Origin of the sequence: Amycolatopsis roodepoortensis, assembly GCF_024628825.1 — a bacterium.
Lineage (GTDB): Bacteria > Actinomycetota > Actinomycetes > Mycobacteriales > Pseudonocardiaceae > Amycolatopsis > Amycolatopsis roodepoortensis.
This window is the reverse complement of sequence record NZ_CP102415.1, coordinates 230,687-343,646: the sequence shown is the minus strand read 5'-3', so window position 1 is coordinate 343,646 and position 112,960 is coordinate 230,687. Positions and strand designations below refer to the sequence as shown.

Genomic DNA, 112,960 nt, shown 5'->3' with positions numbered 1-112,960 from the left:
GGCGAGATGCTGTTCACTCAAGCGCAAGTGCTCAAGATGCTCAACGAGCCCGAAGACGTTCGCCAGCGTGCGTTCGGCCTGACTTGGAAAGCCGCGATCGACGCCATGCCCAGCCAGGTCGTCCACGAGCCGGAATCTCACGCCGCACACTGGAACCGCCCTCGAGGTGAAGTCACCATCGTGGGCGGCGATCAGGGAGCCGGGGACCTGACCTTCACCGCGCCCGGCGACAGCGACCAGGTCGACGCCGCGCTGACCAAGCACGGCTTTCAGCTAGCCGGCGATTGGGGCCGGCTCGACGACACCGCCCACATCTGGCGCACCGACGTCTACCGCATCCCCGAGAACTGATCAGGCTCCCACCCAGCTACCCCGTCGCTGCCCGGAATCCCATTCTGCCGGGCTGCGGCATGCCTTCACCGTGCGCGGGTTCCGATGCTGCTTCGGCTCGCCATCACCTGATCGAGCCCACGCGCGGACACCACAGCCGTCTCAAGCCGGGCGAACCGCCCACTCCCGGACTGCTCGACGCCAGAGCGGCGGTCCGGCACTCAATCCATCTAGACAAGGGAGTTCAGTCATGCCCGCACACACTTCTGACGACCCTGCCGACGCCGCCCAGTCACGGCTCAGCACACTGGCCAAGCAGCTTGGTGTGGACTCCGGAGCCCTCGACGAGGTCGTGCACGACGCCTTCAGCGCGGTGGCTCGCGACGCTAACAACGACGGTCTCGACAGCCAGATCGCGGCGCTGCTTCAGCACCTCGGCCCCGACGAGGTCGAACAGGAAGTCCGTGACGCCGCCTCGCCGCCCGCCACGGCCGCAGACCCGCACCCACCAGCCGACGGATCCGGCCTCGAGCTTCCTCAGATGGGTTCGGTGCACGTCAGCGGTCCACCCAACAATCCCCCGCAGATGGCCGCCGACCCCATGAACGCGGGCACTACGGCGCTCGACGTCGAGGTCACCACGACCGAGGCGGTTGTGAACTGGACACTCGACGCCGCGACCGCTGCCCACGTGCGCGACGCAATCCGCAGGGCAATGGCCGAGCTGGAAACCCAGGCACGCCAGCACGCCGAGAATCCCCGAACCTCCTACGGCGCCTGGTACGCCGCCGCTGCTTTCCGCCTGCACACCGTCGAGGACGCCACGCTGGCGGCGGAAGTCCTGCGTGCCGGGGGGCCCTTCTCCACCTACGACGACTGAGACACCCAGGGCGCCCCCGCATCCGCCTCCGAAATGCCCGCACCGCAACACAAGAAGACTCAGGACTCCTGATGTATGTGATCTCCCCTGCCGTCCGTGACGCCATCCACGCGGTGGTCGACTACACCCTGCTCGACGAGCAAGCCGACTACTGCAACCAAGACGCGTTAGGACAGGAAACCCACATCTACCGTCACCTGTCCACTCTGGACGAATGGCTCGGCCGGTGCGACACCGCAGTCACGATGCCCGTCGCCGTCACCACGCCGGCCCAGCCCGACAGCGGCGATAGTCCCACGGGCGCAACTGATGCGCCCTGATCCCACCGCCCGGGACCGCGCCGGGCCACGCGATCCCGCATCCGTCCTCGATCGCTTGTCTCGTAAAGGGCTCCTGCGGTCCTGGAAGTTCTCGCGCGGCAGATTCGACATCCTCGTCGGCCGCGGCACCATCGCGCTCGATCCACTGCGGTCCGCCGAGGTCGCACGGTTTGCCGAATCCCTGGAACGTGACCGGGTACGTCTCGAGGGACAGGGCTACCCGATGGGATACGCCACCACGCGATACTCCCTCGACGACGGCCGTCTGCTCGATCACCACAGCAGCGCCACCAACCGGGAGTATCGGGAATTCCCCTACACCGTCTTGGCTTCCGGAGGGCACCCGACGGGGTGCGCCGCCGTGAGCTTCCACGCGTGCACCCGGAAAGAAGCGCTCGCGCTCGCCGGTCTCGTCCGAGGCCGCTGCCGCTGCTGCGGGGCCCTGCGCCCGCTGATCCGACGCGAGCATCGCTGGGTTCCCGACCCGTGCATCGATTGCCCCGGGTGCGAAGCCGGACCGGACACCGACGTGGTCCTGCTGTGCCGCCGGTGCGGCGCACCGATCGGCCACAACCCCGACCGAGGCCGGCACACGAATGCCTGGCTGCACACCGGGACTGGGCTCACGCCATGCGACGAGCCGTCGAGCAGCCTTTGGCCCGCCCGGGCGCTCGCGTGCCTGGCCTGATCCGTCCCCGCCCAGCGCGCAGAGCCTGGGCCAGAGTGAAGGAGACCCCATGTCCACAACAGACACCCCGGAACCGGCCAGCAGAGCCGAATTCCCGTTCTCCGTCTCGATTACCCGCCCTGGTCGCCCGACCCTGTACCTCGGCTACCGGCACCAGCACGAGGCCAAACAAGCTGCCAGGGTTTTCACCGGCATGCTCAGGGCACGCACCCGGCCGATCGGCATGACGATCAACTCGGGCGCGACACCGCCCGACGTAGAGATCGTCCCTCCGCTGCCCACTACGCCCGGGGATCTTGCAGAACACTTCGATTCTTCTGGCGAACTCCCCGCGGCTTTCCCTCACCTGTACACGCGCCTTCTCGCGCAACTTGGCTACTCCCTCGCCACGAGTATCTGGTGTGCCGCGTGTGCCCTCTACGACAAGAGGTACAAGCCCGCCGGCGAGCTGGGCTCTTCCCCGATCGATCCGCACGACCGCCAGGCCGTCGTGTCCGAAGCGGCTGTGATGCTCGCCCATCCGGCGCAACCGGAGCGGACCACCGAAGCGCTCGCGTTCGTGACCGACCCGGCTATCCGCGACCTCTCGGGCGCGGTCGTCGCAGACAAGGTCCGCGCACTCCTCGACGGTGGTGAGGGCTGATGCTGACCATGGTGGTCTGCCTGCCTTGTGGCGGCGAGGGCTCAGGTGATGTGCCTGTCAAGGGCCTCACCTCAGGAAGCGGAGCATGCCGTGAGTGTCATGGATCGGGCGAGGTGACCCCCGAGCGACGAAAACGCCAAGAACTGAGCCAGACCGTGACCGTGGATGCCGACGCCATCCCGGCGGACCCCACGGGTCTGCGATTCGACCAGCAGGGAGCCAGCGTTGAGTGAAGACGCCGCCTGTGAACTCGACCTCAATAGTGAGCGGACGGTGGCGGCGCTGGCAGCGGCCGTCACGGCCGCATTGGAGCCCGGCTACACACTGATCTACATCGAACGCGATCATCGGCTGCCCGATCAGGTGGTCGCGGCAATAGTGAGCGGCGCGAACCCGTGGGAGACGCCCGACGGGGACCGATTGCTCGACGCGATGAGCAGCGACGCGCTGGACGCGGTGCACCGTGAGGTGGACGAGCTGGCCCGGAAGATCGTGGACGGCTGGGAAGCCGAGGACGACACCGACTACAGCGCGGTTCGGGACGACTGGGAGTTCTCCGACGAGCGCGAGACCGCCAGGGACATCGTGCGCGACCGCGACTCCTCGCCGTGGATGGAGGAACTGGTGCAGCGGCACGGGCCGGTGCTCCTGCGCGTGACAATTCCCGCGATGGACGAGGACGCGAATTTGAGCTTCGAGCCGCTGTCCGGGGAGCGGCTCTTGGATCTGCTGGGCTTCGAGCACACCACCGCGAACCTGACCCTCGCCGAGACCGTCATCGCGGAGGCGTCGCCAGAGTTCTCGGTGATCATGGGGTTCGCGATGGTCGCAGTGGACCTGGCCGACATCGAAGCGCTTCCCGCCGACGGCGAGGTCGAGTTGCGTAACCCGTATGTGTGGCTCGGTAGCGCGTTCACAGGCACCGGTTGGTGCAGTGAGGAACAGTTCACTGGCACCGTTGTGGTGGACCGCGCCGCCCTGCGCACTGACGGCGACGCGTTCGGCTGGTCGTGGAGCGACGTCGCAGGCGGCACGTCAGCGCGGGACTTCACCGGTCCGGCGCTGACCGCGCGACCGGCCACTCCGGTCGCCGCCTGACCTCGGCCGCCCGGCCGAAATCGACTCTCACTACACCCCAGTCCTGCAGTTCGTCCGACGTTGAGCGGCCATCGCGTCCGCATCCGGTACAGCAACGGCTAGCACGCCCGCACCGAACGATGTCATTGCCGCGTTGACGACGACGTCGCGCTCGTTGACCACGAACCCACGGCCGAATCCAGCCCTTGAACGAAAGTGGTGTACCCATCCACGATTAGCACTACCGCCTCCGACCCACCATGCCCCAATAACCAGGCAATCGCGACTCCTGGCCGGAGCGTGTCGTGGACCGGCAATGGAAGCAGGTCGGTGTCGGCGGTGTCCAGGCACCCGCTTCGCGGTCGGCTTCGCCGAGCCCGGACACCGCCGACACCGGCCTGCTCCCTCGCCCCGGTCCACGCACCGCGCCGACCAGGAGGCACAACATGTCCACCACCAGCCAGCTCCCCGCGAACGCCTCACTTCACACGTTCATCCTGGAGTGCGGTGACCCGTTCGAGTTCCCGCGAGATCACGTGATCTTTCACGAAGGCGAGCCCGGAGACCGGCTCTACGTCGTCAAGTCCGGCAAGGTCAAGATCGGCACCGGACGAGACGGCAAGGAAGCCCTGCTCAGGATCGTCGGCCCGGACGACATGTTCGGCGACCTTTCCCTGCTCGATCTTGGCCCACGTTCGGCCACCGCGACAACGCTCACCGAGACGCTGGCGACCGCCATCGACCGGACCATGCTCAAGAGGATCATCAGGTCGGACTCGTACCTCGTCGAGGAACTGCTGCGCATTCAGGCGCGACGCGTGCGCCGTGCCAGCGCGGCAGTGCAGAATCTGGCCTACAACGACGTCCCCGCGCGACTCGCCCGGGCTCTGCTTCAGTCCGTACAGCGCTTCGGGTCCGCGGAAGGCAGCGGATACCGGGTCGTGCACGACCTGACCCAGATCGAACTGGCGCAGCTCGTGGGAGCCGCCCGCGAAACGGTCAACAAGACCCTCGCCGACTTCGTCCGCCGCGGCTGGATCCGGGTGGAGGGCAAGTCCGTGCTCATCACCGATCCCGAGCGGCTGGCGCGCCGGGCCCGCTGACCCACCGCCCGGTGATCCGATGCCTGTTTACGCTCCGGCCCCGCGGGCGCGATGGCCGCCGATGCACGACCTCACCATCACCCCCTGGACGCAATCCCTGCGCCGTCGCGACCCGGCCCGGCGGCTCATGGTTTTCATCGGTACCCACCGGCCGTGGTGGCTGGCCCACAGCCCCGTCCCGCTGTGCGTGTCCGCGCACACCCTCGCCACCTACGTCCCCGGCGGCCGCGGCCTGCCGATCGCCGGCGTTCCCAACGCCATCGACAGCGGCGCGTTCACCGAGATCCGAGACCACGGCGAGTGGCGGTGGAACGAGGACACCTACGGCGGCATGGTGTACCGCTTCATGTCCGACTGCGGATACCCGACTTTCGTTGCCCCGCTTGACTATCCGTGCGAATCCCAAGTGCTCCTCCGGTCCGGAGGGTCAGTTTTCGAGCACCAGGAATGGACCCTGCATCTGACAGAGACCAGCCCCACGACGGCACCGGCGTCAACGCCAGGTGAACCCCTGCCAGGCCAGTAGCCGCCTCGCTCGACCACGCCCTTTTCCTTCCGTGTCAGCGCATCCCCACGCGCACACGGCGCAAATCCCCCTGCCCTAGCACGACCGCCAAGGAGACCCCGCCATGACTGATTGGAGTTCCGGATCGGCCACGATCCACGCCTGCCCGCCCTACCGCGTCCGGACAGTCCTGAGAACGTTGCAGGACTACGGCCTCATCGACACCGACATCGCCAGCTCCAGGACTCTGCACCTCGGCCGGCGGCACGACTCCGACGAGATCGCGCGCGACAGCATCACCGATCTCGCCCACTCGCTGATCCAGAAAGCCCCCGAGGTCGCCTTCACCGTCTACGAGGAACCCGACCGGCACGAGAACGGGACTATCTGTCTTCACGTCCCGGAACTCGGGCTGTACACCGCCGCTTGCGACATCTTCGGCAACCCGACCTTCACCTGCGCCGACGTGGTGGACATGTTGAGTGTGCCGCTCGGCCAGCGGCAGCACCGGCTCGGTCTCCCCTGGCGGAGGGCGATCGACGCCCTGCCCACCGGGCCCGTCGACCAGCAGGACACCTTCGCCGTCGAGTGGAACCGTTCCCGTAGCGAGATCATCGTCGTCGAGGGCCTCGAGTGTGGCGGCGACCTGATCCTCGCCAGGCCCGCCAGCACGACAATGGCCGTCGAGGCGATCCTGGCCACGCACGGCCACCGCATCGTCGAGAACAGCTGGACCCCAGCCGACGACACCGGGAACCGAATGCGGGCCGAGTCCTACCGCTACCCGCGCCCCACGGGTTTCGATGCGCAGATCGCCTGGTGGATCGACGACAGCAGCGATCCCCGCGAAGCCGCCACCAGGCTGCTGAACCTGATCAAGGACTCCCCCAGCGTGCCGGTCATCCTGACCGACCAGCACGGCCGGAAGTTCCGCGTGAACCTCGCAGCTCAGCCCGGCGACGACGTCGACCTGCTTCCCACGGCCTGTCCGGATCCGAACGCGGCACCGCTCTAGTCGTCCCCGACGACAACACCTGAGCGCGCCCCAGCCGGACGGGCGCCCGCCAGCCCTTTTCGTCTCTCCCGAAGCCACCCGCAGCTTGCCGGCACAGCCTTGCGTGCCTATGAGCTGCCTGGCTGGGCCCGCCGCGCTCGGTGGGCCCAGCGCACTGTGCCGCACCGAAACCGGGGGTGTCCAGCAAAAAGACGCTGGACACCCCCGGCCCCGGCACGGTCACACCACGGAGCGCACCACCAAGCGGTCCGGCGGCCCCCATGGTCCGTCGCCAATCCGTTCTTTTCGTCTGCTCCACACATTCCGCCATTCGCGTCAGGGCAGAGCCATGCCCGCGCACCCCCAGGAGGCTGCACAGTGACCACGAACCTCGCCGAACGCGACACCGCCGTCGACGACGTCGCGACCCCGGCCACGACCGTCGACGAGGCCACCACTACGGCGGCCGAGCAGCGCCAGTATCCCTACATCGAGTACAAGATCGACCCGCGCGACCTGCGCGCCGACGGCAACAGCCGTGTCGTGGGCGACATCCGGCAGAAGAAGCCGGAACTCGTCGCCTCGGTAGCCAAGCGCGGCCTCGATCCCATGGTCTCGATCGTCAACGTTGCCCCCGGGCCCGATGGCGTCCTCGAGGTCCAGGTCGGCTTCCACCGCACGGCCGCCGCCGTCGCGGTCAAGGAGGTCGAGAACCCCGACCTCACCATCCCGGTCATGGTGCACGCCCCCGGCACTACCCGCGAGACCCTGATCGCCCAGATCATCGAGAACCTTCACCGCGAGGACTACACCCAGGCCGAAGAAGCCAAGGTCTACGAGCAGCTGGCGCTCACCGGCCTCGACGACGACGCCATCGCCGACGAGCTCAGCAAACCGGTCGAACGGATCAAGGCCGGCCGCGTCGTCGCGGCCAGCCCGCGCACCATCCAGGCGGCGAACGAGCTTCTCCCCGAGACCGACCTGCTTGTACTGGCCCAACTCAAGGAGTTCGAAGACAACGATGAGGACTACCTGACCGTGGTCCGTTGCCTCCGCGAGAACCCGGGCAACTTCGAGTGGAAACTCGGCCAGGTCCGTGAGGACCGTCGGCAGCGCGCCCTGCGGGCCGAGGAGGAGCAGCGGCTCATCGACCTGGGCTACGCCATCGTGGAGAAGAGCTGGGACCGGCCCGCAGGCTCCGCTCTGCTGGAAGACCTGTGCACTGGCGAGGACCAGACCCCGCTCGACCCAGCCGACCACACTGACTGCCCCGGCCGCGGCGCCGCGGTCAGGCTCCTCTACGGACGTGAGCTCGACATCACCGAGCTGTGCATGGACTACGCAAAATACGGCCACCACACCCGGGCCTCGGTTCAGATCGCGGCCGCGGAGACGCAGCTGCGCGCCGACGGCATCACCATCGCCGACCCCGACGCCGAGGGTGTGGCGAAACTGTGGAACCTGTTCGCCGACGGACAGGCCGAGAAGAGCCTCACACCTGAGGAGCACGCCGGCTGCCCCGGCCACGCCGCCTACGCCGAAGACGACCTCGATCAGCCCGCAGCGGACATCGTGTACGTCTGCACGGATCCGGACGCTCACGGGCACGTCCGCCGCGGCGGAGCCCAAGTGGAGCCGGACCGCGCCTACAAGGCCGCGGAGGTCAAGCGCGCGGGCAAGAACAACGAGGCCTGGCGCAAAGCCAAGGAGGAGCGGCGGGCGTGGCTGGTGAAGTTCTTCACCGGCTGGAGCAAACGCAAAGCCGCCGACCTGCCGAAGCGGGTGCATCACTGGCTGGCGCTGGCCGAGGTGCTCGCCTCGGACTTCCTCTCCGACGCCGCGCCGAAGCACAGCTACGCGTGCCAGCTGCTCAAGATCGCCGAGCCCAAGGGAAATAGCCGTGCGGCGAATCCGCTCGTCACGAAGCTGCGGCAGAAGAACTGCACCGAGACCCAGGCCGTGCTCATCCGGCTCGCCCAGGTCATCGGCGCGTGCGAAGAGCACTGGAACCGCGCCTACACCGAGAACGCCGACGCCAGCTGGCGTTCGCCCAGTGAGGACACGAAGTTCTACTTCGAGCTCCTGGAGGCATTGGAGTTTCCGCTCTCCCCGGTCGAGAGGCTGGTGAACAACCCGGAACTCGACCACGCGGAATGGCCCCACCTCGCCCCCGCCGCCGAGACCGCCGACGGCGCGACCGGCGCGCAGAACGACGACGCGTCCGAGGCCGAGGCGGCGTAGCCACCGCCGCTCCCCTTGCTGGTCATGCCCGCGCCGACTTCCCCCGGCGCGGGCATGACCTCCCACCCCCGCACGTCACCGCCACGAAAGGAGCGGATCGTGCCCGACGAGACTGAACAGCCGCTCCACAGCCAGGGCGAACGGTGGCGCGTTGCCCCGTCCGTGCCGGTGCTGGAGGTTTCCGACCTCGGGCGCGTGCGTTCAGCCGCCACAGCCCGGATCCTTGTCCCTCGAGTAGTGCGCGTGAAGCGAACTCGGCCCAGGCTTCAGGTGCAGTACCGGCTGGACTCCAGCCAGCGTTCCGCACGCGTCGCCCGGCTGGTGTGCGAGGCGTTCCACGGCGACCCACCGCAAGGACACGTCGCGATGTTCCTCGACGGCGACAGCTTCAACTGCCGGGCCGACAACCTGCGCTGGGCCACCAGGGCCGAGGTCGCCCAGGCCACCGTCGCACGCGGACGGCACCGCAGCGGCCAGCACGTCCTCGCCGAACGTCGACGCCGGCACCTCCGCGACCACGGCTCCGCGCCCGAACCCGCCGAGCGCCACACCTCCCCCAGAGTCCGCCCGGCGGCGGCAGAGACTCCGCACCGTCGACCCGTCCGCGGCGCGACCCCGCCCGCTGACACCCGTGTACCGACGCCCGGCGACTCCAACGCCGATGCCGCGCGGCGGCCACCGCACACCGGATCCCTGACGCACCACAAGGATAGGAGGCAGCACGTGACCACATTGGACACACTGCACGCCCTGCTCAACGCCCCTCGCTCCGATCCTCCGTCGACCTGGACCGACGTCAAAGTGCTGATGACGCGGCTGAAGGCCGAACGGCGCGACGGCACCCTGCTCCGCCAGCTCCAGCAGGAGCGCGACAGCGTCACCGAGCAGCGTCTGCTGAAAGCCATCCGTGAGACCGTGTCCGTTACCGGCAACATCGGAGCCGACTATGTCCTGTTCACCACCCGCACGGACGAGGACGGGTCCTACCTGGCCGCCTACGGCGAGGTCGCCTGCAACGTCGCCACGGGCACCGGCTACACCGCCGAGGTTCCGTTCGGGGACCACGTGCACAACCTGCTGGCCGAGCGCTACCGGCGCGTCGCCCCGGACAGCGTGCTGGGAGTGCACCTCGCCACAGGCACGTTCGTGCTCGAGCACCGCATCGACGTCGTCCGCGACACGATGGTGCAGATCATCCTTAGCCACGCGGGATCCGCCGAGGATCCCAAAACGCCCGAGGCCGGCGGGGAGGACCTGGCACCCGGACAGGGCGTGGAACCCCTGACCGGCCTGGCCGTTCTCGACACGATGCTGGCGGCAGATCCGCGGATCTTCGTCGTCCTCGCCTCGTTCCTCGCGCAGCGGCTGAGCCTGCACGACGACGATCATGTCGAGAACCTCATCCCCCTGATCCTGGACCGGATGGGTGCCGGGTCCTACGTAGTCGCCGCGGCCAGGCTGCTGGAAAAGCTGGACGCGATCGAAATCCGCGGTCTCGGCGACCGGGATCCCCTCGTGCAAAGCCTTCGAGCCGCCGTGCGCCCCAACCACGAGCGGACCGAGGAGTCATGACGTCCGGTTCCTATCTCGACGATCCGGGTCTCGCTGGACTCTCGATCCCGCCAGCCTCGGTATGGACGCCGAGACGGTGCTCGAGGACCTGCTGTCGCAGCATCAAGCCCTTCTCCGGGATGCGCTGATCGTCGACGGCGCGCAACGGCTCTACGCCCGCGGCGCCGGTACAGCCGCCGAATGTCTGCACACGTCGATGATCTGGTTCTACGGCCGACCACGCGCCGTGCCACCCGGCGAGGCATCCCCACCCTTCCACGGTGGACACAGGTGCAACGGCGCTTTCCGTTTGAGGGGCCGCAACTCCCGTCTCAGCGGTCACTGCCAGAACCGACAGTGCTGCCCGGGCCGGGCCACGTCGACGCTCAATATCCACGTCCAGTGCTGAAAGGAACCATGTCGTGATCGCTTCACCTACTGCGCCCGCGGACCTGGTCCGCCAGAACCGGGAGATGCGGGCGGTCATCGAGGACGCCCTCGATGACCTGGACCACTACAGCACCTGCTGCTTCGACCTGTGCCCCGGCCCGGACAAGCCCTTCGTGCACATGGCCACCTGCCTCGTCTGCGCCGTCACGATCGGATTGCGCGGGGTGCTCGCGGGGGAGGTCGTCCTCGACACAGCCCGCGAACGGCTGGAGCGCCAGGATGACAGCTCGGAAGCGGGTGCGGCCGTCCCCCGCGACAGCGACCGCGACGACACGGCAGTCCGAGCCACCCCCGCCGATCTCGACACCGAAACATCCGGTCCGGCCTTCCCGATCACGCGAATCCTCGACGTCTCCACCGGACACCTTCGGTTCGAGACCAACGAACAGCTCGGCGACTACGAAGGCCTGTCGGCCGACCCCACCGCGCGCGGCTGGCTCGTGTCCGTGCCGCAGGAGCAATTGGAGCAGGCCGCCGCCGAGCACGATTGGCCGGACGAACTGCTCCTCCTTTTCCGGCATGCCATCAAACACGGCTGCACCTGCATCAAGTTCGAGGCAGACGGCGAACGGTGCAACGAATTCCCCTACTGAGAGTGGTAGCGACGGCCACACCCAGCATCAGGTCCGGCTCGACGAGGACACGAGGAACTACCGATCAACTCTCCCGTCTGGGGGTGCGTGGACGGGCCCATGGCAGCGGGAGCCTCACCGTGCTCCAAGGGCGCCTACGGCGTCGCTGCGCGAGGCTACGCCCCCTTTCCCCACGGTGAGGCTCCCGCGGCCCCATGCCCGTCCACGCACCCCCAGACGGGAGAAACCCTTGCCTGTGACATGCGGAAACCGGCGGCGCCACCCCGACGGGGGAACCGCCACACACGAGACCGTCGCCGCGGTCCGCGCCTGCTACCTCGCCCGCGAGATCTGGCCCTGTGGCTGGCAGACAGGCCTGGTGAACCCCGAAAACGGGGAACAGTACGTCGTCGAATGTGACGGCCTGACCTGGCACCTGCCCGATGACCGCGGCTACACCTGCGAACACGACCACACCCACATCTACGCCGAGGTCCGCCAGCGTGAAGGCTGGGACTACGCCGCCGACCCGGAGGAAGCCGGCCTGCTCGCCGGACGCGGCGTCGAGCCGGTCTCGATGCGCGGCGGCGGTATCGACATCGACCTTCCCGCCATGCGCTACGCGATGTCGCTGCCCGGCTGAGCCCCGCAGATCCCCGTTCCGTCCCGGCCGCCGGTCACCGCAGCAGCGATGACCGGCGGCCTCGCTCGTTCCGCCCCCCATTCCCGAAAGGTACGTCGCCATGCCCCGTCCGGACACACCCGGCGCTGCCGTCGCTATCGAACTGGCCGATGGCAGCCACCGAAACGTCCACGTCGTGATCGCCGACCGGGTCGTCGGCGTCGACGCAGACGACGACCTGCTCATCCCCCTCGGCGAGCCCGGTCGCCCGATCCTCCACGACGACGGCACGGAAAAGCTGATCCCGCTCACACCGTGCTGCAACGCCTCAGGCAAAGGCTCCGAATCCCGCACCGGCGTGGTGTGCCGCCGCTGCTACCGCGAGGTCGACGCCAAGTACGGCGGCTCCAGCAGCATCGCCGTCGCCCGCCAAATCCCGTGAGGACATCCGCACCCCCACCCGTGCCTGGTCTTCGGGAAAACCTCAATAGCGTAAGGAAAGGAAGCAGTTATGGACGGCGTCATGGCGATGGCGCTCGGGGACCCCGGCGCGCTCGATGGAGCCACCGCGCCGTGCTCGGTGTGTGGCAAGACCGTGTACCGGGACGTGCTCCAGCCGACCGACCTGCTCCACCGTGACCCCCTCGACTTCCCGCACACGGCGGAGCTCGACCACGTGATCCCGCCTATGGTGACCGTGACCATCGGACCCGACGGCTCCCGCGATGTCGTCTCCGTCGTCGCCGACGACGGAGTCCAGGTCGTGAAAATGCGCCTACCCCGGGCACGCCACGGCGCCATCGACGAATGGACAACGGACCCGGCAGGCACCGCGCGCAACGTGACACTGGGCGTCAATCTCGGCGACGTCGAGAGCCCGCACGACGCTGCGCGACAATTTCTGCAGGTCCTGCGCAACGCGCCCCGCACCGGCCTCGACCTGGATCTGATCGTCCCGACAACACAAGCCGCCCGCCAGCGACGACCAGGTACGAGCGGGCTCCGGCGGTTCGCCCGACTGCTGCTCGGCGCTGCCCGGCACCCGTATATCGCTCTGCGAGGGATGCTGGAGTTCCGCTGCGGCAGCGGGCTGACCTTCGACGACGCCGAGTCGCCACGCTCGGTCGCCTACGACTGCGGTCGGGAGCTGGCGCATCTGCTCACGCGACGCCACTTCGACGGGTGAGCGGACATGGCTTGCCAGAAGCGCTACTGGGTGACGCTGACCATCGGTCCTATCCACGCCCACGACGAGGACGACGCAGCCGAAACGGTCGTCAGCGATCTCAACGACGACGGCATCGAGGGCGGATCGGTGCAGGTGACGACAACGGCGCCACCTGACCCGCCCGATTCGATCACCGTGCACCTCTAAGCACGGATCACCGACATTACGCCCGCGGCAGCCCGGCGCCGACATCCCCGCGTGTCTCGCGAGCGAGGCACCAGGCTGCTTCTCCTCCCCATCGATCCCTTGCCACGCAACAACAACGAGGACGTCATGACCGCTCACGCATGCGCCACGAACCACGCGACAGACTCGCAGGCGCCGCTATACCGGCCCGCGAACGACGCCGAGACCAGACACCGGCTCGCCACCACGACCAAGCCCCTCGAGATCGCGCTGGTGGCCGCGGAGGCACTGGGCCGGATCGCCTGTGATCCGATTATCTGCTTGTCCAAGGACGGGCGGCGAGTGCTGCTGCGGGGGCCTCAGTTGCCGTCCACGTGGCCTGAACCGACGCCCGCGCAGGAAGCCGCGCACGCCGACGCTCTGCCAGTGGTGAGCCTGACCGCGAAGCAGTGCATCGACATCGCCACGGGTGCCGTGGTGGAGATGCGCACCGATCAGGATGAGCCTGCGCGGATCCGCCTGGCGACAGCGGTCGAGTTGATGGTCGCCAACCGACGGGCCCGCGGCGGTAAACCCGCCGACCAGCTGCCCACCCCGATGGACGCCGCGGCCGCGGCTGAACTGGTCGCCCCCGTGGCGATCACCGACGCAGAGCGGCGATTCCTGATGCAGAAATACCGACCGTGGTCTCTCTGAGTCGCCGCTCACACTGCCCGTCCTCGCCCGCACGGCTGCTTCCGCGCGACGGCGGCGAGGCCGAGCTGTCCTCGCCGCCGTCGCCCGGTGGCCTCCGCACTCTCCGAAGGGAGCCTCGTCATGTCCGCTGTCTCGATCGTGTCCGTGACCGGTGTGACCGGTCAGCCGCTCGCCCTCACCGCCACCGTCGTCGACGGCTCGGGTGTCGTCATCCTGGGCCACCAAGGACACCGGATCCATCCCGAGCTACGCGACCGGGTCTACGCCGCTGTGCGCAACTCCCGCACCCAGCCCGGCGACGACCGCCGTCGCGTCGAGGTGCGGATCGATCAGGAGTCCGCCGGCCCGGACGCCGCGGCCGTAGCCACCGCGGTGCTGGCCGCCCGCCTCGGCACGCCGCGTGCGCGGCTGCTCGGCACTGCGGTACTCGGCGAGCTTGGTCTCGACGGCAGTCTCCGGCCCGTTCGCGGCGTGCTCCGAGCGGCACAGACTGCCCGCGCGCGCGGTATCTACCGGATCATCGTGCCCGCCGCCACCCTCGACGAGGCCTCCGTCGTCGACGGGCTGGATGTGCTCGGTGCGCACACCCTCACCGAGATCGCCGACTGGCTGCGTGGCGATGACACCGTCCTGCACCGTCCCAGCGCACCGATCATGCCGGTGACCGCTCCCCAGCCTTGGCCCGTCATCCCGCTCACGCCGGACGTTCTGCGCGCGGTCACGGTCGCCGCCGCCGGCGGGCACCATCTTCTGTGCGAGACGCCGCACGACGCGGGCGGACTGCACCTCGTGTCCTGGCTGCACGCCCTGCTGCCCGATCTCACCCGCGACCAGCAACTCGAGGTCGCCGCGATCCAGTCCCTGCTCGGACCTCGCGAGGACGGCGCCATCCTGGTGTCCACACCACCGCTGACCGTCACCCACCACAGCGATCGGCTCGCGTCCTTGATCGGCGGACACCAACCGGGCCAGGTCAGCCGAGCGCATCTCGGAGTGCTCTTCGCCCCCGACGTGGACCAGTTCGCCACGTCCGCACAGGAATCCCTGCGCGCGGTGCTGCTCAATCGAGAGGCCCACCTCCGACAGCACGACGGAGACAGCCGCTACCCCGCCGGTCTCCAGCTGGTCGCCACCGCCGTCCGTACCTCCAGGTCCCAATGGCTCACCCCGCCGGCGTTGCGCGACACGATCGACATCCGCCTCGCCGCGACCCACCTGATCGACGTGCCAGTCCACGGCCCGCAGATCGCGTCGATCACCCGGCTCCTGGAACGGACCCGTGCCCAGGTCGCCGTCGCGCGAGACCGCGCGGCGTCCCGCTGGAGGGGCGAAGGGCTGGGGGCGGCGGTTCTCAATGCCCAGGTCCCACGCGAACACCTGCACACCACGAACAATCCCGATACGGCCGCTCGTATTCGCCGTGCCTGCGAGGCAGGCCGCTTGACTCTGCACGGGGGCGACATCGTGCTGCGGCTCGCGTGGACCCTCGCCGACCTCGACGGCGCCCCGGAACCGACCGCCGACCATCTCGACCAAGCCCTCACCCTGCGCAACACCAGCGCCGCCATTCCCCCGGACACGGAGGTGCGGTGACGCCCGCACAACGCATCAGGTTCATCCCGGCCTACCGAGAGTTGTTCATGCGCCGGGTCGGGCTCCTGGGGTAACCCGGCGAACCAGAGCCCGCAGCCGAGGAAGCGCACGACACCGGATCCCGGGCGGCGGGGAGCGGCACTCTGCGCCGGGTTCGGTGGTGGGGTCAAGCCAAAAGCGGGCTTGACCCCACCACCGAGCCCGGAACCAGGCGAGCGCACCCCGCCGCCCGGAGAACACGGTGCAGGCCAGACCAGGTCGCGGGAACGCCAACCCCCGAACTTGAGGACCCGTGATGACAACCACCGACCCGGTTCCCAGCGTGGCCGCCGAACTGGACACCAGCCGCCACTCACTCAGCAAACTGGGCGCCGCCGTCGACGCTCTATTCGGCGAGAGCGGCGGCCCTGCCACCCACCTTTTCGGGGCCATAGCTCAGGCTTTCGACCTCCTGAGGCTAGCCGAGGACGAGATCGTCCAGGCGCGCAGCCGCCACCCCCTGCACAACGACCTGCTCCATCACAGCTTTTCCTTGCTGGCACCGAATTTCGCGCTGGAACGCATGAGATTCGAAATCGTCTACCGGGCGCACTGCCGGGAACTCCTCGATCGCGTCGCCGCCGGCGAGGACACCCGTCCAGGCACCGCAGCCGAAGTCTGCTGTGCGATGTACAACACCAGCCTGCTGTCCCCGCTCACCTCCGCCGCCACCGGCTTGTACATCCGGATGTGGCAGCGGGCCGGTCTCCCCGAACTCGAGGAACTCACCGAGGCCGGTCGACACCACGAGGCGTTGGAGAAGTCGGTCATCGACGACCACGAGACCTTCGCCCGTCGCAAGCTCGCGATGCCCGATCGCCGCCTGGGAGCGATCTCTCCGACAACACCGACAGGGAGCAACAGGTGAGTGATCTTGTCATGCGCTGGTGGGCCGAGGTCGACGGTGACTCCGCGGTATACGACGAGCGCAGCGCTGACCGGGTGGACGTCTTCACCGAAGCCGGTGACCACGTGTGCACGCTCTACCGCGAGTCGTCCGGTCGCTGGGCCGACGTGCACCCGGACGACGTAGCCAATACAACTATCCTCTGGTCAGACGTCGCTGCCTACGTCTCGGACCCGGACGGAGCCGGCCTTGAATAGCCCAGCTCTCAGCAGGGCGGCGGACTACGACGCTGCCGGGATCGCAATGGTGATGGTGTTGCTCGGCTACGTCGCGGGCAGCTCGCCGCCTGGGAGAGATCACCTGCCGCGGACTGCATGACGCCGCCGAGGTCGCCTGCCGCTACGCCCCAGCCGCACAAACCGCCCCCCGAGACCTGAGTCACCGCCGCGATCCTCCTCTGAGAGAAACCGATGCGCTGCAGAAGGGACTGTCGACCTGCGCGAAAACCGACGGTCGATGTCCTTTCGGTCACATCGACGACCATTGTCCGGCACGCGGACCGGCAGCCTCTCGACCCAGCCTGGCCCGGTGAGGCTCGGCAACTCGATCACCGAACTTAGCCCCGCAATCTCTATCCAGTCCACAGCACGAGAAGGACAACAATCCACAATGGACACCAACTCCTGCGGGACCACCATTCCGCGCCGCACCGCGCCCGCTGTCCTCGCCATCGCGGCCGCGGCAATCCTCGTCGCCGGGTGCGGCGGATCGCGCCCGTGGCTGACCGACGACCTGCTCGTCGACAACGGCCGTTTCTACGTCACCTGCGAAGACCCGGCCGACGAGCGGCACGAAAAGGAGGTGTGGTTGAGCCCCGAGCAGGCGGCCGACCACACCGAGGGCCAGCCATGTCCGGACGGGCCGCTGCGCACCGACGAGTACTGGCAGGAACCCGATGCCGACCGCAAGCGGGTCACGATCACCCGGCCCGCCCGGCCCGCGACGCCGCCCGCTGGGCGCACCGCGCTCAGCACGGTCAAGCAGCCGCTCCCGACCACCAAGACCAGCACCACGGCGAGTAAGGCCAAGTAGAGCCCATCGCGTCCCACGCCCGATACCGCCAGTCGGAACAGGCAGCCACCCTCCGTCCACACAGGACACGCGACCCCGGCTGCACAACACCAGAGCCCTTTACCACGACAGAAGTGGAGTCTCCAGAATGGACACCACCAAGTTCGACCCTGTCACGGCCATGCCGGAACCTGGGCGCGCCGCCTACGTGGCCGACACCGTCACCGCCCAGCACCCCACCCTCGGGCGGGTGATCATCGTCCACGTCGCCGGACACGCACACTCCCAGTTCGACCAGGTCGCGCACCGCCACGCCACCGCCACGGCGCGGGCGATGAGGTGGCCCGGTGTCCGGCTGGCCGAGCACACCCTGCGCGAAGACAAGCGCCTCGCCACGTTCGTCTACGGCTACGTGCCCGAGGAAGCGCTGCTGCGTGTCCCGCCAGCCCTCTTTCCGTCCCCCGGCAGTGTCGAAGCGCCCGAGGGTGCGCTGTCGGAGGTCTACGACGGCGTCTACGCAGTCGAGATCCTTGACTTCGGCGAGCTGCCCTACGTGGCCCACTGTTGGGACTGTGGCGAGGTGTTCGGGCCAGAGCACAGGCGGATCACGGCCGTGAAGACCCTCGGGATCGACGCCGACGAGGACTACATGCACGAGAACTGCTGGAAGATCCGCAAGAACAACTGGGGACGCCCGCCGAGGCTCCCGGAGGGCCCGCTGGCCTGGCACACCAGCAAACCAGGCGCCATCACCACAGGCCCGGTGCCCACCACCGAGCACGGCGTCGTGATCCTGAGCGTGCAGGGAGAACCCGCGGTCCGGATCGACCTGCGCACCGGCACCATCGGCATTCGCCCCGGCACCGGCCCGCGCGAGGACGGCGACCCGAACACCGTCACCGGCTGGCACGAGATCACCGGCGCGTTCGACCCGCCCACCCCGGTCCTGCTCACCATGCCGGTGCCACTGCGCCTGGTTCCGAACGACACCGAGATCATCCACCCGTCCGGTCTCGGCACTGACCGCGACGGTGAGGGCGAGCCGGGGCATGGATTGCCGCGTCGCGCTGGCGGCTGGACACGGGCTGCCAGCGCCACCCACCCATTTCCGTCCCCCGATTCCCGAGGAGTCACGCCCGTGAGGTTCACCGTCTCCACGTTGTTCCACGAGCGCCCCAACGACCGCAGCATCACCATCCATGCCGACGAGGACGCCGCCCGCGGCGCCCTGTACGCGCGAATCGCGACGGACTGGGCCGACATCCACTGCCCGGACGGCGCCCGGTGCGCGATCGACTGCTGCACAGGCGCGCAGCGGCCTCTCTTCAGCTTGACCCGTGACGAGGTGATCGACGGCTACCGCGAACACCGCAGGCACACCGACCGCGTCATCTTCGACACCCACGAGATCGAGATCGATGTGGAAACGGCGCCCGGTCTCGGTGCCGTGTTCGGCACCGAGGAGACCGCGATCGCCGCGCTCGCCGGCCTCGACGATCCCACCCGCGACCGGATCACGATCGCCCTCGCCAGTGTCGCCGATGACAACAACCGGGCCCTGGTCCTGACCACACTCCGCGAGACCATCGGCGCGAATATCGAGATGTACGACCACCTCGACATCGAGAACGACCGCGCGATCGGCGTCCTGTTCTCCACCTACAACCCGAACGACGAGGGCTACCGCATCCACCGTGAAGCGGAAGTCCTATTCGACAACGGCACCATCGATCCGACCGACTTCGGAGACGAGACCGCCGACGCGCTACACGCCCTCTACGGCTTCCAGGACAAGCACTTCACCGTCGCGGTCGACCTGCGCACCAGCGAGTTCGACGGCGACAGCACGCCCGCCCGGACCATCTACGAACGCCTCAACGCCGCCGATCTCACGATGACACCCGCCGAGGCGCTGCGGAAGCTCCGGTGGCTGGCCGACGACGCCACCTCCGGGGCGGAAGACCCCGCCAAGCTCACCACCGAGTTCGCCAAAGCCTGGCTGGCACTCGACACCGCGATGTGCGCCGGGGTCCCCGCGCCCGAGCGATGGCACCAATAACACCCGTCAGGCCCCCGTGCCAGTGCTCGAAAGGACAGCACCGTGACGATCACCTTCAGGCCCGTGCCCCCCGGCACCCACTGGACCGTCCTGTTCGAACGCGAGACGACCACCCTGTATCACGTCAACGTCCCCCACAGCGACCTCGGCGTCGCACACGACCCCACCGACCTTGGCCCGCTCCGCAACGCCCTCGAAGCGCGGGCCCGCAAGAAACTTGCCGCCGGGGAGGCCACCGTACTCGGCACCGGTTCTTCCCTGGACCTCCTGGACTGGGAACCGCAACGTGACAACGGCATCGCCAACCGAGTCCCCGAGTACTACCAGGCACACTCCCCGGACAACCACGTACCCACCGGCAGTGGAGGCACTGTCGACCTGAGCACTGAGGAGACCACGAGCAACAGCATCGCCGCGCTCGACGAGCACGCCCGCGAACGACTCACCGCGGCCCTGACCGCGTTCAGCGATGGACGTCACCGCGCCAGCGTTCTGCACCACATCCGGAGAATCCTGGACGAGGACGCCCCCGGCCAGCCCGCGATCGGGGTTGTGTTCGTCACCGAGTACACCAACCAGGGTTACTACGTGCATCGCGTCGGTGAAGTCCTCTTTAGTGACGGCACCATCGAAGAGATCGACTTCGGCGACGACGTTCACGACGGGATGTACGCCCTCTACGGCGCCCGGGGAGAGAGCACCAGTATCGCGGTCGACCTGCGCACCGACACCTTCGACGAGTCCACGGCCGTCGACGGCGACAACGTCCAGGTTCGTTTCGACACCGAACCCGCCGGAGCGGGGAGGACGGGCACCTAACCCGCCACCCGGCCGACGGGGCGGTTCACAGTTCTCCGGCTTCCTCGTCGAGACCGTTCAGCGCGTCGCCGTCGGCGTCGGCCATTTAGCGCCAAGACACGGGACGTCAAAGGCACTTACCAGGGTTTCGACGGCTGCCTATTCGTGTGCGCCTACCCGGCCCGCGCGCCGGGCACAGCTGACCTTCCGGGAACGATCACGCAGATCCTGGGGAGGCCGCTGGACTTCGGCCTCCCCAGGATCTGCCAGGAGCGGGGTCTGGTGATGGGAAGCCCAGGCGGCGTCCACCGAGGCCGGTGGTCTGCGCGAAGCCGATCAGACCTCAGCCGGGGGTGCATCCGAGGTTCTGGCCCGAAAAGCGCGGGCCGAACCTCGGATGCACCCCCGGCCACGGCCTGATGTCCGGCACGCAGACCACCGGCCCCGGCCGAACCGCCCGGCGACTGCCGGCCTAGGCGTGGAAAGCCCAGGTTGCCGGTGGTCCCGCAGTTGCGCAATTCACCCCCCGCCGACCCCGTGAAAGCGAGCGTCCATGCCTGCCTCCACCATCGTCGAGTCCAACGGCCAGTTCCGCTTCTACGGCGCCTCCGTGCGCAACCACGACCAGTTGCCCGTGGCGACCTACGCCATCGATTTCAACCCACTGTCCGGCGGCCACAGCCTCCGCAAAGTCGCACCCCTCTCCCCCGGCGAGGGGAAGATCTACGGTTCTCACGCCGAGCGGGTGGACCTCATCGTGGACCGCTACCCGAGGATGGACCGGTCCCTGGGCGCGATCCTCTCCGGCGACAAGGGTATGGGCAAGTCGCTCATGCTTCGCATGCTCGCCGAGCGGCTGCGCGAGCAGCTCGGGCTGCCGACGGTCCTCGTCCAGCACGCCACCTCGGGACTGGCGTCCTTTCTGGACGAACTAGGTGAGGTCGCGGTCATCTTCGACGAGTTCGAGAAAGTGTTCGCCAAGGACGGCGATGAGGACTCACAGACCCAGTTCCTGTCGCTCTTCGACGGACTGAGCACGGCCAAGCGTCTGTACCTCCTGTCGGTCAACGACTTGAGCAGGGTCAACGAGTTCCTGCTCAACCGGCCCGGCCGCCTGCACTACCACATGGAGTTCACCTACCCCGAGCCCGAGACGGTCGCCGCCTACCTGCACGACCAGGTATCCGCGATCACAGACGACCAGGTCGCCGAGGTCGTCGAATTCTCCCGGAAGTTCGCCTTGAACTTCGACCATCTCAGGGCCATCGCTCTCGAGCTGAGCCTGGGAGGGGAGTTCTACAAAGTGGTCAAGGAGCTCAACATCAAACGCAACCCCAGGGGCACCACCGCACGGGCGACCATCACCTGGGAGGACGGCAAGACCACCGTCATCTCGGGCTCCGTCGACCTGTTCGACAAGAAGGCCGACCAGTCGATCCACGACTACGACGCGGACCTCAAGCTGACGTTCTGCCTGAGCAAAGCGGATTTGACCGAGCAGGGGTTCGCCTTCCGCGCCGGTGACTTCAGGATCGAAGATCGCCGCGGCGAGTTCACGAAGGCGAAGGAGGGCGACCTGAAGGCCGCTGTCTCCCTCGTCATCGCGCTTCAGCAGAGCCGCCCTCTCAGCTTCTGACTCAGCGCGCCACCCACGGTCCGCCGAGGAGACCTCACCGTCCCCTCGGCCGGACCGGCCTGTCACCCGCTCCGCGACGGGACCCGCCGCTGTGTCGAAGCGCCGACCACGGCGGCGACGCGTACCCGTGCATCACGTCTTGCGTCCTGATCGGGGCGTCTCCGCAGTTGCTCGCCCACCCCCGGCCATCCCCGGCTATCGCCGAGCAGCAATCCACTGCCGCTGTCCACGCGACGACCCAGCCTTCGCGACATCTCTCGAAGGAGCGCTATGCCCAATGCCCCCGAACCGTTGACACTGCCCGCAGGTGCCGACGACACCGCGGTGCGCCGTTTGGTCACCGCGCACTTCGGTCCCGGCCACACGATCCTCGGCCTCACCGCTCCCGGCCCGCACCCCGGCATCCATCGCGCCACACTTGCCGCGCCATCCATGCCCAGTTGCGGCCTGATCAGCAACGGCTGGAAGCTACGGATCGAGCAGGTGATCGCGGTATCCAACCGCACCGCGTCCGCCGCCGACTCGGTGATGGCTCTGCTGCACGAAATCGGCATCGAGCCCTGCCGAATGTGCCGCCGCTGCTGGAAAAACTCCAGCATTCCTCCACACCAGCGCGCCTTCTGCTTCCCAGCCCCCGCCCGCCGTCCGGCACGTCACCGCCGGTGACGGCACCCAAGCCGACCTCGGCGAGCCCCTGGGGGGATTGCTAGCGACGCCCGCCCCGCGAGGACGACAGCGTCGAGAACAACCCAGCGCTTTTAAGCGATCCGGGCCGCACAGACCCGTGACGCCCGGCGAGCCCGACATTGGCCTCCGAATGGGCTGTGTCCGCACGTCACGGTGTGCCCTCACCACAGGCCGTCTCCGCCCTTCCTCCGTGACACGAAAGGAGAATCACGCCACCATGACCGCCAAGGCCCACACCGGCCGGCTTGACGGCGGAGCCACGCGTGCTGCCCGTGCCGCGCTCGTCGACCGCCTGACCGCCCTCCCGCAGATCACCACCGCGCGGATCACCTCCGACGTCGCACCGCTGCGGATCGAAGGCACCCTGCACGACAGGCGCCCGTACTTCTTCCGCGCCCATTGGGGAGAAGCGTCCCTATCGATCGCCGCCGTCGCAAAGAACCAGGTCGACTCCAGCGCGCTCACCAAACGCATCCCGTGCCCGTTCGGTCTCACCATCGAGACCGACGACGACACGCTGGACGTCATCAGCACCCTGCTGGAGCAGCACCATCTGTGACCTGCCGCTGGCCACAACGAACCTCGATCGAGGAGCCTCCAGCGTGTCCGCCCTCCGCACCCGGCCGAAGATCCACACCTAGCGCAGCCTCACCGCACACGGCGCCCAAGTCGCCACGACCCGATCATGGACGTCACCCCCAATACCCCGCAGGCAGTGGCCTGCGGTCCCAGAGCATCACGGCAAAGACGCGCTACTCACCCACCTCAGCCGCACCACCTGGTAGACACACGGCATCGAGCAGCAGCCGGCCCTCACCCAGTTCGGTATTCACGACTTTCAGGAGGAAAAGATGGGACAGCAGATCATTCGGCAGCCCGACGGCAAGTTCGCAATCTTTTCGTCCACGTCCGATGTCGGCTGCATCATCGTGTACGACGCCGACGCTGACGAGATCGTCGAGTGGTTCGCCGAGCAAGCAGCGAAGAGCGCCCGCGTACAGGCCACGAGAGCGCTGGAGCACGTCGCGGCAGGCGAACCGGACAAGACTTATCACCAGTTCGCGCTCACCTGGGAGGAAGTGTTGAAACTCGACCGCGAACACGATGGCACCGCGTGGAAGAGCTTCAGCTGAGGCACACGTCGCCTCCCTCTCGATTCGCTGCTCCCTGATACGGGGCGGCGCTGGTAACGACCGCCGCGGCGATGCTCGCTGCGCGTCCTCACACTGCGACGTGACCTCGTGGCAGCCAGGACGCTGAACGTCGGCCCCGTCTCAGCCGCGGCAAGCCACTTCGGCAGTTGCGGTGCGCGACGTCGAATGACACAGGGGGCCGCAGCGTAGCGCCACCGCCCAGCGGGCCGAACGCTGACTGTATTCGCTGGGATTCACACACTCCTTGGTGTAGTTGCGCCGGGTTGGGCGCCGCCTGCGGCCGCCTCGGTCGCAATGTTCTCCCCCAGGGGCCCGGATCGACACCGTTGCGTTCCTGCGCGATCCCTGCCTAGTCCTGCACGGAAGACCCGCCACCACGCGATCTTCCGCACCCGTTGTCCTCGGCCATTGCCGCAGCTTCCTCTTTTGTGGCCGCCTGATGAGCTGAACTGCGCCCGCCCACGTCCGCGGCCGGCGCGTCACCGATTGCCCGCTTCTCACCACGGACAGGCGGTCAACGAAAACCACCACGCCACGGTGCGACCGCCTATCCCGGCCCTCGCCCGCCCTCAACGCGCCGACCACCATCGCGATGCCTCAGAAAGGAGGCTCCCGTCACCATGACCACCGAGGACCGTGACGACGACTGGATGTACGGACCGGGCACCCTCGCCGCCCGCGCCGTACTCGTCAGCCGGCTGACCAGCGACCCGCGGATCGCCAGCGCGCGGGTCACCTGCGACGCCGCGCCACTCCAGATCGAGGGAGAACTGGATGACGAGCGTCAGTTCTATTTCCGCGCCCGTTGGGGAACAGCGGCCCTCTCGATCGCCCCGGTCGGGTACAGCCCGATCGACGCCGAGGTCCGCACGGAGCACATCGAGTGCTCGCAGTGGATGGCCACCGAGGACGTCGGCGAAGCGTTCACCCTGTTCGCCGCCCTGCTGGCCCTGCTGGAAGTTCATCCTCGACAGGAGGTGACGGAATGACCGACGTGCCCACGGATTTCGTGGAGGTGGGCCGGAAGGCCTTCCTCGCGGGCGAGCCCAGCATGGCCACACTCAACGCCACCGTGCGTGAGGCGATCAAGAACACGAAAGTCGGCACAGGAGCGGAGGACATCTTCTACCACTTCCAGCAGGGGTGGACCGAAGCGAACTTCGCCACCGGCGTCAGGATCCACTTCGACTCCCCAGTGAGCCCCGGAAATACCGCTTGCGCAAGCAGAACAGCCGAACCGAAACTGACCGGCGATCCCCGGGCCGTCACCTGCTGGCCGTGCCGGGATACCGAGGACTGGCTGTCGTACGCGGACATGGCCGATCTGGCGGACAGTCTGCCTGAGGCCACGGAGTCCGAGCCGGACAAGATCACGATCCTGCGTGAAGTGAGAGACAAGTTCTCGATGCGCAAGATCGAGGGAGTGGTCGTCGATCCGCAGACGGCGAACGCGATCCTCACCGTGTACGACTCGGATGCGGCGCGGGCCAAGCCCGAATTCCGGGAGAAGTTCGCGACGCTCCCGATCCTGCGTATGGCGAACGCGGCGTGGCGAACCGTGTCCGGCCGGCGTCACTAGCAGCAGAGTTCCCCCACCGTTCAGTCAGTCGAGACCGTCACACGTATGGCCGCTGTGCGGTCACGCCCGGGTTGTTGATCTGCGTGAAGCCAATCAGACCGCTGCCGACCCTTCGGGCACGGCCACGGCCTGATGCCCCCCACGCAGATCAACAACCCCTCGGCCGAACCTGCCACGCGATATTTCGCAGGGCAGGAGAGAAGTCGAGACACCGGTGAGGAGCACGGCATTTGGCACATCCGCTGGTAGTCCACTGCAAGCGCGCTCGCTTCGATGTCTACATCGGACGCGGGCGGGATTCGAAGTGGGGCAATCCGTTCAGGATTGGCGTCGACGGCACCCGCGAGGAGGTCATCGACCTCTACGAGGAGTGGCTGCGTGACCAGCCGCATCTCATGGCCGCGCTCGGCGAACTGACCGGGCGGATACTCGGATGCTGGTGCGCTCCGCGCGCCTGCCACGGTGATGTCCTTGCCCGGCTGGCCGCGCGCGTGCCGGTACTGAGTCCCTGGGGCACGTTCACACCTCTCGCCAGCGGGTTCAGCGGCGTCAAGCCGCCGTTCTAACCTCATGGAGTGTGGGCGCGCCGGAGTCTTTCCGGCCCGCCCGCGCCGTCTCTGACAGCGCCGCATGATCCGGCAAACCACCGTACTGCCGCCCCTGTTCCTCCCCACGTTCCGAGACAGATCGCAGGCACCTGTGCCGACTCGGCCACGGGGTGCTTCCTGTTCCGTCGTCACCCGCTCTCCCTGCTCGCGCAGCGACGCGGGCTTTTGCAAGTTGGCAACACATTTCGCGTCGAGCGAGCGGTCGCTGGTGTCGCGAACCGGGTGGTGCGGGCGCACGCTGGCCGACGTCAGCGTCGGTGTCAAACCGCCCGGACGGGCCGCAGCTGCCCTCCCTCCGGTCGGGCAACGGCCCGTCACCGGACGGTTTGACACCGCCACCTCCGCCGGCCGAGCGGCCAGCGCCCCACCCGGAACGCAACACCAGACCGGGATCCCTTGGGGCACAGCAGGCTACGCCGATTTCCGCCTCGTCCGGGATCCACGGAGGGACAGCACATGCCCGAGCACACCGATCGAGACATCATCACCGCAATCGACGACCTCACCCACGATGCCGCCACCTGGACGGCCGCCCCCGACAATCACATACCGTCCTGGGCGAAGGCCGACAATGGCCACATGATCGCCGTCGAGCTCGGCATCACCGGACCCGCCTTCCCCCAGCTCAGCGCGACCGACCCCGCCCCGGACATCGCGAAGTTGACCGGTGATCCCGGAGTTCGCTCTCACCGCCACCTGAGCGGGGTGCAGTTCTGGATCGGGCGCAACAGCGTCTCGGCGCTGCCGGTCAACGAGGGCGCCACCAAACTCCTGCGCTATCTGCTCGCCGCTGTACGCGACGGTCACTACATCGCCAGTGACGCCGATCGTGACAACGCCCGCGCGCTGATGGCCGCCCCCGGTGGCGGCCCCGTCATCCACGGTCCGTGCCTGGTCACCGGAGTCGCCGACGACGGAGGCGCGGCACCGCTGGACGAGAACTTCCGCGACTGGTTCACCGAGGTACTCGAGACCGTCGCCGAACAGCATGCGCTATTCATCGCTGAAGCCATCGCGCGCCAACTCGGAGCCGAGGCCGTGGACGTGACCATCTTCCGGCTGGGCTGACACAGTCGGGGTGCCTGGCCGGAGCAGACACTGCCGGGCACCGTGACCGTGCCCACCGACGTCGCTGCGCTCCTGCTCCGGCCCGCACCGTGCTCGCCGATCTGGAACACCTCGACGCCGAGCGCGCCCAGCACCTGGCCACCGCCCGGGACCACACCCACCACCCCGGATGCCTGACGCCACACCACAAAGCCAGCATCCCTGGAGGACACCATGGACCTTCCCGCCGAGCACTACGCCGTCACAACCCCCACCGGCACCCTGATCGGACACACCTGGCCCGGACCGTGGGCACGCCCCTACGTTCCAGCTGGCGGCCGCGAGAACGCCTGGTTCGCCCGCTCCGTCCACGACGACCCGACCGACCCCTTTCTGCACGACTTCTCCACCCCCGTGCAAGCTGAACAATTCCTCCGCGCCCGGGACCTGATCGCCGGTCGCGCCGAGACCGAAGCCGCCCTGCTCGCCCATCCCGAGCGGCGCACCACCGGCGACCGCGAGGTCCTGATATGGCTCGAAGGATCCGACGACCAGCCGCTGCCCGCCTGGTTCACCTACCACGACGGCCCCCGGTTCCGGACCGAAGTCGCCGACATCGTCATCGCGATCATCAACCGCGGCTACCGCGCCAACCACGAGATGGCGCTCGCCTACCGCGACGGCGACACCATCACCGTCATCGAACCCAACGTCTACGCGGACTTCCCCGACTACACCCCCGACCAGTTCAGGCCTGATGAGCACGGCCGCTACGCCCTCATCCCGCACGGCGCCTGGTACCCGGTCAACGGCGACGAGGAAAGCCCGACCGAAGAAGCAATGACCGCACGACGCTTCCGCGCCCACGCCTTCCTCGCACGCCGCCGCCGGTGACGCCCTGCCACACACCACCACGAGCACAGCACCCGGAACACCGGAATCGCGGCGGACAACCACACGAGACCGGCGACATCCCGATCTGCAACACACCTGCCCTCACACACGAAGGAGACACCTGGAATGCCGACCCCCGAAGACCAGCCGAGGGACGAGACAGTCTCGATCATCAATCCCGGCAGCGAAGCGATCCCCGACGCTCTCGAGGAACGCGCCGGCGAGGCGATGCGCGCCTATTTCAAGGAAGTCGTCGGCGAAGCCCCGCTGGAGCAGGCGCGGGTGCGGCGCGCATCGAACCTGGACGAAAACGGCCGATTCGGCTATGTCCTGACCCTCACCGCAGGCGGGGGCGTCGCGCCACGCGACGTCGATGTCCTGATGCCGGGACTGCCCGTCGATGTGCTCCGGCAGGCCGTGCTCCGGATGTACGTCGACGGCAGCTCGTGGATGTGGCCATCCGGGGTGAACGTCGGTCGTCGGATGATCAACGAAGAACTGGGCGAACGATCCCTTCACTACGGCTACGACGCCGGACTTCCCGACGAGCGACGCTTGGTCCGCGCCGCCTGGGGCGCTCGTGCCGTCATCACCGAAACTGGCGGCATCGACCTGCTCCCCGACCGGCAAACGGCGTTCGGACCAAAGCGCGACGTCGACGAACTGCTGGCGAACCTCAACCTCGACATCAACACGCGGTGGACCGACCGCGCGACCAGCCTGCTGTCCACCGGGGAAATGTCCAGTAAACGGGCCGGTGAGTTCATTCTCGTCGCCGACCGGGACATCACCGTCAAAGCCAACACCAAGGCCTCCAACGGCTACCTGTACGTGTGCGCCTATCCCACACCACTCGCCCAGAGCAGCTGACGCACCGCCAACGATCATCAAGTGCCCTGTGCGGCCCTGGACGTCTGGCCGCGCCGCACGCGTCTGCGAGCTTCGTTGGTGACTGAAACTCCCCGGCGGTCCGCCAGTGCTGGTGATCTGCGCGAAGCCGATCAGACCGCGCCCGGGTGCACGGCCTGATGTTCGGCACGCAGATCACCAGCTCCATGGCCGAAGTCACCTGGCGTCTTTCCACCCAACCCAGTCCAACCTCGAGATCGTGAGGTTGGACTGGCCGAACTGGCCGTCTTATTCGGGAAACGGCACCAGCATGAACGCTAAATCTTCGAGAGAACCCGGAGCAGTGCTCTACGACGGCACCCTCGCCACGGTCGCGGCGACCAGCGATCGCACGTGGCGGGTCATCGTGGCGGACCTGTTCGTCGCAACCTTGGTACTTGGCACACTTCCGGGCCGGTGGCGGGCCATCAGCCCAGACAGCACGCGGGTGGAAATCGGCGACAGCCCGCAGGCCGCGCTCGACGAGCTTGCCGCCGCGACCAGGCGGGTGCAGCGCGCCGAGGCGGCTCGCGGGCGCATGACTCCGGGCCAACGAGCGGCTCATGAGCTGCGCCGACTCCTGCACATCGGGACCCGCACACGGCGGTTTCGCAGCACCTCCAAACCCGGGCCGTCCGACCGGCACGAGGAAATCCTCGAAGCGATCGAGAACGACGTCGTCAACGTCGCCAACTCGCCGTTACACCCGCTGTGGGGTGCCTGCTGCTCCTACCGCGCGCACATCGAAGCCGGACGGCTTGCCGGACTGATCACCTGGTACGTGGGCCAGCTCAGCCCGTGGAATCTGTGCTCCCTACTCGCCGAAATGAGCGATGCGGGCGTGACCAACATCGGCGAAGGCGAGCGGTGGTTCACCAACACCCTTCGCCCAGCCCTGGAAGTCGATCCCTCGGGATCGCGCGTAACCCGAAGAAAGAAACCCTAGATCGACACACCCACCAGCTCTGTGGCCCTTGCAGCCCTCCCAGCAACAGGACTCCCGAGCAGGAGAGAGATGCCGATGGTGCCGCGCACCGGCGGAGCAACCGCACGCCAGCGCCCCGCCTGAGCGCGACACCACTCCGGTCTTTCTGGAGCACACCAGATCCAGCCAATCCCGCCTGGCCCGAGATCACACGTAAGGACAGCAGATGACCGAGCAACCCGAACGCGATCTCATCGCGGAAATCGACAACTTCATCACCACCATCACCACCGACGGCAGCTGGAGCGCCAGCTCCGATACCTCCGGCCCCCGGTGGCCACAGGCCGACGATGGGCACATCGTCGCCGTCATGCTGCACGAGACAGGCGGAGGCTGGCGCCAGCTCAGCTCCGCAGAACCCGTGTCGGACATCGCAGCACTGATCGGCGATCCTCTCGTCGCCCGGCGGTGGCTCCTTCACGGCGTCCAGGTCTGGGTCGGACACAACAGCCGCGCCACCGCACCGCATAGCGACGACTCGACCTACTTCCTGCACCGGCTTCTCAGCGATGTCCGCGACGGCAACTACGCGGCCGACGAACACGATCGCGACCACGCCCGCACACAGCTGAGCTCCCCCGACCACACTCCGGACGTCCACGGCCAGTGCGTGATCACCGGCGTAGCAGAGGACGGTGGCCCCGCACCGCTGAACGAGGACTTCCGCGACTGGATGGACAGGTTCCTTCACGAGATGAGGAGGCGCGGGCTCGCCTGAACCACGCTCAGGTGTCCGGCTGGGGCATGACCCGCCGGACACCCCGCCCTCACGACGCGTCTCCAACCTCACCCACCGCTATGCCTGGCACCGACCATGCCGCCCGCCCGGCGCGAGAAGTTTTGCGGCAGGCGAGCAACCACCGGCCTCGCCGTCGTCTTCACCGCTATCGGAGCGGCCGCGATGGCATCTGTCGGCCTCGCCGCCCTCAGCCACCTCGACGACCCGCGGCGCCGGGGACACCCAGCTTGTGGCCGAGCGCATCACCGAACTCCACGCCGGACCCACGGGTTTCCCAACCACCTCATGAGCGCCCGCGCGATATCACCGGCCCCCTGATGCTCCCTCAGGCCGCCCCTTTCCCTTACACCGCAAGCAATGCGAGTTGAGATGAGCGATTCCGAGCATCCCTTGCCGCGTATCAAATGCGATGTCCAACTCACCACCTTCGACCCGGTCGACGGCTCGCTGGGTTCGACACTCTGCGGGGTCGAGCATTACGCCATCCACGACCGCCCGGGATGTCCCCGGCATCGTCAATCCACCTGGGACTCCGCGCGATGCGATCACCGGTAGCCCGTCGATGCACCGGCCACCAACGCAGAAACGCACCACCTCCCGGCAGCCCATGCCCCGTCCGTGCGTGGGGCGGCACAGCACGTCGACCGTGTGCCTCTGCGTGCTCACCCGCCGGCCACGGCACCAACCCGCCGGAACCGAGTGAACGGATCCCCATGTCTCCAAGAACAAGCCCCGCGGCGCGTGACCGTGCCCGGCGGCACCCCCAGGCGCGGCTGCTCGCTGACCGCACCTGGCTCGCGCTCGCCGCGCTCGCCGAGTCCGACCCGGCCAACGTCGTCGCTGACGAGTTGCTGGCCGCGGCGCCCAGTGTGCAGAAGCTGAGCCTGCACAACCAGGTCACCCTGCTCGTTCAGGCCGGAGAGCAGCAAATCTTGCTACGCGACGTGGACACCGAGGCCGGATGGGCACGCCGCGGGCGCGTCACCACCCCGCAGGGCCTGCGGGTCGTGCGGCCCCACGACAAGCCGGGATGGCGCGGCCCCAGCGAATTCCGGGTCTCCTACCGCTGGGACTTCGCCCAGACCAAGCCCGCCGACGGCGACATCCCACCCCAGGCCACTCCCGCACCAGCCGGCGACCCGGCCGATCTCGCCGGGAACCTGATCGACCAACTCGGCAACCACGCCTACCGGGTCACCCCAGCTACCACCACCGTCATCGACCACCACACGTGCCAGATCTCCATCGCGGAAACGATCTGGCACGACGACCCGGCGACGGTGGTGCGGGTGCTCATCCCCGCCCTCGCCCACGTCCTGGTCTCCGGGTCCGAGCCCGAGCTGGGCGCAGTGGGTGATCACCGTGCTGGTTGAGTGCGTCATCGCCTACGACGGTGACGGAGGCCCGCGTGAGGTGCTGTTCGTCGACGGTGTCGAGGTGGCGAAGGTCGTTCGCTACGAAATCGACCCGGACGACCCGATGCTGCGCTACACCGGAACCGACCCGTGGCTGGATCGGCAAAATGCCATCGCGGCGACCGCGTCCCCCGCCGCCGCCGACCTGATCCGAACCTGGGCGGCGCAGACCGCCGAATCCCTCGCCGTCGACGACGACTAGCCCGACGACACCGACCTCTTGCGGCCACGTCGGCCCGGGGAGCAACACGTGCCCGGGAACGCCGCTCAGATCCAGATAGCCACGTGGCCCAGACGGACGGACGAGGCACGACGTGTCCCGCGTCCCCGTCCCGGCAACTCACCACGCGCTCGCCCGGTCGTACCCCATGACGTTGCCAACCCTTCAGCGTCCCCTGTCCAGAAAGGGACTTCGCATGTCCGCACTGATCGTCTCCAGTGGACACATCGACGTTCTCGTCCACGCCCTGACCCAGTATGGAGTCGTCCCCTCCGACCTCGGAGCCGACGCACTGCGTGATCTGGGGCAGATGCTGTGGCAGGAAAACCACACCTCCGTCCACCACCTCTCCGGCGACGACAGCGCCACACCGCGCTACACGCGGCAGGCCACCACGAAACCCCTCGATCCCATCGCCGTACTCAAGGCCGTGTTCGTCTACGACTACCAATCCCGTGACCATCCAGAGTGGACAGGCAGCGAAGCGCACGCGCTCATGGAGTCGCTTCACGCTGCGATCCTCGCGCAGCACCCAGATCTTGATGGGACGGCGACCGTCTCCTTCGGCGAGATCCGCCGCTACCGCACGCTGCCCGCCTGGGAGAACCTTCCTTGGGGCTCGACGACATTACGAGACGCGCGCCTCCGCTCCACCTGATTCGCCCGTCACCCGCGATACGACTACCGAAGAGACCGCGTTGCCGTCGGACGCCACGGAGTTTAACCGGCTCGCTGGGTTCCCCGACGAGACCAGCACCGTCAGACCTGCCGACGGGTAATCGAGTTCGGCGGGAAAGGCGACGCCTGCCCGTCCGGTCGGGGCGCGCGCACGGTGCGCCCGCTCCGGGCCGGGGTCAAGCCGGGAAAGCGCCGGCTTGACCCCTTTCCCCGGTGCGGGCGCGACCCGAGCTCGCCCCGACATCCGCATCCCGGGTCCCGACGCACTCCGATTCGCCCCTGTCTGAGCAACAACGACCCGCTGCCACGGGCGTGCCCTCCCTGACGGGCTGAACCCCGGCGTTCGGAAACCAGGATGTTCGTCCAGGACGGGTGACCCGGTCAGTGTGTCGCCGCTTCGGTCGTTTTTCCCTACTCTGGAAGGCTTTCGCATGTCTGCTCAGCTCGTGTCCACCGGTCACATCGATGTCCTTGTCCACGCCCTGGTCCAATACGGAGTTGTCGCGCCGGACCTCGACCCGAAGAAACTCAGCGGTCTGGGGAAGAAGCTGTGGCAACAGAACCACACGGCGGCCAACCACGGCTCCGGCCTCGATGCTGCCGCGCCGCGCTACCGGTGGCGCACGACCGACACCGTCCTCGAGCCGATCGTCGTGCTCCGGGCGCTGGCCTACTACAACTACCACTGCTGCGGGTACCACGGCTGGTTCGGCAGCGACGCCCACGGCCTCATGGACGCACTGCACACCGCGGTCCTTGACCAGCATCCCGACCTCGGCGAACTGGTGAACACCCGATTCGGCAAGATCTACCACTACACCACCCTTCCTGCCTGGGAAGCGACCCCGTGGGGCATCGAGAAGCTGGAGGATGTTCTGCCCGCGCCAGCCTCAACCCGTCGAGCGGGCCGATAGACGCCGCAATGGCCGGGAGGCCATCGGGCATGCCGAACGCGACATCAAGACGATCGAGTCGGCGTAACCAGCCGAAAACCCTTATGACGGCGACACTGACGTTCGCCAGCGGACCAGCTCGTGCCGAACTAGAAGCGGCGGCGTCTCGGCGTCGACGACCTCAACAACAAGGGCGCCTGCGGCGGATCGGCGCGGGTGAAGAGGACCGGGACCAGGAGCCCTGCAGCGGAGGTGATCGTCTTCGCTGGTGCCGCTGCCCGCGACGACTGGGATGCCGCAGCCTGCACCGGGGTCGTGGAAGGGGCAAGCCGCGGAAACGCACGCGGCTTGCCCCTTCCACGACCCCGGTGCCTGGCAAGCGCATCCCGGCCGACGCGGGCGGGGCAACCAGCGAAAGGAACGACCAGTGGCGATTCCCGACGAAGCTGCGAAGTTGGCCGGACTGGCTACCTCTGTGCAGGGTGCGCTCAACCTCCTGACCGAGGCAGCCACACAGATCGTGGTACTGCGCGACCAGGCCCTCGAGGTCCTGGGAGGCAACAGCATTCGAGGAAACTCGAGCGCGGCCAGCGCACACAGCGTGGATGAGTCGATCGAGATGGCCAAGGGAGCGTGCATGCAGTTTGCGATGAACTTGCAGGACGCGGCCATCCATCACTCCAGCTAGTTGTCAGGTCTTCAATATCTCATCCAAGACCGAACCCTTAGTCCCGCTGTCACCGCACAACGCCTGACAGGCACACCACGTCATTTCGCGGCAGCGCCGACCCAGCGGCGTGTGGCGCTGCCGCACGCGTGATTCGCCGACCGGGCCGGATACCGCGAGCGAACCGCAAAGCATCCCCACAGCCTTTGGGAATCACAGAAATAAATTCGATTCGCAGTGCTGGCCATGATACGAAAGGAACATCGATGGCTATTCCTGAGCATGTTGAAACACTGGGGGAAATGGCGCGGTCTGTAGTTGAGCCGATTGCAATGCTGAACAGGATTTATCTAACAATCGATGAACTTGACCGGCAGGCGTGCGAACTATTGGGAACCGAGTCGGCACGCGCCCAAGAAGTGGTTGCGCTGATCGTCTCACTGAAGGACTCCATTGAGGGCACGCAAGGAATGTGCGCCAACGTAGGTCGCGCACTCGCCGAATTGGCCGAGTATCACTCGCAAGGCTGAACGAAGTCTCTTGTAATGCACGATGCGACTCTGGCAGCCCGATGCGATTAGCGCGTGGCAAGTCGAAGAAATCGGTTTTCGAATTCGGTTAGGCAGTACCCCTTGGAGGGCGTGGCCTTTGAGGCCCTTGGCGTCGCAGATCGCGCGCTTCTGCCGATTGAGTGACGCTGCAATCGCTCGAAATAAAAACGTGTACCCGAAGCGCGAAAGCATAATCTAGAAGCCGTTTCTAATTCACACTGCAAGCCGTGGCGTTATGAATGCTAGGCGGCGAACTTATAACCGAGGAGATGTTATGCCCGAAAAAGACGATGAATTCCTCGAACCGACCGGGAAAGAGCCGTGGCGCTGCGCTGCCTGCCAGAAGCCGGTTCCGGACGAATGCGACGGAAACTGCAACACCGGATGTCGCTAAAGACGCGTCAACGGTTCTGCGGGGAACGTTGATGATCTGAAGTCTGCACCCTCTGGATTAGACGAACGAGCCAATGTAAATCCGGCTGGCCACAGAGTCCTGCTGATCGTCGTGATCCCGCAGGTCCGCGGCGAGCTTTGCGGCCCTCCAGTCGCGGGCCGCCGAACCTCACCGGTGCACCGCGTCTCCCGCGATCGGGCCGCACCTCGCCGGAGCACCCGATCCGCAAGCCCAGACCACGTCGTCCGGAAGCGCACCGCAGCAGCGCCCCGTCATGCCCAGACGGGGCTGGCCGCTCACCCGGATTTCCGACATCGAGATCGAAGATGGGAGCCCATCGTGGCCACGCTGACCCACGAGCAGGAACGCTGGCACGCCCAGGCGTGCCAGCTGGTCAACCTCGCTCGTGATCTGACCGACGAGGAACGCGCGTTCGTTCTTGACCACTGGCGGGCGTCCTCGACCGCCCGCAACGCCTTCGACCGGGCGCATTTCACCCCGGCCGGGCTGGCGGGCGAGATGGCGCTGCACGTTGACGGGGACCGGATCATCGATCTCGCCGCTGGCATCGGCCGTCTCGCCTTCCACTGTCGCAACCGCGGCGGCCGATGGCCACACGGTGACCCCGAGTTCGTGTGCGTCGAGCGCAATCCCGAATACGTCCGTGTCGGCCGCCGGGTAATGCCCGACGCGCACTGGATCTGCGCGGACATCATGTCCCTCCCGGCCATGCGCGACGATCTCGGCGACTTCGACTTTTGCGTCTCCAACCCGCCCTATGGTGCGCTGCCCCGCATGGTCGCCGACACCGGCGGCTACCGCGGCCGCCGCTTCGAGTACCACGCGATAGCCCTCGCCGCGACGGTCGCCAAGAAGGGCGTGTTCCTGATCCCGCAGCAGGCCGCCCCGTTTCAGTACTCCGGCCTCCGTCCTCACCTGCGCTGCGACGCTGACGCGGAGTACCACAAGTTCGTGGCGAGGACAGGCATCGAGCTGTGGCCCAGTTGCGGCGTCAACACGTTCCTGTATCGCCACGCCTGGCACGACGTCTCCCCGCTGACGGAGATCGTCCGTGCCGACTTCACCGAACGCGCGAGCACCGGCTCCTCCGCCGAGCGGCAGGGGCAGCTTGCCCTGCTGAGCCGCTAGCCACGCTCAGCGGCCAGACCGCACACGCCAACGCCGCGCTGGCATCGCGGACAGCCGACAGCCAACGAACGGAGCCTCTTTCGCCATGCCGCACTTCCCCGTTTCCGTCGTCGTCGAAGGCGGCGACGTCGACGAAGCACTGGGCAACATCAACACCGCGCTCGCCCCGTTCGACGAGAGCCTGCGGGTCGCGCCGTGTACCGACGGTCGAGACACCTGGTTGGGCAACCCAGACGGCACCTGGCGCTGGTACATGGTCGGCGGCCGCAACTCCGGCCAGCTGTGGCTGCGGGCAGACGCTCACCGGCAGGACTACGACACAGGCCACCGGTCCTGGATGACCGAGCCGGTCACGCCCGGTGTGTGTGACCTTGGCCGGATCCGGGCCTTGGACCTCGCCGGCATGCGCGGCGCCGCGGCCGCCCAGGCGGTCCGTGACTGGGACGAGTACCAGACGGTCGTGGACGGCACCCCACAGCCTCAGCCCTTGGCGCAGTTCCTCGACCGTGCCACCGCCGCGGCGGATGTCCGGCGATGGATGAGCGCCGGCCTGGACCGGACGACCCTCAAGCAGTGGATTGGTGACCCAGTTCTGGGAGGTGGCGGTCGACTGCTGCAGCTGACCGCGCCAGATCCCGCGGTGCGCCCCGTGAGTTACGGCAGTGCGTGCGCGGAGCTCGAAGCCCTCGACGCGGCGTGGGCCGACAACGCCTACACCGTCGATCAAGCCCACGCCGACTATGCCGCGCAGCCCCGCGTCGCCGCGCTCCGCGGCCACCGGCCATATCAGGGCGCCGAAGTCTGGCCGGAGTACGTCTTCGACCACCTCAGCCGCGAGGACTACGCCCAGCTTCAGCGCGCCAGAGCCATCCCGGGCTTCGCCACCGTCACCCACGGCGGCCAGTGGCTCGAGGGCCGCCAGGACCATTGTGGCATTCCCAGTAGACCCAGCGATCTGGCTCCGGCCTACCTCGAGTATGTCAACACCTACCTCGACACCCTGCACGGCGACCACTGGCTAGCTATCGTCACCTGCCACACCTGACCCACCGGTGCGCACCGACCAGCCGGGCGACGACCACACACGACGAGGACGCTGATGCCCGCCCGAACCACCCAGAATGAAGACGACGATCGTCGCTTCACGGTGTTCGTCCGCTACCCGGACGAGAAGACTGCCCACAGAGTAACCCCGGACGGCGGCACCACGCGCCGGAAGATTCACGCCGCGATCCTCACCCACGCTCAAGCCGAGCGTGTCATCGAGCTGTCCCGCTCCTACCTCGACGAGCACCCCGGTACCCGGATGTGGATCGCCCCTTTCTGACCTCAAAGACCGTTCTCTGTCCTCGCCGAAGCGCGGGCCGCGCACCACCGCGCGGCCCGCGCTTCCTGTTGCGGGCCGCCTCTGTGCGCCCGAAGGGAGCTTCGATGCGTCTGCTTGTCGCCACTACGGCCACGCAAGGACATCGTTCCAGCGACTTCAACGTCGTCTTTCGCACCGAACCGGTCCTGCTCGCCCCGATCTGTGGCCGGGACGGCGACGACCCGGACGGTGCGTGCGGCTGCGCCCGGGCCTTCATCAGCATCCGCAGCGGCCGGCCGGTCACCACCGCCGCAGTCACCGACCGGGACATCACCCCCGGCGAGTACCGAACCCTGCTGCGATTCGGCTACCGAACCTCCGGGGCGTGGGGCGACCTCACTGGCCAGGACATCGACGGCCTCGCCGAGCGGACCGCCACCGAGCTCGAACACCTCATCTCAGGCCTGCGCCCGGGAACCGTCCTCGAACGCCGCGGCGACACCATCGCGACTCGAACCTGGACACCCACCGCCGGCCAGCCCCGTCACGAGCCCGACGCGGACCACGCACTACCCGATCACGACAACACGATGGTATGGATCTGTGCATACGGCGACGACCGCGACGAACTCTTCCCCGCTTGGGTGTCCCCGACCCCGAAGGACGCCCCGCCCGTCATCCCGATGTTCAGCCGCGCGACCGCCGAACGTGTCGTGGACTGGACCAACCGGCTGCGTAAGGCGTATCACGGCGCCGCCGCCGCCGCGCTGTGGGACGGCGACGACATCCTCCTCTACGAACCCGGCTGGGAAGACCCCGATCCGATCCGGATCACACCCGACCAGCACGGCCGCTATTTCATCGGAAACGGCTGGGACTGGGACGAGGTGTGGTGCGAGGTCTGCTACGCCACCGCCCGCCCCGGCGAGGACGAAGGCTCCCAGGTCCTGCTTCACGAATCCGGCTGCGTCCCAGTCGAGCAGTGGCCGCTGGCCGACCACCGGCCACGCCCGCGGTCCTGATCTACCGCGCGGCGGGCTCATTTTCCGGATCCGGCCCGAATTGCCCTGAGCTCGTTCGCTCCCGCTGCCAGATTGGCATTCCAGAAAGGACACCGCCATACCCGGGCACCCGGCGACACCGGGCGCCGACGACCTGCTGCGCCGATACCACCGACTGCGCCGCAGCAACACTCCGAGGTGCACGCCCACCTGTCCTGCGCAGGCACGTTGTCCGTGTCCACGGTCGCAAAGCCGGTGTGTCGCTCGGCTGCGCAGACGCCTTCGCCAGCGCCGACGACCTCGTGGTCGTCATAGCGCACGCCAACGACGACTACGGGCTGTTCGACGAAGCGCTCGCCTAGGCACGCGCGCGATCCCGCCCTTGCTGGCCGCGCTGGCCGCTTGACCTTCTCCGATTCCCGCGCCTGCCCGGAATATCGGGCACCACTGGCGCGCCCCGATATCCCGAGTGGAGAACACGCCATGCCCACCCACACAGAACCCGTCCTTCCCGCCCGCGAGGTAACCCTGCCCGAAGGTGCGCCGATCACCGTCACCGCCACGGTCTTGAGCGTCGACCGCCGCTCCGAAGCCGGCGTCTTCGGCCCCATGGTCGGCCTGGAGGCCCACCTGCACGTCCTGTTTCCGGGAGACACCACACCGGACACCCTGTTCCTGTCCCGGCTGGCCGAGGAGTCCTGGTGGCTCCAGGACGCGCACTTCTCCAACGGCCTTCCGCACTTCAGCCACGGCTTCGGGTCCCGCACCGTCCGCAAGCACGGCGTCCCCACCGAACTGGACGAGCTGCTCTGCGAAGCCGCCCGCGCCCGCGGCCTGGTTACCGAGATCGGCCCCGGCATCCCGCTGGCACTCGCCACGAGCAGCACCCCCGCCTGATCCCCGAAGCGGGCCGCGGCGCCCTGGATTGAACTGTCCCGGCGCCGCGCGGTCCGCTCCGCCCCTGTGAATGTGAGCGAAAAATCCCCGATGACACCGAACACCGCCCCGCCGGACCGTGACCCCGGCACCCCGATCTACGACCAGGTCGCCCGAGCTTCCCCCGATTCACCGCCCGACCCGGACGGCTGCTCCGGCAGCGCGGTGCCGGAGCAGCCTGCTGCGAACGACCTGATGCCGCCCGTGACCGTTCTGGATCTGTTTGGCCGTATGAAAGCTCTCGAGGAGAGCGACGGCGGCTGGCCGGGTAGCGACGTCGTCGACGCGTTGAATCGTTGGTTCAGCGAGTTCGGTGTCGACGTCGATGCCGACGAGGCCGTCGCTGCCAAGTCGCTGAAGGTGCCGGCGTGGCTGGCCCGCCTGCTGACCACACCCACGGTCGACGAAGCCGCGCTCGCCCTCTACATCCGCACCGAGCACCCCGAGCCTGTGGAGTTCATCCGGCCGTACCTGGCCGCGCTGATCTGGGAGTTGGGAAGCGACACCACCGTCGCCGTGTACGACGAGTACCGAGACCAGATCGCCCACCTGGTCCACCCCGAGTTCGCGGCCGAGCTCTGATCCCCGACCCGGTTTTTCGCACGCGGTCCGCCGGCGCCTCCCCACGCACCGGCGGGCCGCGTTCTCCTGCCCGAAAGGTCCCGCTATGCCCGCCACAACCAACAGGGTTCCTCGCCCCGCCGACATCGCCGCCGCTATCGGAATCACCCCCGCCGCTCAGGAATTCAGCTTCACCGACAACTACGGCGTCACCTACAGCGGAACACCCTCGCATGTCACGCTCGCAGCACTCGCGCGCCGCGACCGCATCCGCCACATCTGCCCCGATGTGCCTCTCGTTGCGAGGCGTATCCGCGAGATCGCCATCGTTTTGATCAGGTGGTTCACCAGCCCGGACACCGAGACGGCGCACGCGGCCGCGTTCGCCGAGCTGTCGCCGACGCGGGTCTGTGAACTGGTGATCTACCTGGGAACCTGCGCCTCCCCCAAAGACACTGGACAAGGTCGGTCCCGCCACGCTGCACCACTACACCGGGCATCTGCTGAACGACCCGATTCCCGGCGCCGACCACCCGTTCCCACAACTGGCCGACATGCCTTATCGGGCCCTGGCCGGAACAGAGTCCACCTTGGGGGCCGGATTGCATGTCACCGCCACCACCTCCTCCGGCTCCGAGGAAGTCGAGGTTCCGGTGAGGTATGAGGCCACCGAAACCATTGCGTGGTCGGGAAAGACTTCCGTCGCGGTGCCCGTCGACGAGCTCAACCCACTGCTGATGGACCCGGCTGACTCCCTCGAGCGATACCTGACCGGGGTCGCGGAGCATCTGGAGTTCAAGGACAGCGAGACCGTTGAAGGCCGCGACATCACCGGCAGACTGCGTCTCCTGGAGACATCGACCTCGTCCAGCGGCCTGGTCCCACAGCACGGTTGATGCTGCGCCAGACCTCTCACACAGCCAGGTTGCGGGCTTCCGGCGCAAACGGCGAACGCCCGACGAGGCAGGAAGCCCGACGCGGACGCTGGCCTGCCCGGCACCGAGAGCGCGTCCCGTCGACACCGTCGTCCGGTGCCCTCCTACGCCGACGCCCACGAACGGCAGCAGGAGCCCGGGAAGCAGTCACCGGTGCTGCCCGTTCTCGGTCGGGCGCTCGCACGGTGCGCCCGCCCCGGGCCGGGGTCAAGCCGGAAATACGCCGGCTTGACCCCGTTTCCGGATGCGGACGCCACCCGAGCGCGCCCCACCGGGAACGGGCCGACACACCCGTCTATCCACACAGGATCCGCAGGTTCGTGGATCACAGAGATCGAGTGGAGGAAACAGAAATCATGTCGCTCACACAGACCTACAGCGCCGACATCGACAGCCTGCTCAGCCCGGCCGAGCCCGGCCGCCTCAGCGCCTGGGCGCAGCTGGGAACCTCCGTCGCCACCGCCGGCAGCGGCTACGACGCCCTCGTCACCGCGGGTCTGGCCGGATGGAACATCCGCAAACTCACCCAGAGCGGCACCTCCATCAACGCCAACGGCGTGACCACCATCAAGAATCCCGACAAGGTCATGCTCATCTACACCGATCCGGAGACCGGTGAAGACCGCTACCTGTCCACGGTCGGAAAGAACTACGGCGTGCATCAGAACGAGGCCGGGGCCCACGTCATCGACGCACTCGTCAAAGCGTCCCGCGCCCGCGGCATCGGCTACGCCGGTTCCATCGACGATGGCCGCAAGACCTTCGTCACCATCGAGTTGCCCGGCATCGTGCTCGTCGACGGCGCCGACGCCATCCAGCTGCACCTGGTGGCGTTCAACTCCCACGACGGTGAGACCGCGTTCCGGGTAATGATCGTCCCCTTCCGCCCGTTCTGCGCGAACCAGCTCAATATCGCCCTCCGCGACCAGGTCAGCTCCGTGACCATCAAGCACACCAGCAAGTCCGCGATCGACCCCGAGAAGATCGCCAAGGAGCTCGGGCCCCTGTACGCCTACGGCGACGCGTTCGCGGCCGACGCCCGTCAGATGCTCCGCACCGAGATGACCCGCCGGGAATTCGACGACCTGATCCGCGAAGTGTGGCCGGTCGAGGACGACGCGGGACCTCGCACGCTGAACAACGCCCGCCGCCGCAACGAGCACCTGATCCGCCTGTGGAGCTCCGCCGAGACCCAGGCCCCGATCCGGGGGACCCGCTGGGCGGCGTTCCAGGCCGTGACCGAGTACCTCGACCACGTGAGTCCCGCCGGGAGCCTCGACATCCGCGCCAAACGCGTCCTGGACACCAAGACCTTCGCCGAGCGCAAGCAGAACGCCTACGACCTGCTGCTGTCCTGACGCAGCCGCGTGTTCGCGGCCGGCCCGAGACCGCGCCGGCCGGGGTGACCCAGCCACACTCCGGCCGGCGCCCCCGTGGCCACGAGTCATCCACCAGCCACGGGAGCCGACATGCACTACGAGTTCACCAACAACGACTGCGAGCGCGCCGGGACCTGCTGCTGCGGCTTCTGCACGAGGCGCTATGTGGTCGGCGGGGCCGAAGTCCGCGACTGCGACTACGGAGACTGCCGCACACGGGCCATCACCCAGTGCCCGCGATTCGGCTACCCGGTCTGCACACGCCACGCGCACGTCAACTGCTACCACGCCGCCGACGCCGAATGCACAACCCGGCGCGCGACGCCCTGACCCGCGAGGGACTACAGCGGAAGGACCGCACATGTACGGCATCAACGGAATCCGGTTCACCGACGCCGAGGAGATCCTGGCCGCGCTCGCCGACACCAGGACCGATGCGGACGACCTGGCGGACCGCGCTCGTGCGCTCGGCTGGCGACAGGTCGTCGTGATCCCGGCTGTCGACAACACGTGCCACAGCCCGCTCGGCGCCTCGCCCGGCACCCCGGTGTGCGCGCTGAGGCGAGGCCACACCGATGAATGGCACCAGGTCAGCAGTGGTGCCGTGAAGTGGCGCGACGACAGGCCCAGCTGGCTGCGTCACTCGCTCGAGGAACAACGCAAGCGCGACACCCCGACGCAGGCACTGGCTACGTCCACTGTGGACATAGCGGCCGCTGATGCTCGGTCATCACTGAACTGAAGACTGGAGGAGCCACTGATGTGCTGGCATTGCAACAATCCCGGGAAGTCCCGTGAAGACTACCTCGAAGAGGCGGTCCGGCCGATGATCCGGAAGTTCGGCTGGATGATCCAGACCGTCGAGCGAGGTCTCGGTATGCCCGAGCTCGCGTACAGTGTCGGGCTCACCGACGCCGGGCTGCCGGAGCTCGTCGTCACCGGCCTGGCGGAGCGAAAAGCCGGTTCCATCCTGAATTACTACGCCCAGCAGGCGGTCCGGTCGAAGATGCCGGAACCGGGCGAGGCACTACCCGCCACCGCCGCGATGCCCGCGCTCGAGGTCGTTCCGCTCGACGCGCCGACGGCAATCCTGTTCACCGCCGTTGAGATGTACGGCGGGGACATCCGCGCTCTGCAGCTGGTCTACGAAGACGAGCACGGCAAGTTCCCGTGGGACACGCAGTTCCGCAGCAGAACCGTCAGGCAGCCTGTGCTGGGAACGCGGCGCCGTGGCTAAGTCCATCCTCGGCCAGCTGCTGCGTGCCGCCACCGACCGCGAGGCCGAATTAGTCACCGAACTCGCCGTGCGAGCCGGCCTGCTTCGCCGGTGCCGGTGCGGCCACACCAACCTCCCCGACGTCGGCCGCTGCGAGAGGTGCTACACCCGAGTCCTTCCGGATTGCCTGCCACGCACCGCGCCCGCCATCGGCCTGGCCGCCATCCGGCGCTACCTGACACAGGCGGATGACGACGACAGCTTCGTCGCAGGGTGCCGCGAAGGCCGCTGCGGCGAGAACGCACTCGCCGCCGTCGAGACCGTCCTCGCGGGCGCCGTGAGCCGCGGCTACAGCACCCGATGGCAGGTCATCGCCGACGAGATCATCGCCCTCGTCGACGAACGCGCCCTCGCCGACGGCCATCCCGAACTCCCGCCCACCGCCACAGCCTGAACCCGGAGCACAACCCCGCGGGCCTATCCGGATCGGCCACCTGATCACGGCGGACCACCAGCCACCAGCGCCGAAGGGCGCGTTCCTTCGCCTGCCCTCGTGTCGCCGCGCGTGTCCGTGCGGCGGCACGACCCGAGCCTTTGAGGAGTCCGGATGTCCGCCCACACCACCCCGCATACCGAACCCGCGCCGGTCGGCACCACCGTCCACATCCTGCACCGACTCGGCCGCGACGGTGAACTCACCGCCTACCACGACCTTTCCTCCGCGCTGGCGGCGCTCGCGGCCAGCGTCCGTCCCAAGTGGCACGAGCTCGCCTACCGCGACGACGTCCCCGCCAGCCCGGACGGCCTCAGCGATGCCGAGGTCGTGTTCACCTTCTACCGAGTGGAGGGCGACACGGACAGCCCTTCCGCACCCCTGTTCGGCATCACGCTCCAGGATGGATTCACCATCGTCGAACGAACCGTGGCCGGACCGGAACCCGCGCAGGTGCCGCTGCGGCTGGCCACGGTCAGTGTTCTCGACTCAGACCCCGACGAGACCGGCGGTCCCGCGGTCACCTACCGCTTGAACGCGGCCGGACTCACGCTCGCTGTCTCGCCTGGCCCCGACGGCTTCCCGAGTGTCCTGATCACTCCGGACGCGCACATGGCCGGGCTGCCGTTCTCGGTTCACGCCGCTGCCCCAGCCCGGTCCGATCGATCCCGACACCGCGTGGGAACCGCCTGACCTTCCCGCCCCCGGCAGCCTGGCACCACCGAGCCGCCGGCCCTCTCGACCTGCCCGGAAATAGCCCTGCCGGTGCGGGCTGCAAGCAGAGAAGCCCGTAACCGACCGCCACCACGAAACCGGAGTACCCATGGTTGCCCTCACGGCATCGGCACCGTCGTTTACCCCCGTTCCCGGGACGACACTGTTCGAGTTCCACAGGTGGGACGACTTCCAGGACTACCGCACCCACTTCACCACGCAGGAGGCCGCTGAGGCGGCTGTGGCCGCATTCGTCCGGGCGAACTGGGACGACGTCCGCTACCGGAGGCGCGGGCCCGAGACCCACGATGGTCTCAGCGACGCCGAAGCAATCAGTGCCTACTACGACGGCACGGTCGCCGCCGAGGACCGGGAACCTGGAACCCTCTCCTGCGGTGCGGTCGCCCACTCTGAGCACGGGTTCGAGATCCACGGAGTGCCGGTCTCCGGCCCCGAGCCGGGCGCGGTGACACTGCGACACGGCACCCTCCGCATCGAGGAACGGCCGGGAAGCGTCGACCCGGTGACCTACTGCCTCGACGTCGCCGGCCTGACCGTCGCGGTCACTCCCGGACCGGACGGCTTCCCCACCGTGGTGGTCACGCCCCAGTACCACCTCACCGGAGTACCGCTCACGCTCCGCGTCGAAGACTCCGCCGAGGGCGAGGTGTTCGAGCGGATCTGCATGGCGTCCTGACCCACCCGGATCCGGCAGCCGCGGTGGCCACCCGAACCGGTGGCCACCGCGGCTGTGCACGTCGATGGCCTAGGCCGATCCCCTGCGGCACAAGGAGAATGTTCATGTCCGGAAAGGACCTCGTCCTGTTCGACGGCGGCATCGCCGTTCCCGCACCACTGTCGATGCGCCTGTGGCAGTGCCCGTTCGGCACCCTCCACCGCGTGATTATCGATGGGCCGCCCGGCGTCGTCGAGCTCCAGATCCGTCCCGACTCGCCGAGCGACCTCAGCAGCACGATGTCGCTCGAGTACCACTCCCGCACGCCCATCTTCGGCGCAGACGAACCGATGCATGCCTGCGCCTTGCTCGGCGGAGCGGCCTGCTACCCCGACGGCGTCGCCCTCGGACCCCAGGACCTGTTCCAGGCGTGGCTTCGCACCCGCAACGGTAAAGCCATCATCGACGAACTGGTCAATCTCCACCACGCGATGTGGCCCAGCGAAAGCGACACGACCAACGCCGCCGAGCAAGGCGAGCGGTCAAAGACGCTCACGGCGGAACACGTCGCGGCCGCCCAGCTGCGCATCACGCTCGACAAAAGGGTCGGCCGGGAAACACCCGACGCCGTCCGGCGAATCGCGCACCATCCCGGCACGGAGGTTCCCCCGTGGTCCTGACACCCGACCCGTTCCGGTACCGCCTGCACCTGGTCCAAGTCGGCCTGGCCGGCAACATCTCGGCGGCCGCGACCCGGCTCGACGGTGCAACGCGGGTCCCGTCGGCCATCAGCAGCGCCGTCAGCATGGAAGAGTTCCTGAGCCGCCCGAACTACGAGGTCCCCGACGGCACACCGCTGATCCGGCTGGACCGCGTCGACGCCGACTTCTACATCGCCCGGCACGCCGGCGGCCCGGACTGGAACGCCCACATCCGACCTGGATACGTCCACCCAGTCCTCGGCACGCCCCGCCGCTACCGCGGCGAACCGTGGACGGCAATGCCGGGCTGGTGGATCGCTCCAGACGTCTACGCCGCGATCGCCGCGACCGTCGGTGTCGTCGTGGAGAACGCAGCCGACCGCCGCAAGGCAACCTGATCCGCCACCGCGTTCCCTCCCTCACTTCCCCACCCGACAAGCGACCGCGGCGAACCCGCGAATAAGCCCCGCCGCGCCGCCCCCTTCACAACACAGTGCAGAAGGTGAAATCCGTGATCCCCCAACAACCCTCCGACGGCGAAGCCTCGCCGCGGACTCAGGACCGCGCGCCGTTCGGCAACGCGTCCGGCCAGGAGCAGCCCGCGCAGATCAGCGCTGCCCCGGATCGGGCCAGGTCGCTGCCGCCCGTCCCGCCCCCCGTGGTCGGCCCGGCGGCGCGCTTGGCGTCCAGCCCGCATGTCGAGGTAGCGAAAATCAGCCAGCTCAACGATTTGCTGACCTGGTACGTCGGCGACGGCAACCTGCGCTATGGCAACACCGTCAGCAACGGCCAGCACGACAACCGCCGCCGGGCCGGTTTCGCGGCCATCGCGGTCGTCGCCCACGCCGTCGGCACCGGCTCGCTGAGCCGGTACCACGACGAGGACCCGGGAACTGTCATCAGCGACGTCCTCGGCAATCTGCGGCACCTGGCCGATTCCCTCGACCTGGACTACGACGACCTCGACCGCCGGGGCCTTTCGAGCTACGCACACGAGATCTACGGCCTCTAGGCCGCTCGCCCGGCGAGTGGAAGCTGGTGCTGCTCCGCCGGCGGTGGACCGCGACGACCATGCGCGACCAGCCGCGTGGGGGCAAGCCCAAGAACGGGGCTTGCCCCCACGCGCCCGGTCGCGCCGAACGGGCCGCGCTCCACCGCCGGCGGAGCAGCACCCACGACGCGAGGAGAACAGTCCAATGTGGAATGAAATCGGGGGTACGGCAATCTTGCTGGCCATGATCGTGGGCGGAGTCTTCTTTCTGTATGCCGCGCCGACGCTCGTCGACGCGATCTCCGACCGCATCCGCTACGGCACCCAGCCCCCGGCCGACGACATGGACGAGGACGAGGCAGAACCTGAGGAAGCTCCGGCAACGAAGACCACGGTCACACCCGTCGCCGCGCCCAAGACGGCCTCGCCTGCCATCAAGTCCGGCGGAACCAAGGCGGCGGCGTGACCAACCCGATCACTCTCGTCCTGAACCATCCCCACCCGCTGGCACAGAACCTGAGCAGCGCCCAAACGGTGGCCAAGGCCGCGGACGAGGCCATCCGCCACGCCTTCTTACTGCAGATCGCCTACTGGGTGTCCGGGCCGTTTCCCGACGCCACCGAACTGATCGTGTCCGTGGGCGACACCAGCGGGGAGCTCGCCCTCACCGCGATCAGGGACGCGACAGGCGGCTATCTGTGGACCAACGACGGAGGCGTGTGCGACTGCCCCAGCGACTACCGCACCGCCGACGATGCCTGCCTGGACCAGGTGATCGACGAGATCAACCTGGAGCTGGACAGCGTGATCGAAGGCGTAGATCCGCGCATCGCCTGGGACAAGGTCGACGACATCCTCTACCGCGTCCAGCTGCCCACGTCCGCGGACATCGACCGGCTGGAGCGCGGCGAGCCACTCACCGCGGACGTCGTGCTCGCCGTCATCGCCCGCGAACTCGAGGCCCTGGCACGTCTGCGGGTCGTGCTCGGCCAGCGACGCCCTGCCCTGGATACCGGCCGCGCCGACCGGGGCGAGGGCGCTGCCGTGCTGCTCCGTGACATGTCGGCCGCCTTGGACGAGCCGGAGCGCTCGACAGTCGAGCAGCCCCGGCTGCGTCTGGAGATAGTGGTCGATCGCAACCCCGACTCGGGAACAGAGGTCGCCGCTTTCATCAACGGCACCCGGTTCACCGCGGATGTCACCGTCGTCGATCCCGGCGCCCAGCGGCAGACGCTCCGCGCCTGGCGCGAGCTCTGCGGGAGCGCGGTCTATTCGGCAAGCCCTGCCGCCGCAGACCAGATCCGCGCCTTTTTCGACAGCTACGTGGGTAGCGAGTTCGTCAGCTGAGCCCGGTGCGGTGGTGGCCACGCCCCGCCCTATCGGACGGGAGCGGGGCGTGGCCACCACGGCACCTCGCACGCGAAGCCCCGGCCAGTGCTGGGTGATGAACAGCAGAAATCGAGCGGAAGGAGCCCGCATGGGCTACACACTGCAGGTCCAGAACGCCCCCGCCGACGAGGACACGACCCGCATCGAGCGCGGGTTCACCCTCGGCACGGCTCGTCTGTGCGAGGCGATGGTCGCCCTGGGCATGGCACACCCGAGCCCGGTCCCGGACTTCCCCGACAGCGACCACCTTGCCGCCGCCGACTTCGACGGCGAACAGCCGGTCACCGACCGCGCCCGGGACTACCTGCGGGCCCTGGCCGCGCTCCAGGTCGACCACGGCACCCACGGCGCCAACCGGCGCTGGGGAATTCCCACCCACAAGGTCTCCAGCGGCGACGGCTGGTACGTCACCGCCGACGAGTGCAACGAGGCTCTGTCCGCCTACGAGAACGCCCGGGTCGTCGGCGCTCCGCACCCGGACGCCTTCGCCGACGACGTCGTTCCGTTCCTGCGCAAAGCCGCCCGCTTCGGCGGGTTCCGCGTCCACTGACGCCTTTTCCCATCACCCATTGCAGCCTAGGTTGCCTGATCTCCCGAGAGGAGGTTCCCGTGTCCGAGCTCGCCCCTGAGCACCTCATCTACGACCCGGCCGAGGTGTTCACCGAGGTGTTCAGCAACCCCGTCCTGGCCTGCGACATGGCAGACGTGCTGGATTGCCGCGAGGTGAACTCCCTGGTCGGGTTTCTGGAAGACCAGGGCAGATCCGGCATCGCCAGAGTCTGGCTTGCCCGTCACCTCAGCGACTGCGACGACCCGCCGCGGCACCTGCACTGACGGCGCGGCACCAGCAAACCGAAGGCCCGCACCGGCCCCGCCGCAGAGCTCGGTCCGGGCCTTCCGCCTGTTCCGCTGCCGGCTGTTCGGCCCGCCAGACGTACCGCACAGCCCCCGATCCACGTGAGGCCGCCGCTGTGAAAGACCAGCATCTCGAAAAGCTGGGCAAGTTCCTGATCAAACTGGCGATCTCCATCTGCCTGACACTGCTGCCTCTCGCCGTGGCCGCTCTGTTCGACGACCGCATCGGCTGGGGAACCGTGACCGGCTGCGCGGTCGCGGCAAGCGCGGCCTTCAGCCGCGTGCACGTCCTCATCACCAGGGACCCGCCCAACTGACTCCAGCGCGCAGGTTCCCGTCTCACGGGGCCGCGCACCCATTCCACGCGCCGGACTCGGTTTCCGCCACGGAGCCCGGCCCGGGTCTTCGTCATGCCCAGTTCCTGCTGCGCGGCTCGCCGATCCAGCCACGCAGCACCGACCGAAGAGAGCCTTCAACGTGAAGAACGACTTCACCGAGTTCCTGATCAAGCTCGGGGTCGGGCTGGCGATCGCCGCCGCCCTCGCCGTGCCCATTGACTGGGCAGTCTCCCTGTTCGGAGGCGACATCAGCTGGTGGACCGCGTTCGGGATCGCAGTATTCATCGTCTTCGGCGGCGTGCTGTTCCTCAGCCTTGACGACTGGGCTCAATGACCCGACCGCCCTGCTCGCCGCACCCAGCCGCGTAACTGCCTTTGTCCCCCAGTCCCTGGCTCGTCCTCTCATAGGAGGTACCTCGTGGCAACATGGTCCTACCGCCGGGTTCTGATCACCGGCTCGCAGCTCTGGACCGACACCCGCATCATCCGCGACGCGCTCGCCGAGGTCTGGCATCCCGACACGATCCTGATGTCCGGCGCGTGCCCTCGTGGCGCCGACAAGTTGTGCGAGGACTGCTGGGAGCACTGGGGCGGCACGGTCCAGCGGTTCCCCGCCGAGTGGATCCAGGACGGCCAATTCCGGCGTTCCGCCGGATTCCGCCGCAACGAGGGGATGGTGCAGACCGCCATCGACCTCGGCGCCGGACGGTGCCTCGCCTTCATCCTCGACGACTCCCCCGGATCCACCCACGCTTCCGATCTCGCCCGCAGCGGCGGGATCTGAACCACCATCCATCGCGCCGTGACTCCACCGAGGCGCCAGACAGCAGAGACGGTGAGCGCGGCATGAGCGACCACAAGATCATTACCGCGAGCGACAAGTACTGCGCGGCGAAGGACGCGGTCGACACGGCACGTGCTCGTCGTAGCGAACTGTACGACGAGGCCGAGGAGACCCTCGACTTCAGCACAGCCGACGAGTTCCGAGGCGAAGACCTGTTCAAAGCGATGGACAGCGCCCTCGGCCACGCGGACACGTTGCTGGCACTCCTGGGTTTCGGAGACACGGACACAGGCGCGAGCACACTCACTGCGCTCGTCGGCTTCGAGAAGATATTCGACGACCTGGCGACGGATCTCGGCCGGCATGTCCTGTGCCCGCCGGTCAACACGATCGCTGCGATGTACGCGGAACAGGGAAACATCGAGGCCGCGCAGGCCTGGCTGAACAGCCACTACGACGACTGTGACGACGTCGAACCTCACCCGACCTACGACGCCGGACTGGAGAGACGACCGAACGGACACGAGAGAGGCTGACCATCCACATCGGACACCTTGTGATCAGCGCCGAACCCGAAGCATGGCCTGTCGTCTCGGCGTGCACTGCGGACACCGGCCAACTCTTGGCGCGGCCGACGTAATCGAATGAATGTTTCACCTCGGCCCGGCTGGGCGCGCGGCTCATCCCTGGGCCGAATCGCTCCGGCCGGGCCGTCGTGTATGCCCGGAGGGAATCATGAGCACCACGCAGACCATCGCCGTCCCCGCCGACGAGCCCACCGCCGTGACAGTGCGGGTGTTCCACAACAACCGCCGGTATCGGCACGAGTTCACGCGCGGCCTTGAGCCTGGCGACACGGTCACCGAAGTCTTCGTCTACACCGTCCGCCTCCGGCGCTTTATGCACGAGCACGAGCTAGCGGACGAGGCGGTCCAGCTGTGCAGCGACGACTCCTGCCTCAGGACCCTAGACCGGCGGGCGGCGGACTATTCCGCCCGCGGAAACCGGCCGTTGCTGACTGGCGACGTCATCGCCATCGACGGCCGGTTCCACGCTTACAACCCATTTGGCTGGCACGAACTGCCCGCGCCTCCGCCGCTCGAGCAGGTGACCCGCTCCGGCACCAGGCCCTTGTACCGGCTCCCGGGTGGTTGGGACGATGACCTGACAGCCCGGCTTCAGGAATCGGGTGATGAGAACGGCATGTTCCAGTCACTCAGCCGCGCCGACGTCGTGGTGAGCAAGCCCAAGTTGGTGTGGATTCCGTTCATTATTCGATCTTCGCTCATCACTGTGACCGTCGCCGGACACCGTTACGAGGTCCGGACTCAACGAAGCTGGCTGCTCGGTGACGGCGCCGAGGTACGCGTCGCGCAGCAGCCTCTGGTCGAGCTGAAGTCCAGTGATGTCGAGCAGGCCATCACAGCACTGCTGGATGTGCTCAACACGAACCCGCCTGTGAGCTGACGGGGTGGGGCGGTGGCCGATGCGCCACCGCTCCACACCCCGCGTGCCGGATTCGCCCACCCCGTCTGGAGGTCCCGTGTCGCCTGAATTCGTCTGGCCGTTCCCTCGTTTCTGCTGGGTCACCCCATATGACTGGTCCCGCAGCTATCTGCTGCCTGAACAGGTCGCCACCAACATCCCGCGCCGCGGTTCCCTCGGCGGCTACGGCGCCCACAACTGGGCCCGCGGACACCTGATCGAGCTGTACCGGCGCTTGGGCGGCACCCCGATCTCCGTGCACTACCGCGAACTGCTGACCCGCCACCCCAGCGAGGACCCCGAGCGAGTCCCCGCTCACCTGCCGGTCGGCGGTGAGGTCACCGCGTGCCTGCTTGATCCCGATGGCCAGCTGATCACGGTGGTCTCGCGGGTCGAAGGAGCCGAGCACGGGCCGCGGGGCGACTACTGGGAGGTGACCGTCAACGGTGAGATCCCGGCCGACGAGGACCCCCGACTGAACGGCCGCTTCGCCTACCCGCCGTCGCTGCCGTTCCTGGCGTTCCTGGTGCAGCAGCACCTGCGCACCGTCGAGCGCCGCCCGCTCGCACCCATCATCCCGATTCGCCGGAAAACCGCCTGACCTGGGCGGATAGGCACGCTACCTTGGAAGCAAGGAGAGATGACCATGACCGCACCACCACGAACCCATGGGACGGTTCGCCGACACACCACCCGGGGCCGCACCTGGCGGCGCCGCCCCGCGCCGCGCCTGATGGGTGTCGCGCTCGCGGCCGCCCGCCAGGGCCTGTACGTGTTCCCGCTCTGGCCGCACTCCAAAGTGCCGTGCCTGCACGGAAAACGCGCCTGCACCGGTACGGGTGGGTGCGCCGACGGGCACCTGGGCTGGGAACAGCGCGCCACCACCGAACCGGACCTGATCCGCTACTGGTGGGGTGCCTCCCCGACCAGCAACGTCGGCATCGCCTGCGGCCCGTCCAACCTGTACGTACTCGACCTCGACCCCGCCCACGGCAGAGAACCGCCCCCGGAGTGGGCCGGCGCCCGGCACGGCCGCGACGTCCTCGCCCGCCTCGCCGAGCGGGCCGGACAGCCCTACCCCGGCAACACCTACACCGGCCGCAGCCCCTCGCCGAGCGACCATCTCTACTTCCGGGTCAGGGAGGACAGCACGCTGCGCAACACCGCGGGAAAGGCCGGGTGGAGAATCGACAGCCGCGGACGTGGCGGATTCATCGTCGCGCCCGGCTCTGTCCGCCGCGACGGCATCTACACCGTCGCACACCGGGCCCCCATCGCCCCTCTTCCCGAGTGGCTGATCCCGCACTTCACCCCACCACCGCGACCGGAACCTGAACCGATCGACTTCGGTGACGTCCAACCCCTGCCGGACAAGCGCCGCCAGCGCTACCTCGACACGGTCGCCGCCACCGTCGCCAACGCCGCGCCGCATACCGCGCACGACACCCTCAACAGGGCCGCGTTCGGGCTCGGCCGTCTGATCGCCGGGCGCGAGTTCACCGACGACGAAGCCCGCGCCACGCTGCACATCGCCGCGCAGAAGCGCCAGATACCCACCTACGAAGCCGACTCCACGATCAGCGACGGCCTGGAGGCTGGCGCGCGCTACCCACGCAGGCTGGCCGACCGCGCCGCGTAGGCCCTCTCCCACGGGACCTGCCATCGCGAAGCCCTCGCGGTGGCAGGTCCCGTGGTCCCCTGTGTGCCCGCTCAGCGGGCCTTCCGCGTCACGGAGCCCCGCAATGTCCTATCTCCACGCCACTGTTCCCGCTAGCACCACCAGTGAGCTGGCACCCGTTCACCAGCCCGGCGAGCCCACCGCGGCGACCCTGTCCCGCGCGATCGTCGCGCACCTGGCACCCCAGGCATGGATACCGCAGCTGGGCTGGGAGACCAACGGGGTGACCGCGGCCGCGCGGATCACCCTCGCCGCGGCCGGTGCCCGCGTGCCGACCGTCCTGTCCTGGCGGGCCGGACAGTTCACCTTGAGCATCGACGGCCGCCGCGACCCGCTGCGCCACTCCGGCCTCGCTCACCGCGCCGATCACCTGGCCACCCTCGTCAGTGACATCACTATGTCCACTGTGGAGCATCTGGAGGAGCAGCACGTCGCCGAGCGGCTGGCCGCCACGATCGCCTACGCCGGGATCTACGCCGCGGGCGAGCGGGCCGGTGCCGATCGGGACCTGCTGCCCTACCAGTGCGCGCAGTGCGGCGACGCCGACTTCACCGCCGCCGCCGGCGGGCCGACCCACCTGGAAGATCACCGGTGCCCGGTCTGCCGCGGCACCGCCCCACAGCCCGAGCCGCCAGTCCCCGCACCGGCCCGGCGGCAACCCCGACGGCGCCGTCCGCGCCCGGTGCAGGAAGCGTTGCTGGACACCCAAGCAGTACCGGCGTCGAAGAATCAGCCGCACAGTGGCCCGCTGGCCGACTGGCCGCAGCATCGGCTGTTGCAGCAGATCACGCGGAATCGGTTCGCCATCTGGCGCGGCGACCTGTACGAGCTTGTCGCCGACGGGCGCAACCACCGTGCTGTCCGACCCGACCCGCGCGACGCGGAGCTGATCAGCCAACTGCGCCGTGCCGGGCTGGTCTGCGTCGGGTTGTGGCTCTTCGCCGACGTCGACGGCGACAGTCGCGAGACCCATCGGCTCGATCTGACCCGCGACGGGTGGAGGGTGTTGCGGCGTTGGCGTGCCTTGTGTTAGTTGTCGTCCCGGTTATCCGGGACGACAACTAACCCGAGCGAGGGCTGGGGTGGTGGTGGTGGGGGCATGTGGGTTCGGCCCGAGGGGGCTGTCGATCCGCTACAAGCAAATCAGGTGAGGGCTGGGACGACGATGAACCCGGCCAAAAGCAGGCCGGAACCCCCGCCATCCCAGCCCTCACCTGATACGAGCTCCGCAGATCGACAGCCCCCTCGGGCCGAACCCACTCGATGAAGTGCCAGCGGGTGAACAAGGACCGGAACGGGTTGTCGGTGACCTGATCACCGATCTGCAAGGGAGTTCTCGCCATGGCTGGAGAGACCGTTCTTACCGTAATCGGCAACCTCACGTCCGACCCGGAGCTTCGCTTCACCCCGTCCGGAGCGGCGGTTGCGAACTTCACGGTCGCCTCGACCCCGCGCACGCTGGACAAGCAGTCCGGCGAGTGGAAGGACGGCGACACCCTGTACATGCGCTGCGCGCTCTGGCGCCTGGCAGGAGAGAACGCCGCCGAGTCACTCACCCGCGGCGCTCGGGTCATCGTGCACGGGCGACTGAAGCAGCGGTCGTACGAGACCAAGGAAGGCGAGAAGCGCACCGTCGTCGAACTCGACGTCGACGAGATCGGCCCGTCGCTGAAGTACGCCACCGCGAAGGTCAACAAGGTCTCCCGCAGCAAGAGCCCCGAAGGCGGCAGCCAGGGCTACGGCGGCGGCGCACCCGCCGAAGGCCCCTGGGGTTCGGCTCCCCCTGCCAGTGGCGGTGGCGACTTCGGCGACGAGCCCCCGTTCTGAGCTGCCCCGCAGCGAATCGGGCCCGGACGAGGATCGTCCGGGCCCGATTCGGCTCGCGACCCGAGCTACTCCGCACAGTTCCGCTCAAGGAGGAATCGGTTTGCTTTCGAGCGCGAACATCCCTGCTGACACCTCAGCCAGCGTCCCAGAGCAAATCGCCGTGTCAGCCCGGTCAACGGGCTGCTCGCCATTAACCAGCCGGACGCTGAAGGGCACCGAGTTGCGGCGCAGGGAGACACTCGTCCACCGGCACGGCAACGCCGATGCTCGCGGGGGCACCGGCGAGTGGATCAACCCCGGCCAGACGGTGATCGAGCTACCCGGCTGGACATGGGCGGTCCCACGCCCCGAGGACTGTCCTAACACGACATCCAACAGGGACTGGCACTGGTACGACAGGGAAGGCCGTCGCCTCCTTAGCCATCCGGGGGCGAAACCCCGTCGAGCCTTCGTTCTGTTGTGCGCACTGTGCGGCCTGGAAGCCGCACAGTGCGCACCCAGGCCTGCCGCACCATTCCATACGCCCGGGGAGAGGCCGCCGCACGATCACGCGGGCGGCCCTCACTGGTCCACCACGTGAGTGTCTCCGCATTCGCACTGCACAAAACCGACCGAGGGAGATCAGACAATGACCCCCGTCGCCGACTTCACTCCGGACCACGACCCCACCGCGGACGAACTCCGCACGCGGCTGGAAACCCTGCTCCAGAACGGCACGGCGTACCGCGATCTGGTTCGCGATCGCGCCATCCAGGGCTACCACGACATCGAATGGGACCTGGACCAGCTCAACGCCGCCCTGCGGGAACTCGGCTTGCAGCCGCACGAGCCCGGGGCCGTCACCCAAGCCGATCTCGACATCAAGCTGACCATCATGGCCGACGTAGCCGACAAGGGCGGCTGGGCGGCGGCGATGCAGCACCTGAACACGCCGGAGGGCCGCCAGGTCCTGCGCACCGCCATCGACCAAGCCCTCAAGACACTGAACGGAACGGAGCCCGCTCTCAGGGTTTTCGGCGCGGTTAACTCCGTGTCGCTCGGACCGGTCAGCATGCGGACCGTCTGACACGCCCTGAGACAAGAGCCACGGTGCCATGCACCGCCGTACCCCACAGCAAACCCATGTGCCTGGCGCGAGCACGACCTACGCCGGGCACATGGGTTTGTTCATCGCGCAATCCATTGCCGGAAGGTGTCCGTGATGACGAACGACATCGATCTGCTGAAAGCCCAGATCGCCGCACACCACGCGGCGGACGCCGAGTTCCGCCGCCGGGTCCGCCAGCTGGCGACACGTCAGTGGCTCGACGGCGACTGGTGCGTGGCGGGGATCCAGTACGTCCTCACAGAGCTCGACCTTCCGCCGATGACCCTGGCTGTGGAAGGAGAAGTGCTGATCAGGGTCAGGATCGACGGAGTCAACGGCGTGGCCGACGACGAGGAGGCCCAGGCTCGCGTAGCCGCGGCGCTGTCCGTCACCTGCACGGATCCCGGCATCACCTGGTCGGTAGACCTCGTCGAGCCCTACCTCACCGCCGAACCCGTCGGCGACTGACCGACCTTGCTGACCCTCCTGCGCCGCCGCGTCCTGCAATCGCGCGCCGAAAGGCAGTCCTGACCACTCTTGACCACCTCTCACGTGCACCAAAGGGATCTGAATGAGCGATTTCACGGCGGACAAGATCGCCCGCGCGTACCTGATGCGGGTCGCCGAACCACCCGCGCCCGCGCTGGCCACTTTCGTCAGCCAGCACGGCCCCATCGAGGCCGCGGAACGAGTCAAACGCGGCGCGTGTCCACAACCAGTGCTAGCGGAAGTCACCGGGCGGCTGGACGGCGACCGGGCCGCGCACGATCTGGAACAGGCCGCTGCCGGCGGAACCCGCCTGGTCACCCCGGAAGACACCGAGTGGCCCGCAGGTCCGCTCAGCGACCTCGCCGGTGTCCAGGCCAGCGGATTCCCCGCAATGGCGCCGCCGCTGGGATTGTGGGTTCGCGGACCGGCCCGGCTCAACGAAGCAGCGGAGCGAGCGATCTCGATCGTCGGATCCCGCGCATCAACCGGCTACGGCGAATATCACGCGTCCGAGTTCGCCTATGACCTGGCGGGCCACGGAATCTCGATCGTGGCCGGCGCGTCGTACGGCATCGACGGCTCGGCCCACCGCGGCGCGCTCCACGCGAACGGTACGACCGTGGCCGTGCTCGGCTGCGCGATCGACCAAATCTATCCGGCCGGACACGCGCACCTGCTGCGTAGTATCGCCGCGTCCGGTGCGCTCGTCAGCGAGTACTCGCCCGGCACGGTGCCCGGGATCCGGCGCTTCGCCGCGCGAAGCAGGATCGTTGCGGCTCTCACCGCCGGAACGGTCGTGGTGGAGGCCGGACGGCACAGCGGCACCCGGGAGACCGTCTCCGCGGCGGAGATCCTCGGCCGAACACTTATGGCAATGCCCGGACCCGTGTCCTCAGCGTTGTCCTACGGCTGCCACGCCCTGATCGGCTCTGGAGACGCCACCCTCGTCGCCTCCGTCGACGACATCCTCCACACCACAGGACTCGGCGAGCCATCGACCACGACCTGAGCTGCGTTCTCCAGATCGACGGCCCCTCGGGCCGGACCCGCTCTAGATGATCACGACTGTTGACGACCTGGTCAGAAACTCAGAAGGGCTGAACGTGTACGCGAACATCGACGACATCATTCCCTCGCTCTCCATCGACTACGACAACTACAGGCCCGTTGGCCCGCGCGGTGGAGGCATCGAACTCGCATGACGAGCCCGTTGTCGTCGTCTACATCTGATCCGCGGCCCGTAGGTCAGGGCAACCCTGGTGCGGGTTGGCTCCGGGGCACCGTGCGACCACGGACGGCGCGTGGGACGGCGAGCTGCGGATCTCGCACGCCGGGACACTGTCAAGATCGTTCTCCGCAGGTCCTGTTCTGCTTTCTCTCTTACCTTTGGGCGGATCCGCTGCGGCAGGCGAACCAGCGCACCTCATCGGACTGAAACCGCGCCTGCCTGCCGCGAGGACTGGGTGAAGGGGGTTGGGCATGTGGGTTCGGGCCGGGGGGCTGTTGATCCGCTACAAGCAAATCAGGTGAGGGCTGGGACGACGATGAACCCGGCCAAAAGCAGGCCGGAACCCCCGCCATCCCAGCCCTCACCTGAGGCGCCTTCCGCAGATCGACAGCCCCCTCGGGCCGAACCCACTCGACGACCTGTCGAAATACGACAGGGCTCGCTGACGCCGGCTGACTCAGCCAACTTCGGGTACGTCGATCTGCTCAGGTATCCGGCTATATCCCAAGGAGTCCAGATGATCGTGTGCGCCGGTGCTGGCGAAGCGCCCGTCACCGTCACCACCAAGTACGTCCAGCTCGATGAGCGCGGCAATGTGCTCGCCGTCACGAACGAACTCGGTGCAAGGCAGCTGGGATACATGGAGACTCGCGAGTTCGGGAAGTGCCCCGGTTGCCCGGTCGAGTTCGAGCTCTTCGGCGGCCGAATCCGGTTTCACCACAAACTCTCCTAACCTCCACCCGGCAAGGACCACCTGGCGGAGCGGGCGCGCGCCGACCCCCCACGGTGCCGCCGCCTGCTCACCCCTCGGCCGGGCGTACCCGCCTTCCCCAGCGGGCACGCCCGGCCGAGACCTATCCCGAGGCTAAGTCCCCGATTCACGAACCGGAAGGCCACCCTGCTTATGTTCTCGTTCTTGCGATTTCGTCGTACACGTGCCACACAGTCGCCCGATACGACGTTGGTACTCCACACGAAGCCCGTAGCGCGGAACACGCTGGCGATCGAGATCTCCCGCAAACAGCTGCGCCTGATCGAGTCGATCCAGGAAAAGGCCTGGCGGGCTGGGTCTCCGAAACCTGATGAGGAAAGCCCGGTACCCGCGATGATGCGCGCCTTCCACATGCGTGTCGGTGCGGAGGAGGCCGTGGCGAAGATTGCCGGACGAGAAATGGACGGTATCCCATTCTTCGAACACGAAATCGACTCCGTCGCATCCGCGATTCAGACCCTCAATCGTGAGGATCCCTTCCCGGTCGCGGTTGACCTCCGCAATGCCTTCCTGGCCGACCTTCACAGGCGCCTCGGTTACGCCCGGACCGTGCGATTCGTCGGGGAGAACCTGCCGGTATTTGACCACGAACGACTACCAGTCGTCGACAACATCGTTGAGATCAGGGACAAGGACCCGGAGGTAGAGGATACGCGCGCTGCGGACGGGGACGCCGAAGACGACGAGGGCGAGTACGACGACGAGTACGAAGAGGACGGGCACGAGGCCTGCTGGGGAATTCATCGCCGTGCCCACGACGGCGAACACATCGACTGCCTCGGGAAGTTGATCTAGTCGCGCCAGAGTCACGCTTTCAGGCCCAGACCCAGGCCCGGCCTCATCGACGTGCCGCCGATCGACGACATCCCTGCCGGCACCGCCGGGCATGAACCCGGCCGTCGGTCACGGCGCTGTCGCCACCGCCGGTCATCACTGTTCGTTGCCTGGCCAAATCATGCCAACCGGCGGAGCAGAGCGCGCGCCGACACACCGCGGCGCTGCGCCTGCTCACCCGCCTGCCCTCGGAACGCCGCACTGTGCCTTGCTCGGGGTGGGGTGTCAAGCACACAACGCTGGACACCCCACCCCGAGCAAGGCGCCGACCAGTGCGTTCCGACGACCGTCGGGACGCGATGAGTTCGGCGAAGGGGTCGTCAATGACTCGAATCGAGGAATTCCGCGGCCGGTACGCGTTCTTAAGCAACTTCTACCCGCTCGCGCAGCCGATCCGGGGAGCACGCGGGGTCCTCTACTGGACAGCGGAAGCGGCGTTCCAAGGCGGCAAGACCGACGACCTGAGACAGCGGGCCCGGATCGCCGCAGCGCTCACACCGAAGGAAGCGAAGCAACTAGGACGGAGGGTCCGCTTGATTCCCGGATGGAACGAGAAGCGCCACGGGGTGATGCGTGCGGTCTTGAGGGCGAAGTTCACCGACCCCGGCCTCGCGGAGATGCTGGTGGCCACCGGCGACGCCGTCTTGGTAGAGGGAAATACGTGGCATGACAACGATTGGGGCGATTGCCGGTGTGGTCGGCCGGCGTGCGCCGAACCCGGCAAGAACTGGTTGGGGCTCTACCTGATGGAACTACGCGCCGAACTCGCCCGCGGATGAAAGCCACCGTGCCGGGCGACGCTTGACGATCGCTTCTGAGCGCCCGCACTGCCCCTGTGCCTGGTCGACTCGACGTCGGCCAGGCACACCTAGATCACCCGCAGGACCGGCTAGCCGAAGTGTATGTCACGAGGCGAGTTGGCGGCCATAGCCGCAGGCGTCCCCAGCCGGTCCTGCGGGCCCTCACTGTCCATCCGGTACCCGGGGACGGCTCATTCCATCTGGCGGAGCAGAGGCGCGCGCCGCGCCCACGGCGCAACTGCCCGCTCATCCTCGGCCGGGCGTGCCGCCACGCGCGCCCGGCCGAGGCCCCCTCGGCTCATCTCTCCGCTTCGGTCCCGCAGGACGCCGCGACCGCGTGCTGTACCACGGCCTCGCCCGGTGTTCGTCGAGCGAGGCCGTTCCCGAATACCAACCCCAGTTAAGAGCTTGTCTCACGTGGTGAGTTTGCGGAGTTTCTTGTGGCAGGTGAGGCTGGCTCCGAGGATGAGGAAGGCGAGGAAGTGTTCGGCTTTGCGTTCGTAGCGCAGGGTCAGGCGCCGGTATCCGGTGAACCAGGCCATGGTTCGTTCGATCACCCAGCGGTGTTTGCCGAGCTTGTCTTTGGATTCGATGCCTTTGCGGGCGATGCGGACCTTGATGCCGCGATCGCGGACCCAGCGTCGCAGGTCGGGCTGATCGTAGGCCTTGTCGGCGTGCAATTTGGCCGGCTTGCGACGCCGCGGACCACGACGGGAGCGGATCGCCGGGATCGCCTTCACCAGTGGCTTGAGTGCGTGGCTGTCGTGGGTGTTGGCGGCGGAGACCGCGACGGTGAGCGGCAGCCCGGCGCGGTCGGACAGGGCGTGGATCTTCGAGCCGGGTTTGCCGCGGTCGACCGGGCTGGGACCGGTCAGAGATCCCCCTTTTTCGAGCGTACGCAGGCTCCGTCCACGATCGCGCGGCTCCAGTCGATGTGGCCCTGGCTGCCGAGTTCGTCCAAGAGTGCGTGGTGCAAGTTCCGCCACAGACCGGCTTGGGTCCACTGGCCGAAGCGGCGGTGCGCGGTCTGGAACGGCACCCCGAACGACGGTGGCAGATCCCGCCACGCACAACCGCTGGTCAGCACGTACACAATCGCCGTGAACACCGCACGAGCGTCCACCGGGGCAGTGCCGCCGCCCTGCGGACGCGGCTCGAACACCGGGATCAACGGCTCAACCAGATTCCACAGCTCATCCGGCACCAACCGCAACGACAACCGATCAACCACGGCAAAGATCATCGCGCATCAGCGACCGATCGCCACGTAAGACACGCTCTAAGGGAGGTCCTCTCACCGTGTTCCGTCAACTCGAACCCGGCACCGACTTTTTCGATCTCCAGGTCGACTACGGCGGTCTGCGCTATGAGATGTTCTTCGGAGATGGTGCGAAGTGTCCACTCCCCAGCAGTCCCCCGTCTTCCTCATACGGCGCCGGCAAGTGTGGATGCCCGTCGTGCGCGAGCGAAGGCTGGTATGCACAGTCCCCGTTCTGCAAGTACTGGCGAGTGTGGTGCGACGTGTGCGACGGCCTGCGAACCTGGATCGACCACCCCACTGCCCGGCGCGACCCCTGCGAATTGTGTGCCGAGTGCTGGCGCGACGACGTCGCCTGGTTCCGATACGCGTTGCGCAGCCCCCGCGCCGCCGCGCGGCAACTCCGCAACGCTGCCGCGTCCCGAACCAAACCTCAGGAGGCCCGGTGACCAAATCCGATACCCCGGATGCCGACCGGGCGCGGCAATGGCTTCGCTCCGCACAGCGAGCCTTGGCTGGAGCCGTCTCTATGATCCCAGTCGGAACGGTCGCCGGCTTTCTGCTTCCCGCTAACCCGGTCGCCGACTTCCTTCTTGTCGTCACCATGGTCTCTGTACTGGCAGGACTGTCGGCCCACATCGGCTACCGATGCGGTCAGCTCGACATCCTGGCCGAGTCGCGGCCGACCGACGGGCAGAAGCAGCGATGACCGTCCCCGCCAACCGCCCGACCCGGTCCCCCCCGAGCCGAGCCGTTTCCGGACCGGGGGCGTCACGGCACCGGCATCCTGCCCAAGCCGGGAATCTCAGCAGACCAGGACGCCGTCCTGGTCTATCCTCGGACGACATGAGGCCCACCAGTTTCGTCGTCTTCCTCCGCTTGATCGGCGCAGGCGGCGTCGGCGCAGGCGTCGGCGCCGCCGTGGCAGGGCTGCTCGCCCTGGTCACCGGCCGAGTGCTGGTCCCGGGCAGCCCGTGGATCGGCGCCCTGCCAGTGCTGGCCGTGTTCGGCGCCGCGATGGGTGTCGGCGTCGCCAGGCTGACCAGATTCTGGCTGCTGCCCAGGGTCGCCAGCCGGCGGCTGCTCTGGGGTGCGGTGACCGGAGCTGTCGTCGTGCCGCTGGCCATGGCCTTCGGCCAGCTCGGCGACCTAATCAACGTCGGCCTGCTCCTGATGCTGGCGGGCGGGTTTACCACGGTGGTGCCGTGGTTCCGCTGGTTGCAGGCACCACGGACCGCGCCGGGCGCACGGGCACGGACCGCCGACGCGCCAACGCCGCGGGCGGTTTTGAGCCGGACACGCTGATCTCCACCTGAACGACGGGGAGGGGCGGACTCGCACGAGTCCGCCCCTCCCCGTCGTACTAGGCACTGTCCGAGGCCGGTGGGGGCGCGTCGTCGTCCACTCCGCGTGTCGAGCTCAGGCTTCCGGTATGTGTGGCGGCGGGAACGGTCTCGTCGCGCTGGTCCTGTTCCTCGCGGTCGCCTGGCGGAGCGCCGTTGCCTGTTTGTGCCAGGGCCGCCCGGGCTTTCCGGCCCGCCGCGATCAGCGCACGCGCCGCCTTCTCGCCCTTTCCCAGCAACTCGCCGACCTGCTCAATCGTACGGTCAGCCTCGTGCATTGCCAGGGCCGCCATGGCCTGTACCGCTTCCTGGTCGGCCACCCGCTCGTCTCGTTCCTTCCGCAGCCGCGTGATCGCGCGTTCATGCGGCGCGGCCCGCCGCTGGCATTCCCTCGCAGCTTCGTCGATCTCGCCGTCGGCGTCGAAGTAGACCTCCAATGCCTTCTGGACCGCTTCGTCCTTCGCACGTTGTTCCGCCTGCTGCTCGGCGTCGCGCTGCCGCGCCGCCTCCAGTTTCAGGCTGACTTTGGTTGAGCGCCGCACGCGACGGCGCTTCGTCTTCGTCGACTCGGTCACGTTCCTTACCTCCCCTTGTGCCTGTCAGGTCTCCTTCACGCCACCATACGTAAAGAGGCAACTGAGATGGACACATATTCGGGGCGGTGACTGCTCATCAAAGGCAGGCCCCGGCCAGCTCCGTTGCCGAGGCAAGGAAGCGAGACGCACGAAAAAAGGCGTGTCCCGGCCCGAGGGCAAGGACACGCCTTGAGTGTGCCGACACATAAGTCCCGAAGCACGGGACTCACCGCCGGAGCGGATTCGCCAAAACTGCGACAGCACGGGTGCCGGGGCGGGGCCAAAGCGTAAGGCCGAACCGGCGAACTCAGTCTAGCCGATCTGCCGCGGTTGCGGCACCGCCGCGCGCAGAAGAGAGGTGATGGGCCGTCGACCGGCCTGGGGTGCGCCAGAGCCTCCCGTGGCGGAGCCGGCTTGTCCAGCGAAACCCGCGCTGGACAAGCCGCCACCGCCACGGCGATCGCGCTCCGCCCCCAGACCTGGGGGCCACCGGCCAACGGCCGGTCGTGGCGCAGCCAGGAGGCCCATCCACCCCATGGAAACCAAGACCAGCCCTGTCCGGAAACCCCCGCACATCGAGGTTGACCCAGTCACATGCACCCTCACCTGGGGGGAGCACACCGTGCCGTGGTTCGGCCCGACCGGTGTCGTCGACTACGCCGCCGCCACCGGCCCCAGCGCGGAGGAGTCACAGCAGGGTGACCGCGACGACGCCGGGCTGGAGCTGTCCTACGGAGACCCGCTCATCGTGCGGCCTGAACTCAACGCGGTCCTCTACCGGGTCGGCAGCCTGCTCCACGTCGCTCCGATCCGCGACGGTCACGTCGAGTTCGACGAGGCGCGGATGGTTGATTGGGCAACCGCCGGTCCCCGCCTCGAACAGTTCCGGGTCATCGAGCACAACCTCACCGAGTGCAGCCCGCTGCCGACGCTGGACCCGTCGCTGCACGTCGTGCAGGTCGAGGCCACCGGGCGAATAACGCTGTCGCATCTGGTGGCCGACACCGACGGGAGCCCGGTCATCGGCCCGGTCACCCACCACTACGCGCCCTATCTCATCGACGAGGAGCAGGAGGACGCCGCCCGGCACGGCCTTCCCGCGATTGCCGGACTGTGGCAGGAGCGCATGGGCGCGAAGGGCGACCAGGGCGGCTGGGAGATCGCGCCGCCGTCCCAGGCTCTGACTCTGGCGGCCGCCGGATTCACCGTCATCGGCGCCGCGGCGGAACGGCCCGGCCTGGACGCCGCGTTCCGTTTCCACGCCGGGCAGCAGTGGGTGCCCGGCTGGTACGGCGGCACCCGCCTGCTTGCCCTGGCACGATTCCGGCGCGGCACCGTCGTCCGTGACCTGGACTACGACTACCACGAGCCCGGAAGCCGCCCAGTCACCGTGTTCGACGACCCGGATGTGTACGTCATGCGAGGACCGACCGACGTCGAGACCCGCCCCCATGGCGAATCCGTCAACCTCAGGATCGCCGTCAGCCACTGGGCCCAGTCCACGTTCGTCGAGGCGGGCAAGGTCGCGATACAGGAGCCGGTCCTGATCGAAGGCTCGTTGCCGGCCGTCGACCACCTAGTGACCTGGGCGGCCAATTGCCGCCGATGCGGCGTGCCGTTGCACAGCGGCGCCGTCGGTCGCTACGACTTCATTCCCTACGTCCACGACTTGCACCCCGACGACTGGAAGGACCCGTGCCCCGCGCACCCGGCATCCGATCGTCGTCGCCCGCACGCCCCGGTCTGCCGGGTGATCGAACGTCCCCAGGAGGAGACGCCCGGCCTGCCCGCCGAGGACCTGGTGGTTCCCTTCTGAGCCACAGGCCGCGGTCGCCATCCCCCGGCACTCCGGGCGACTGTGGCACTGCCGCCGTCCCGCACGGCCCGTCCTGACGGGATCCGCGGGCGGACGGCCAGCCGGGTGGGACCGGCGACCCGGCCGCCGGTCCCACCCGCGACTGCATCCCCCGGCCTGGCCGGCGTACGGCGCCTCACCCAGGTGCACTGGGTGGTCACCGGGCCCCCCTGGCCTCGATCGTCTTATGTTGGGGTAGCCGCCTCAAGGAACCTCCGAAAACATTTTGACTCCGCAAGCTCCGCCAAAATCTTTTCGGAGAACCCTTGACCCGTCTACCCCAACACAAGTGATGGCAGGGACAGGGGGAACGGGGAGGAAAGGGCAGCAATCAGTAAGTGCATATCAATTCGCGCGGTGCACTCGCCTTTTTGGCACGGAAAACCCCTGGTCAAGAGCGTGAGTCGCGGGGGAAAGTTACGAAAAATACGCCATCGGAAAGCGCCTTTTTCTTGAAAAGTAGCGCTTTGGGCACTAAGCTTAAAAGCGTACGAAAGACCGGGAACGCCAAACCCGGTAGGTGGAAAAAAGTAGTGGGGAATCATTCAATGTCTGTTGTTTACTCCGTTCCGGAGAACCTTGTCGAGCTGACCAAGCTTGTGGAAGCGGGGGATCTTCCCGCCGCTAAGAAGCTGGGAAAGACTCTTCTCAACAAAGCCGACATGCGCGCGCTTTGGCTGATCGCCAGGATTGCGAAACTGCTGGAGAACCGACCGCACGGCGCCGTTGACCTGCTGCGCGCATGGTGGGAAAGCGCTCCCACCGAGGCCGACCGCGCGATCATCGCCGCGTGTGCGCCCAAGGACGGCGAGCAGCGCCACCGCCCGCAGGCCAGCAACGACCGCGCGCCCCGCTGGAATGGCCGCAACAACTACCAGGCCCCCAGCACCGTACAGACCCGCCGCCAGGACGCCGCCGACCTTCGCACCCGACGCAGGGCACGCCAGGAAGCCGCCGACGCCGCCGCCTTCCGCCGCTATAAGGGTGAGCGCGGCGGAGTCGCCGACGGCCCCCAACTCGACACCCGCGAGGACCGCGAGCGCGCCGAACAGGTCTACGCCTCCGGATTCGACTACGACCGCGCCGCCCTCCACGGCACCGACGTGCCTTTTCGGTGCCTGTCGTGCTCAATCAGCCGCAGCCGCTACGACCTGAACCGTGACCGCATCAAGGCCGGACACGGAGACGACGGACTGTGCGGAGAGTGCCGGGAAAGGGGATACCCCGGCATTCCCGAACTCGCGAACGGGCACAGCGTCGCCGACGCGGTCAACGCACGATGCGCATTCTTGTGCGCCGAGCTGGGCGCAGTCGCCGCGCGGGTCGCCTTGCAAACCGAATGGAAGCAGGCGAAGGGACGAGGCGCGATCCAGGCCGCCATTTCCGATTACGCCTTCACTCACTTCCCCGCCAAGGACGCGGACGAGTTGCCCGCCGCAACGGCCGGTGTTGCCCCGTGTACCGGGTGCCCGGAAGCACGCACAGCCCATGACCTACGCGCAGTGGGCGAAGACGACGGATTGTGCGCCGAGTGCCGCGCCGCCGACGCCGAGAACGCCGCCGCCAACGCGGTAGCCGACGAAGTGGCCGCCCATAGGGCAGCCGCACGGGCAGCCGTCGCCAGGGCCGCCGCAGACGATGCCGCCGCCAAGTACGAGGCCGCCGACGCCGCCCATGACGCCGCCATGGCCGCAGTCTTTGCCGCACCAGACGAAGACCTGGCCGAGGCCGAGGCCGACGCAGACGCCGCCGCAATCGCCGTAGCGGAGGCCGAAGCCGCCGCACTCAGGGCCGCCGACGCCGCCGAAGACGCCCGCATCGAGGCCGAGGAGGCAGCCGTCAAGGCCGCCGACACGGAAGCCGCCGCAATGCTCGCCGAGATAGACGAGATGGACGCCGCCGAAATCGCGGCCGCCGCTCAGGTCGCCGAGTCCGCCGCAGCGTAGCCCCACGCCGGGGGGTCCGCCGGGCGCGGACCCCCCGCCCACTCTGTTCCCGAGTTCACCGAAAGGAAGACCTCATGAGCACCGTTCACAACAACATTACCGGCAACGTCACCAGCGGACGCATCGTGCAGTGTGGTGACGAAGAGTCCGGCGACGTTCACAACAGCATCACCGGATCGGTCACAAGCGGAACCGTCATCCAGTGCGGCAACATCGGCGGTGTGGACCTGAGCGCGTTCCGTCGCGACAGCGGCCCCACGGGCGACCAGCCGCGCGGAGACGCGGACTAGCCGCCGCGCCACCAGGTGCGACGCGGATCACGCAGCGCGCCCGCCAGACACGAAGCCCCCGGGTTTCCGCCGGGGGGCTTTTTCGTGCGCGCGTCCAGCCGCCGCGCGCCCACGCCGCCCGCCGTTCGCCACCGGCCGCGCCCGCGCCTCACCCGCCGCCGCCGGTCACCAGCCGCCCATGCCGTCCGGCCGCGCCAGCCTGCCGCGCCACAGCTCGCTCATGACCTCGCCGGCACACAGCACCTCTTGCATGTGTCATGCGAACCGGACCTAAATCGTTCAAGGCCTGTGGCAGACGAATCGCTTATCGCCTTGCGTTGGTGTCAACTTATATGGACAGTGGGAATGGTGGTCGGCCATTCAGGAATCTACTTTGATGACAACTGACGTGGACGCGTGGGAGGGCGTTCGGTGATCGGCGTGCGCAAGTTGTCTCCAGGTGGGTATGAGTACCTGACCGGCTCGGTGGCCTGCGCGGATCGCGACCTGGAGCCCGGTGAGGCGCTGTCGGATTACTACCTGGCGCACGGATACCCGGCAGGCGAATGGTTCGGGCGGGGCGCGGCCGACCTCGGGATGCGGGGCGCGGTGAGCGCCGCGCAGATGAACGCGCTATTCGGCGAGGGACGGCATCCCGATGCCGATCGCATCCAGGCGGAGATGATCGCCGCCGGGCACACGGAGGCCGAGGCCCTGGCGGCGACGAAACTCGGGCTCCGCTTCTACCAGTACGACGGCTTGGACGAGTTGCGCGGAAAGGTCATCGAGGCCTACAAACTGCACAACCTCGTCAACGAACGCCCGCTGAACGCTCCCATCGACGAGGAGACCCGCGCGCGCCTGCGCCGCGAGGTCCAGGCACAGGCCTACGCCGACGCGCACAAGGGCCACCAGCCCTCCCCTGCTGAGCTGACCGCGTGGCTCGCCGGGCAGAAGAAGGCCAAGAAGTCGGCCACCAGCGGGTTCGAGTTGGTGTTCGCGCCGCCGAAGTCGGTCAGCGTGCTCTGGGCGTTGGGTGATGAGCGCGACCGCGACCTGGTCCTCAGCTTGCATCGTCAGGCCGTGCGAGACACGCTCGCCTACCTCGAGAACAACGTCGCCCATACCCGTCGCGGCGACGGCGGCTACACCCAGCACGACGTCCAGGGCATCACCGCGGCCATCTTCGAGCACTGGGATTCCCGTGCTGGCGATCCGCATCTGCACACCCACGTGCCGATCAGCGCCAAGGTCCAAGGCACGGACGGGCGCTGGACCTCCCTCGACGGGCGCACCATCCTGGCCGCGTCGGTCACGATGTCGGAGTTCTACAACTCGCGTATCCGTGACCTGTTCCGCGAGCACGGGGCGTCCTGGAGCGCGCGGCCCGCAGGCGGAATCGATCTCAAGCGTCCGACCTGGGAGCTGGATGGCGTCCCGGACGAGTTACTGGCCGGGTTCTCTCAGCGCGCCGCGCAGGTCGAACAGGACCGTGCCCGCCGGGTCGTCGCGTTCCGCCGCAAACACGATCGCGAGCCAAAACCCAAGGAGATTCTGGAGATCTCCAGGCAGGCGCAGTACGGCAGCCGCAACGCCAAGCAAGCACCCCGATCACTCAGCGACCACCTTCGCCGGTGGCTCGCCCAAGCACAGCAGATGGTCTCTCCGGAGGCGATCGACGGCCTCGGGCGCCGAGTCTTCAGCGGCGCGCCTGAAGCGCTGTCCGAGGTGGACATCGGTGAGCTCGCCGACATGACCCTGGCCAGGGTCAGCGACTACTACAGCCACTTCAACCCGTGGAACGTTGAGTCCGAGGCACATCGGCAGTCCGCGCACCTGCGTGTCACGAAGGGCGGGCGCGACCGGCTGATCGCCGACGTCGTGCGGACCGTGCTCAGTTCCGCGGACATCATCGCCCTGGAAGGGCCCTCAGTCGTCGACGAGCCGGACGCGTTGCGGCGCCATTCGGGCGAGTCGGTGTACGTCGAGCACAACAGCCAGCGCTACACCACAGGCCGGACGCTGCGCGAAGAGTCCGCGCTGGCCGCCTGGGGCAAGCGCACCGACGGCAACCGGCTCGCACCGGCCACCGTCACCAAAGCGCTCGCCGGTGCCCGCCGACTCAACCACGGCCAGCGCACCGCCGTCGTGTCCTTCGCCACCTCCGGACGCCGGCTTCAGCTGCTCTACGCCCCGGCCGGTGCGGGCAAGACCACCGCGATGAAGGTCTACGCGAACGCGGTACGCGCCGAGGGCGGCCGGATCTTCGCCTTCGGGCCGAGCGCGCGGGCCGCACATGTACTCGCCGACGCGATCGACGCACGCCCGCACACCCTGCATCAGCTCACCACCGCGCTTGAGCTCGGCACCGTCGAGAAAGGGTTTCCCTTCCGCCGAGGTGACGTCGTGATCATCGACGAGGTGTCGATGGCCGGCACCCACACGCTGCACGATGTGGTGGCGTACGCGATGCGGCGCGGCGCCGACGTCCGCCTCGTCGGTGACCACAAGCAGCTGTCCGCGGTCGAGGCCGGCGGTGCGGTGCGCTGGTTCGAGGCGATCAACGGCGCGGTCCGGCTCAAGGAGGTCGTGCGTTTCACTGACCCTGGGCAGCGCGCCGCGTCCCTGGAGCTGCACGAGGGCGATGCCGCCGGTTTGGACTTCTACTTCGACCAGGGCTGGGTCAGCGGTGGGAGCCGCGAGACCATCCGGGACGCCGCGCATCGCGCCTGGCGCGCCGATCTGGACACCGGTCGCCAGTCGTTGCTGATCGTGCCGACCAACGCCGACGTCACCGCGCTCAACCTCGAGGCCCGCGAGCTGCGTATCGCCCGGGGCGACGTCAAGGCGCGAGGGCGCGCCGCACAACTGCATGACGGCACCAGCGCCAGCCGCGGCGACTGGGTGGTCACCCGGCACAACGACCGCTACCGGACGTTGTTCGGCGGGAAGGACTTCGTCAAGAACGGCGACACCTGGACCGTCACCTCGGTCGGAAGAAGCGGCTCACTCAAGCTGCGCAATCAGGCCAGCCGCGGCACAGTCGTGGTGCCCGCCGACTACGTCGCCGTGCACGTCGAACTCGCCTACGCCTCCACCATCGACCGCGTTCAGGGCATGACCAGCAAGGGATCCGCGCACGCGATCGCGACCCAGGGAATCTCCCGCGAACAGCTCTACACACTGATCACCCGGGCCGTCGACGACAACAACGTCTACGTCGAGACCCACCAGCACACGATCGACTCCCACCAGGAGACCCCGCTCGAGCAGACCGCCCGCGCCGTGCTGGAACGTGCCCTGTCGCGTTCGTCGGCGGAAACCCCCGCCAATGAGGAGCAACGAGACGCTCTCGTCGCCGCCGGGTCGCTGCGAACCCTTGTCGGCCGCCATACTTACGTCGCGCTGCTCGGTTCCGAGGAACAGGTGGAGGCCGCGCTCACCACGCACGTCCCCGAGCTGCTGGAGAACCGCGCCGCGCCCGCGCTGCGGCGGACCCTGCGCACCGCGGAGGCCTTGGGCTGGCAGGCCTCCCAGCTCGTTCCCGCCGCGGTGAAGAGCGGTCCTCTCGACGGCGACGGCGTCGAGGACCCGGCCGCGCTGCTGCAATGGCGCATCGAACAGCGGATTCTCGATGGCGAGCCGCCCGCACGCGCCGGTGCTCCGACGCTGGCCTCCATCAATCGGTGGCGCACCATCGTCGAGCGCCGCAACCCCGAGGCGGCCGTGGAGGATCCCGCCTGGAACCCGGTGTGGAAGGTGGTGGCGGCCGCGGGGAACGAGGCGATGAACAGCGACGCGGCGATCGGTGAGGTGTCGCGTCGGCTCGCCGCGCGCCCGAGCAACGACCCGGTGACCGACCACGACTTCGCCACGGCGGTAGTCTACGAGGTCATTAAGCGGTGGCGCGCGGAGGGCGGCGGATGGCGGCCCGCGTTGCCGTGGCTGGCGCGTCCCAACCACCCTCACCTCGTCCAGCAGCCGGAAATTCTGGACTACCTGCGCCGAGTCGAGCGAGCGATCGACACCCGGACCCAGCAACTCCGAGCCGTCGTCATCGCCGAGGAACCGGCCTGGACCGGCGCACTCGGGGCGCGGCCGGTCGACGATCCCGCAGCCGCCCGGCGCTGGGAGCATCTCGCCGGTCTCGGCGCGGCCTATCGCGACACTTACGGTGTCACCACCGACGATCCACGCTATCCGCTGGGCCCGCCGCCCCGGGGAATCGGTCTGCAGACCCGCGCGTACGAAGACCTCATGGCCCAGTGGAACCCGTCGTCACTCGGGGAGGACATCCTTCAGCATCCGGTTGCGGAGCAGCCCAGCATGATGGACCGGCTCCGGGACACCCTCGATCCGGACGAGATGCTCGCCGCCCTCGCCGACAACGAGATGGTCACCACCGCACTCCTCGAGGAACGGCTGTCCGATCTCGTTCCCCGCTACGACCGCAACGCCCGTGCCGCCGACGAACAGCACCTCGACACCCAGATCACCCGAGTGCTCACCGACCGTGCCCCGCACGCGCTGGGCCGCGACGCCGAACCTGCGCTGCGGTGGCTGCTGCGTCGCGCCCACGACCTGGGCTGGCCAATCGACCAGGCGGTGCCCGATGCCGGCAGCCTCGCCGGAATCGGGCGCGCTCGTGACCCGGCCGCAGTCGTGTACCGGCAAGTAGAACAGCGCCTGCAGCGCGCCGAGCCGCCCAGTGACCCGGTCTACTATCCGGGCCCGCTGCCCTGGCTGGACGCCGCCGACCCCCAGACGCTCGACGAGGATCCCGAACTCGCCCAGCACCTCGACCAACTCGGACAGGCGATCGCCGAGCGCGCCTCACAGCTGACCACCGAGGTCGCGCAACAGCAGCCGCCCTGGACCGCCGGTCTCGGACCGCGCCCGGCCGAACCGGGCGCCGCTCGCCGGTGGGACGAGCTCGCCGGCGCGGCCGCCGCCTACCGCGAAACCTTCCGCATCAACACTCCCAACCCCGATGTCCCGCTAGGGGCCAAGCCCCCCGGGGACACCCCCCGCGCTCGCGCGTGGAGAGAACTCACCGACCAATGGAGGCCCATCGTGGCTACACCAGCCGACCAGTACTCCAGCAACCAGAGCCTCATCGACGCGCTCCGCGATCAGGTGATCGGACGTGCCGAAGACCTCGAAGCGGACGGTGAAGAGCTGGCGGCCGACCTCACCGACGAGGGCCGGGACCTTTCCAGCGACGCCTACGCGGCCGAAGCCGCCGAGGAACTGAACCACCTGGACGACGCCCTGGACGCAGACGAGCACAGGGATTTCGGCTCCGGATTCGGCTACTGACCCTCACCCGGACCCCCGGCTCGCCAACGGCGTGCTGCCTTCCCCCAGCCGTGTCCACTTTTGGAGACCGGCGGCCGGTGGTCGTCCGGAACCCTGCACGGCGGCCGAGCATGAGCGGCGGCATCCCAGGGTAGGGGGTGCTCCGATAGGGACCCCCCACGACAACGCCACGTTCCATCGGAACACTGACAGCGCCAGGCGAGGGCGAACCCCGGTGCGGCGATCACAGTTAAGGCGTCGCACCCCGCCTCTCGCGAGGACCAGGGCGAAGATCGGGTGTGTTCCTTACATCCGATACGACCTGCCCTCGTCTGGCGCTATCCCCGGCAACTAACGTCCGCTGGGGCGTACAGCACACGCCAGCGCATCCTCAGCACCAACGGTTCAGTGGCTGTTTCAGGGTCACCGACGCGCCCATCTCCCGTACACCCACCCGCTGCGCCCCGCCCGCAGCCTGCAATCGGCGCGCGAGACCGCGTGTGTCGGTGCGGTCCGCTACCCTGGCGTACGGCCGTCGCTGTTCACGGCCGTGCCTGACTGAGGTGCCCAGTGCACCCCGGTTGCAGGTTAAGCCCTTCGGGCAGGCAGCAGATCCGACGACTTTGACGAAGGCCCCTGCCGCGATGAGACGGCGGCGGAGGGTGCGAAGCCCCTGTCGAGAACGGGACATCGAGATGACCACTACCAAGCCTGCGCGGCCCAACGCGCAGAAGTCGCAGGCCCAGGATCTTCGTGATCGCACCGGCATGCGGTACGCGGCGGCCCTGCGGCAGGTGATGCAAGCGAACCGGTCGTGGCAGTCTGCCCACCGGTGGGTGCTCACCGACGACGTGCACGCGTGGCTCGCCGGTGACAGCTGGCACGGCCGCGGCTACGACGACCTCTATGCCTGGCTCGACCATGACGTCCATCCGGTCTTTATCTGCGACCGCTGCGGAAAGCCGGGTGATGCCCGCACGAGCGACTCCAGCATCTCGTTGATCGTCACCGCCTACGATCCCGACTTCGCGCCGGTCACCGAGCACCTCAGGACCGAGAGGTATCACGCGTCGTGCCAACGCTCCTCGGTCGTCTGGGAGCCTGCCGCCGTCATCCCGACCGGCCTGCGGTTACTCACGCTCCCCTCGCGGGGCCCGGCCACAACGGATGACGACTGCGAACTCGAGGTCCGCGCCGTGCTCGACATCGACCCCCGCGACCGCACCGAGCACGCGATGCTGCTGCTGACCGCACACATCACCGATGCCCACAGCCAGGGCGCCCTCGCGTGGCTGACCGACTTCGAGATGTACCTGGCCGGCGAAGGGCTTGGACGCGGTGACGATCACACTGACGGGGACGACACCACCTGGGCGCTGCGGATCGCCGCCGAGCACACACCCCAGGATCACCTGACGTGGATCGTGGTCCGCACCGGGAACGGCCGGATCACCGGTGGCGCACCGCAGCACGTGCTGCGGTGCCAGCTGGACCTGCCCGACGGCTGGGCCGAAGCCGCTCGACGCGATGGCTACGTCGACGCCATCGCCGGGCCGTGCACTCGCCACTGGGACTTCGCGCCGATTCCCGAAGACCTCGACGACGAGTTCCGTGACCTGTTCTCCGGAAACTCTGTCGCCACGGACGGGAGCCAATGCGGGTGTGCGCTCCTCACCCCCGACAACGTCGTTGCGCTGGCGGATTCGGGTGCGTTCTTCGCCGGCAGCGTGCGTGTCCTGAACGACGAGGACGGTGACTGAGGCCCGCGGGCTTTGAGAACACCTCGCCCCATTAGGGAGGCTCTGGCACGACGAACGCAGGCGAAACGTCAGTCACGGGTCAGGGGCGGCAAGGAACCACGGACGTCCCATTCCAGGAGCGTACGTCCGGCGGCTCGGTACAATGCTTGCTTGGCTCTCTTCCGGTCCTCATAACTCTCGCGGCCGCGGACACCCCAGACCTCGACGTAGGTTTCGGGGTCGTCGTCGATCAGGACGAAGTCGGGAAAGACCTCGGTCCCGTCGTAGTGCAGTGGTTTGACGAACGCCCGTCCGGCCGCGACGAGCGCGTCGGCCATCTCCGCCTCGTGGCTGGAGTCGGCGGGCAGGTAGGAGCTGTTGGTGAGCATCGCGGCGAGGTCCACGATCGTCGGGTAGCCACGAGGACTGCGCTCGACCAGGCACAGCACGACCTGCCGTCGACCGGACCGGGTGGCCAGCTCGCTGAACGCGCTCGGGTAGGACCGGCGGACCCTGTCCATCAGCTTCGTGGAGAGGTACAGCGGCGCGCGCTGGTGTGCCAGGCGGATCCGTTCGCCGTACTGGGTTTTCTCGATGTCCCGGATTTCCCCGATCACCAGGCCGCGGCGGCGGACGCGGCCGACGTTGACCAGCGCTCCGAGGAATCGCTCCCAGCCGGTGTTGATCCGGTCTGAGTGCTCACGCTGGAAGGGGGGCACGATCCACAACGCCTCGGTCAGGGGCTGCTGGTTGACCCGGCAGTCGTCGGCCTGCTCCTCCAGCAGTGTCCGGCACGTTCGCCAGTCCCGTGGGGTTCCGCGCGGTTGCCACACGTTGAGCCGTGCGGACTCCCACAGAAAGTGCAGCAGCGCCAGCAATCCCATCGACCGCCGCGCGGTCTGGACAACGCCGGACTCGGCTCTCCGAGCGGCAGGCTTGTCAGCGGCCGCGCCGCGCACGGTCAAGGGGGTGGACAGCCGGATCGCCGTGCCGGTGTCGGTGGTGCTGATGGCCTCGGCGTAGGTGCTGCGGCCGGACATTGAGGACGGGCTGCGGTACCACGAGCAGCCGGGCGCGTGCTGGTGTCCTCCGGCGGGCCAGGTCGCCAGGTGGTAGCGCCCGACCCGGCAGCGGATGACCAGGCGGACCGTCTCGTCCGTGCGGCACAGGCAGATTCCGTGGCCGACTTCGCTCCGGGCTCGACCGAACAGCGAGCTGTACCGGTCGGGGTGCTTGCGCACGTCGTTGATCACGACGACGCGATCGGCCAGTCGCACATACCCCGTAGTGGGAGCGCTGGCGGTGTGCCCTGGATCGCACGATTCTTGCCGGGAGGCTGGGTCCATGATGGTCACGCCCCTTCCTCACCAGTCGCTTCGGGAAACGCCCGGCGACGCGAAGGGGCCAGGATGACGGTCGCGGACCTGCGCCGGAACTGCGGAGCAGAAGCGCATCTCTAATCCTCGTACCACCAGTACGCCACCCAGTCGTCGGAGTCCGCGAGGCGGGCGATGCAGAGCGGAGCGATTGTGGTGGGGCCGAGGAACCGGGTCCGGGTGACCGGCACCTGGTAGCGCCCGCCGTCGGGACGGGCGTGGCGCACGAGCGCCTGCAGGGTGCGGGCTTGTTCGTCTGGGCTGGTGAACGGCGCTCCGAGGAGGTCGCGGGCGACGTGCTCGCTCACGCTGACGATCCGGTGCCCGTCGACGCGCACGTGGTGCTTGTCCAGGTCGACCGTCCGGGGTCTCCCGAAGGACACCGTGGTGGCCAGTCGGTGCAGCAGGCGGCGCGATCCGAGCGGGCGGAACTCCGATGGGCGGTCGTCGGCGGCTGTGGGTGGCATGCCGATGTTGTCCTTTCCGTACTCGGTGCGGCGTTGAGGGGCTGGCGGATTGGTTCCGGCGGCGGTGGGGGCGGTCAGATCGGTGGTTTCGCCTGCGCCAGCGCGGCGGCGTGTTGTTCGGCGAGGTCGAAGCGATCCGGGCGGGGCGGGGACCCGGTATCGCGGTGGTCGCCGTCCAGGCAGTCTGGAAGTACCCAGTCGCGGGCGAGCCGGTCGCTAAATCCGGGGCGCCATTGGTGCAGCCATTGCTGGGCGTCGCGTGGGGTCGCTCCCGGCCCGATGTTGGCCGCCCGCCAGGAGTAGGCGAGGGCGGCGACTTCCATGGCCAGACCTTCGTGCTGGCGCCAGCAGTCCGGGATCGGCCGGGCCCGGCCGCCGTCGACGCCGACGAAGGTCAGGTTGTACCAGGTCACAAAGTTTTCGATGGTGCGTCGTGGATCCTGGTCGCTGGCGGGGTCGTCCTCCGCTGCGGCGGGCGGGGTGAACAACACCCACGCGCCCGGCTCGGAGGGGTCGTCCTCCTCCTCGTCGGCGCCGGCCTTCTTCCCTGACGACTGGCCGACTTTGCGTTCGACGCGGCGCAGGTTCTGTGCGAGCGCGCCGACGATCTCGATCAGGGCTTTGACCTGGGGGTCGCGATCCCCGCCGCCGCGACCAGCGGCGGGATTCTGGGGTTCGCTCATGCGGCGGGCCTCCCCTGCTGCGGGACATTCGGCGGGGTGGTTGCGGCGAGGCCGTCCGGGCCGATCGGAACGTCGGCGTCACGGACGGCGTGGATATGCCCGCGGATGATTTTCCAGTCGGGGCGGCGTTTCACGTCGAGGGTGTAGGCGAGGATCGGGTCCAGGTGGCGGTGGATTACCAGGACTCGGCCGCGGCGGATCTTGCGGACGGCGCCGGGCCGGTAGGTGGGGACGGTTTCGCGGCCTACCGAGGTGCGGGAGTGGCCGAACATGCCGTCGTTCTGTTCCTGGTAGCGGCTGCGCTCATGGTGATCGGTCAGCGTCGAAATCCATTGGAGTGTCGCGGGATCCTTGATGCCGCCCCAGATGCTCAGGGTGGTCGTGTTGTCCAGCAGCTGCCGGGTCCGCTGCGGGGTGAACGTGTTCTCCAGCGCCGCCAGCGATTGTGCGCCCCAGTGAATCAGCACACCGCGGCCCGCTGAATCCGAAACGATGTCGGGGATTTGAGGCACGCGCGTCGCGTTCGTGATCTCATCCAAAATCGCTGTGGCGGGAGGGTCCAGACGGCGGTGCTCGGTGTGCAGCGACATTTCCTGGGCGGTGGTCAGCCAGTGCTCGACCAGCGCGGTCAGGATCGGTGCGGCCTGGGCGGCCTGTTCCTTGCCCGCGATCAAATACAGCGATCCCTGCTGGACGATCATGGCGCGCACGTCGAGATCGTTGCCCGGCGCCGGCGTGCACAGTTCGCGGATCTGCGGGTCCATGAACGGCTCGATGACCCGTCGCACGCTCAGCCACACCGCGTCGGAGGTCTCGGCGACCATCCCGATCTCCGAGCGCAGGTTCCGGGCGTGCGCGGCGAACCCGGACTGCTGCAGCAGTTTCACCGGTTCCTGGTCGACGGGCTTGCTCATCGCCCACCGCACCAGGTCGTCGACGCCACGGCGATGGAGTGCCGCGGCCATGAAATAGGCCTGCAGCACGATTTTCGCCCGGTCCCGGAACACCTTGTCGTTGCCGCCCACACTTGCCAGCTCGACCGAGGCGGCCTCGACCATGGTGTGCGCGCGGCGGTAGGCGACCGTGGAGTCCTCACAGCCCTGCATCGGGAGCCACTGCACCCGGGCGGGCCAGGGCACCGCACCGGTGAGATCCGCGACCTTCACCGGACCGGTACCCGGGCGGGCGGCCCGCAGCAACCCGCTGAACTCGAGCAGATCGGCCTTCGTCGTGGAACACAGCAGCGCACCGGGTGCGGCGATCACCTTGTGCACCAGATCCCGGCGAGACTTGCCGGATTGGGTCGGCGCGAGCGTTCCCGTCGGATTTTCCAGCGGCGTGCACATCGGACGCCGGTGCGGGCTCAGGTGCAACGGCGCGGCGACCTCCTCCAGTGGCGCGCGGTGAGCTTGCGCGCGGGGCATGCCCGGCCGGGTCCATTCCGCGGTGCGCCGCGCGGCGGTCACCGACAGCTCGTCGCGGATGTCCTCGCGGCTGGCGTGCCCGGGCTGCGACGGCCCGAACCGGCGCCAAGCCGGGACGGCGACAAGCAGCACGAGCATGACCGCCGCCACCAGCATCAGCCCGGCGATCACCCAGTACCAGGCCGCTTGCCCGGCCAGGGTGCCCGCCCAGGGCTCCCCCAATCCGGCACCGGGCTCGCCGGGATTGCCGAGCACACCCGCGACTCCGACGAGCCAGTTGTCGGTGTCCGGCATCGCCCAGGGGCCGCCGAGCAGCGCGGTGGTGACCGCGGCCGCGGCCATCAGAGCGGCGGCAATGCCGGCGAGGGTGCCGAGGAGCGCGGCGAGCAGGCTCATCAGCACGAGATCGCGGTTAGCGGTCGGCGACGTGGATTTCACAGCCGCGGGTCACCTCCTGGTAGTGGCTGCCGGTCATCGGAAGGCGCGACACGGCGGATGGCGACCACCTTGGGTTTCCACGAGTCGAGGGTGGTGAGGATGACGCCGCGGCTCTCGTCGAAGGCGTCGACGACAAAGCCGTTGCCGACGAACATCCCGACGTGGCCGGGGCGGGCCGCAGTGCCATTCGCGCCGGGGATGAACAGCAGATCGCCTGCCTGCACCTGGGCCAGCGATCCCACTGCTTGCCCGTCGTACCGCTGAGTGGCAGTGGAACGGGAAATCGCGACACCACCGCGTGCCCAGGCGGCCTGCATCAGGCCGGAGCAGTCGAACGCATCCGGGCCCTCCGCGCCCCACGCATAGGGCTTGCCCAGCTGCGCGAGCACATAGCGCACCGTGGCGTTGTGTCGCGGATCCGTGGGGAACACGAAATTCTCAGGCAGCTTCTTCGGATCGAGCTTGCCGTCGTCGAGCTTGCCGCGGCCGGTGTCCGGGCAGCCACCGGCGGCGTAGTCGACCGTCTGCACCGGGTTGGTTCCCGGCGGCGGCGGAGCCGGGTTGTCCGGTCCCTGCCAGTACCGCTCGGTCAGGGCGGCGGCCGCCGGTTCACGAGGTGCGTACCGGTCTGGGAAACCGGACCGCTGCACCTTCTGCTCGGCGATACCGGGCGGCATGGTCTGCCAGCCAGGTATCGCGACCAGGTGGTCGTAGAACTTGTTCGACGCGTAAACGGGGTTGAGGATCTGCTCCGGGCTACCCCAGCCTTGGCTCGGGCGCTGCTGGAAAAGCCCGAGCGAGTCGCGGTCGCCGTAGTTGACGTTGCGCAGCTTCGACTCGACCATCGCGGTGGCCAGCCCGAGCACCGCGGCCCGCTTGGGCAGGGCGCGCTGGATAGCGACCTGGACGATGGTCTGCGCGTTCGCGAGCTGCTCGCCGGTGAACGTCTCGTCGCCGATATCTTGCGTGCCGCCGCCTGGCCCACCACCGTCGATCTGATCCGGCGCGCACGCTGCCGCCAGTCCGGTCACGCCGATGGCGCCGGACTGCACGGTCATCAGCGCGGTCCCGACCAGCATCGCGGGCACCACTACCAGGAGGTAGACCGCTGAGGCGATACCCGCCAGCAGGGTTCCTTTGCCCGCCCCGATCCCCATCACGGCCTACCTGTCCCGCGAAACATCGGGTTCGGCGAGGGGGTCCGGCTCCACGATCGGTTCGGCATCAGTACCCGGCCCCGATCCCGCGGCTCAGGTCGTCGTCCGGAGGTTCTTCCTCCAGTGCGGCCTGGCTGTCGTAGAGAGCTTTGAGATCGTCGAGATCGACACCCTGAGCTTCGCGCGCGGCCGCCTCCATCTCATGTGCGATCTCGCGGGCATCGAGGTCGTCCAGGGCACCGTCGTCGAGGCGGGCGAGGCGATCATCCTCGGAATCGCGGTGATAGGCGGCGTCGTTAAGTTCGGGCCATTCGTCCAGGCAACGGACCTCGCAGTCGGCGGTCGAATCCGGAACGGCCCGGTAGTAGGAGCCGGGATCGACGCCGAGCGCAGCACTGGTGTCCCGGACAGCCTGGTGCTGAGCCTCATGCACCAGATGGCCGATGTCGGCATTCTCGTGGTCCGCCGCGGGACGTGTCCGGCGCGCACGGGCGGTCTCGTCGCGGACTCTGTCGGCAGCGCGGCGCGTCGAAGCTGCGATCAGGCGTAGGGAATCCTCGCCCAGCTGTGTGCCGGATGCTGCCTCGCGGATTTGATGGTCATTCTGCCCGGCGTCTGCGGCTTGGCCGCCGACATGGGCGTTCACCGCTTGTTCGGTCAGGATGCGTTCGGTGTCAAACCAGGCCAGGTTGGTGTCGGCCTCGTCGCGGTGTATGCGGTCTTCCGGGACCTCCGGCCACTTCTCCGCGCATTCCGGTTCGCAGCTGCTCGCGGCTCCGGGATCTGCCAGGTAGTACTCGCGCGGCGTGACACCGAGATCGGCGCAGGCTCTCCGGACGGCTTCGTGAGCGGCTGTGTGGGCCTGGGCGCCGACGTTGGCCACCTCTGTTTGTGTCGCTGCAGCATCTGTGTCCTCAGATTTCAGGAATGCGTCCCATGCGCCGACAAAGGCATCGTGAGCGGCGTCTTGAATCACGACCAGGGCGTCGTCACCGACAGGCATCTACCCACCTGCCTTCGCGTGACCACGGCTCACCCGCACGAGGTCGCCCTCGACGGCTTTCACTGGGGCGCCCACCGACGCTCGCCAGCATCGCTGCCGGCCACCACGCCTTGACCGATACCCGAACCACACGAGGGGGCATCATCGCGGCCTCCGGGGCTGCCGGTTCAATCCGATCGATCCGTCTGTGGCTGCGGACTCGCGAGGACGAGTGCGCAGTTGCGCGTTGGTGTCGAAGATCTGCCGTTCGGTGCGCGAGAGAACGGTCTGGACCTTGTAGCCGGGGTGGTTCTCGATCTTCCACAGTGCCCGGCCGGTGCGTTCCATCGCCCAGCCGGTGGTGACCTGCTGTTCGCGTTCGGACAGCGCGAAGTCCTCGGCGAGTTCGTCGGCCACCCGTGTGGACTGTCCGAAAAGGATCCTGGTGCTGCACAAGGCCAGGAGATCTTTGGCGATGGCGACTTCCTGGGAGCCGGCCGCGCCGACCGACAGCGGGTCGGAGGGTTTGTGCATGACCAGGATCTGGATCTTGCGTTCGGCGCGGGACAGCCGCAGGTCGGAGTCGACGGCCTGGACCGCGCGCAGCCCGAGGCGCATCTGCCGCCAGACCTCGTCGCGGACCACGATGCGGATCTCGCCGTCGTCCTGCAGGTCGGTCACCATCGACGACCACGAGCCCAGGCAGGTCAACGCGACCGCGATGGCCTGGTCCCCACGTGAGCGCAGCAGCGACAGGTCCATCGACTGAACTGGGGCGTCCCAGTCCAGTGTGAAGTTAGTTTCCTGGTCGAACAGCCCGGCCAGCGGGCCGTTGATCAGGTTTCCGAGCGCGTCGGTGATGGGGCGCAGCGTGTCGAGGAACTGGCGGCGGTCGGCGAACCGGGTCGTGGTCCACAGTGCGTCGTCCGGCTCGGTCAGTTCCCGCTGCACGTCGGGGATGGTGACCGTGCGCAGCTGGGTGTAGCCGTCGTCGACGCCGACCAGCCGCCGCAGCACCGTTGAGAGCACCGCCTCGTCGGTGACCGTGGGCCGGTAGCCCTGTGCTTCGGCGAGCGCGACCAGCAGCTTGGTCCACCGGCCCAGCACGCCGGCGAGTTCTTCGCGCTGCCTGCTCACGGCCCAGGTTCCCCAGCGGCTGCGCAGCGGGCCGAGGTCGAGGGCGTTGAGCCGGGCGGAACTTCCGCGCCCCAGCGCGATCGGGGTGATCCCCAGCGCCCGAAGCATCGGGGTGTACTCGCCTTTGACGTCACCGGAAATCAGCGTCTTGATGCCGAACAGCATCATCCGCAACAGGATCGCGACCACGGTGCTGCTCTTACCTCGTCCAGGCTCGCCGAAAATGACGATGTTCGGGTTGGCGCACAGGCGGTATCGGGTGACCCATTCGATGGGGTGGGCGTAGAACGCGCCGCCGGAGAGGGTGTCGTAGCCGATGCGGGCGCCGACGGCGGGAATGCCGTTGGCTGCCAGTAACGGAAACAGGCCGCCGATCTCGCTGGTGGCGGCCTGGTAGACCGCCATCGGCGCCTCGACCGGCGCCCATCCCTCACCGGGCCGGGCGCGGCCGCGCCGTGGCGCGATGGGCCGGTTGATCCGTTCCGGGCCGCTGCGGCGGGACCGCCTGGCGCCGGGTTTGGTCGCCGGAGGCGCACCGAAGTCACTGAGCAGCTGTGCGGCGCTGCGCTCCTGGGGTAGACGGCCGTTCACAACAGCCCTCCTCGCTGACGGGGCAGCCCAATTCCCACCGGCAGTACCGCGACGACGAATGTCGAGTCCTGCGCGAGATCCAGGCGCAGCAGCCGAAACCGGCCCGAGGCGTCGTTCTCCAGGCGGGCGGCGTGATCCTCGACGTTCCAGCCGCTCGGCACGGTCACCGAGGCCGCGACCGCGAACCGGACCACCGAGTGCCCGGCCGCGACGGCGCGCTCCTGGGCGCGGACACCGCCCGCCTCCCTCTCGTCCATCGCCGTGGTGTTGAAACCCTTGCTGTGTTTCCAATCGGTCATGACATTCGAGCGGAACCTGTTGCCCTGCACCGCGCGGTGCGCGCGGCGCGAGTCCATGACCTCGTAGTGAATCGCGAGCGTGCGCCGCTCCCCCGCGGTCCGGACCGCCAGCAGCGGTCCCAGCGACCCGAACACGGTGCCCGCCTCGGGCATGAGCGCGGTGTAGGAAACAGTCGTGAATCCGTCGTGGGTGTAGGCCCGCGCGGACGGGGACGGCGCCGCGGTCGGCCCGGCCGCGGCTTTCTCCAGCCCGCGGCCGCCAGTGCCGCGTTCATGTGCGGTGGCCAGCACCGCGCGGGCGGCGGGGTTGAACCCAGTGCGCAGCGCCTCGGCCATGCCCGGCCCGTCCAGCCACTCCACGGTGCGCGCGCCGAGCGCCTTGAGCGGGTCCTCCAGACCATCGAGAACCCGGTAAAGCGTCAGCGCGCGCCCGTCGACACCACCGCCGGCGGCCGCGGCGGGTTTGCGTAGCTTGTCCTCCGGCCCGGACACAGTCACGAACACCTCGTGCCGGACCGAGACGTTGCCGATGGTGCGGTCCAGTTCGTCGGTGGCCTGTCGTGCCAGCCTCGGCGCGTCGCGGACCTCGTGGTCGCCGCGCCACACCTCGTACTCGCTGCCGTCGTCGGGAACAGTGCGCACCAGCAGGCTCATCCGGTCGACGACCTCTCGATGCCCCAGTGACAGCAGCATGGTGCCCAACCGGTTCGCCAGCCGTGCGCACTGTGCGTCCGACAGCATCCCGACACCGGAGTGGGTCAGGCGGGCGGTGGCACCCCAGCGGCCATCGCCGGTGTCGTGGATCAGACAGACACGCCCGGAATCCCTGAACTGCGGGCCATCCGGGAACGCGACCCGCTGCAGCACGCCTGGGAGGTCGGGCTCGTCCGGATCGACGGCCGCCCCGGCCGCGGCCTTGGATTGCCAGCGCGACCAACCGGTGAAGATCCCGACCTGGAACAGCACCAGGTGCAGCAGCCAGCGGAACGCTGGGCGCCCGCGTACCGGAACCACCACCAGCGCGGCGATCAGCCCGCTGATCGCCAGCAGGACCACGGCCTCGGTGAACCGGCCGGCGGAGATGCTCCACAACACCGGCACCGCGAGCAGGACGCACACCAGCGCCTGCACCGGGGTCAAACCCATAATCCAGCCGGCGTGCTCGCGCCGGTTGAGTCCCCGGTAGATCCTGGGCGTGGTCATAGGATCACCGCCGCTTCCTGTGCCGTGGCCGCGGTTCCCCCGCCACCAGATGTCGGGCCGCCACCCCCGCCACCTCCGCCGCCGCTGGGCGGAGTCGGCGGACCGCCGCCGCCGGGATCGGGTGGCTCCGGCGGGGAAGGATCGTCGCCGTTGTCGTCGCTGGAGGAGCTGCGTCCGTACTTGCCGGTGGACACAACCGATCCGCGATTCGCGAACGAATGGGCGGGGTTCCCGATGGTGTCGTCTTCGCCGCCGCTGTCGTCGTTGTCACCGTCGCTGGCGTTGTCCCAAGGGCCGCGCATCGGCTTGGTACCGGCCGAGCCGCCGCCGGAACCGGAGCCCGAGGCCTCCGATTCCTGACCGGCGCCGGACTCGTCCATTGACGTTGTTGCCTGGCTCTCGGCGGCCTTGTCAAAGCGGCCGGTATTGGCGTCCTCGACCGGATCGCTCTCCCCCTCGTCGTCGCCATCGTCGTCACCACCGCCGCCGGTGATCTTGTTCTTGATCGCGCGTCCGGCCATGACACCGGGATTGTTCGGGCCGTAGGAGTCGATCCCCATGCCGGACAGGGCACCTCGGAACCCGGCACCGGCATCGGTGTTCGGGTCGACGAAAGCGAAGAGCCTGAACAGAACGAACGGGCAGAACAGGGAGATCAGCAGGATCCCGGTCCCGGCCAGCAGCCCGGACAGTCCTTTCGAGCCGCCGGCGGTCGCCACGCCCAGCGCCAGCGTCTCGGCCAGCACGGGCTTCATGAAGATGCAGGCCAGCATCATGCGCGCGGTCCCCCAGAACCAGGCCGAGGTGGCGTTCGACAGGAGGCCCGCCGCGGTCAGCGGGGATGTCGCCACCAGGACATAGATCGCCGCCTCGCGGAACAGCATCTCCAGGGCGTAGCCGATTCCCGCCGGGACGACTCCCACGACGGCGCAGATCCCCAGCACGGCGGCCTTGACGCCATCGACGGCGCCGTCGGCGAAGCTGGTCTGGTTGAGCGCATCGGTAAAGTTCGCACTCTGCAGGCCATATCCTAGGATTCCGGCGGTCAGCCCATCCGAGGCGGCGAGAAGCGCGGCGACCATGCCCACCGTCATGGCCAGGGCAATGCCGTACTGAATCGGGCCGCCGACCAGGCGCATGAATCCGCGGCCGCCGCGGAGAACGGTCATGATCAGCTGCCAGAAGAACAGCCCCAGCGCGATGACGCCGCTGATCCACATCATCATCGGCCACAGGATCGACACCGGGCCGGTCTCTTTGTCCACGGTGAAGGTCGAGAACTGGTCAACGAGGGCGAACGCGCCACGCAGGATGGCCAGGCTGGCGTCCCAGATCACCTGCATGGCGTCCTCGAAGGCGGAGGCGATCATGCCTTTGACCCCGTCGCCCAGCAGGCCGCCGATGCCGTCGAAGACGTCGAAGGGAAATGCCATGGCGCGTCAGCTCTCGCTCAAGATTCGGTAGCCGGCTTTCGCCGCGTCCGCGCTGCCAGGCCACGCGCTCGGCGCGGGCGCGGCGATCGGTCCGGCGGCGATTCGCCACTGCGAGCCCGACCAGCGCATCGCCTGGCAGTCGCCGACACCGGCGCTGACGAGCTGGCCGTTGACTCCCACGGAGAACTGCCCCAGCACACAGACCACGGTGAAGGCGCCGCCCGAGGTGACGCCTTTGATTTGCCCGTGGGTGACCTGGTAACTCGCGTTCAGCCCGGCGACCGGCCCGGCTCCGGGCAGCTGCGCGCGGGACCGCAGGCTGGTCAGCAGCGAGACCAGCCCGGTTCCCTCGGCGTCGGGCGCGCCGGGCTCGGCGAGCTCGCGAAAGCCTCGGGTGTAGACCTGCGGGTCGGCGGCGGCCAAGGCGGTCTCGTTCAGGGTCTTCAGCTGTGCCAGCGCGCCTTCGGGAGTCCGGGGAAAGCCCCGGGGGATCCACTGCCCGGTCTGCACGGGTGCCTTCGGCACGGCGATCGCCGTGCCCGCAGCCTCGGTCGTCATCGCCTGGGGCTGCGCCGCCTGTGGAGGAAGTCTCAGCATCGGCACCGTGGCCAGCGCACTGTCCTCAGCCGCCGCACCAAAGACCGCACTGGTCGACATGGTGGGCGACGCCGTGCTGACCGGTGTGGCCGCGGGTGAGGCGGGGCTGGTGACGTAGCGCGCCACCACGAGCGCCACCGCGCCCCCGAACACGACGAACGCGGCGATCACGATGGCGGCGAGAGACAGCCCGGCTCGCTTACGGATGCGGGTATCGGAGATTGGCGATTCGGCCATTACTTGGCTCCGGCGAAATAGTTGATCGCCTGCCAGCCGATCCCATAAAGAATGCCGCCGCCGATGGCGCACAGCATCATGACCAGACCGACTTTGCCCGCGCGGTGATGATCGATCCACCGGCCTCCGGCCCACACGACGAGCCCGGCGAAGAAGCCGATCAGCAGGGCGATTCCCGCCGCCCACTTGACGTTGCCGACCACGCCGAGGATCTGCTTCGCGCCGGGTGGCTCCAAGGGCGCGGGGTTCGGGATCTGGGCCAGGACGGAAAGGGTGTCGAAGTGCTCGATCATGAGCGCCTCCTCGTATGCGACCGCCTGCTCGTGCCTGCGGTGTCAGGAAGAAGGCCCCAGCGGTGCAGCATCGGCGTGATCGCCTGCCGCAGCTTCGGCGGGGTGACGTCGGCGGTGACGCCGGCGGCAGCGACATCGCGGTCGAGCGGCAGGAACACCGCGTCCGGCAACAGCGCAGTCACCCGCCGTCCCGCCGCTCCGGCGACTCCGTCGGGCCAGCGTTTGGCGCCCACGACCACCAGCTGTGCCGGCGCGGTCACCGCGGCACAGGACACCCAAGGAGCGAGGCGGGCCAGCACTTGTTCGGCGTGCAGCAGCGATGGCCGACTGGGACGCACCACCAGCAGCGGGCGTGGTTGAGGTGTACCGCGGCGAAGCCATGCGCCCACGCCGGCGAGCGGGTGCGCGGTGACCCGCCACGGGTCATGACCGAGGTCGACCACGGTGGCGTGCAACTCCTCGACCGGTGGGCGCCACCAGCGCGGTGGCGGGACCGCGCCCGGTGCGATGACGGAAAGCGCGGTGTCCAGCCGGGCCAGGACGGCCTGCGCCCGCCACGAGAAGCGGATGCGGATGTGCGGGTCCGGTTGTGTCAGCCACGCGCCTTGCGTGCGGGCCGCGGCGAGCAGCCCCGACCGTGGCGGGTCTGCGGGGTCGATCATCAGCACGCGCAGCTGGTGCAACTGCAGCACGTCAGCCAGCACCGCGGCCAGCGTTGACGCCCCGGCGCCCGGCGACCCGGCGATCACCGGAAGAACCGTTCCGAAGCCGCTCCAATCCACCGGGGTGGCGGTGTCGGGGGGCAAGCCGTGGCGCTGGACTGCTGCGGCGACGGCGGCGGTCGTCGCGTGCGCTGCGCCGCCGGACGTATCAGGCTGGTCGCTGCCGAGCGCAGGGCCGACATGGGAGGTCGCAGCTGCTTCGGTTGCGGCAGAGTACATTCCCGCTTCCACGGCGGCGTCGATGTCAGCGGAGGGAAGCTGCGGCCACGTTCGCCGGGCGACCAGCGCGAGCTCCGTGACGAGGGTGCGCAGTCCCTCGGGTTCAGTCGGCTCGGCGGTCGGCCCGGCGGGTGGCATCGGTGGCCCACTGGGGGGTGGGGTGGAGCTCACCGGTGTCGGGGAAGTCTTCGCCGTCACCACGACGGTCGACGGTGGGTTGCTCAGCTCTCGAGGGGACCTGGCCGCATGTCCTCTGCTGCTCGGCGAGGTGACCGCCGCGGCAAGGTGGTTCCCGGAAGTAGGAAGTGGCGCATCCGCGAGATCGTCCTGGGCGCGGAGGCCGAGGGACGTCGCGCCCCGGGCTTCGCCGAGCCCGATGGGCCGCCGGGGCCTGTTGTTCATGGCGGTCATGTCCTTCTCCTCTCCGAGTACGCCCGCTGGCGCTTGCCGCGCTGGATCGAAAGCGCGCTGAATACACCCCCGGCTGGCGGGGCTGGGGATGTCATGGCCTAGCCCGGTTCGGGACTGAGGCACGACGACGTGAAAGGTGATCGAGATTCGGCCCTTGCCGGGTCGTCGCAGTACCCGCCATAAGGTCGTGGCCAGAGCACGCCAGGTCGCCACAGCGATGCGATACTCGGTCGGCCCGATCCTCACGCTCGCTCACACGCGTCAACAGGAACGGCCGATGGATCGGACCTCGTACCGACCGTTCCTCGCCTGGTTGCCCGACCAGGCAGTCCGGTCACGGGGCGATGTACGTCGGTGAGCTGCCGTTCGAGTGCGGCTAACAGGCCGGCTTCGGCTGGTTGTTCATGTGCCCCCTTTTCTGCGGCATCGACTGGCGCCGATGCCGGTGTCTTCCGACCCCCTCGGCCGGTTGCGGCCTTCCTGAACCAGGCTCCCTCTAACGGGGCCGAGGTCAGACGCGATAGCCCTGATCAGACGATGCTGTCCATATCAGTTGCTTCTCTCTGCTTTCGAGCATATGCAGAGAGAAAGGAATGTCAACTGAGATGGACAGGATGGCGTTGTTTCATCTAAGTTTGAAACTAGGGCGGTCGCGAGCCGTCCGAACAACTAGAAACCAGAGAGGCGGGCTGCCGTGGCGGAGGCACCCACACTTGCGGAGACCATCGAGAAACTCTTCCAGACGCATACGACGCCGGCCGGTCGCGAACTGTCCTTGCGGCACGTCGCCAACTGGTGTGCGAAGTGGCTGCGTGAACGCGGCTTTGCGAAGAGCTTCTCATATGAGTACCTGCGTCAACTCAGGAACGGAGAGGCCACCAACCCGACAAAAGGCCATCTCGAGGCGCTCGCCGCCTTCTTCGACGTGGATCCGGTGATCTTCTACGGATCCGAGAAAGCACAGCAGATCCAAGAGGACCTCGACTTCGCCCTGATGCTCAAAGCGCACGGCGTACGCTCCTTAGCGATGCGCGCCACGGGGCTCACACCGGCAAACCGAGCCAAGGTTCAGAAGCAGATCAGCACACTTCTACGGCAGCAGGCAGCCGACCACGACGGCGACTGATCCGCAACCGGCGCGCTCTGCCAGACCGATCCTGATGGTCCTGACAGGACGATAGCGTCGCACCTGAACGGCCCGGATGTCGGACCCGCGTGGTAAACGATGCTCATGGTCGATGTTCTGGAGCCGCGGTGCGTGACGGAGCTGGCGCGATGTCCTTGACGAGCGAACTGGCGGATCCGCGTAGCGCCCTTGCCCAGTGGTGTGCCCAGGTGTTCACCGGGACCGCGTCGATGGCCGACCAGGTCACATCAGCGGTCCGGGACGTCGCCCCGGTGCGGCCGGAGGGCGACGTGCCCTTGAGGCACTGGGCCGAAATCGGCGGCGCGTTCGGGCAGCGCATGGCCGACCTGGTACAGCCTGCCCCGCCGTATGCCGCGCTGCTCGGCTTGCTGCGAGCCGGGTGGATCTCCCCGGCCTGGGCACACGATCAGGCAGCGCACTACCCAAGCCACCGCGGCCTTCCCCCGGAGCATCGTGTCCGGGCGCTGGACTTCCGGCCTGCCGCGACCGGCTGGCTGGATCTCGCCATGCCATCCGATCCCGCCCCTCGCGGCCACGCGGGCACCGAACACACCTGGGCAGACCTGCTCGAGCGCTCCCGGGCATACCTGGCCACGCACGCGCCTGCCGGGACACTCAGCCGAAGCGGACCCGAAGCGGGGTTGGCACGCACCGCGTGGCTGCTCACCCTGTGTGAGGACATCTACCGCACCGGGCTGGTCGACGACCGCCTGGCCCGCCTGTTTGACAACGGCCAGCCGGCCATCAGGCAGCTACGCGGGCTGGCCGAGGAACGTCAGGTCACCGAACTGGTCGCGCTGACCGAGAAACTTCACGAGCGTGGAACGCTCTGGCAACTCCGTCAGCTCGCTGGGAACCCTGCCGCCGGGCAACCGCTCGGGATCGCCGCGCCGGTGATCGTTCCAGGCTGGGCCGACGGTGACATCCTGCTCGGCGCGATCGCCCCCGACACCGGTATCGACGAGCGCGGCACAACGCTGATCGACGTCAAACCCGTGTTAGCGGTCCGTGACCCGGCGAAGATCGGCCGCTGGCTGTGGCAGATTCTGCTGTACGCGTGGCTCGACACCGGCGACCTCTACCACATCCGTCGTGTCGGGCTGCTGCTCGCCCGCCACGGCTCGCTCGTCGCCTGGACCGTCGACGATCTCCGCGACGGACTCCTCGGCCAGCGAGACCTCGGGGAGCGTGCCCGTGACGACGCCCAGGACATCGTCGGAGACATCCTCACCCGTCACGGCCTTCCCTGGCCGGTCGCCTGACGCCGGAAATCTCCTGATGGTGGGCGCGCCCGCTGTTTACCTCATCGGGGCCGAGGACAGGTAGGCCAGCCGACTATCGTGTGGGGTGCCCAAGCAGCGAAGGTGAGAGATGAGCAAGCCACGGGGTTACTATTTAGGACGCCTGTTGCGCCTGCTGCGCCCGAGAAACCCCATCGCCGACTGGCTGAACGAAACCCTGATCTGGCTGGTTCTTGCGGGGACCGTGCTCTGGATCGCCTCGAGCATGCTGATCGCCTGCTTGTCAGGGAATAGAGAGGTTCTTCGGCGAGGCTGGGACGAGGGCTTCGGCTAGTTGTATCTCGCCGCCGTGCTCGTCTGGGTAATTCCAGCGTCAGCCTGGAGCGGATACAGGAATTACCGGGATCGCCACAAAATCGACTACTCACACAACCACTGGTGTGACTAGGGCGCCGCGCCGGGTAAAAGAGCTGCGCCCTTCCGTCACTAGTCGTAGAGACCCTCGACCGTCCACTGCAGAACGCTGCCGGACAGATTCCCGTTCAGGAGCAAGGCGATCTCCCCGTTGCCCGGCTCATCCTCGGCCAGCACGACCTGGACACGGACAGCCTGACTGTCGCCGCCCCCGCACCACGGTTTGCCCGCGGGCCACGGGCCCGCCCAGCGTGCGACTCGCCGCGGCGGCCGGTCAGTGACGGTCACGACCGCCGGCGCCTCGGTCAGCCGCCCCCGGGATGTCCACCCGACAAGTTCACCGCTCACTCCCCGAACCGCCGCAGCCCACGGCACGGGCGGCACAGTCGCGGGAGACGGCGCCGGGAGCCGTCCAGGCCACGGCGCGGCCGGGTCGCCAGGTGCCTCTCGCGGGGCACCCCAGGGAATCAGGCGGACCTGTTCCCCCGGCCCACGTCCACCGCCGAGTGTCGCGGTGAACACTGCGTCCGGGCCGAGCATGCCCTGGACACGACCGAGCGCGCGAGCGGCTCGCTCGTCGGCATCCGGACGCGATCCGGCGGCGGGGAACGCCATCTGCAACGAACCGCCGGAAACGGTCTCCACAGGCTCGAGACGCAGCACCTCGATCCCCGAGGACGGCCGGTCCTCCGCCGTCCGGCGCAGCAACCAGCCATCGATCTGCCAACGCACACGGTCGGAAATCCCTTGTGCCGTCAGAGGTTCCGCCGCGCGCCAGGTCCGCGTGTAGGTCTGCCCGGTCTCGGTGGTGGCGCTGATCGCGAGCTGTGCGCAGGCCAGTCCCCGCTCGGCGAGCGAGACATGCAGGGTGGAACCGAGAGCTTTCGCCGCGAACGCGGTCGCGTCGACCCGGTCCAGAATCGGGTCGAACCGTTTCTCCACCGCCAGCTCCGGTGGTGGCCGCCGCCGCGACAGCGGCCACACCGACACCCCGCGCGCGAGCCGGTGCGCGGTCACCGCCTCCTGCCCGAACCGCGACGCGACGGCGCGCTCCGGCAGCCGGGCGAAATCTCCCAAGGTCCGCAATCCCAGCCGGTTGAGCGTGCCCACCAGTTCAGCCCGGCCGCTGCCGGGCTGGTCCAGTTCTGACAACGACCGGGGTGCGAGAAATACCGGCGACTGACCCGGCTCGACGAACATGCCGGACCGGGCGGCGAGGATCGCGGCGAACACCCCATCCGCGACCCCGACCTGGCATTCCACTCCCGCCGCCGCCGACACGTGGTCGACGAGCAACTCCGCGAGCGCCTGCTCGGATCCGGCGTAGCTGGCCGCGCCCGCAGCGGGGACCGCGACAATCCCGGGCCGTACGACCTCGATACCCGGCGCGTGGGTCTCCACTGTGGACGCGACAGCCTCGAACAGGCTCGCGTCCCGGTTGCCGTCGTGGGCGAGCACGGCCAGGTCTGGGCATCGTGACTGCGCGTCCCGCCGACGCATCCCGCGCGCCACACCGAAGCTGCGGGCCCGTGCGGAGCAGGCGACCACCCGGTTCGCCAGGAACACCGCCGCCGGGTGCTGGACAGGGATCTGCGCGGCGGCCGCGGCAGCGACCACCGGCCAGTCCGGTACCCAGCACGCCAGGAGCCTCGAGTCCGGGACGGTGGCCATCAGTTGACCACTGTCATCGGCGGATACGTCGCCGGTGTGGCGGTCTCCGTGGTCGGCCCTGGCGTCCCGTTTGGACCCGGCAGCCGGACCGAGACAGGACGGCCGCCGCCGGCCGTGGTCTTCCCGGTCCGGTGCACGACGGTGTCCCGGTAGTCCAGCCGTCCGCGGCCGTCCTGCGAGCCACCGGCCCAGGTGCCGAGTTCGCACCGCAGGGTCAGATCGGCGCCCGACCATTCGCCGGTCGCGAGCAGCACCGCACCACGATTCCTGGCCCGCCGCGACAACCGCTGTGCCATCGGCGCGCTCATCGCCCGGCACGCCGCGGGGCCGACGACGACCAGATCGACGCCGTCCATAACCGCGCCGATCACTGCCGCGACATCGTTCCCTGGACGCGGAACCAGCACGAGTCGCCCCAGCTCGACTCCGCATTCGGCAGCGGCCGCCACGCCGAGCGACGGCATCCCGATCACCCCGGCCCACGAGCCGGTCCGGCTCGCCTCGGCCAGCAGCCCCAGCAGCAGCGACGTCGACCCCAGAACCGCCACGGTCGTTCCTCGCCGTAGCTGCGCGACCGCGTCGAGCGGCGTTTGCACCGGCAGGACTGCCCCGCTGGCCAGCGCCGTCGTCTGGGCCTGTGCGAGCGCGCTCGCCGTGCTGACACCTGGCAGCGCAGCAAGGTCGGCCAGAGCCTTCGCCGCCACCGGCCACACACCTCCCCGCACCGCTTGCCGCACGTCAAACTCCGGGACATCCGTGCGGGGAAGTCACGGATGGCCCGGCCCGTCACCCGGCGAGTCGAACACATGTTCTAGATGAATCTTGAGTGTTCGCACCCCTCGCGTCAAGCTGATGTGCTGGCGAGCACTCGGCGGTATCCGCAGGCGCCAGAGGGCATCCACGCGAAAGAGTCCCCCGCTTCACCTGGAGGCTGCTGAAATCGCGGCTCCTCCGGTCGGAGGTCAGGCATCCTGAAACTGTCAGTCGGACCTTCGCCTGCGGAATCACCCTCGTCCCGCCCTGCCCGCCCGCGACGGGCGGCCTACCACGGAGCTACGTCCGGCGGTTTGCTCCGGGCCCGGTCTCGGGGAGCGCCGCCACTTCGGCGCCTCGCCATACGGACCACGCAGGCGAGCACGCTGAGGACGAACACTACGAGCACGCCGAACGTGACGTGGGGAAGCAGATCGCGGGGCGCGATGACAAACGGCGGAGCATGGCTAGGTTCGAGGTCGTTGATGCCGACCGTCATGCTGAGTCCCCAGACGATGGCCCCGAGTCCGGGCAGGGCGAGCACGGCGCCGCCGGCACTCAGGGTCAGCCCCAGGTCGCGCAGCGCCGTACGCGGCCGCAGTTGCCGCTGAAGAGGTGACACATGGCCACGGCGATGCTCGCGCCGTTCGTCGATCTCCTGCAACACGAGCCCGGCGGCCGTGACGACGAGGCCCAGCACGATCTCGATTTCAAGGGTGATGAACGGGTAACTCATCCATGCAACCTGATCTTCTCGAACGGCCACGCCTTGTGCGGCACGACGGGGGGCCCGCCTTCGGTGCGCTTCGCGTCAGAATCGATCGTGTCCGGCCAGGCGTACTGGTCGAGGTTGTAGGCGATTTCAGGTTGTGGACCGGTCGTGACCGGTGCCCCGCCGAGATCCAGCCGGGGGGTGGACAGGGTCACCGAGTAGGACGGAAGCAAGGTGGAGGGGTCGAGGAAGTAGCGCTTCTTGAAGCCCTGGTAGGCGCCGATGTTGATGCTGTAGGGCTGGTCGAAGGGGCTCTTTCCTGTTTGGGCGAACGCGGCATTGAGGAACGCTGCGCCTTTCCTGTCGTTCATGCCATCGGGCTGGGGTACCAGGGTCACGTCGAGCTGGACGTACCTCTTGCCGTCCGTGCCGGTGATGGTTTCGGGGCGGTCGACCTGGAGCAGGTCCGGCACGTGGTCGAGGTAGGAGATGAACTTGTCGGTCTCCTGCGGCGAGAGCCCGTAAGGTGCCAACCCATCGGTGACGTGGTTGTTGGCCACGACCTTGCCGGGTTTCATCCGGTCCGGGCAGTTGCTTGCCGGAGGATTCTCTACGACCTTCCAGGTGGCGGCACGGTCACCGGACCGTGCTTGGTGATACGTACCTTCCCGCGCTGGCCCGGAGGCGGACCCGACACAGCGGAAGATCAGATAGGTCTCGATCTTGTTGTCGGCGTCGATACTGACGTCGTCGCGGGTGAACTCCCTGGTGCGCCAGTCGATGGCCGAGCGGATCGCGGAATGAGCCCCGGGATAGGACTTCTCGTACTCATCGATCGAGGGGTACCAGCGATTGACCAAGTCGGTGACCGGGCGCTGTGCTTGCCGATGGAGCGTGACCCACAACAGCGTCCGGGGATCGATTCCGCCGAGCTGCTGATCGGTCAGTTCCGCACCGGCGGGAATGCCGGGCAGGTCCGTCGGATAGTGCTTGGATTCGCCGGCGGGGATGTTGACGGTGTACCTGATGGGATCTGTCACCGAACCCGAACCGAGGTCAGCGTCGGCCGGTGTCTTGCCGCTTGCCGACGGCGACATCCACGCGCGAACGGTGATCACGCCGCCGAGCGCGACAATGGCGACGACCAGAAGCGCAAGCGTGATTTTCAGACGTCGGCGCCGTTTCTTTGGTGGCACCCGCGGCGGCATCTGGGAACCCGGGAAGTGCTGGTATTGCGGCGGGTAGACGGGCGGCGTGTTTCCCTGCTGCCGGTATTGATTCGGTGGTCCGGAGTTGCCCGGCCGCGGTGGATAGTGCCTGTTCATGTCGTCCGTTCCTCCCCTGTGGACTGACTCGTAGATCGACTCCTATTCTGCCTGGTCACGGGCGCTACAGGCGAACATATTCGCCGGGCTGCCGGTCACCTCCAGCCGCCGTTGCCTCTATTCGCCCGGGGCTTGGCCTGTAGCGGCATGTCCTAGCTCGGGCAGGCTCTACGATCAAGTTCGCCAGTGAATCGACAAGGGGAGGAATCGAGTTCGCCGTGGCCGCCGACGACGACATTGTTCAGTTCGACGCCCAGTTCCTCAGCGATCCGGATGCGGCCTATGCCGCGCTGCGCGCTGAGAAACCCGTGCACCGGGCGGTTACGCCTGATGGTTCCCCGGTGTGGCTCGTGACGCGGTACGACGACGTCCGCGCCGCGCTCGCGGATCCGCGCCTGTCGCTGAACAAGCGCAACGCCGGCGGCGGCTACCAGGGGTTCGCGCTGCCGTCGGCGCTGGACGCGAACCTGCTCAACATGGACGCGCCCAACCACACCCGCCTGCGGTCGATCCTCGGGCGCGGGTTCACCCGCGCCCGTGTCGAAGGCCTGCGACCCCGGATCCGGGAGAGCGCCGTCGAGTTGCTCGCCGCGCTCCCCGACACCGGGGAGGTGGATCTGATCGAGGCCTTCGCCGCGCCGCTGCCGATCACCGTGATCTGCGAACTGCTCGGGATCTCCGCCGAGGAACGCCCGGACTTCCGGTCCTGGACCGATCAGATGCTCGCCCCCGCGCGTCCCGAGGACCTCGGGATCGCGATGGAGTCGCTGTGGCAGTACCTGGTGCGGCTCGCGGCGGTGAAACGCGCTACGCCGGGCGACGACCTCATCAGCGCGCTGATCGAGGAACGCGACGTCGATGACCGGATGTCCGAGGAAGAATTGATCAGCGCCTTGTTCCTCATCCTGGGGGCAGGCTACGAAAATGTGGTGCACCAGATCGGCAACGGTCTCGCCGCCGTGCTGACCCGACCGCAGATCCTTGCCCGCCTACGCGAGGACCACACACTACTGTCGTCCACTGTAGAGGAGTTGGTGCGGTTCACGTCCCCGGCGCAGCTGGCGATCCGCCGCTTCCCCACCGTCGATGTCGCAATCGGCGGCGTCACGATCCCCGCCGGTGACACGGTGATGCTGTCGCTGGCCTCCGCCGACCGCGACCCGGACCGCTTCCCCGACCCTGAGGTTCTCGACCCGAACCGGGCGGGCAACTCGCACCTCGGATTCGGGCACGGGCCGCACTACTGCATCGGCGCGCCGCTGGCACGGATCGAGATCGAGGTCGGCCTCGTCGCGCTGCTCGACAGGTATCCCGAACTGGCCTTGGCACTCCCCTACGATCAGCTCCGCTGGCGGCCGTCGTTCCGCAACCGGGGCCTGCTCGCGCTTCCCGTCCGCGTCGGAGCGCTCCCATCCGGCGGCGCCGACGGTCCACTGTCGACACCGACAGCCGCCTCATGACGGTGATCGGGTCGCTGCTCCTCGCGCTGGCCCGCTTCCTGCCGGAAGAGGAACGCGAGGAACTCAGGATTCACCTGGGCGGTACGAACTCTGTCCCGGCCGTCGAGCCGGCAGGCGGCGAGCGCGACGACACCACGCCGGATTGGGGATATATCTGGCACGCGCTCCTTGAGGCTTCGGCCCATCTGCGCCGTGTCCGGCCCTTATTGGAAGACCAGCGCGCCTACTTCGACTACCGGGACATCACTGACGCTGCCGAAGCGTTGCGGGACAAGGTTGACGCCGCGTATGAACTGATGTGCGAGGCCGGGCATCTCGACGGGCTCGCCGTCGAGGAGGGCGACACCCTGGACGACCTCCGGCGGCTTTCCGGTCTGCACCGTGCCGGGATCGTCGACGCCGAACTCGCCGGAATGCGACCGCAGCCCCGGCCCGACGCGCCTATATGGACGATCGACATCACCGAGCACGGCGGCTTCATCGCCACCAGCCCCTCCCAGCAGAACGCGGACGCGCCCTGGAAGTTCTGGGGCATCGCGGCGACACCCGCGTCGGCCGCACACGCGCTCGCCTGGTACTTCCTCGACCAGCCACCACGGATCGTGTTCGACCCGCCGATCTCCGCGCAGCCGCGCGCCCGCACCACCTGGGACGCAGACCGCTCCCCGGAAGGCCCTTCGGTACGGGACCTGCTTGACCGCCGAGGCCCGACCTACCGGCAGCACCTCGACGCAGCGCTGGCCACACGCGAGGTTCTGCGGTCCCGCGCCGATGACCTCCAGGCCTGGCTCACCGAACGAGCCACGCATCTGAACGCGACCGACCCTCAACGGCTGCTCCCCAGCAACGTGCTCAACACCCCCACCTCAGGGATGAACCGCGACCACCTTGGATTCGTTCACACGGTGACCTGGGTGCCGACACATCTAGTCGTGCGAACCGGCCACCCGATCTGGGGAGACTTCGGAGGATTCCGCGACGACGTCCCCTCGCAGATCGCGACCGGTCTGCTCCGCAGCGACGACCTCGACACGTTCACCGGCGAACTCTTCGGCGACGAGATCAGCCTCATGCTGGTCCCCGGCTGGGCAGGACCGATCTACCAGATCGGCAGCAACGGCAATCACCGCATCCACACAGCCCGGCTGCTGAATCTCCCCTGGCTCGCCGCGGCGAGCCAGGTGCAGGCCCTACCGCCAGTGTGGTCGATGCACGACCTGATCGCCGCAGACCCCGACGACGAGAATCAGCTGAGATGCCCGCTCGACCACCGGATCCGGGATCGGACCGAGCTGATCGCGGGCCTCCTGCGCCGCGGGGTCATCGACGGTGACCTCGAGGCCGACACCCGGGATCCCGTCCTGCGGTGCCGCCTCGTTCCCGCTGCCTGGCTGCTCCGCGGCGCGGAGCACGCCACCGCGGTCAACGCGGTGTACGAATCGCGCTACCCGGGAGCCCTGGCCCAGCTCGGCATCCCGCTTGTGGCGGGTACGGATCCTGCCGCGTGGCGAGCCTGGCTCACCGGAACATGAGGCGTTCGCGATCGCCGGACGGTTACGAAGCGGCGGTGGCCCGTCAGTATCGGCAGGTGGCCAGCCGGGCGGAGGGCCCCGGGCGGGGCCGCAACCTGCGGCGTACGAAACGAACGGTGCGGCTGCATCGGAATGCCACCCCGACCGCCGCGAGATGACGGGCCTCGTCGAACGGGGTGGCCAGGATCCGATCGTGGTCGACGTAGTCCACCACGGGACCGTCCGTGTACGGGTGTTCCCGCCGAGCTTGGAAGGCATCGAGTCCGGTTGCCAGCGCCGCGGCCTCGAACAGCGCGAGGCTGTGCTCGTCGGTGGGTTCCCGACGCGATCGGTTCGCGGCCAGGAGCTGGGCGTCGGGGTGAATGTAGGGCACCAGGCGCAGCTGGACGTCCCGGATCTCGATCACCCGCCGGTACAGCATCGCGGCGCCGCCACAGGTACTGACGTCGACCACGACCTCGGGGAAGGCGCGGACGAGCGGCCGCCACAACAACGTGATCAGTGCCAGGGCCACGATGACCCGAAGATGGGCCACTGGCCGCAGGAGGTGCCACACCGTGCGGGACCGCAGCAGCGACGGCATCCACTCCGGGAAGGTCACCCCCAGTGCGACGAGCCAGGTACACAGCAGCGGCAGCACGGTGGCGCCGATCGACGGTGTGCCGATCGGCCAGCCGGTGTGCTGGGCGAGCACGTCGATCGCGCGCGTGAGCAGCCACAGGTATCCGAAACACAGACCGAGCTGGGTGATCCGGAAGCCGGCCCGCGCGATGATCGTGGTGGATGGCGCATGAAAGTAGCGGCGCCCCAGCCGGTGGAACGTCACCATGCCCCACGACAGGTATCCGGCGTAAATGGCCAGGTAGAGATCGATCAGGAGATCGTCGCCGTAGGTCGCGACGAACGCGGCGGTCGGCGCGGTGTTCGCGAGGTCGAGCAGGAATGCCATGGCCAGCGCGCCCACCAGGAACACCGCGGCGTGGCCGGTGATCCGGCGCTGCGGATGCGGATCACGGCCGGGGGCCATCGTCGAGAGCACGAGCATGCAGTAGGCGGCCCCCATGGCCAGGACGTCCCCGATCAGCCGCGCCAGGTTCGGGACGGCCTCGTAGCGCTGTGCCAGCTGCAGCGAGGCGGGCGCGCCGAGCGCCAGCGCGGCACTGAGCAGGAGCAGACCGAGGATTAGGAACTGGCGGGCATGTGTCCGGGCCCGTCCTGGTCTCCGTGCGGCCAGATACTTGGTCACGGCCGCGGTCATCGTTAGCAGCGCTCCGGCATAGCTCAGGCAGTCACTCACCAGCGGCCTCGCGAGCGTGATCAGCAGTCATGGTGCACTCCCCTCCCCGAGCAGGAAGTCTGCCGTCACGCTGCGTCGTGGGGCTAGTACTTGTTGTTTCAACTTCGATGTAACAAGCGTGGCCGTCGTCACCGCCTCTCGCGCGTCCGGATTCGTACCCGGCTTCGCATGTGCACTGTGGACGTGAACATGGTTTATTTCCGCGCTGACCGGCAACAAGGTGTGGCACGATCATGAAAGTCGAGACTGGCGGAAGAGGGGCGAATGCCGAGGAACTCCGACCGCGCGGGCTCCGGGCCCCCCACAGCCGCTGAGCAATTCGGCAAGGCGCTGAGAACGTTCCGGAAGCTACGCGGGTGGACCCTGCGCGACTTGGACGCGAAGGGGGTCGGGTACAGCTACAGCATGCTCGGCCGAATGGAGACCGGGAAGCAGAAGCCCACGATGGAGGGCGCGAAGCTCCTCGATCAGGTTCTGGACGCCGGCGGTGTGTTGATTCAGCTCGCAGCCGCAGCCCGGGCCGAGCCCTATGCCGGACTGCCGCCGGCGACCCCGCACTTCGTCGGCCGCGAGACGGCTCTGGCCGAGCTCACTAAAGCATTGATCGACGATGCCGCGGCGGACCGATCGACCGTCGCATTCGTGGTGGGGCCGCCGGGCGTCGGGAAGACGGCGCTGCTGCGTCGCTGGGCCAACAGCCACCAAGAACAGTTCGACGCCGTTCTATACGCGGATTTGCACGGCTTCGGTCCGCGCGCGCCCGCGGAGACCGGGGACATCCTCGAGGCGCTGCTGCGAGGACTGGGCGTCAGGGACCGGCTCCCCACCGCCGACGACCTCCGGCTCGCGCTGCTCCAAGGACACCTGCAAGCCCTGGACAGGGCGGGGCAGCGGGTCCTCATCGTGCTGGACAACGCCCGCAACTCCCGTCAGGTCAGCGCGGTCCTGCCTGGATCGAGAAACGTGTCCATCCTGATCAGCAGCCGGGTCCGGCTGGCCGGACTCGTGATCTCCGCCAACGCCCCGGCGATCCCCCTGGCCTTCATGGCCAAACCCGACGCCGTCGCGTTGATCCGCAGCTACCTGGGCGATGAGCGGGTCGATGCCGAACCCGACGCCGTCACCAGACTGGCCAACCTGTGCGGGACCTTGCCGCTCGCGTTGACAATCGCAGCCGAGCAGGTCGCGGCGAACGAGCGCCTGACCATCCAGCAGCACGCCGAACGGCTCGCCGACCGAGCCTTGGAATTGCAGATCGAGGATGACGAGGACACCGGCGTCCGCGCCGCTTTCAGCTTTTCCTACGGGCAGCTCAGTCCTGATCTGTCCCGCGTGTTCCGCCTCTGCGGACTGCATCCGGGCCAGGAGTTCAGCGCGGCCTCCGTCGGCGCGCTGACCGGGCTCCCCGAGGCCGAGGCGAACCGGCTGCTGGAACAGCTGGTCGAGTTCTCCCTGGTCGAGCAGGTCGCCTTGCACACGTTCCGGCTCCACGATCTCCTGCGCGTCTACGCCGCCGAAGAGGCCAGCCGGGAGGAATGGGCCGAGGAACGACGAATCGCGATCGATCGGGTTGTCCACTGGTACCTCTACGCCTCCAATGCCGCGTCGTGGCTGATCACACCGGAACGACCTGATCACCACATCGTTCTGCCCGCACCGCCGGACAACGTCGAACCGCCCGTGTTCGAGTCGTTCAGCAAGGCCTACGACTGGTTCCGCCAGGAGCTGCCGACGATCGCGGGGATCGCGGAGCTGGCGTTGCACAACGATTTGTTGTTCGCGGCGTGGCGGATCCCGGTCGAGTGTTTCGACTTCTACATCCACCATCGCCCTCTCGGTGCGTGGATCGACGGTCACGAATGCGCCTACACGGCTGCCGAGCGAGCAGGCGAGCCGTTGCAGATCGCGCAGGCGGCCGAGGAACTGGCGGAGGGCTACCTCCGCCGCGGCAGTCCGCAGGACCTCGACCGTGCCTGGAAGCTCAACGAACGCACCATCGAGGTCTGTGAAGGCTTAGCGCCGAACAGGTTCGTCGCGTTCGCCTATGTCGAGATGGGCAACATCCAGTTCGAGCGGGGGCGGTACGAGGAGTCCGCACAGCTGTGCGAACAGGCCGTCCGCGCGGCGCAAGCCGCCGGCGCGTTCATCGGAGAAACCCTCTCGCGGACGCATTTGGGTGCCGCCTATCGCGAGCTCGCGCTGTTCGACCGAGCGATCGAGCACGGCACCCGGGCGTTCGACATGCTCGTGGAGGCCGATGATCAGCACGGCGTGGCGTTCGCGGCGGTGCCGCTGGCCCGTACTCACCGGCTGGCCGGGAATATCGATGTCGCCCTGCGGTATTGCGAACAGGCGCAGGAGAGCTACACCGCGACCAGCGATCCGCAGGGATACGCGGAAGCGCTCGGAGAGAAAGCGCTCACGCTCGCCCAGCGCGGTGAGGTCGCCGACGCGACCTTCGTCTTTCGCAGCGCGCTGTTCCGGCTTCGGGAGCTCGACCTGCGCAAGGCCGCCGCGCTCGAAGCCGACTGGTACAAGCTCGTGCCAGAAGGTTGAGCCGGGCAGTGCTCACGACGCGAGGGGCTTTCGCGCGGTGAAGTAGATCTGCGGCTCGGGATGCGCCTGGTCGCTGGCCGGGGTGAATTCCACCGGCATCTCACGCACGACCTGCAGCCCGGTGTCCTCGATCCGTTGCCGTAGAACAGGTGTGGAGTAGCTGAAGGTCTGCACCCAATGGCCCATCCATTCGCCGACCCGGCCGGGATTGTCCCGGGGGACGGTCGCCAGAACGAAGTAGCCGCCCGGAGCGAGCCACCGGGCGAACCGGGAGATCATCGCGTCCTGGTCCGTGCGTGGTAGCTGCAGCATTGAGAAGAACACCAGGATCGCATCCCAGGTGCCCTCGTCGAACTCGAGGTCGCGCATGTCCGCCAGTTCGAACGTCGCTGCGGGCACACGGGACCGGGAAAGTTCGATCATCGTCTCCGACACGTCGTACCCAGTCACGCCATGGCCAGCCTCCGCGCAGGTCAGAGCCACCAGGGCGCCGGTTCCGGACCCGACGTCGAGGATCTTCGCCCGCGACGGCAGCAAAGGCAGCAGGTGCTCCAGTGTGGCCCCGAGTGCGGGCTGGTGACCGAAGGCTTCCTCGTAGGCCTGTCCCAGGGCGTTGTAGAGCTGGGCGGCGGTCTCAGGAATCCGGTCTGCCATGAGGGGCACCTTTCGGGTGGGGAGGGGACTCGTGGGTGTCCGGTGTGGGGACACCGGTGACTGGTGACAGGGCAGAGCCGGGGCTGATTCTCCGGGCGCCGCCGCGGAGCTGCCAGCGAGCGTGCGCGCAGAGCACGATCAGCGCGGTGAGGTACGGCAGCAAGTGATAGACCTCGGTGGCAAGACCGAGGTCGCGGGTCTGCGCGAGCAATGCCAGCCCGTCCATGACCGCGAACAGCGCGGCACCGGCGACCACACCACCGGGGGTCTGGCGGCCGATGATCACCACCGCCAGCACCAGGAACCCTCGGCCACCGGTCATCAGCGGGGTGAACGTGCCGATCGTACTGACCGCGAGCACCGTGCCCGCGACCCCGGCGAGCCCTCCGGCGATCAACGCGGCCACCAGCCGGTAGCGGCTAACCGCGATCCCGCGCTGCACGGCGATGTCGTGATCCGCCGCCGCCCGCATCCGCAGACCGGCTCTCGTGGACCTGAGCGCCCACGCCGCCACGATCGCCACGGCGATCGCCAGCCACAAACCGACGCTCAGTTCCCGCAGCGGCGGCCCGACCACCGGCAGGTCCGCCAGGCCGGGCACCGGCATGGTCGGCAGCAGCGGAGCGGAGATGTTCGTCCGGCCGGCCGGGGCGATGATCTCGAAGGCATACGTGGTCGTTCCAGCGCCGACGATCGAGATCGCGATGCCGGTCAGGACGACGTCCAGCCCGAGCGCCACGCTGACCGCGTACACCAGTCCGCCCGCGACACCGGCCGCGAGCCCGGTCAGCAGCCCGATCCACGGCCCGGCCGCCGCCGAGCCGAGCACACCCGCGAGCGCTCCGATCAGCATGATCCCGTCGAGGCCCAAGTTGAATCCGGCCCCACTGCGTTCGAGGACCATTTCGCCGAGCCCGGCCAGGATCAGCGGCGCGGCCGCGATGAACGCGGCGCCGAGCAGCAACATCAGGAACTCAGCCATCGGCGGCCCTCCGCCGTGCCCGGTGCCGCTGGGTCAGCGCGAGCGCCAGGGCCACCGCGAGCAGCAGAACCCCCTGGGTCACCTGACCGATCGACGACGGCGTCGACGGGGAGAACAACTGGATCCCGCTCGCGCCGGTGGTCAGCGACGCCATGATCAGTCCGGCGGCGACGATCGGAACCGGCCGACTGGCGCCGATCACCGCGACGACCAAACCGGTGAAACCGATGCCGCCGGCCACTCCGGGGGTGAGGTTCCCGTCGACCCCGGCCACCTGCATCCAACCCGCGAGCCCGGCGGCCGCTCCGGAGACCGCGCCGGTACCCAGGATCGCCCGCGCCGGTGCCACGTCGAGCCGTCCGGCGAGCCAGCGGTTCTCGGCAAACACGTCCAGCGCTCTCGCCGTCCGGGTGCGATGCCACCAGACACCGGCGACAACCAGCAGCGCCACCACGATGACTCCGGCAGTGAGCCTGCCCGCCGTCGGCAGGAGCGGGATCTGCGACGACCCGGGCAATTCCGCGCTGCGCGGAGTCGAGTGGCCTTCGGGGTCCCGCATGCTCGTCCGCAGCAGGTAGGTCAGCAGATGGACCGCGATGTAGTTGGCCATCAGCGCGGTGAGAATCTCGCTGACCCGCCAGCGCAGCAGAGGTATCGCGGGAATCATCGCCCACGCCACGCCGCCGAGCGCGCCTGCCAGCGCGCCGATCGGCAACGCCAGCGCCATCGGCAGGTGCCCCAAGGGGGACAGCGCAACGGCCGTCGCCGTGATCGCCCCGACGATCACTTGCCCTTCGGCGCCGACGACGATGACCCCCGCCCGCAGCGCCGGGGTCGCCCCGAGCGCGATGAGGACAAGCGGCGCGGCGTAAGCGAGTGTCTGGCTGATCGCGTAGGGGGTGCCAACCGCGCCGTAGGCCCAGCCGGACACGGCGACCGCGAGATCGCCGCCGGTGGCGGCGAGGATCCCGGCCACCACGGCGAAGCCACCGATCACGCATGCGGCTCCAAGGCCATAGAGCCGGGTCCGGCCGGTAGCCGGCATACGCAGCCGCGTCATGCCTTGCCGTCCTCATCGGGGCGGACGTCGACCAGGCGGTGCACGACGTCGTCGTACTCGGCCGCGGTGTGCTCGCCGACGATGCGGCCATCGCGCAGCACCAGGACGCGGTCGGCCAGCGTGCGCGCTTCTTCATGGTCGGCGGAGAGCAGCAGCACCGCGGCGCCCGCAGCGGCGGTGGCGAGGATCAGTTCGCGGCTCTGTTGCGCGGCACGCAGATCCAGTCCCTGGGTGGGCGCGTGCACGACCGCGACAGCGGGCGCGACGTCGAGCTCTCGGCCCATCACGAGTTTCTGGGCGTTCCCGCCCGAGAGCGCGTCAGCGGACAGGTCCGGGTCCGGAGGCCGGACGTCGAAGCGGGCGAGCAGGTCCCGGGCGAACTCGTCGACGGCGTCCTCGCGCACCATGCCGAAGCGGGTGAACCGCCGGTCCCGCAGGCGCGGCAGCACCGCCGACCATTTCAGCGGAAGACCGGGCAGGAGCGCGTCGGCGCGCCGCTCGGGAATGTAGGCGACGGTTCCGGTGACCCGGCGCGTGCCGCGCTCGGGTTGGACGACCGCGGCCGCGGCCTCGGCGAGTGCGCGCTGGCCGCTGCCCGCGGTCCCGGTGACGGCCACGATCTCCCGGGGACGCACGCTCAGGTTGATGTCCCGGACCGGCGCGAGATCGTCGGTCGCGGCCCAGACCCCGTCGAGGACCAGCGCGGGTTCGACGTCGTCGCCGATGGGCGGTCGGGACGGTGGCGTGCTGGAGGGCAGCTCGCCGACCATCGCCCGGGCCAAGGACAGGTCGTCGACGTCGGCGACCTGCCCGGACCAGGACACCGTGCCGTGCGAGAGCACGGTCGCGGCATCGGCGACCGCACGCACCTCGTGCAGGTGATGAGTGATCAGCACGACGGTAATGCCGTCGTGCGCGAACTCGCGCAGCTTGACGTGCAAGCCGTGGATCTCGTCGGCGTCGAGCACGGATGTCGGTTCGTCCAGCAACAGGATCCGCGCGCCTTGCGCCACTGCGAGAGCCAGTTCGCCGAGTTGCTGTTGAGCGCGGCCCATCCGCCGCACCGGGGTGGCCATGTCGATGGGAAGTTCGGCGGACGTGGCCGCAGCCTCCAGGACTTCGCGGACGTGGCGGCGCCGGATCAGCTGACGTGGCTGGGTCAGTGCGAGGTTCTCGATCAGCGTGAGCTCGCCAACCAGGCTGCCGTTCTGCGGGATCAGTCCGATTCCTTGCTCGATGGCCGAGTCTCGTGTCCGTAGCCGGACCGGGTTCCCCGCCAGAACTACGGTGCCGGTGTCCGGTTGATCGAGACCGGCCAGGATCTTGATCGCCGTGGATTTCCCGGCACCGTTCTCTCCGAGCACGGCGTGCACCCCAGGTCCGAAGTCCAGGTCCACCCCCAGCAGAGCCTGGACGGTACCGAACCTGCGGGACACGCCGCGCAGGGAAAGAACCGGATTCACGACCCGATCTTGATCTTGCCGTCGGCGATCTGCTGGGCGAGGTCCTGCGCCCGGGCCTGGAGGTCGGTGGGCAGTGCCGGGGTCGCCTCGACCTTGGTGAGCTCGTCCAGCACCAGGGAGCGGTTCCCGATCGTGCTCGTCGAGGTCTGGCCACCGAACGTACCGTTCTTGACCCGGTCGACGATCGGACGCAGCAACGGGAGCATGTCGAGCTTCGCTCGGCCGATGTTGACCTTCTTGGTCTCCGCGCTGGCGGTCGATGCCATGCCGACGGTGGCCACGTTACGAGCCGCTGCGGCCGAGGCGATGCCCGGCGAGAAGCCCTCGCTGTTGGTGGCGATCATGCGCGCCCCGCTGCCGATCTGCGCGGTCGCGGCCTGATTCGCCAGTAGAGCGTCTTCCCAGCTGCCGATGAAGACAGGCTCCCGCACCTCGGCGGTCGGCTGAACGGCCTTCACCCCGAGCGCGAAGCCTTCCCACTTCTTTTTCTGCGCGGGCAACGGCTTGCCGTCGATGATGCCGATCGGGGACAGCTGCGCGTGCCCGGCGATCCACCCCAGCAAGTAGCCGTAGGAGAGGTTGTCGTAGGTCCAGGTCTCCACGTTCGCGGAGGTCTTCTGCTTGTCGCTGGAGTCGCCCGTGACGAGGAACTTGGTCTTGGCGTACTTCGGGTCCGCGCTGATCTTGTACATCGAGGCGGAGAACGTCGCCGACCAGCCGATCACCAGGTCATAGCCCTCAGCGGCGAACTGCTGAAAGTAGCCCTCGGCCTTGCGTTCATCAGCTCCAGGCCGGACTTGGGCTTCAACCTTGCCTTCCTTGACCAGCGCGTCCACCGCGGAAGCTCCAGCTTGGTTGAAGCCACCATCATTAGCCTGGCCTCCCAACACAATCGCGACTCGGGGTACCCCCGCGTCGTTACCCGAATCCGGAGCGCTGCATCCGGCGGCCGACGCCACCACAAGAAGAGCCCCCACCACAGCCGTCGCTGCTTTGAATCGCATGTCTTTTGTTCTCCCCACCTGACAGTGCCATCAGACTGTGCCATCTCTGGCCGTGTTTCACCGAAACCCGAAACAAGCCGCCGGCGGCCAATCCCGCGGCGGTGCTCGGAGACTCTTGAGGAAGCCGACGCCGGTAGCGTCAGGGACAGGACACCCCGCTGCGGCGCCGCGGGACATCGAACAGCGCCGCGAGCCCGTCGGGGAATTCCTCATCGACCCGCTGTTCAGGCACCTGGATGTGCAACGTGCGGCCCTGCACCATCGTCGCGAAGAACTCGGCCTCACGCTCCTGCGTGTCCTCGTAGGTGGTGCGCGCGCGAAGTCTCGCGACGAGATCCGGATGCAGGTCGGGGATCAGTTGCCGCACGGTGCGTTCGAAGTCATGATCGCGCGGTGGCTCGAGGTCGTCAGGATCATCCGACAGGTGCAGCACCACGTGGCCCACCTCATGGTTCAGGATGTGCTTACGGTGCAGCTTCGAAGTGTTGCGCGGGCACAGGATCGTGTAGGCGGTGGCTGTTTGCAGCACCATGCCGAACGGCATCAAGCCAGACAGCTCGGCGGACCGGACGATGACCTCCCTGCCGGTCCTCTCACTGGTCGCATCCAGCAGATCCTCGGTGCTGAACCGCTCAGGCAGGTTCAGCGATCCCAGCGCCGCATGGCACTTCGCCTCGATACGTCGCATCTCGGCATTCACTACAGCAACCTCCCCATTGCCATAGGACGGCGTTCTCCCGCGTGCGTGGTGGCTACGTGAGAGAAACGCCGCTGACGAGCGAGTTCTACTCTCGGAGTGCGTCTGCGGCCCCGTCCGCGATGTGACGCCCCGTGTTGAGTTCCCGCGTTTCCCGTTATGTTGGGCGACGATAACCCAGGCGGGCGGCAATCTGCAACGAACTGCCGAATCTGCAGTAGACTGCGCATCACAGTGGGGGGAGTGATCGAGATGTCTGATTCAGTACCGGATTCGCTGCTGCAGGCCGTGAAGTTGGACGTGGGTCGGCGCCTGAAGTTCGCCCGAACCAATCACCCGAACGGCTCAATGACGCAAGCTGCGCTGGCCGAAGCGACCGGTGTGTCCACGCGTGCGCTCGGCGACATCGAGACAGGGAGCTCCAACCCGAACCTCGAGACACTGGTCAAGATCACCGCCGGGCTCGGCGTCGACCGGTTGGCCTACCTGCTCGATGAAGCCGTGTTCGACCAGGTCAACAGCGAATTCGAATCAGTGCGCGAGACCGCGGCAGCCAGGAAAGAACTCGGAGTGACCTCATTCGCCTTCCGCGCGGACTCAAAACCTGATCTGTCCAACATGGACATCAATAGCATTCTCCACCAGTTGCAGACGTGGGTGGCCGCGAAGCAAGGTGGCACTCACGACGGCGGCTCTCCTCGGCCGTGACGGATTTCTATCGCTGGAGAGTCATGAAGCACGACACCGGGGCAGGAACCGCAGAAGACGATCTGCGCGAGGACGCACGGGACAGGCTGGCGGGCCTTCGACTGCCGAGGTTCACGAAGCTCCGTCTCCCCGATCTGTGCGAGCGGGTGGGCGAGGCACGCGGACGCGAGACCCGGCTCGTGCCGATGGAATTGCCCGACCAGGTCACCGGGATGTGGCTGTCAACCACAGCCGGCGTCGATTACATCGCGTTCGAGAAGCGGGCGGCGCCCGACTATCAGGCGGCCATCGTCCGGCACGAACTCGCACATGCCATCTGCGAGCACCAAGCGGGCCCGGTCATCGACCTCACCGCGATCAAGACACTGTGGCCCTCGCTCAGTCCGAGCATGGTCCAAGGCGTGCTCGGCCGAGACCATTCGGACTCACCCGCGGAATGGCAAGCCGAGTATCTCGGAACCGTGCTCGCGAGCCGGACACGCTGGACAGCGGACTTGACCCGCCGGATGAGCGGCAACAAGGAAATCCTCGATCTCGCCGCGCGGCTGTCCGCGCTGTTCGCGCCACGGAGCTGACCAGACCCAGTGACCACCATCGTGTACCCGCTGTGCGCGGGAATCGCCTTCCTCGCCCTGCTGTACCGAATCCGCAAGGCCGTCGCGGTCCCCAACCTCGCCAACATCGGGCTCTGTGGGATCTTCTTCTTCATCGTTCTCGGATGGGGGCTGGTCACGCCGTGGCTGTGGCACCCCATCGCGGAGACCGTCGGGATCAGCTCGCTCGGCGGCCTCCTGGCGCAGATCTCGGTGATCGCGATCATCGCCTGCAACACCGTCGTCCTCCTGCACTACGGCTACGACCGCAAGGAAGCCTGGCGCCGGGTGACGCCACGGCTCGCCCTGGTCACCGCCGTCGTGATCACCATGGTGGTGCTGTTCAACGCCACCTACACCGATGACCGTGCCGCATTCGCCGTCTCCCGAGCGATCTCCTCCCCCGCCTACCTCGCCGTGTACATCTCTGCTTTCGCCGTCGGGCAGTACGACGTCCGCCGCCTCGCCCGGCGCGCGATCCGCGCGGCACCGACCATGTGGGTCCGGCGGGCCTTCCGTGTCATCATCGCCGCGACGCTCCTGCAGCTGATCTACATCCTCGGCCGCGTCGCCGACATCCTCGCCCCGCTGCTGTTCGGTATCTCCGGCGCGGCCTGGGAACCGATCACGGTCGCCGCGCTCGGTGTGGGGTCGATCCTGTACACCGTCGGATGGTTCCTTCCCGACGTGGGTCCTCTCCTCTCGGAGGCGTGGGTACAGCTGAGGCGGCGGTCGTTTGAACGCGAGCTGGCGGGATTGCACGCCACGCTCGTGACGGCCGTTCCCCAGGTCGCCCGCGAGCTCTCCGAGCGGGAGGCCGGCGACGGCACAGCCTTCCGGATCACTCGGTACCTGGTGGAGAACCGGGACGCGCAACGGTCCCTCACGGCCTGGATGAACCCCGCTGCGACCGCGGCCGCCACGCGCATCGTCGACGCCGAGCGGCTGAGCCCGGAAAAGCGGGCAGCGGCGATCGAGGCCGCACAGCTGCGGGCCGCGATCGCCGCCAAGGCCAATGGGTTCCCCGCCGGACCGCTGGATCCCGACAGCCGGATCGCGGAACCGGACGGCAGAGCCGAGGAGATCCTGTTCCAGCTCAGGGTGGCTCGCGTGTTCAGCACTCCCCTGGTCGGCAAAGCCACCCAGGCCATGATCAACGACGCGGGCTCGCGCCGGCAGTGAGCACACGACCGCCGAGGCTGCGCGCACCGCCCTGGCACCCGGGTTCGTGCCATCAGGCGTGGGGCTCGCTGCCCTGCTCCCGTAGCGCGCCGACGTAGGCCCGGATCTCTGTGGCCAGCTGCAGCATGTCCTGAGGGGACATCGCTTGCCCGGGGTTAGGTTGCCGGAACGCGGCAGCGAAGTCTCCTCCGACCTCCCGCAGCTCTTGCAATGCGCTGAGCAAGGCGTCCTGAGCTTCCAGTTTCTGCTGGTCGGCACGTGACTTCTCGTCATCGAAGAAGTAGGCCGGCGACACCTTGAAGAACGCCGCCAAGGCTTCGATCTTGTCCTTCGCCAGGCCGTTTGGCTCACGATCGTTGAGCAGCTGGCCGATGTACTCCGCTCGGCAACTCCGTCCGGTGTAGCGACGAACGTGCTCCGCGATCTCCTCGTGGATCAATGGCTTGCCGCGTTCCTGGCCGTACTGATACCGCAGGTGCTGCAGCCTCTGCCCGAACGTCCCGTGCGGGTCCCCGCGGTCCTCCAGATCGGCGGGCGTCTTCCCGAACTGCGTCAGGATCGCCTCCAGCCGCTCCGGATCGGGATGCCGGACGGGCTGGCCGGTGAACAACTTCTCGATGTACGTCTCGCCGCACTTCCGCCCAGTGGCACGGGTGACGCCTGTGGCTATGTCTTCGTAGGACAGCATTTGGTTGCCCAGCCCGCGCTGAGTCCAGTGGAGGTGCCGCAATTTTTGCGCGAGGTTGCCGCGCGGATCGCCTCGATCCTCGTCCGCCACCGTGTCTCAGCTCCAGCCGTCACATCCGGTGCCTCACGGCATCGGACCTTCATCCCCAGTAGCAGGCCACCGCTGCGACGCGGGTGGTGTCTGCAGCTGCAGATCCTAACTGAAACGCGGTCAACTGAGAAAGTTGTGTCGACTTCGCATGAAACAAATGCCGGTCGTGATCATGTCTCTACCTGCACATTCAGACTGACCGGCGGTCAAGTTTGTCAATTATTTGTCAACACGACGACCATCCGTGAGGCAGTGGAACCGCGTTTCAGTTGACTTTCCTACCTGCTTCCCTATGCTCGTCATGTCGAAACCGAACTGAAACGCGAATCCCGTACTTGCAGCGGGATGCTGGTCGCTGTTCCGAACGGCAACGACGCAGGTCAGCCACCTGTGGGGACAGAGGATCATGGAAGGGGGGAGAGACCGATGAGCGTGCAGATGGGGATCACGCGTCAGATGGCCGAGTCGACAGCGCCTGACCGTGACGTGTTCGTCGGTCCCAGCGGGCGTAGCACTCGCCGGTACCAGCCCATGACCACGGCAGACCTGAGCGCCGGCTTCACCAACCCGGCGGCCAACGCGCTGGTCCGGGCGCCATTTCCGGCGCCCGGACCAGGCACCCAACGTGAACCATCGTGTCGCTCGGATGTCCCTCCGCGGCACGTACCCGGCGGGCGCCGCCGGCTT

122 protein-coding genes (1 of these 122 only partly in view) are annotated in these 112,960 nt (G+C 68.1%); 95 read left to right on the top strand and 27 right to left on the bottom strand.

All coding sequences use genetic code 11. From position 1 onward, the window contains the following. The 77 genes from NQK81_RS01620 to NQK81_RS01240 form a co-directional block, all read left to right on the top strand. A protein-coding gene (locus tag NQK81_RS01620) for a hypothetical protein (RefSeq protein WP_257486712.1) crosses the window boundary here: on the top strand, window positions 1-351 show its 3' portion. 342 nt of this gene lie to the left of the window's left edge; the window shows 351 of its 693 coding nt (coding positions 343-693); its start codon lies off the left edge, out of view; the stop codon is at window positions 349-351. Window positions 352-580: 229 nt separating this feature from the next. Next, window positions 581-1,210 carry a hypothetical protein gene (locus NQK81_RS01615; RefSeq protein ID WP_257486711.1) on the top strand — a complete coding sequence of 210 codons (630 nt, stop codon included), beginning with the start codon at window positions 581-583 and terminating at the stop codon, window positions 1,208-1,210. A gap of 71 nt (window positions 1,211-1,281) precedes the next feature. After that, window positions 1,282-1,530, top strand: coding sequence for a hypothetical protein (locus NQK81_RS01610; RefSeq protein WP_257486710.1), 249 nt, complete (start codon window positions 1,282-1,284; stop codon window positions 1,528-1,530). Then, the gene (locus NQK81_RS01605; RefSeq protein WP_257486709.1) at window positions 1,520-2,218 is read left to right on the top strand and encodes a hypothetical protein; all 699 of its coding nucleotides are present in this window, start codon (window positions 1,520-1,522) and stop codon (window positions 2,216-2,218) included. The genes NQK81_RS01610 and NQK81_RS01605 overlap by 11 nt, the downstream gene beginning before the upstream one ends. A 49-nt stretch (window positions 2,219-2,267) precedes the next feature. Further along, window positions 2,268-2,861, top strand: coding sequence for a hypothetical protein (locus NQK81_RS01600; RefSeq protein ID WP_257486708.1), 594 nt, complete (start codon window positions 2,268-2,270; stop codon window positions 2,859-2,861). After that, window positions 2,861-3,094 carry a hypothetical protein gene (locus tag NQK81_RS01595; RefSeq protein WP_257486707.1) on the top strand — a complete coding sequence of 78 codons (234 nt, stop codon included), beginning with the start codon at window positions 2,861-2,863 and terminating at the stop codon, window positions 3,092-3,094. Before NQK81_RS01600 ends, NQK81_RS01595 begins: the two co-directional genes overlap by 1 nt. Further along, window positions 3,087-3,959 carry a hypothetical protein gene (locus NQK81_RS01590; protein WP_257486706.1) on the top strand — a complete coding sequence of 291 codons (873 nt, stop codon included), beginning with the start codon at window positions 3,087-3,089 and terminating at the stop codon, window positions 3,957-3,959. The genes NQK81_RS01595 and NQK81_RS01590 overlap by 8 nt, the downstream gene beginning before the upstream one ends. A 284-nt stretch (window positions 3,960-4,243) precedes the next feature. Further along, window positions 4,244-5,041 carry a Crp/Fnr family transcriptional regulator gene (locus NQK81_RS01585; RefSeq protein WP_306856024.1) on the top strand — a complete coding sequence of 266 codons (798 nt, stop codon included), beginning with the start codon at window positions 4,244-4,246 and terminating at the stop codon, window positions 5,039-5,041. A 19-nt stretch (window positions 5,042-5,060) separates the two neighbouring features. Next, window positions 5,061-5,567: a deazapurine DNA modification protein DpdA family protein gene (locus NQK81_RS01580; RefSeq protein WP_257486705.1), complete on the top strand. Its 507-nt coding sequence runs from the start codon at window positions 5,061-5,063 to the stop codon at window positions 5,565-5,567. A gap of 103 nt (window positions 5,568-5,670) precedes the next feature. Then, on the top strand, window positions 5,671-6,561 hold the full coding sequence (locus NQK81_RS01575) for a hypothetical protein (RefSeq protein WP_257486704.1): 891 nt from the start codon (window positions 5,671-5,673) through the stop codon (window positions 6,559-6,561). A 357-nt stretch (window positions 6,562-6,918) separates the two neighbouring features. Next, complete coding sequence (locus NQK81_RS01570; RefSeq protein WP_257486703.1) at window positions 6,919-8,781, top strand: ParB/RepB/Spo0J family partition protein; 1,863 nt, start codon at window positions 6,919-6,921, stop codon at window positions 8,779-8,781. A 243-nt stretch (window positions 8,782-9,024) separates the two neighbouring features. Beyond that, window positions 9,025-10,353: an HNH endonuclease signature motif containing protein gene (locus NQK81_RS01565; RefSeq protein ID WP_257486702.1), complete on the top strand. Its 1,329-nt coding sequence runs from the start codon at window positions 9,025-9,027 to the stop codon at window positions 10,351-10,353. Window positions 10,354-10,414: 61 nt separating this feature from the next. Beyond that, window positions 10,415-10,741, top strand: coding sequence for a hypothetical protein (locus NQK81_RS01560; protein WP_257486701.1), 327 nt, complete (start codon window positions 10,415-10,417; stop codon window positions 10,739-10,741). Between the two features lie 13 nt (window positions 10,742-10,754). After that, entirely contained in the window at window positions 10,755-11,375 is a 621-nt protein-coding gene (locus NQK81_RS01555; protein WP_257486700.1) for a DUF5983 family protein, read from the top strand. Window positions 11,376-11,604: 229 nt separating this feature from the next. Continuing rightward, a complete protein-coding gene (locus NQK81_RS01550) occupies window positions 11,605-11,997 on the top strand; it encodes a hypothetical protein (protein ID WP_257486699.1) in 393 nt (130 codons plus the stop codon). 100 nt (window positions 11,998-12,097) lie between these two features. Then, entirely contained in the window at window positions 12,098-12,418 is a 321-nt protein-coding gene (locus NQK81_RS01545) for a hypothetical protein (protein WP_257486698.1), read from the top strand. Window positions 12,419-12,487: 69 nt separating this feature from the next. Next, window positions 12,488-13,162, top strand: a complete 675-nt coding sequence (locus NQK81_RS01540; protein WP_257486697.1) for a hypothetical protein — start codon at window positions 12,488-12,490, stop codon at window positions 13,160-13,162. 6 nt (window positions 13,163-13,168) lie between these two features. Beyond that, window positions 13,169-13,351, top strand: a complete 183-nt coding sequence (locus tag NQK81_RS01535) for a hypothetical protein (RefSeq protein ID WP_257486696.1) — start codon at window positions 13,169-13,171, stop codon at window positions 13,349-13,351. Between the two features lie 126 nt (window positions 13,352-13,477). After that, entirely contained in the window at window positions 13,478-14,026 is a 549-nt protein-coding gene (locus NQK81_RS01530) for a hypothetical protein (protein WP_257486695.1), read from the top strand. Between the two features lie 120 nt (window positions 14,027-14,146). Beyond that, complete coding sequence (locus tag NQK81_RS01525; protein WP_257486694.1) at window positions 14,147-15,619, top strand: ATP-binding protein; 1,473 nt, start codon at window positions 14,147-14,149, stop codon at window positions 15,617-15,619. A 322-nt stretch (window positions 15,620-15,941) separates the two neighbouring features. Next, the gene (locus NQK81_RS01520; RefSeq protein WP_257486693.1) at window positions 15,942-16,526 is read left to right on the top strand and encodes a hypothetical protein; all 585 of its coding nucleotides are present in this window, start codon (window positions 15,942-15,944) and stop codon (window positions 16,524-16,526) included. Beyond that, complete coding sequence (locus NQK81_RS01515; protein ID WP_257486692.1) at window positions 16,523-16,762, top strand: hypothetical protein; 240 nt, start codon at window positions 16,523-16,525, stop codon at window positions 16,760-16,762. Before NQK81_RS01520 ends, NQK81_RS01515 begins: the two co-directional genes overlap by 4 nt. 412 nt (window positions 16,763-17,174) lie before the next feature. Further along, window positions 17,175-17,597, top strand: coding sequence for a hypothetical protein (locus tag NQK81_RS01510; RefSeq protein ID WP_257486691.1), 423 nt, complete (start codon window positions 17,175-17,177; stop codon window positions 17,595-17,597). A 127-nt stretch (window positions 17,598-17,724) separates the two neighbouring features. Continuing rightward, window positions 17,725-19,635 (top strand): hypothetical protein, encoded by a 1,911-nt coding sequence (locus tag NQK81_RS01505; protein WP_257486690.1) that lies wholly within the window; start codon window positions 17,725-17,727, stop codon window positions 19,633-19,635. 42 nt (window positions 19,636-19,677) lie between these two features. Beyond that, window positions 19,678-20,454: a hypothetical protein gene (locus tag NQK81_RS01500; protein ID WP_257486689.1), complete on the top strand. Its 777-nt coding sequence runs from the start codon at window positions 19,678-19,680 to the stop codon at window positions 20,452-20,454. 532 nt (window positions 20,455-20,986) lie between these two features. Continuing rightward, on the top strand, window positions 20,987-22,069 hold the full coding sequence (locus tag NQK81_RS01495) for an AAA family ATPase (protein ID WP_257486688.1): 1,083 nt from the start codon (window positions 20,987-20,989) through the stop codon (window positions 22,067-22,069). Window positions 22,070-22,339: 270 nt separating this feature from the next. After that, entirely contained in the window at window positions 22,340-22,735 is a 396-nt protein-coding gene (locus NQK81_RS01490) for a hypothetical protein (RefSeq protein ID WP_257486687.1), read from the top strand. 238 nt (window positions 22,736-22,973) lie between these two features. Beyond that, window positions 22,974-23,315 carry a hypothetical protein gene (locus NQK81_RS01485; RefSeq protein ID WP_257486686.1) on the top strand — a complete coding sequence of 114 codons (342 nt, stop codon included), beginning with the start codon at window positions 22,974-22,976 and terminating at the stop codon, window positions 23,313-23,315. Between the two features lie 292 nt (window positions 23,316-23,607). Then, window positions 23,608-23,889, top strand: a complete 282-nt coding sequence (locus NQK81_RS01480) for a hypothetical protein (RefSeq protein ID WP_257486685.1) — start codon at window positions 23,608-23,610, stop codon at window positions 23,887-23,889. Window positions 23,890-24,530: 641 nt separating this feature from the next. Further along, complete coding sequence (locus NQK81_RS01475) at window positions 24,531-24,899, top strand: hypothetical protein (protein WP_257486684.1); 369 nt, start codon at window positions 24,531-24,533, stop codon at window positions 24,897-24,899. Further along, window positions 24,896-25,489, top strand: a complete 594-nt coding sequence (locus NQK81_RS01470) for a hypothetical protein (RefSeq protein ID WP_257486683.1) — start codon at window positions 24,896-24,898, stop codon at window positions 25,487-25,489. The genes NQK81_RS01475 and NQK81_RS01470 overlap by 4 nt, the downstream gene beginning before the upstream one ends. A gap of 230 nt (window positions 25,490-25,719) precedes the next feature. Then, the gene (locus NQK81_RS01465; protein ID WP_257486682.1) at window positions 25,720-26,055 is read left to right on the top strand and encodes a DUF4326 domain-containing protein; all 336 of its coding nucleotides are present in this window, start codon (window positions 25,720-25,722) and stop codon (window positions 26,053-26,055) included. A 498-nt stretch (window positions 26,056-26,553) separates the two neighbouring features. Continuing rightward, window positions 26,554-27,165, top strand: a complete 612-nt coding sequence (locus NQK81_RS01460) for a hypothetical protein (RefSeq protein WP_257486681.1) — start codon at window positions 26,554-26,556, stop codon at window positions 27,163-27,165. A gap of 213 nt (window positions 27,166-27,378) precedes the next feature. Beyond that, a complete protein-coding gene (locus NQK81_RS01455) occupies window positions 27,379-28,038 on the top strand; it encodes a hypothetical protein (protein ID WP_257486680.1) in 660 nt (219 codons plus the stop codon). A 126-nt stretch (window positions 28,039-28,164) separates the two neighbouring features. Then, window positions 28,165-28,908 carry a hypothetical protein gene (locus tag NQK81_RS01450; protein WP_257486679.1) on the top strand — a complete coding sequence of 248 codons (744 nt, stop codon included), beginning with the start codon at window positions 28,165-28,167 and terminating at the stop codon, window positions 28,906-28,908. A 322-nt stretch (window positions 28,909-29,230) separates the two neighbouring features. Then, window positions 29,231-29,872, top strand: a complete 642-nt coding sequence (locus NQK81_RS01445; RefSeq protein WP_257486678.1) for a hypothetical protein — start codon at window positions 29,231-29,233, stop codon at window positions 29,870-29,872. A 205-nt stretch (window positions 29,873-30,077) separates the two neighbouring features. Continuing rightward, window positions 30,078-30,629: a hypothetical protein gene (locus NQK81_RS01440; RefSeq protein ID WP_257486677.1), complete on the top strand. Its 552-nt coding sequence runs from the start codon at window positions 30,078-30,080 to the stop codon at window positions 30,627-30,629. Between the two features lie 734 nt (window positions 30,630-31,363). After that, on the top strand, window positions 31,364-32,023 hold the full coding sequence (locus NQK81_RS01435; protein ID WP_257486676.1) for a hypothetical protein: 660 nt from the start codon (window positions 31,364-31,366) through the stop codon (window positions 32,021-32,023). Continuing rightward, entirely contained in the window at window positions 32,013-32,267 is a 255-nt protein-coding gene (locus NQK81_RS01430; RefSeq protein WP_257486675.1) for a hypothetical protein, read from the top strand. Before NQK81_RS01435 ends, NQK81_RS01430 begins: the two co-directional genes overlap by 11 nt. A gap of 214 nt (window positions 32,268-32,481) precedes the next feature. Next, window positions 32,482-32,943 (top strand): hypothetical protein, encoded by a 462-nt coding sequence (locus NQK81_RS01425; RefSeq protein ID WP_257486674.1) that lies wholly within the window; start codon window positions 32,482-32,484, stop codon window positions 32,941-32,943. A 451-nt stretch (window positions 32,944-33,394) separates the two neighbouring features. Continuing rightward, a complete protein-coding gene (locus NQK81_RS01420) occupies window positions 33,395-33,877 on the top strand; it encodes a hypothetical protein (RefSeq protein WP_257486673.1) in 483 nt (160 codons plus the stop codon). 406 nt (window positions 33,878-34,283) lie between these two features. Continuing rightward, the gene (locus NQK81_RS01415; RefSeq protein WP_257486672.1) at window positions 34,284-34,544 is read left to right on the top strand and encodes a hypothetical protein; all 261 of its coding nucleotides are present in this window, start codon (window positions 34,284-34,286) and stop codon (window positions 34,542-34,544) included. Window positions 34,545-34,789: 245 nt separating this feature from the next. Continuing rightward, complete coding sequence (locus tag NQK81_RS01410) at window positions 34,790-35,053, top strand: hypothetical protein (RefSeq protein ID WP_257486671.1); 264 nt, start codon at window positions 34,790-34,792, stop codon at window positions 35,051-35,053. A gap of 754 nt (window positions 35,054-35,807) precedes the next feature. Then, window positions 35,808-36,617 carry a class I SAM-dependent methyltransferase gene (locus NQK81_RS01405; protein WP_257486670.1) on the top strand — a complete coding sequence of 270 codons (810 nt, stop codon included), beginning with the start codon at window positions 35,808-35,810 and terminating at the stop codon, window positions 36,615-36,617. Between the two features lie 85 nt (window positions 36,618-36,702). After that, on the top strand, window positions 36,703-37,662 hold the full coding sequence (locus NQK81_RS01400) for a hypothetical protein (RefSeq protein ID WP_257486669.1): 960 nt from the start codon (window positions 36,703-36,705) through the stop codon (window positions 37,660-37,662). 54 nt (window positions 37,663-37,716) lie between these two features. Continuing rightward, window positions 37,717-37,944: a hypothetical protein gene (locus NQK81_RS01395; protein ID WP_257486668.1), complete on the top strand. Its 228-nt coding sequence runs from the start codon at window positions 37,717-37,719 to the stop codon at window positions 37,942-37,944. Between the two features lie 104 nt (window positions 37,945-38,048). Next, window positions 38,049-38,945 (top strand): DUF7715 family protein, encoded by an 897-nt coding sequence (locus NQK81_RS01390; protein WP_257486667.1) that lies wholly within the window; start codon window positions 38,049-38,051, stop codon window positions 38,943-38,945. Between the two features lie 462 nt (window positions 38,946-39,407). Next, window positions 39,408-39,821 (top strand): hypothetical protein, encoded by a 414-nt coding sequence (locus NQK81_RS01385; protein ID WP_257486666.1) that lies wholly within the window; start codon window positions 39,408-39,410, stop codon window positions 39,819-39,821. Window positions 39,822-39,911: 90 nt separating this feature from the next. After that, complete coding sequence (locus tag NQK81_RS01380; RefSeq protein ID WP_257486665.1) at window positions 39,912-40,442, top strand: hypothetical protein; 531 nt, start codon at window positions 39,912-39,914, stop codon at window positions 40,440-40,442. A 533-nt stretch (window positions 40,443-40,975) separates the two neighbouring features. After that, on the top strand, window positions 40,976-41,317 hold the full coding sequence (locus NQK81_RS01375; RefSeq protein WP_257486664.1) for a hypothetical protein: 342 nt from the start codon (window positions 40,976-40,978) through the stop codon (window positions 41,315-41,317). 395 nt (window positions 41,318-41,712) lie between these two features. Beyond that, complete coding sequence (locus tag NQK81_RS01370; protein WP_257486663.1) at window positions 41,713-42,714, top strand: DUF932 domain-containing protein; 1,002 nt, start codon at window positions 41,713-41,715, stop codon at window positions 42,712-42,714. A 111-nt stretch (window positions 42,715-42,825) separates the two neighbouring features. Next, window positions 42,826-43,065, top strand: coding sequence for a hypothetical protein (locus tag NQK81_RS01365; RefSeq protein WP_257486662.1), 240 nt, complete (start codon window positions 42,826-42,828; stop codon window positions 43,063-43,065). A gap of 31 nt (window positions 43,066-43,096) precedes the next feature. Continuing rightward, the gene (locus tag NQK81_RS01360; RefSeq protein ID WP_257486661.1) at window positions 43,097-43,477 is read left to right on the top strand and encodes an amidohydrolase family protein; all 381 of its coding nucleotides are present in this window, start codon (window positions 43,097-43,099) and stop codon (window positions 43,475-43,477) included. Window positions 43,478-43,495: 18 nt separating this feature from the next. Continuing rightward, window positions 43,496-43,972 (top strand): DUF4262 domain-containing protein, encoded by a 477-nt coding sequence (locus NQK81_RS01355; RefSeq protein WP_257486660.1) that lies wholly within the window; start codon window positions 43,496-43,498, stop codon window positions 43,970-43,972. Beyond that, window positions 43,965-44,405 carry a hypothetical protein gene (locus tag NQK81_RS01350; protein ID WP_257486659.1) on the top strand — a complete coding sequence of 147 codons (441 nt, stop codon included), beginning with the start codon at window positions 43,965-43,967 and terminating at the stop codon, window positions 44,403-44,405. Before NQK81_RS01355 ends, NQK81_RS01350 begins: the two co-directional genes overlap by 8 nt. A gap of 153 nt (window positions 44,406-44,558) precedes the next feature. Continuing rightward, window positions 44,559-45,137 (top strand): hypothetical protein, encoded by a 579-nt coding sequence (locus tag NQK81_RS01345; RefSeq protein WP_257486658.1) that lies wholly within the window; start codon window positions 44,559-44,561, stop codon window positions 45,135-45,137. Window positions 45,138-45,267: 130 nt separating this feature from the next. Then, window positions 45,268-45,855, top strand: coding sequence for a hypothetical protein (locus NQK81_RS01340; protein ID WP_257486657.1), 588 nt, complete (start codon window positions 45,268-45,270; stop codon window positions 45,853-45,855). 104 nt (window positions 45,856-45,959) lie between these two features. After that, the gene (locus NQK81_RS01335; protein WP_257486656.1) at window positions 45,960-46,514 is read left to right on the top strand and encodes a hypothetical protein; all 555 of its coding nucleotides are present in this window, start codon (window positions 45,960-45,962) and stop codon (window positions 46,512-46,514) included. Then, window positions 46,505-46,933, top strand: a complete 429-nt coding sequence (locus NQK81_RS01330; protein ID WP_257486655.1) for a hypothetical protein — start codon at window positions 46,505-46,507, stop codon at window positions 46,931-46,933. Before NQK81_RS01335 ends, NQK81_RS01330 begins: the two co-directional genes overlap by 10 nt. Window positions 46,934-47,046: 113 nt before the next feature. Next, entirely contained in the window at window positions 47,047-47,547 is a 501-nt protein-coding gene (locus NQK81_RS01325; protein WP_257486654.1) for a hypothetical protein, read from the top strand. 184 nt (window positions 47,548-47,731) lie between these two features. Further along, on the top strand, window positions 47,732-47,992 hold the full coding sequence (locus NQK81_RS01320; protein ID WP_257486653.1) for a hypothetical protein: 261 nt from the start codon (window positions 47,732-47,734) through the stop codon (window positions 47,990-47,992). Further along, window positions 47,989-48,873 carry a Rossmann-fold NAD(P)-binding domain-containing protein gene (locus tag NQK81_RS01315; protein WP_257486652.1) on the top strand — a complete coding sequence of 295 codons (885 nt, stop codon included), beginning with the start codon at window positions 47,989-47,991 and terminating at the stop codon, window positions 48,871-48,873. Before NQK81_RS01320 ends, NQK81_RS01315 begins: the two co-directional genes overlap by 4 nt. A gap of 130 nt (window positions 48,874-49,003) precedes the next feature. Further along, window positions 49,004-49,465: a hypothetical protein gene (locus NQK81_RS01310; RefSeq protein WP_257486651.1), complete on the top strand. Its 462-nt coding sequence runs from the start codon at window positions 49,004-49,006 to the stop codon at window positions 49,463-49,465. Between the two features lie 59 nt (window positions 49,466-49,524). Further along, a complete protein-coding gene (locus NQK81_RS01305) occupies window positions 49,525-49,749 on the top strand; it encodes a hypothetical protein (RefSeq protein ID WP_257486650.1) in 225 nt (74 codons plus the stop codon). Between the two features lie 137 nt (window positions 49,750-49,886). Next, window positions 49,887-50,087 (top strand): hypothetical protein, encoded by a 201-nt coding sequence (locus tag NQK81_RS01300; protein WP_257486649.1) that lies wholly within the window; start codon window positions 49,887-49,889, stop codon window positions 50,085-50,087. Between the two features lie 160 nt (window positions 50,088-50,247). Continuing rightward, window positions 50,248-50,442 carry a hypothetical protein gene (locus NQK81_RS01295; protein WP_257486648.1) on the top strand — a complete coding sequence of 65 codons (195 nt, stop codon included), beginning with the start codon at window positions 50,248-50,250 and terminating at the stop codon, window positions 50,440-50,442. Window positions 50,443-50,526: 84 nt separating this feature from the next. Then, complete coding sequence (locus NQK81_RS01290; protein ID WP_257486647.1) at window positions 50,527-50,892, top strand: SLOG family protein; 366 nt, start codon at window positions 50,527-50,529, stop codon at window positions 50,890-50,892. 62 nt (window positions 50,893-50,954) lie between these two features. After that, window positions 50,955-51,428 carry a hypothetical protein gene (locus tag NQK81_RS01285; protein ID WP_257486646.1) on the top strand — a complete coding sequence of 158 codons (474 nt, stop codon included), beginning with the start codon at window positions 50,955-50,957 and terminating at the stop codon, window positions 51,426-51,428. A gap of 199 nt (window positions 51,429-51,627) precedes the next feature. After that, window positions 51,628-52,359, top strand: a complete 732-nt coding sequence (locus tag NQK81_RS01280; protein WP_257486645.1) for a hypothetical protein — start codon at window positions 51,628-51,630, stop codon at window positions 52,357-52,359. Between the two features lie 76 nt (window positions 52,360-52,435). Continuing rightward, complete coding sequence (locus NQK81_RS01275; RefSeq protein WP_257486644.1) at window positions 52,436-52,978, top strand: hypothetical protein; 543 nt, start codon at window positions 52,436-52,438, stop codon at window positions 52,976-52,978. Window positions 52,979-53,023: 45 nt separating this feature from the next. Beyond that, complete coding sequence (locus tag NQK81_RS01270) at window positions 53,024-54,016, top strand: bifunctional DNA primase/polymerase (RefSeq protein WP_257486643.1); 993 nt, start codon at window positions 53,024-53,026, stop codon at window positions 54,014-54,016. 103 nt (window positions 54,017-54,119) lie between these two features. Beyond that, the gene (locus NQK81_RS01265) at window positions 54,120-55,088 is read left to right on the top strand and encodes a hypothetical protein (RefSeq protein ID WP_257486642.1); all 969 of its coding nucleotides are present in this window, start codon (window positions 54,120-54,122) and stop codon (window positions 55,086-55,088) included. A 308-nt stretch (window positions 55,089-55,396) separates the two neighbouring features. After that, entirely contained in the window at window positions 55,397-55,882 is a 486-nt protein-coding gene (locus NQK81_RS01260) for a single-stranded DNA-binding protein (RefSeq protein ID WP_257486641.1), read from the top strand. 628 nt (window positions 55,883-56,510) lie between these two features. Next, a complete protein-coding gene (locus NQK81_RS01255) occupies window positions 56,511-56,948 on the top strand; it encodes a hypothetical protein (protein ID WP_257486640.1) in 438 nt (145 codons plus the stop codon). 135 nt (window positions 56,949-57,083) lie between these two features. Continuing rightward, window positions 57,084-57,437, top strand: a complete 354-nt coding sequence (locus tag NQK81_RS01250) for a hypothetical protein (protein WP_257486639.1) — start codon at window positions 57,084-57,086, stop codon at window positions 57,435-57,437. A gap of 103 nt (window positions 57,438-57,540) precedes the next feature. Beyond that, window positions 57,541-58,467 carry a DNA-processing protein DprA gene (locus NQK81_RS01245; RefSeq protein WP_257486638.1) on the top strand — a complete coding sequence of 309 codons (927 nt, stop codon included), beginning with the start codon at window positions 57,541-57,543 and terminating at the stop codon, window positions 58,465-58,467. A 46-nt stretch (window positions 58,468-58,513) separates the two neighbouring features. Beyond that, the gene (locus NQK81_RS01240; RefSeq protein ID WP_257486637.1) at window positions 58,514-58,660 is read left to right on the top strand and encodes a hypothetical protein; all 147 of its coding nucleotides are present in this window, start codon (window positions 58,514-58,516) and stop codon (window positions 58,658-58,660) included. A gap of 483 nt (window positions 58,661-59,143) precedes the next feature. On the opposite strand, the gene NQK81_RS01235 is transcribed toward NQK81_RS01240, so the two are convergent. Next, the gene (locus NQK81_RS01235) at window positions 59,144-59,404 is read right to left on the bottom strand and encodes a hypothetical protein (RefSeq protein ID WP_257486636.1); all 261 of its coding nucleotides are present in this window, start codon (window positions 59,402-59,404) and stop codon (window positions 59,144-59,146) included. A gap of 243 nt (window positions 59,405-59,647) precedes the next feature. Between NQK81_RS01235 and NQK81_RS01230 the strand changes: the two genes are divergently transcribed. Together NQK81_RS01230 and ybiA are read left to right on the top strand one after the other, a co-directional pair. Then, on the top strand, window positions 59,648-60,253 hold the full coding sequence (locus tag NQK81_RS01230) for a hypothetical protein (protein WP_257486635.1): 606 nt from the start codon (window positions 59,648-59,650) through the stop codon (window positions 60,251-60,253). Between the two features lie 362 nt (window positions 60,254-60,615). Next, complete coding sequence (ybiA, locus tag NQK81_RS01225; RefSeq protein WP_257486634.1) at window positions 60,616-61,071, top strand: riboflavin biosynthesis intermediates N-glycosidase; 456 nt, start codon at window positions 60,616-60,618, stop codon at window positions 61,069-61,071. Window positions 61,072-61,505: 434 nt separating this feature from the next. On the opposite strand, the gene NQK81_RS01220 is transcribed toward ybiA, so the two are convergent. Then, a protein-coding gene (locus tag NQK81_RS01220) for an IS5 family transposase (protein ID WP_371878847.1) occupies window positions 61,506-62,335 on the bottom strand; the annotation gives its coding sequence in 2 pieces (ribosomal slippage) (window positions 61,506-61,984 and window positions 61,984-62,335; 831 coding nt in all). A 460-nt stretch (window positions 62,336-62,795) separates the two neighbouring features. Between NQK81_RS01220 and NQK81_RS01215 the strand changes: the two genes are divergently transcribed. Then, complete coding sequence (locus NQK81_RS01215) at window positions 62,796-63,059, top strand: hypothetical protein (protein ID WP_257486632.1); 264 nt, start codon at window positions 62,796-62,798, stop codon at window positions 63,057-63,059. Window positions 63,060-63,196: 137 nt separating this feature from the next. After that, the gene (locus tag NQK81_RS01210) at window positions 63,197-63,655 is read left to right on the top strand and encodes a hypothetical protein (protein ID WP_257486631.1); all 459 of its coding nucleotides are present in this window, start codon (window positions 63,197-63,199) and stop codon (window positions 63,653-63,655) included. 58 nt (window positions 63,656-63,713) lie between these two features. Here the strand turns inward: NQK81_RS01210 and NQK81_RS01205 are convergent, their stop codons facing one another. Continuing rightward, window positions 63,714-64,268 carry a hypothetical protein gene (locus tag NQK81_RS01205; RefSeq protein WP_257486630.1) on the bottom strand — a complete coding sequence of 185 codons (555 nt, stop codon included), beginning with the start codon at window positions 64,266-64,268 and terminating at the stop codon, window positions 63,714-63,716. A 622-nt stretch (window positions 64,269-64,890) separates the two neighbouring features. On the opposite strand from NQK81_RS01205, the gene NQK81_RS01200 reads away from it, so the two are divergent. The 5 genes from NQK81_RS01200 (at window position 64,891) to NQK81_RS01180 (ending at window position 75,396) form a co-directional block, all read left to right on the top strand. After that, window positions 64,891-66,084, top strand: a complete 1,194-nt coding sequence (locus tag NQK81_RS01200; protein ID WP_257486629.1) for a hypothetical protein — start codon at window positions 64,891-64,893, stop codon at window positions 66,082-66,084. 587 nt (window positions 66,085-66,671) lie between these two features. Continuing rightward, a complete protein-coding gene (locus tag NQK81_RS01195; RefSeq protein ID WP_257486628.1) occupies window positions 66,672-68,069 on the top strand; it encodes a hypothetical protein in 1,398 nt (465 codons plus the stop codon). A gap of 74 nt (window positions 68,070-68,143) precedes the next feature. Then, window positions 68,144-68,359, top strand: a complete 216-nt coding sequence (locus NQK81_RS01190) for a hypothetical protein (RefSeq protein ID WP_257486627.1) — start codon at window positions 68,144-68,146, stop codon at window positions 68,357-68,359. A 420-nt stretch (window positions 68,360-68,779) separates the two neighbouring features. Further along, on the top strand, window positions 68,780-73,657 hold the full coding sequence (mobF, locus tag NQK81_RS01185; RefSeq protein WP_257486626.1) for a MobF family relaxase: 4,878 nt from the start codon (window positions 68,780-68,782) through the stop codon (window positions 73,655-73,657). A gap of 674 nt (window positions 73,658-74,331) precedes the next feature. Beyond that, window positions 74,332-75,396 (top strand): hypothetical protein, encoded by a 1,065-nt coding sequence (locus tag NQK81_RS01180; protein WP_257486625.1) that lies wholly within the window; start codon window positions 74,332-74,334, stop codon window positions 75,394-75,396. A 68-nt stretch (window positions 75,397-75,464) separates the two neighbouring features. On the opposite strand, the gene NQK81_RS01175 is transcribed toward NQK81_RS01180, so the two are convergent. The 12 genes from NQK81_RS01175 to NQK81_RS01120 all read right to left on the bottom strand — a co-directional run bounded on the left by NQK81_RS01175 (window position 75,465) and on the right by NQK81_RS01120 (window position 88,633). Then, the gene (locus NQK81_RS01175) at window positions 75,465-76,652 is read right to left on the bottom strand and encodes a DUF1173 family protein (RefSeq protein WP_257486624.1); all 1,188 of its coding nucleotides are present in this window, start codon (window positions 76,650-76,652) and stop codon (window positions 75,465-75,467) included. Between the two features lie 179 nt (window positions 76,653-76,831). Further along, window positions 76,832-77,218 (bottom strand): hypothetical protein, encoded by a 387-nt coding sequence (locus NQK81_RS01170; protein ID WP_257486623.1) that lies wholly within the window; start codon window positions 77,216-77,218, stop codon window positions 76,832-76,834. Between the two features lie 74 nt (window positions 77,219-77,292). Then, window positions 77,293-77,901, bottom strand: a complete 609-nt coding sequence (locus tag NQK81_RS01165) for a hypothetical protein (protein WP_257486622.1) — start codon at window positions 77,899-77,901, stop codon at window positions 77,293-77,295. Further along, window positions 77,898-79,763 carry a type IV secretory system conjugative DNA transfer family protein gene (locus NQK81_RS01160; protein WP_257486621.1) on the bottom strand — a complete coding sequence of 622 codons (1,866 nt, stop codon included), beginning with the start codon at window positions 79,761-79,763 and terminating at the stop codon, window positions 77,898-77,900. The genes NQK81_RS01165 and NQK81_RS01160 overlap by 4 nt, the downstream gene beginning before the upstream one ends. After that, window positions 79,760-80,920 (bottom strand): C40 family peptidase, encoded by a 1,161-nt coding sequence (locus NQK81_RS01155; RefSeq protein WP_257486620.1) that lies wholly within the window; start codon window positions 80,918-80,920, stop codon window positions 79,760-79,762. Before NQK81_RS01155 ends, NQK81_RS01160 begins: the two co-directional genes overlap by 4 nt. A gap of 67 nt (window positions 80,921-80,987) precedes the next feature. Then, window positions 80,988-81,923, bottom strand: a complete 936-nt coding sequence (locus NQK81_RS01150; protein WP_257486619.1) for a hypothetical protein — start codon at window positions 81,921-81,923, stop codon at window positions 80,988-80,990. A 141-nt stretch (window positions 81,924-82,064) separates the two neighbouring features. Then, complete coding sequence (locus tag NQK81_RS01145) at window positions 82,065-83,630, bottom strand: putative type IV secretion/conjugal transfer ATPase (protein ID WP_257486618.1); 1,566 nt, start codon at window positions 83,628-83,630, stop codon at window positions 82,065-82,067. Continuing rightward, on the bottom strand, window positions 83,627-85,132 hold the full coding sequence (locus NQK81_RS01140; RefSeq protein WP_257486617.1) for an SCO6880 family protein: 1,506 nt from the start codon (window positions 85,130-85,132) through the stop codon (window positions 83,627-83,629). Before NQK81_RS01140 ends, NQK81_RS01145 begins: the two co-directional genes overlap by 4 nt. Then, window positions 85,129-86,565 (bottom strand): TrbL/VirB6 family protein, encoded by a 1,437-nt coding sequence (locus NQK81_RS01135; RefSeq protein ID WP_257486616.1) that lies wholly within the window; start codon window positions 86,563-86,565, stop codon window positions 85,129-85,131. The genes NQK81_RS01140 and NQK81_RS01135 overlap by 4 nt, the downstream gene beginning before the upstream one ends. 6 nt (window positions 86,566-86,571) lie before the next feature. Next, window positions 86,572-87,399 (bottom strand): hypothetical protein, encoded by an 828-nt coding sequence (locus NQK81_RS01130; RefSeq protein ID WP_257486615.1) that lies wholly within the window; start codon window positions 87,397-87,399, stop codon window positions 86,572-86,574. Then, on the bottom strand, window positions 87,399-87,692 hold the full coding sequence (locus NQK81_RS01125) for a hypothetical protein (RefSeq protein ID WP_257486614.1): 294 nt from the start codon (window positions 87,690-87,692) through the stop codon (window positions 87,399-87,401). Before NQK81_RS01125 ends, NQK81_RS01130 begins: the two co-directional genes overlap by 1 nt. Further along, on the bottom strand, window positions 87,689-88,633 hold the full coding sequence (locus NQK81_RS01120; protein ID WP_257486613.1) for a DEAD/DEAH box helicase family protein: 945 nt from the start codon (window positions 88,631-88,633) through the stop codon (window positions 87,689-87,691). Before NQK81_RS01120 ends, NQK81_RS01125 begins: the two co-directional genes overlap by 4 nt. A gap of 1,105 nt (window positions 88,634-89,738) precedes the next feature. On the opposite strand from NQK81_RS01120, the gene NQK81_RS01115 reads away from it, so the two are divergent. The 3 genes from NQK81_RS01115 (at window position 89,739) to NQK81_RS01105 (ending at window position 91,766) form a co-directional block, all read left to right on the top strand. Further along, the gene (locus NQK81_RS01115; protein ID WP_257486612.1) at window positions 89,739-90,170 is read left to right on the top strand and encodes an XRE family transcriptional regulator; all 432 of its coding nucleotides are present in this window, start codon (window positions 89,739-89,741) and stop codon (window positions 90,168-90,170) included. Window positions 90,171-90,298: 128 nt separating this feature from the next. Then, window positions 90,299-91,453 carry a hypothetical protein gene (locus NQK81_RS01110; protein WP_257486611.1) on the top strand — a complete coding sequence of 385 codons (1,155 nt, stop codon included), beginning with the start codon at window positions 90,299-90,301 and terminating at the stop codon, window positions 91,451-91,453. Between the two features lie 109 nt (window positions 91,454-91,562). After that, window positions 91,563-91,766, top strand: a complete 204-nt coding sequence (locus NQK81_RS01105; protein WP_257486610.1) for a hypothetical protein — start codon at window positions 91,563-91,565, stop codon at window positions 91,764-91,766. Between the two features lie 152 nt (window positions 91,767-91,918). Here the strand turns inward: NQK81_RS01105 and NQK81_RS01100 are convergent, their stop codons facing one another. The 4 genes from NQK81_RS01100 to NQK81_RS01085 form a co-directional block, all read right to left on the bottom strand. Then, window positions 91,919-93,517 (bottom strand): Y-family DNA polymerase, encoded by a 1,599-nt coding sequence (locus tag NQK81_RS01100; protein ID WP_257486609.1) that lies wholly within the window; start codon window positions 93,515-93,517, stop codon window positions 91,919-91,921. Beyond that, window positions 93,517-94,221: a DnaE2-dependent mutagenesis accessory factor ImuA' gene (gene imuA', locus NQK81_RS01095; RefSeq protein ID WP_257486608.1), complete on the bottom strand. Its 705-nt coding sequence runs from the start codon at window positions 94,219-94,221 to the stop codon at window positions 93,517-93,519. The genes NQK81_RS01100 and imuA' overlap by 1 nt, the downstream gene beginning before the upstream one ends. A gap of 338 nt (window positions 94,222-94,559) precedes the next feature. After that, window positions 94,560-95,006 carry a hypothetical protein gene (locus NQK81_RS01090; RefSeq protein ID WP_257486607.1) on the bottom strand — a complete coding sequence of 149 codons (447 nt, stop codon included), beginning with the start codon at window positions 95,004-95,006 and terminating at the stop codon, window positions 94,560-94,562. After that, on the bottom strand, window positions 95,003-96,307 hold the full coding sequence (locus tag NQK81_RS01085) for a hypothetical protein (RefSeq protein ID WP_257486606.1): 1,305 nt from the start codon (window positions 96,305-96,307) through the stop codon (window positions 95,003-95,005). The genes NQK81_RS01090 and NQK81_RS01085 overlap by 4 nt, the downstream gene beginning before the upstream one ends. 218 nt (window positions 96,308-96,525) lie before the next feature. Here NQK81_RS01085 and NQK81_RS01080 point away from each other — a divergent pair, with 218 nt between their 5' ends. Continuing rightward, on the top strand, window positions 96,526-97,767 hold the full coding sequence (locus tag NQK81_RS01080; protein WP_257486605.1) for a cytochrome P450 family protein: 1,242 nt from the start codon (window positions 96,526-96,528) through the stop codon (window positions 97,765-97,767). Beyond that, a complete protein-coding gene (locus NQK81_RS01075) occupies window positions 97,764-99,299 on the top strand; it encodes a hypothetical protein (RefSeq protein WP_257486604.1) in 1,536 nt (511 codons plus the stop codon). Before NQK81_RS01080 ends, NQK81_RS01075 begins: the two co-directional genes overlap by 4 nt. A gap of 43 nt (window positions 99,300-99,342) precedes the next feature. Here NQK81_RS01075 and NQK81_RS01070 read toward each other — a convergent pair whose 3' ends face one another. Beyond that, window positions 99,343-100,557, bottom strand: a complete 1,215-nt coding sequence (locus tag NQK81_RS01070; protein WP_257486603.1) for an MAB_1171c family putative transporter — start codon at window positions 100,555-100,557, stop codon at window positions 99,343-99,345. A 411-nt stretch (window positions 100,558-100,968) separates the two neighbouring features. Between NQK81_RS01070 and NQK81_RS01065 the strand changes: the two genes are divergently transcribed. Continuing rightward, window positions 100,969-103,152 (top strand): AAA family ATPase, encoded by a 2,184-nt coding sequence (locus NQK81_RS01065; protein WP_257486602.1) that lies wholly within the window; start codon window positions 100,969-100,971, stop codon window positions 103,150-103,152. Between the two features lie 12 nt (window positions 103,153-103,164). Here NQK81_RS01065 and NQK81_RS01060 read toward each other — a convergent pair whose 3' ends face one another. The 6 genes from NQK81_RS01060 to NQK81_RS01035 all read right to left on the bottom strand — a co-directional run bounded on the left by NQK81_RS01060 (window position 103,165) and on the right by NQK81_RS01035 (window position 109,015). Beyond that, window positions 103,165-103,806, bottom strand: a complete 642-nt coding sequence (locus tag NQK81_RS01060; protein WP_257486601.1) for a class I SAM-dependent methyltransferase — start codon at window positions 103,804-103,806, stop codon at window positions 103,165-103,167. After that, window positions 103,787-104,788 carry an ABC transporter permease gene (locus NQK81_RS01055; protein WP_257486600.1) on the bottom strand — a complete coding sequence of 334 codons (1,002 nt, stop codon included), beginning with the start codon at window positions 104,786-104,788 and terminating at the stop codon, window positions 103,787-103,789. The genes NQK81_RS01060 and NQK81_RS01055 overlap by 20 nt, the downstream gene beginning before the upstream one ends. Further along, window positions 104,781-105,785 (bottom strand): ABC transporter permease, encoded by a 1,005-nt coding sequence (locus tag NQK81_RS01050; RefSeq protein WP_257486599.1) that lies wholly within the window; start codon window positions 105,783-105,785, stop codon window positions 104,781-104,783. Before NQK81_RS01050 ends, NQK81_RS01055 begins: the two co-directional genes overlap by 8 nt. Before the next feature lie 59 nt (window positions 105,786-105,844). Then, complete coding sequence (locus NQK81_RS01045) at window positions 105,845-107,311, bottom strand: ATP-binding cassette domain-containing protein (protein ID WP_257486598.1); 1,467 nt, start codon at window positions 107,309-107,311, stop codon at window positions 105,845-105,847. Then, window positions 107,308-108,315 (bottom strand): BMP family ABC transporter substrate-binding protein, encoded by a 1,008-nt coding sequence (locus tag NQK81_RS01040; protein WP_257489977.1) that lies wholly within the window; start codon window positions 108,313-108,315, stop codon window positions 107,308-107,310. Before NQK81_RS01040 ends, NQK81_RS01045 begins: the two co-directional genes overlap by 4 nt. A 139-nt stretch (window positions 108,316-108,454) precedes the next feature. After that, entirely contained in the window at window positions 108,455-109,015 is a 561-nt protein-coding gene (locus NQK81_RS01035) for a hypothetical protein (RefSeq protein ID WP_257486597.1), read from the bottom strand. 249 nt (window positions 109,016-109,264) lie between these two features. Here NQK81_RS01035 and NQK81_RS01030 point away from each other — a divergent pair, with 249 nt between their 5' ends. From NQK81_RS01030 to NQK81_RS01020, 3 genes are read left to right on the top strand one after another with little or no spacing between them, the layout of a single operon-like run. Next, a complete protein-coding gene (locus tag NQK81_RS01030; RefSeq protein ID WP_257489976.1) occupies window positions 109,265-109,720 on the top strand; it encodes a helix-turn-helix domain-containing protein in 456 nt (151 codons plus the stop codon). 23 nt (window positions 109,721-109,743) lie between these two features. Beyond that, window positions 109,744-110,295, top strand: coding sequence for a hypothetical protein (locus NQK81_RS01025; protein ID WP_257486596.1), 552 nt, complete (start codon window positions 109,744-109,746; stop codon window positions 110,293-110,295). 9 nt (window positions 110,296-110,304) lie between these two features. Further along, complete coding sequence (locus NQK81_RS01020) at window positions 110,305-111,495, top strand: MAB_1171c family putative transporter (protein ID WP_257486595.1); 1,191 nt, start codon at window positions 110,305-110,307, stop codon at window positions 111,493-111,495. Window positions 111,496-111,547: 52 nt separating this feature from the next. On the opposite strand, the gene NQK81_RS45250 is transcribed toward NQK81_RS01020, so the two are convergent. Continuing rightward, window positions 111,548-112,273, bottom strand: a complete 726-nt coding sequence (locus NQK81_RS45250; RefSeq protein ID WP_306856023.1) for a helix-turn-helix domain-containing protein — start codon at window positions 112,271-112,273, stop codon at window positions 111,548-111,550. Window positions 112,274-112,960 lie beyond the last annotated feature (687 nt).

What these genes read in the sequence shown, in the direction of transcription:
- NQK81_RS01615 (WP_257486711.1), top strand. Translation starts at nt 581, where the DNA reads ATGCCCGCACACACTTCTGACGACCCTGCCGACGCCGCCCAGTCACGG.
- NQK81_RS01610 (WP_257486710.1), top strand. Translation starts at nt 1,282, where the DNA reads ATGTATGTGATCTCCCCTGCCGTCCGTGACGCCATCCACGCGGTGGTC.
- NQK81_RS01605 (WP_257486709.1), top strand. Translation starts at nt 1,520, where the DNA reads ATGCGCCCTGATCCCACCGCCCGGGACCGCGCCGGGCCACGCGATCCC.
- NQK81_RS01600 (WP_257486708.1), top strand. Translation starts at nt 2,268, where the DNA reads ATGTCCACAACAGACACCCCGGAACCGGCCAGCAGAGCCGAATTCCCG.
- NQK81_RS01595 (WP_257486707.1), top strand. Translation starts at nt 2,861, where the DNA reads ATGCTGACCATGGTGGTCTGCCTGCCTTGTGGCGGCGAGGGCTCAGGT.
- NQK81_RS01580 (WP_257486705.1), top strand. Translation starts at nt 5,061, where the DNA reads ATGCCTGTTTACGCTCCGGCCCCGCGGGCGCGATGGCCGCCGATGCAC.
- NQK81_RS01575 (WP_257486704.1), top strand. Translation starts at nt 5,671, where the DNA reads ATGACTGATTGGAGTTCCGGATCGGCCACGATCCACGCCTGCCCGCCC.
- NQK81_RS01560 (WP_257486701.1), top strand. Translation starts at nt 10,415, where the DNA reads ATGGACGCCGAGACGGTGCTCGAGGACCTGCTGTCGCAGCATCAAGCC.
- NQK81_RS01545 (WP_257486698.1), top strand. Translation starts at nt 12,098, where the DNA reads ATGCCCCGTCCGGACACACCCGGCGCTGCCGTCGCTATCGAACTGGCC.
- NQK81_RS01540 (WP_257486697.1), top strand. Translation starts at nt 12,488, where the DNA reads ATGGACGGCGTCATGGCGATGGCGCTCGGGGACCCCGGCGCGCTCGAT.
- NQK81_RS01535 (WP_257486696.1), top strand. Translation starts at nt 13,169, where the DNA reads ATGGCTTGCCAGAAGCGCTACTGGGTGACGCTGACCATCGGTCCTATC.
- NQK81_RS01530 (WP_257486695.1), top strand. Translation starts at nt 13,478, where the DNA reads ATGACCGCTCACGCATGCGCCACGAACCACGCGACAGACTCGCAGGCG.
- NQK81_RS01525 (WP_257486694.1), top strand. Translation starts at nt 14,147, where the DNA reads ATGTCCGCTGTCTCGATCGTGTCCGTGACCGGTGTGACCGGTCAGCCG.
- NQK81_RS01510 (WP_257486691.1), top strand. Translation starts at nt 17,175, where the DNA reads ATGGACACCAACTCCTGCGGGACCACCATTCCGCGCCGCACCGCGCCC.
- NQK81_RS01505 (WP_257486690.1), top strand. Translation starts at nt 17,725, where the DNA reads ATGGACACCACCAAGTTCGACCCTGTCACGGCCATGCCGGAACCTGGG.
- NQK81_RS01495 (WP_257486688.1), top strand. Translation starts at nt 20,987, where the DNA reads ATGCCTGCCTCCACCATCGTCGAGTCCAACGGCCAGTTCCGCTTCTAC.
- NQK81_RS01490 (WP_257486687.1), top strand. Translation starts at nt 22,340, where the DNA reads ATGCCCAATGCCCCCGAACCGTTGACACTGCCCGCAGGTGCCGACGAC.
- NQK81_RS01485 (WP_257486686.1), top strand. Translation starts at nt 22,974, where the DNA reads ATGACCGCCAAGGCCCACACCGGCCGGCTTGACGGCGGAGCCACGCGT.
- NQK81_RS01480 (WP_257486685.1), top strand. Translation starts at nt 23,608, where the DNA reads ATGGGACAGCAGATCATTCGGCAGCCCGACGGCAAGTTCGCAATCTTT.
- NQK81_RS01475 (WP_257486684.1), top strand. Translation starts at nt 24,531, where the DNA reads ATGACCACCGAGGACCGTGACGACGACTGGATGTACGGACCGGGCACC.
- NQK81_RS01470 (WP_257486683.1), top strand. Translation starts at nt 24,896, where the DNA reads ATGACCGACGTGCCCACGGATTTCGTGGAGGTGGGCCGGAAGGCCTTC.
- NQK81_RS01460 (WP_257486681.1), top strand. Translation starts at nt 26,554, where the DNA reads ATGCCCGAGCACACCGATCGAGACATCATCACCGCAATCGACGACCTC.
- NQK81_RS01455 (WP_257486680.1), top strand. Translation starts at nt 27,379, where the DNA reads ATGGACCTTCCCGCCGAGCACTACGCCGTCACAACCCCCACCGGCACC.
- NQK81_RS01450 (WP_257486679.1), top strand. Translation starts at nt 28,165, where the DNA reads ATGCCGACCCCCGAAGACCAGCCGAGGGACGAGACAGTCTCGATCATC.
- NQK81_RS01440 (WP_257486677.1), top strand. Translation starts at nt 30,078, where the DNA reads ATGACCGAGCAACCCGAACGCGATCTCATCGCGGAAATCGACAACTTC.
- NQK81_RS01435 (WP_257486676.1), top strand. Translation starts at nt 31,364, where the DNA reads ATGTCTCCAAGAACAAGCCCCGCGGCGCGTGACCGTGCCCGGCGGCAC.
- NQK81_RS01425 (WP_257486674.1), top strand. Translation starts at nt 32,482, where the DNA reads ATGTCCGCACTGATCGTCTCCAGTGGACACATCGACGTTCTCGTCCAC.
- NQK81_RS01420 (WP_257486673.1), top strand. Translation starts at nt 33,395, where the DNA reads ATGTCTGCTCAGCTCGTGTCCACCGGTCACATCGATGTCCTTGTCCAC.
- NQK81_RS01410 (WP_257486671.1), top strand. Translation starts at nt 34,790, where the DNA reads ATGGCTATTCCTGAGCATGTTGAAACACTGGGGGAAATGGCGCGGTCT.
- NQK81_RS01400 (WP_257486669.1), top strand. Translation starts at nt 36,703, where the DNA reads ATGCCGCACTTCCCCGTTTCCGTCGTCGTCGAAGGCGGCGACGTCGAC.
- NQK81_RS01395 (WP_257486668.1), top strand. Translation starts at nt 37,717, where the DNA reads ATGCCCGCCCGAACCACCCAGAATGAAGACGACGATCGTCGCTTCACG.
- NQK81_RS01390 (WP_257486667.1), top strand. Translation starts at nt 38,049, where the DNA reads ATGCGTCTGCTTGTCGCCACTACGGCCACGCAAGGACATCGTTCCAGC.
- NQK81_RS01385 (WP_257486666.1), top strand. Translation starts at nt 39,408, where the DNA reads ATGCCCACCCACACAGAACCCGTCCTTCCCGCCCGCGAGGTAACCCTG.
- NQK81_RS01380 (WP_257486665.1), top strand. Translation starts at nt 39,912, where the DNA reads ATGACACCGAACACCGCCCCGCCGGACCGTGACCCCGGCACCCCGATC.
- NQK81_RS01375 (WP_257486664.1), top strand. Translation starts at nt 40,976, where the DNA reads ATGCCTTATCGGGCCCTGGCCGGAACAGAGTCCACCTTGGGGGCCGGA.
- NQK81_RS01370 (WP_257486663.1), top strand. Translation starts at nt 41,713, where the DNA reads ATGTCGCTCACACAGACCTACAGCGCCGACATCGACAGCCTGCTCAGC.
- NQK81_RS01365 (WP_257486662.1), top strand. Translation starts at nt 42,826, where the DNA reads ATGCACTACGAGTTCACCAACAACGACTGCGAGCGCGCCGGGACCTGC.
- NQK81_RS01360 (WP_257486661.1), top strand. Translation starts at nt 43,097, where the DNA reads ATGTACGGCATCAACGGAATCCGGTTCACCGACGCCGAGGAGATCCTG.
- NQK81_RS01355 (WP_257486660.1), top strand. Translation starts at nt 43,496, where the DNA reads ATGTGCTGGCATTGCAACAATCCCGGGAAGTCCCGTGAAGACTACCTC.
- NQK81_RS01345 (WP_257486658.1), top strand. Translation starts at nt 44,559, where the DNA reads ATGTCCGCCCACACCACCCCGCATACCGAACCCGCGCCGGTCGGCACC.
- NQK81_RS01340 (WP_257486657.1), top strand. Translation starts at nt 45,268, where the DNA reads ATGGTTGCCCTCACGGCATCGGCACCGTCGTTTACCCCCGTTCCCGGG.
- NQK81_RS01335 (WP_257486656.1), top strand. Translation starts at nt 45,960, where the DNA reads ATGTCCGGAAAGGACCTCGTCCTGTTCGACGGCGGCATCGCCGTTCCC.
- NQK81_RS01320 (WP_257486653.1), top strand. Translation starts at nt 47,732, where the DNA reads ATGTGGAATGAAATCGGGGGTACGGCAATCTTGCTGGCCATGATCGTG.
- NQK81_RS01310 (WP_257486651.1), top strand. Translation starts at nt 49,004, where the DNA reads ATGGGCTACACACTGCAGGTCCAGAACGCCCCCGCCGACGAGGACACG.
- NQK81_RS01285 (WP_257486646.1), top strand. Translation starts at nt 50,955, where the DNA reads ATGAGCGACCACAAGATCATTACCGCGAGCGACAAGTACTGCGCGGCG.
- NQK81_RS01280 (WP_257486645.1), top strand. Translation starts at nt 51,628, where the DNA reads ATGAGCACCACGCAGACCATCGCCGTCCCCGCCGACGAGCCCACCGCC.
- NQK81_RS01270 (WP_257486643.1), top strand. Translation starts at nt 53,024, where the DNA reads ATGACCGCACCACCACGAACCCATGGGACGGTTCGCCGACACACCACC.
- NQK81_RS01265 (WP_257486642.1), top strand. Translation starts at nt 54,120, where the DNA reads ATGTCCTATCTCCACGCCACTGTTCCCGCTAGCACCACCAGTGAGCTG.
- NQK81_RS01260 (WP_257486641.1), top strand. Translation starts at nt 55,397, where the DNA reads ATGGCTGGAGAGACCGTTCTTACCGTAATCGGCAACCTCACGTCCGAC.
- NQK81_RS01255 (WP_257486640.1), top strand. Translation starts at nt 56,511, where the DNA reads ATGACCCCCGTCGCCGACTTCACTCCGGACCACGACCCCACCGCGGAC.
- NQK81_RS01250 (WP_257486639.1), top strand. Translation starts at nt 57,084, where the DNA reads ATGACGAACGACATCGATCTGCTGAAAGCCCAGATCGCCGCACACCAC.
- NQK81_RS01245 (WP_257486638.1), top strand. Translation starts at nt 57,541, where the DNA reads ATGAGCGATTTCACGGCGGACAAGATCGCCCGCGCGTACCTGATGCGG.
- NQK81_RS01240 (WP_257486637.1), top strand. Translation starts at nt 58,514, where the DNA reads ATGATCACGACTGTTGACGACCTGGTCAGAAACTCAGAAGGGCTGAAC.
- ybiA (WP_257486634.1), top strand. Translation starts at nt 60,616, where the DNA reads ATGACTCGAATCGAGGAATTCCGCGGCCGGTACGCGTTCTTAAGCAAC.
- NQK81_RS01210 (WP_257486631.1), top strand. Translation starts at nt 63,197, where the DNA reads ATGAGGCCCACCAGTTTCGTCGTCTTCCTCCGCTTGATCGGCGCAGGC.
- NQK81_RS01195 (WP_257486628.1), top strand. Translation starts at nt 66,672, where the DNA reads ATGTCTGTTGTTTACTCCGTTCCGGAGAACCTTGTCGAGCTGACCAAG.
- NQK81_RS01190 (WP_257486627.1), top strand. Translation starts at nt 68,144, where the DNA reads ATGAGCACCGTTCACAACAACATTACCGGCAACGTCACCAGCGGACGC.
- NQK81_RS01180 (WP_257486625.1), top strand. Translation starts at nt 74,332, where the DNA reads ATGACCACTACCAAGCCTGCGCGGCCCAACGCGCAGAAGTCGCAGGCC.
- NQK81_RS01170 (WP_257486623.1), bottom strand. Translation starts at nt 77,218, where the DNA reads ATGCCACCCACAGCCGCCGACGACCGCCCATCGGAGTTCCGCCCGCTC.
- NQK81_RS01165 (WP_257486622.1), bottom strand. Translation starts at nt 77,901, where the DNA reads ATGAGCGAACCCCAGAATCCCGCCGCTGGTCGCGGCGGCGGGGATCGC.
- NQK81_RS01155 (WP_257486620.1), bottom strand. Translation starts at nt 80,920, where the DNA reads ATGGGGATCGGGGCGGGCAAAGGAACCCTGCTGGCGGGTATCGCCTCA.
- NQK81_RS01150 (WP_257486619.1), bottom strand. Translation starts at nt 81,923, where the DNA reads ATGCCTGTCGGTGACGACGCCCTGGTCGTGATTCAAGACGCCGCTCAC.
- NQK81_RS01140 (WP_257486617.1), bottom strand. Translation starts at nt 85,132, where the DNA reads ATGACCACGCCCAGGATCTACCGGGGACTCAACCGGCGCGAGCACGCC.
- NQK81_RS01135 (WP_257486616.1), bottom strand. Translation starts at nt 86,565, where the DNA reads ATGGCATTTCCCTTCGACGTCTTCGACGGCATCGGCGGCCTGCTGGGC.
- NQK81_RS01130 (WP_257486615.1), bottom strand. Translation starts at nt 87,399, where the DNA reads ATGGCCGAATCGCCAATCTCCGATACCCGCATCCGTAAGCGAGCCGGG.
- NQK81_RS01125 (WP_257486614.1), bottom strand. Translation starts at nt 87,692, where the DNA reads ATGATCGAGCACTTCGACACCCTTTCCGTCCTGGCCCAGATCCCGAAC.
- NQK81_RS01120 (WP_257486613.1), bottom strand. Translation starts at nt 88,633, where the DNA reads ATGTACTCTGCCGCAACCGAAGCAGCTGCGACCTCCCATGTCGGCCCT.
- NQK81_RS01105 (WP_257486610.1), top strand. Translation starts at nt 91,563, where the DNA reads ATGAGCAAGCCACGGGGTTACTATTTAGGACGCCTGTTGCGCCTGCTG.
- NQK81_RS01100 (WP_257486609.1), bottom strand. Translation starts at nt 93,517, where the DNA reads ATGGCCACCGTCCCGGACTCGAGGCTCCTGGCGTGCTGGGTACCGGAC.
- NQK81_RS01090 (WP_257486607.1), bottom strand. Translation starts at nt 95,006, where the DNA reads ATGAGTTACCCGTTCATCACCCTTGAAATCGAGATCGTGCTGGGCCTC.
- NQK81_RS01085 (WP_257486606.1), bottom strand. Translation starts at nt 96,307, where the DNA reads ATGAACAGGCACTATCCACCGCGGCCGGGCAACTCCGGACCACCGAAT.
- NQK81_RS01075 (WP_257486604.1), top strand. Translation starts at nt 97,764, where the DNA reads ATGACGGTGATCGGGTCGCTGCTCCTCGCGCTGGCCCGCTTCCTGCCG.
- NQK81_RS01070 (WP_257486603.1), bottom strand. Translation starts at nt 100,557, where the DNA reads ATGACCGCGGCCGTGACCAAGTATCTGGCCGCACGGAGACCAGGACGG.
- NQK81_RS01060 (WP_257486601.1), bottom strand. Translation starts at nt 103,806, where the DNA reads ATGGCAGACCGGATTCCTGAGACCGCCGCCCAGCTCTACAACGCCCTG.
- NQK81_RS01055 (WP_257486600.1), bottom strand. Translation starts at nt 104,788, where the DNA reads ATGGCTGAGTTCCTGATGTTGCTGCTCGGCGCCGCGTTCATCGCGGCC.
- NQK81_RS01040 (WP_257489977.1), bottom strand. Translation starts at nt 108,315, where the DNA reads ATGCGATTCAAAGCAGCGACGGCTGTGGTGGGGGCTCTTCTTGTGGTG.
- NQK81_RS01030 (WP_257489976.1), top strand. Translation starts at nt 109,265, where the DNA reads ATGTCTGATTCAGTACCGGATTCGCTGCTGCAGGCCGTGAAGTTGGAC.
- NQK81_RS01025 (WP_257486596.1), top strand. Translation starts at nt 109,744, where the DNA reads ATGAAGCACGACACCGGGGCAGGAACCGCAGAAGACGATCTGCGCGAG.